Source organism: Mangrovivirga cuniculi (assembly GCF_005166025.1).
Lineage (GTDB): Bacteria > Bacteroidota > Bacteroidia > Cytophagales > Cyclobacteriaceae > Mangrovivirga > Mangrovivirga cuniculi.
Map to the genome: position 1 here is coordinate 576,713 of NZ_CP028923.1, position 115,343 is coordinate 692,055.

General features: G+C 36.0%; 98 protein-coding genes (2 of these 98 running past the window's edge). 66 read left to right on the top strand and 32 right to left on the bottom strand.

The features are described from left to right. The 4 genes in view from recJ to DCC35_RS02685 are tightly spaced (at most 50 nt apart) and all read left to right on the top strand, a layout consistent with a single transcriptional unit that may run on beyond the window. Window positions 1–252: the end of a single-stranded-DNA-specific exonuclease RecJ gene (gene recJ, locus DCC35_RS02670; protein WP_137089335.1), read on the top strand. 1,491 nt of this gene lie to the left of the window's left edge; 252 of the gene's 1,743 nt are visible here — the last part of the coding sequence; its start codon lies beyond the left edge, outside the window; it ends in the stop codon at window positions 250–252. Window positions 253–302: 50 nt separating this feature from the next. Next, window positions 303–1,034 carry an LPS export ABC transporter ATP-binding protein gene (lptB, locus tag DCC35_RS02675; protein ID WP_137089336.1) on the top strand — a complete coding sequence of 244 codons (732 nt, stop codon included), beginning with the start codon at window positions 303–305 and terminating at the stop codon, window positions 1,032–1,034. 2 nt (window positions 1,035–1,036) lie between these two features. After that, window positions 1,037–2,569 (top strand): GH3 auxin-responsive promoter family protein, encoded by a 1,533-nt coding sequence (locus DCC35_RS02680; RefSeq protein WP_137089337.1) that lies wholly within the window; start codon window positions 1,037–1,039, stop codon window positions 2,567–2,569. Continuing rightward, complete coding sequence (locus DCC35_RS02685) at window positions 2,556–3,644, top strand: glycerate kinase (RefSeq protein ID WP_137089338.1); 1,089 nt, start codon at window positions 2,556–2,558, stop codon at window positions 3,642–3,644. Before DCC35_RS02680 ends, DCC35_RS02685 begins: the two co-directional genes overlap by 14 nt. Window positions 3,645–3,678: 34 nt before the next feature. Here DCC35_RS02685 and DCC35_RS02690 read toward each other — a convergent pair whose 3' ends face one another. The 3 genes from DCC35_RS02690 to DCC35_RS02700 form a co-directional block, all read right to left on the bottom strand. Further along, a complete protein-coding gene (locus tag DCC35_RS02690; protein ID WP_137089339.1) occupies window positions 3,679–4,278 on the bottom strand; it encodes a thioredoxin family protein in 600 nt (199 codons plus the stop codon). Window positions 4,279–4,291: 13 nt separating this feature from the next. After that, window positions 4,292–4,759: a TlpA family protein disulfide reductase gene (locus tag DCC35_RS02695; RefSeq protein WP_137089340.1), complete on the bottom strand. Its 468-nt coding sequence runs from the start codon at window positions 4,757–4,759 to the stop codon at window positions 4,292–4,294. Window positions 4,760–5,295: 536 nt separating this feature from the next. Then, the gene (locus DCC35_RS02700) at window positions 5,296–7,074 is read right to left on the bottom strand and encodes a chloride channel protein (RefSeq protein ID WP_137089341.1); all 1,779 of its coding nucleotides are present in this window, start codon (window positions 7,072–7,074) and stop codon (window positions 5,296–5,298) included. Window positions 7,075–7,186: 112 nt separating this feature from the next. Between DCC35_RS02700 and DCC35_RS02705 the strand changes: the two genes are divergently transcribed. Then, window positions 7,187–8,191, top strand: a complete 1,005-nt coding sequence (locus tag DCC35_RS02705) for a sugar phosphate nucleotidyltransferase (RefSeq protein ID WP_175402685.1) — start codon at window positions 7,187–7,189, stop codon at window positions 8,189–8,191. Beyond that, a complete protein-coding gene (locus DCC35_RS02710) occupies window positions 8,188–8,589 on the top strand; it encodes a VOC family protein (RefSeq protein WP_137089343.1) in 402 nt (133 codons plus the stop codon). Before DCC35_RS02705 ends, DCC35_RS02710 begins: the two co-directional genes overlap by 4 nt. Here DCC35_RS02710 and DCC35_RS02715 read toward each other — a convergent pair. The 3 genes from DCC35_RS02715 to DCC35_RS02725 all read right to left on the bottom strand — a co-directional run bounded on the left by DCC35_RS02715 (window position 8,586) and on the right by DCC35_RS02725 (window position 13,864). Then, window positions 8,586–11,573: an AsmA-like C-terminal region-containing protein gene (locus DCC35_RS02715; RefSeq protein WP_137089344.1), complete on the bottom strand. Its 2,988-nt coding sequence runs from the start codon at window positions 11,571–11,573 to the stop codon at window positions 8,586–8,588. The genes DCC35_RS02710 and DCC35_RS02715 overlap by 4 nt on opposite strands. Before the next feature lie 460 nt (window positions 11,574–12,033). Further along, window positions 12,034–12,429, bottom strand: coding sequence for a hypothetical protein (locus DCC35_RS02720; RefSeq protein WP_137089345.1), 396 nt, complete (start codon window positions 12,427–12,429; stop codon window positions 12,034–12,036). A 1-nt stretch (window position 12,430) separates the two neighbouring features. Then, window positions 12,431–13,864 (bottom strand): aldehyde dehydrogenase family protein, encoded by a 1,434-nt coding sequence (locus DCC35_RS02725; protein WP_137089346.1) that lies wholly within the window; start codon window positions 13,862–13,864, stop codon window positions 12,431–12,433. A 164-nt stretch (window positions 13,865–14,028) separates the two neighbouring features. On the opposite strand from DCC35_RS02725, the gene DCC35_RS02730 reads away from it, so the two are divergent. Next, on the top strand, window positions 14,029–14,733 hold the full coding sequence (locus tag DCC35_RS02730) for a hypothetical protein (protein WP_217495907.1): 705 nt from the start codon (window positions 14,029–14,031) through the stop codon (window positions 14,731–14,733). A gap of 293 nt (window positions 14,734–15,026) precedes the next feature. Here DCC35_RS02730 and DCC35_RS02735 read toward each other — a convergent pair whose 3' ends face one another. From DCC35_RS02735 to DCC35_RS02750, 4 genes are all read right to left on the bottom strand, one after another. Further along, window positions 15,027–17,051, bottom strand: coding sequence for an OmpA family protein (locus DCC35_RS02735; protein WP_137089348.1), 2,025 nt, complete (start codon window positions 17,049–17,051; stop codon window positions 15,027–15,029). A 99-nt stretch (window positions 17,052–17,150) separates the two neighbouring features. After that, window positions 17,151–17,855 carry an OmpA family protein gene (locus DCC35_RS02740; protein WP_175402686.1) on the bottom strand — a complete coding sequence of 235 codons (705 nt, stop codon included), beginning with the start codon at window positions 17,853–17,855 and terminating at the stop codon, window positions 17,151–17,153. 54 nt (window positions 17,856–17,909) lie between these two features. Then, a complete protein-coding gene (locus DCC35_RS02745; protein WP_137089350.1) occupies window positions 17,910–20,222 on the bottom strand; it encodes a patatin-like phospholipase family protein in 2,313 nt (770 codons plus the stop codon). A 19-nt stretch (window positions 20,223–20,241) separates the two neighbouring features. Next, window positions 20,242–21,552: a peptidoglycan DD-metalloendopeptidase family protein gene (locus DCC35_RS02750; RefSeq protein ID WP_137089351.1), complete on the bottom strand. Its 1,311-nt coding sequence runs from the start codon at window positions 21,550–21,552 to the stop codon at window positions 20,242–20,244. Window positions 21,553–22,327: 775 nt separating this feature from the next. On the opposite strand from DCC35_RS02750, the gene DCC35_RS02755 reads away from it, so the two are divergent. The 5 genes from DCC35_RS02755 (at window position 22,328) to DCC35_RS02775 (ending at window position 24,729) form a co-directional block, all read left to right on the top strand. Then, window positions 22,328–22,996, top strand: a complete 669-nt coding sequence (locus DCC35_RS02755) for a hypothetical protein (RefSeq protein ID WP_137089352.1) — start codon at window positions 22,328–22,330, stop codon at window positions 22,994–22,996. 407 nt (window positions 22,997–23,403) lie between these two features. Then, window positions 23,404–23,646 (top strand): type II toxin-antitoxin system HicA family toxin, encoded by a 243-nt coding sequence (locus DCC35_RS02760; protein ID WP_137089353.1) that lies wholly within the window; start codon window positions 23,404–23,406, stop codon window positions 23,644–23,646. Continuing rightward, window positions 23,643–23,984: a type II toxin-antitoxin system HicB family antitoxin gene (locus DCC35_RS02765; RefSeq protein WP_137089354.1), complete on the top strand. Its 342-nt coding sequence runs from the start codon at window positions 23,643–23,645 to the stop codon at window positions 23,982–23,984. The genes DCC35_RS02760 and DCC35_RS02765 overlap by 4 nt, the downstream gene beginning before the upstream one ends. A gap of 278 nt (window positions 23,985–24,262) precedes the next feature. Continuing rightward, a complete protein-coding gene (locus tag DCC35_RS02770; RefSeq protein WP_246070129.1) occupies window positions 24,263–24,496 on the top strand; it encodes a hypothetical protein in 234 nt (77 codons plus the stop codon). Beyond that, complete coding sequence (locus tag DCC35_RS02775) at window positions 24,493–24,729, top strand: hypothetical protein (protein WP_137089355.1); 237 nt, start codon at window positions 24,493–24,495, stop codon at window positions 24,727–24,729. The genes DCC35_RS02770 and DCC35_RS02775 overlap by 4 nt, the downstream gene beginning before the upstream one ends. 445 nt (window positions 24,730–25,174) lie before the next feature. Here DCC35_RS02775 and DCC35_RS02780 read toward each other — a convergent pair whose 3' ends face one another. The 5 genes from DCC35_RS02780 to DCC35_RS02800 are packed head-to-tail and all read right to left on the bottom strand — an operon-like array spanning window position 25,175 to window position 28,767. After that, window positions 25,175–26,317 carry a type II secretion system F family protein gene (locus DCC35_RS02780; protein ID WP_137089356.1) on the bottom strand — a complete coding sequence of 381 codons (1,143 nt, stop codon included), beginning with the start codon at window positions 26,315–26,317 and terminating at the stop codon, window positions 25,175–25,177. After that, window positions 26,304–26,795 carry a hypothetical protein gene (locus DCC35_RS02785; RefSeq protein WP_137089357.1) on the bottom strand — a complete coding sequence of 164 codons (492 nt, stop codon included), beginning with the start codon at window positions 26,793–26,795 and terminating at the stop codon, window positions 26,304–26,306. The genes DCC35_RS02780 and DCC35_RS02785 overlap by 14 nt, the downstream gene beginning before the upstream one ends. Beyond that, window positions 26,773–27,063: a hypothetical protein gene (locus DCC35_RS02790; RefSeq protein WP_137089358.1), complete on the bottom strand. Its 291-nt coding sequence runs from the start codon at window positions 27,061–27,063 to the stop codon at window positions 26,773–26,775. The genes DCC35_RS02785 and DCC35_RS02790 overlap by 23 nt, the downstream gene beginning before the upstream one ends. Then, window positions 27,051–28,154 carry a hypothetical protein gene (locus DCC35_RS02795; protein WP_137089359.1) on the bottom strand — a complete coding sequence of 368 codons (1,104 nt, stop codon included), beginning with the start codon at window positions 28,152–28,154 and terminating at the stop codon, window positions 27,051–27,053. Before DCC35_RS02795 ends, DCC35_RS02790 begins: the two co-directional genes overlap by 13 nt. Then, window positions 28,144–28,767 carry a toxin-antitoxin system YwqK family antitoxin gene (locus DCC35_RS02800; RefSeq protein WP_137089360.1) on the bottom strand — a complete coding sequence of 208 codons (624 nt, stop codon included), beginning with the start codon at window positions 28,765–28,767 and terminating at the stop codon, window positions 28,144–28,146. Before DCC35_RS02800 ends, DCC35_RS02795 begins: the two co-directional genes overlap by 11 nt. Before the next feature lie 97 nt (window positions 28,768–28,864). Between DCC35_RS02800 and DCC35_RS02805 the strand changes: the two genes are divergently transcribed. The 17 genes from DCC35_RS02805 to DCC35_RS02885 all read left to right on the top strand — a co-directional run bounded on the left by DCC35_RS02805 (window position 28,865) and on the right by DCC35_RS02885 (window position 60,921). Next, complete coding sequence (locus tag DCC35_RS02805; RefSeq protein ID WP_137089361.1) at window positions 28,865–29,281, top strand: type IV pilin protein; 417 nt, start codon at window positions 28,865–28,867, stop codon at window positions 29,279–29,281. A 473-nt stretch (window positions 29,282–29,754) separates the two neighbouring features. After that, entirely contained in the window at window positions 29,755–31,179 is a 1,425-nt protein-coding gene (locus DCC35_RS02810) for a GspE/PulE family protein (RefSeq protein WP_137089362.1), read from the top strand. A gap of 1 nt (window position 31,180) precedes the next feature. Next, window positions 31,181–33,115 carry a type II secretion system protein GspD gene (locus DCC35_RS02815; protein ID WP_137089363.1) on the top strand — a complete coding sequence of 645 codons (1,935 nt, stop codon included), beginning with the start codon at window positions 31,181–31,183 and terminating at the stop codon, window positions 33,113–33,115. 1 nt (window position 33,116) lies between these two features. Then, window positions 33,117–34,283 (top strand): hypothetical protein, encoded by a 1,167-nt coding sequence (locus tag DCC35_RS02820; RefSeq protein ID WP_137089364.1) that lies wholly within the window; start codon window positions 33,117–33,119, stop codon window positions 34,281–34,283. 2 nt (window positions 34,284–34,285) lie between these two features. Further along, window positions 34,286–34,774, top strand: coding sequence for a hypothetical protein (locus DCC35_RS02825; RefSeq protein ID WP_137089365.1), 489 nt, complete (start codon window positions 34,286–34,288; stop codon window positions 34,772–34,774). Further along, window positions 34,755–35,102 carry a hypothetical protein gene (locus DCC35_RS02830; RefSeq protein WP_175402687.1) on the top strand — a complete coding sequence of 116 codons (348 nt, stop codon included), beginning with the start codon at window positions 34,755–34,757 and terminating at the stop codon, window positions 35,100–35,102. The genes DCC35_RS02825 and DCC35_RS02830 overlap by 20 nt, the downstream gene beginning before the upstream one ends. Next, a complete protein-coding gene (locus tag DCC35_RS02835) occupies window positions 35,095–35,625 on the top strand; it encodes a hypothetical protein (protein ID WP_137089367.1) in 531 nt (176 codons plus the stop codon). The genes DCC35_RS02830 and DCC35_RS02835 overlap by 8 nt, the downstream gene beginning before the upstream one ends. A 78-nt stretch (window positions 35,626–35,703) precedes the next feature. Next, window positions 35,704–36,285 (top strand): hypothetical protein, encoded by a 582-nt coding sequence (locus DCC35_RS02840; RefSeq protein WP_137089368.1) that lies wholly within the window; start codon window positions 35,704–35,706, stop codon window positions 36,283–36,285. Continuing rightward, window positions 36,282–40,607, top strand: coding sequence for a hypothetical protein (locus tag DCC35_RS02845; protein WP_137089369.1), 4,326 nt, complete (start codon window positions 36,282–36,284; stop codon window positions 40,605–40,607). The genes DCC35_RS02840 and DCC35_RS02845 overlap by 4 nt, the downstream gene beginning before the upstream one ends. A 122-nt stretch (window positions 40,608–40,729) precedes the next feature. Further along, the gene (locus tag DCC35_RS02850) at window positions 40,730–41,362 is read left to right on the top strand and encodes a hypothetical protein (protein WP_137089370.1); all 633 of its coding nucleotides are present in this window, start codon (window positions 40,730–40,732) and stop codon (window positions 41,360–41,362) included. 6 nt (window positions 41,363–41,368) lie between these two features. Further along, window positions 41,369–43,255 carry a hypothetical protein gene (locus DCC35_RS02855; protein WP_137089371.1) on the top strand — a complete coding sequence of 629 codons (1,887 nt, stop codon included), beginning with the start codon at window positions 41,369–41,371 and terminating at the stop codon, window positions 43,253–43,255. A 43-nt stretch (window positions 43,256–43,298) separates the two neighbouring features. Continuing rightward, window positions 43,299–52,931: a LamG-like jellyroll fold domain-containing protein gene (locus DCC35_RS02860; protein WP_137089372.1), complete on the top strand. Its 9,633-nt coding sequence runs from the start codon at window positions 43,299–43,301 to the stop codon at window positions 52,929–52,931. Window positions 52,932–52,942: 11 nt separating this feature from the next. Next, window positions 52,943–53,638: a hypothetical protein gene (locus DCC35_RS02865; RefSeq protein ID WP_137089373.1), complete on the top strand. Its 696-nt coding sequence runs from the start codon at window positions 52,943–52,945 to the stop codon at window positions 53,636–53,638. 1,102 nt (window positions 53,639–54,740) lie between these two features. Next, window positions 54,741–54,980 carry a ribbon-helix-helix domain-containing protein gene (locus DCC35_RS02870; RefSeq protein WP_137089374.1) on the top strand — a complete coding sequence of 80 codons (240 nt, stop codon included), beginning with the start codon at window positions 54,741–54,743 and terminating at the stop codon, window positions 54,978–54,980. Then, window positions 54,973–55,263, top strand: a complete 291-nt coding sequence (locus tag DCC35_RS02875; protein ID WP_137089375.1) for a type II toxin-antitoxin system RelE/ParE family toxin — start codon at window positions 54,973–54,975, stop codon at window positions 55,261–55,263. The genes DCC35_RS02870 and DCC35_RS02875 overlap by 8 nt, the downstream gene beginning before the upstream one ends. Before the next feature lie 651 nt (window positions 55,264–55,914). After that, complete coding sequence (locus DCC35_RS02880) at window positions 55,915–57,615, top strand: DUF5018 domain-containing protein (protein ID WP_137089376.1); 1,701 nt, start codon at window positions 55,915–55,917, stop codon at window positions 57,613–57,615. A 405-nt stretch (window positions 57,616–58,020) separates the two neighbouring features. Then, a complete protein-coding gene (locus tag DCC35_RS02885) occupies window positions 58,021–60,921 on the top strand; it encodes a TonB-dependent receptor (RefSeq protein WP_137089377.1) in 2,901 nt (966 codons plus the stop codon). Window positions 60,922–61,007: 86 nt separating this feature from the next. On the opposite strand, the gene DCC35_RS02890 is transcribed toward DCC35_RS02885, so the two are convergent. Next, window positions 61,008–61,682 (bottom strand): hypothetical protein, encoded by a 675-nt coding sequence (locus DCC35_RS02890; RefSeq protein ID WP_137089378.1) that lies wholly within the window; start codon window positions 61,680–61,682, stop codon window positions 61,008–61,010. A 13-nt stretch (window positions 61,683–61,695) separates the two neighbouring features. Between DCC35_RS02890 and DCC35_RS02895 the strand changes: the two genes are divergently transcribed. From DCC35_RS02895 to DCC35_RS02935, 9 genes are all read left to right on the top strand, one after another. Next, window positions 61,696–62,595 (top strand): TIGR01777 family oxidoreductase, encoded by a 900-nt coding sequence (locus tag DCC35_RS02895; RefSeq protein ID WP_137089379.1) that lies wholly within the window; start codon window positions 61,696–61,698, stop codon window positions 62,593–62,595. An 82-nt stretch (window positions 62,596–62,677) separates the two neighbouring features. Continuing rightward, on the top strand, window positions 62,678–63,406 hold the full coding sequence (locus tag DCC35_RS02900; RefSeq protein WP_137089380.1) for an LOG family protein: 729 nt from the start codon (window positions 62,678–62,680) through the stop codon (window positions 63,404–63,406). Next, window positions 63,406–64,368: a lytic transglycosylase domain-containing protein gene (locus tag DCC35_RS02905; protein WP_137089381.1), complete on the top strand. Its 963-nt coding sequence runs from the start codon at window positions 63,406–63,408 to the stop codon at window positions 64,366–64,368. Before DCC35_RS02900 ends, DCC35_RS02905 begins: the two co-directional genes overlap by 1 nt. Next, window positions 64,347–67,220: an excinuclease ABC subunit UvrA gene (gene uvrA, locus DCC35_RS02910; RefSeq protein WP_137089382.1), complete on the top strand. Its 2,874-nt coding sequence runs from the start codon at window positions 64,347–64,349 to the stop codon at window positions 67,218–67,220. The genes DCC35_RS02905 and uvrA overlap by 22 nt, the downstream gene beginning before the upstream one ends. A gap of 64 nt (window positions 67,221–67,284) precedes the next feature. Further along, on the top strand, window positions 67,285–68,136 hold the full coding sequence (locus DCC35_RS02915) for a type 2 periplasmic-binding domain-containing protein (protein ID WP_137089383.1): 852 nt from the start codon (window positions 67,285–67,287) through the stop codon (window positions 68,134–68,136). 160 nt (window positions 68,137–68,296) lie between these two features. Further along, window positions 68,297–69,160, top strand: a complete 864-nt coding sequence (locus tag DCC35_RS02920) for a substrate-binding periplasmic protein (protein WP_137089384.1) — start codon at window positions 68,297–68,299, stop codon at window positions 69,158–69,160. A gap of 221 nt (window positions 69,161–69,381) precedes the next feature. Further along, window positions 69,382–69,735, top strand: a complete 354-nt coding sequence (locus DCC35_RS02925; RefSeq protein WP_137089385.1) for a hypothetical protein — start codon at window positions 69,382–69,384, stop codon at window positions 69,733–69,735. Between the two features lie 13 nt (window positions 69,736–69,748). Beyond that, window positions 69,749–70,777, top strand: coding sequence for a sensor histidine kinase (locus DCC35_RS02930; protein ID WP_137089386.1), 1,029 nt, complete (start codon window positions 69,749–69,751; stop codon window positions 70,775–70,777). A gap of 24 nt (window positions 70,778–70,801) precedes the next feature. Further along, window positions 70,802–71,533 (top strand): LytR/AlgR family response regulator transcription factor, encoded by a 732-nt coding sequence (locus DCC35_RS02935; RefSeq protein ID WP_137089387.1) that lies wholly within the window; start codon window positions 70,802–70,804, stop codon window positions 71,531–71,533. A 44-nt stretch (window positions 71,534–71,577) separates the two neighbouring features. Here DCC35_RS02935 and DCC35_RS02940 read toward each other — a convergent pair whose 3' ends face one another. Continuing rightward, window positions 71,578–71,943 carry a hypothetical protein gene (locus DCC35_RS02940; RefSeq protein WP_137089388.1) on the bottom strand — a complete coding sequence of 122 codons (366 nt, stop codon included), beginning with the start codon at window positions 71,941–71,943 and terminating at the stop codon, window positions 71,578–71,580. A gap of 80 nt (window positions 71,944–72,023) precedes the next feature. Beyond that, window positions 72,024–73,151, bottom strand: coding sequence for a radical SAM family heme chaperone HemW (gene hemW / locus DCC35_RS02945; RefSeq protein ID WP_137089389.1), 1,128 nt, complete (start codon window positions 73,149–73,151; stop codon window positions 72,024–72,026). On the opposite strand from hemW, the gene DCC35_RS02950 reads away from it, so the two are divergent. The 10 genes from DCC35_RS02950 (at window position 73,089) to porN (ending at window position 83,445) form a co-directional block, all read left to right on the top strand. Continuing rightward, window positions 73,089–74,747 carry a BamA/TamA family outer membrane protein gene (locus DCC35_RS02950; RefSeq protein ID WP_175402663.1) on the top strand — a complete coding sequence of 553 codons (1,659 nt, stop codon included), beginning with the start codon at window positions 73,089–73,091 and terminating at the stop codon, window positions 74,745–74,747. The genes hemW and DCC35_RS02950 overlap by 63 nt on opposite strands. 36 nt (window positions 74,748–74,783) lie before the next feature. Beyond that, the gene (locus tag DCC35_RS02955) at window positions 74,784–75,806 is read left to right on the top strand and encodes an MraY family glycosyltransferase (protein ID WP_217495908.1); all 1,023 of its coding nucleotides are present in this window, start codon (window positions 74,784–74,786) and stop codon (window positions 75,804–75,806) included. Beyond that, on the top strand, window positions 75,803–76,912 hold the full coding sequence (locus DCC35_RS02960; RefSeq protein ID WP_137089392.1) for a DUF4271 domain-containing protein: 1,110 nt from the start codon (window positions 75,803–75,805) through the stop codon (window positions 76,910–76,912). Before DCC35_RS02955 ends, DCC35_RS02960 begins: the two co-directional genes overlap by 4 nt. A gap of 36 nt (window positions 76,913–76,948) precedes the next feature. Continuing rightward, window positions 76,949–77,725, top strand: a complete 777-nt coding sequence (locus DCC35_RS02965) for a uroporphyrinogen-III synthase (protein ID WP_175402688.1) — start codon at window positions 76,949–76,951, stop codon at window positions 77,723–77,725. 115 nt (window positions 77,726–77,840) lie between these two features. After that, a complete protein-coding gene (locus DCC35_RS21990) occupies window positions 77,841–78,479 on the top strand; it encodes a PorP/SprF family type IX secretion system membrane protein (RefSeq protein ID WP_137089394.1) in 639 nt (212 codons plus the stop codon). A gap of 65 nt (window positions 78,480–78,544) precedes the next feature. Beyond that, on the top strand, window positions 78,545–78,799 hold the full coding sequence (locus DCC35_RS21995) for a type IX secretion system membrane protein PorP/SprF (protein WP_137089395.1): 255 nt from the start codon (window positions 78,545–78,547) through the stop codon (window positions 78,797–78,799). 170 nt (window positions 78,800–78,969) lie between these two features. Then, window positions 78,970–80,025, top strand: coding sequence for a T9SS ring complex lipoprotein PorK/GldK (porK, locus tag DCC35_RS02980; RefSeq protein WP_137089396.1), 1,056 nt, complete (start codon window positions 78,970–78,972; stop codon window positions 80,023–80,025). Between the two features lie 57 nt (window positions 80,026–80,082). After that, window positions 80,083–80,892 (top strand): type IX secretion system motor protein PorL/GldL, encoded by an 810-nt coding sequence (porL, locus tag DCC35_RS02985; protein ID WP_137089397.1) that lies wholly within the window; start codon window positions 80,083–80,085, stop codon window positions 80,890–80,892. A gap of 43 nt (window positions 80,893–80,935) precedes the next feature. Then, window positions 80,936–82,510: a type IX secretion system motor protein PorM/GldM gene (porM, locus tag DCC35_RS02990; protein ID WP_137089398.1), complete on the top strand. Its 1,575-nt coding sequence runs from the start codon at window positions 80,936–80,938 to the stop codon at window positions 82,508–82,510. Between the two features lie 17 nt (window positions 82,511–82,527). Then, window positions 82,528–83,445, top strand: a complete 918-nt coding sequence (gene porN, locus DCC35_RS02995) for a type IX secretion system ring subunit PorN/GldN (RefSeq protein ID WP_137089399.1) — start codon at window positions 82,528–82,530, stop codon at window positions 83,443–83,445. Window positions 83,446–83,522: 77 nt separating this feature from the next. On the opposite strand, the gene DCC35_RS21675 is transcribed toward porN, so the two are convergent. Genes DCC35_RS21675 through porW form a run of 4 tightly spaced genes read right to left on the bottom strand, consistent with a single transcriptional unit; the run spans window position 83,523 to window position 90,235 of the window. Next, window positions 83,523–84,608 carry a helix-hairpin-helix domain-containing protein gene (locus DCC35_RS21675; RefSeq protein WP_317128974.1) on the bottom strand — a complete coding sequence of 362 codons (1,086 nt, stop codon included), beginning with the start codon at window positions 84,606–84,608 and terminating at the stop codon, window positions 83,523–83,525. Further along, window positions 84,557–85,321 carry a GIY-YIG nuclease family protein gene (locus tag DCC35_RS21680; protein WP_317128975.1) on the bottom strand — a complete coding sequence of 255 codons (765 nt, stop codon included), beginning with the start codon at window positions 85,319–85,321 and terminating at the stop codon, window positions 84,557–84,559. The genes DCC35_RS21675 and DCC35_RS21680 overlap by 52 nt, the downstream gene beginning before the upstream one ends. 8 nt (window positions 85,322–85,329) lie before the next feature. Continuing rightward, complete coding sequence (locus DCC35_RS03005; protein ID WP_137089400.1) at window positions 85,330–87,639, bottom strand: penicillin-binding protein 1A; 2,310 nt, start codon at window positions 87,637–87,639, stop codon at window positions 85,330–85,332. Next, window positions 87,629–90,235: a type IX secretion system periplasmic lipoprotein PorW/SprE gene (gene porW / locus DCC35_RS03010; RefSeq protein ID WP_137089401.1), complete on the bottom strand. Its 2,607-nt coding sequence runs from the start codon at window positions 90,233–90,235 to the stop codon at window positions 87,629–87,631. The genes DCC35_RS03005 and porW overlap by 11 nt, the downstream gene beginning before the upstream one ends. A 120-nt stretch (window positions 90,236–90,355) precedes the next feature. Between porW and DCC35_RS03015 the strand changes: the two genes are divergently transcribed. The 15 genes from DCC35_RS03015 to DCC35_RS03085 all read left to right on the top strand — a co-directional run bounded on the left by DCC35_RS03015 (window position 90,356) and on the right by DCC35_RS03085 (window position 102,773). After that, window positions 90,356–91,234, top strand: coding sequence for a M23 family metallopeptidase (locus DCC35_RS03015; RefSeq protein WP_246070131.1), 879 nt, complete (start codon window positions 90,356–90,358; stop codon window positions 91,232–91,234). Between the two features lie 12 nt (window positions 91,235–91,246). Beyond that, complete coding sequence (locus tag DCC35_RS03020) at window positions 91,247–91,687, top strand: bactofilin family protein (RefSeq protein ID WP_137089402.1); 441 nt, start codon at window positions 91,247–91,249, stop codon at window positions 91,685–91,687. After that, on the top strand, window positions 91,620–91,871 hold the full coding sequence (locus DCC35_RS22000; RefSeq protein WP_394347718.1) for an AtpZ/AtpI family protein: 252 nt from the start codon (window positions 91,620–91,622) through the stop codon (window positions 91,869–91,871). The genes DCC35_RS03020 and DCC35_RS22000 overlap by 68 nt, the downstream gene beginning before the upstream one ends. An 8-nt stretch (window positions 91,872–91,879) precedes the next feature. Beyond that, window positions 91,880–92,242: a hypothetical protein gene (locus DCC35_RS03030; protein WP_137089404.1), complete on the top strand. Its 363-nt coding sequence runs from the start codon at window positions 91,880–91,882 to the stop codon at window positions 92,240–92,242. Between the two features lie 101 nt (window positions 92,243–92,343). Further along, a complete protein-coding gene (atpB, locus tag DCC35_RS03035) occupies window positions 92,344–93,396 on the top strand; it encodes a F0F1 ATP synthase subunit A (RefSeq protein WP_137089405.1) in 1,053 nt (350 codons plus the stop codon). 40 nt (window positions 93,397–93,436) lie between these two features. Beyond that, the gene (gene atpE, locus DCC35_RS03040) at window positions 93,437–93,676 is read left to right on the top strand and encodes an ATP synthase F0 subunit C (RefSeq protein ID WP_137089406.1); all 240 of its coding nucleotides are present in this window, start codon (window positions 93,437–93,439) and stop codon (window positions 93,674–93,676) included. Between the two features lie 71 nt (window positions 93,677–93,747). After that, window positions 93,748–94,242: a F0F1 ATP synthase subunit B gene (locus tag DCC35_RS03045; RefSeq protein WP_137089407.1), complete on the top strand. Its 495-nt coding sequence runs from the start codon at window positions 93,748–93,750 to the stop codon at window positions 94,240–94,242. Window positions 94,243–94,250: 8 nt separating this feature from the next. Further along, window positions 94,251–94,787, top strand: a complete 537-nt coding sequence (atpH, locus tag DCC35_RS03050) for an ATP synthase F1 subunit delta (RefSeq protein ID WP_137089408.1) — start codon at window positions 94,251–94,253, stop codon at window positions 94,785–94,787. A 40-nt stretch (window positions 94,788–94,827) separates the two neighbouring features. Beyond that, window positions 94,828–96,402 carry a F0F1 ATP synthase subunit alpha gene (gene atpA, locus DCC35_RS03055; RefSeq protein ID WP_137089409.1) on the top strand — a complete coding sequence of 525 codons (1,575 nt, stop codon included), beginning with the start codon at window positions 94,828–94,830 and terminating at the stop codon, window positions 96,400–96,402. 58 nt (window positions 96,403–96,460) lie between these two features. Then, on the top strand, window positions 96,461–97,351 hold the full coding sequence (gene atpG / locus DCC35_RS03060) for an ATP synthase F1 subunit gamma (RefSeq protein ID WP_137089410.1): 891 nt from the start codon (window positions 96,461–96,463) through the stop codon (window positions 97,349–97,351). A 20-nt stretch (window positions 97,352–97,371) separates the two neighbouring features. Next, the gene (locus DCC35_RS03065) at window positions 97,372–98,262 is read left to right on the top strand and encodes a hypothetical protein (protein WP_137089411.1); all 891 of its coding nucleotides are present in this window, start codon (window positions 97,372–97,374) and stop codon (window positions 98,260–98,262) included. Beyond that, complete coding sequence (locus tag DCC35_RS03070; protein ID WP_137089412.1) at window positions 98,250–98,876, top strand: class I SAM-dependent methyltransferase; 627 nt, start codon at window positions 98,250–98,252, stop codon at window positions 98,874–98,876. Before DCC35_RS03065 ends, DCC35_RS03070 begins: the two co-directional genes overlap by 13 nt. 63 nt (window positions 98,877–98,939) lie before the next feature. Next, window positions 98,940–99,992 (top strand): alkane 1-monooxygenase, encoded by a 1,053-nt coding sequence (locus tag DCC35_RS03075; protein ID WP_137089413.1) that lies wholly within the window; start codon window positions 98,940–98,942, stop codon window positions 99,990–99,992. A 40-nt stretch (window positions 99,993–100,032) separates the two neighbouring features. Beyond that, complete coding sequence (locus DCC35_RS03080) at window positions 100,033–101,964, top strand: peptidylprolyl isomerase (RefSeq protein ID WP_137089414.1); 1,932 nt, start codon at window positions 100,033–100,035, stop codon at window positions 101,962–101,964. Beyond that, complete coding sequence (locus tag DCC35_RS03085; protein WP_137089415.1) at window positions 101,961–102,773, top strand: alpha/beta hydrolase; 813 nt, start codon at window positions 101,961–101,963, stop codon at window positions 102,771–102,773. Before DCC35_RS03080 ends, DCC35_RS03085 begins: the two co-directional genes overlap by 4 nt. Here the strand turns inward: DCC35_RS03085 and DCC35_RS03090 are convergent. From DCC35_RS03090 to DCC35_RS03100, 3 genes are all read right to left on the bottom strand, one after another. After that, window positions 102,770–103,774 carry a YpdA family putative bacillithiol disulfide reductase gene (locus DCC35_RS03090; RefSeq protein WP_137089416.1) on the bottom strand — a complete coding sequence of 335 codons (1,005 nt, stop codon included), beginning with the start codon at window positions 103,772–103,774 and terminating at the stop codon, window positions 102,770–102,772. The two genes, DCC35_RS03085 and DCC35_RS03090, sit on opposite strands and share 4 nt — an antisense overlap. 104 nt (window positions 103,775–103,878) lie before the next feature. Next, entirely contained in the window at window positions 103,879–104,634 is a 756-nt protein-coding gene (locus DCC35_RS03095; RefSeq protein ID WP_137089417.1) for a LytR/AlgR family response regulator transcription factor, read from the bottom strand. Next, window positions 104,631–105,545: a sensor histidine kinase gene (locus DCC35_RS03100; RefSeq protein WP_137089418.1), complete on the bottom strand. Its 915-nt coding sequence runs from the start codon at window positions 105,543–105,545 to the stop codon at window positions 104,631–104,633. Before DCC35_RS03100 ends, DCC35_RS03095 begins: the two co-directional genes overlap by 4 nt. A 345-nt stretch (window positions 105,546–105,890) precedes the next feature. Here DCC35_RS03100 and DCC35_RS20540 point away from each other — a divergent pair, with 345 nt between their 5' ends. Together DCC35_RS20540 and DCC35_RS03105 are read left to right on the top strand one after the other, a co-directional pair. Then, entirely contained in the window at window positions 105,891–106,040 is a 150-nt protein-coding gene (locus DCC35_RS20540; protein ID WP_175402692.1) for a hypothetical protein, read from the top strand. A gap of 23 nt (window positions 106,041–106,063) precedes the next feature. After that, window positions 106,064–106,720 carry a hypothetical protein gene (locus DCC35_RS03105; protein ID WP_137089419.1) on the top strand — a complete coding sequence of 219 codons (657 nt, stop codon included), beginning with the start codon at window positions 106,064–106,066 and terminating at the stop codon, window positions 106,718–106,720. A gap of 61 nt (window positions 106,721–106,781) precedes the next feature. Here DCC35_RS03105 and DCC35_RS03110 read toward each other — a convergent pair whose 3' ends face one another. The 7 genes from DCC35_RS03110 to DCC35_RS03140 form a co-directional block, all read right to left on the bottom strand. After that, the gene (locus DCC35_RS03110) at window positions 106,782–107,951 is read right to left on the bottom strand and encodes an AIR synthase related protein (RefSeq protein WP_137089420.1); all 1,170 of its coding nucleotides are present in this window, start codon (window positions 107,949–107,951) and stop codon (window positions 106,782–106,784) included. Window positions 107,952–108,025: 74 nt separating this feature from the next. Continuing rightward, window positions 108,026–110,167 (bottom strand): OmpA family protein, encoded by a 2,142-nt coding sequence (locus tag DCC35_RS03115; RefSeq protein ID WP_175402693.1) that lies wholly within the window; start codon window positions 110,165–110,167, stop codon window positions 108,026–108,028. Window positions 110,168–110,245: 78 nt separating this feature from the next. Next, entirely contained in the window at window positions 110,246–110,743 is a 498-nt protein-coding gene (locus tag DCC35_RS03120; protein ID WP_137089422.1) for a hypothetical protein, read from the bottom strand. Window positions 110,744–110,815: 72 nt separating this feature from the next. Further along, window positions 110,816–111,469, bottom strand: coding sequence for a DUF2461 domain-containing protein (locus tag DCC35_RS03125; protein ID WP_137089423.1), 654 nt, complete (start codon window positions 111,467–111,469; stop codon window positions 110,816–110,818). Between the two features lies 1 nt (window position 111,470). Then, entirely contained in the window at window positions 111,471–111,914 is a 444-nt protein-coding gene (locus DCC35_RS03130; RefSeq protein ID WP_137089424.1) for a DinB family protein, read from the bottom strand. Window positions 111,915–111,921: 7 nt separating this feature from the next. Further along, a complete protein-coding gene (locus DCC35_RS03135; protein WP_137089425.1) occupies window positions 111,922–112,773 on the bottom strand; it encodes a hypothetical protein in 852 nt (283 codons plus the stop codon). Then, window positions 112,773–114,071, bottom strand: a complete 1,299-nt coding sequence (locus tag DCC35_RS03140) for a UDP-N-acetylmuramoyl-tripeptide--D-alanyl-D-alanine ligase (protein ID WP_137089426.1) — start codon at window positions 114,069–114,071, stop codon at window positions 112,773–112,775. Before DCC35_RS03140 ends, DCC35_RS03135 begins: the two co-directional genes overlap by 1 nt. 111 nt (window positions 114,072–114,182) lie before the next feature. Here DCC35_RS03140 and DCC35_RS03145 point away from each other — a divergent pair, with 111 nt between their 5' ends. After that, a protein-coding gene (locus DCC35_RS03145) for an FG-GAP-like repeat-containing protein (RefSeq protein ID WP_175402694.1) crosses the window boundary here: on the top strand, window positions 114,183–115,343 show its 5' portion. The gene runs 867 nt beyond the window's last position; the window shows 1,161 of its 2,028 coding nt (coding positions 1–1,161); its start codon is at window positions 114,183–114,185; its stop codon lies beyond the right edge, outside the window.

Genomic DNA, 115,343 nt, shown 5'->3' on the forward strand with positions numbered 1-115,343 from the left:
TCGGTAGAAATAATCGGGGAGCCCAGGTTGCTAAAAAATGAACATATAAAACTACGTTTAAGGCAAAGAAATGGTGATGACGAAATTGAAGCGATTGGATTTTTTATGGGGCATTATTTTCCTCAATTACATAATGGCCTTAAAATTGATGTAGCTTACCAGGTGTCTCTGAATGAGTTTCGGGGAAAGAGATCAGTTCAGTTGATGCTCAAGGATATAAAAGTACATCAAAGTGTGGTATTACATAATTAATGAATTATAATTAACGGTGGGAAGGAAGGCCTGCAATAAGAAAGCAAGACATGAAGTTATACGCAGATAATCTCGTAAAAATATATAGTAAAAGAACAGTTGTCGATCATATTTCAGTTGAAGTAAATACAGGGGAGATCGTTGGGTTATTAGGGCCGAATGGAGCTGGAAAAACAACCTCTTTTTACATGATCGTCGGGCTTGTAAAACCAAACGAAGGGGAGATATTTCTGGGAGAAGAAAATATTACAGATCTGCCGATGTATAAAAGAGCGAAAAGAGGAATCGGTTATCTGGCTCAGGAGGCTTCTGTTTTCAGAACGCTGACTGTAGAAGAGAACATCATGGCGGTATTGGAAATGACCAATCAGCCGAAAAATGCTCAAAAGGAAAAGATGGAATCTCTCCTTGAGGAGTTTAGTTTAACTCACGTAAGGAAGAATAAGGGTGGAGTCTTATCAGGTGGAGAGCGAAGAAGGACGGAAATAGCAAGAGCCTTGGCTGTAGATCCACATTTTGTTTTACTTGATGAGCCTTTCGCAGGAGTTGACCCTATTGCAGTAGAAGAGATTCAAACTATTGTAGCAAAACTCAAAAATAAAAATATCGGTATATTAATTACAGACCACAATGTAAATGAGACTCTTTCTATTACAGATAGAGCTTATTTGATGTTCGAGGGTAAATTGCTTAAAGCCGGTTCTGCTGAAGAGTTGGCAAATGATCCAAGAGTAAGAGAAGTATATCTTGGTCAGCATTTTGAGTTGAAGCGAAAAATTTAATAATGGATATATTTAATTCTATTCTTAGCTGGGCGCTTAAAAAGCGCATTCACGACATTGAGTTGTTTATGAAATATCCTGAAGAGGTACAGCAGGAGCATTTTTTTGAACTTATTGAAACAGCCAGGAACACTTCTTTTGGTAAAGAATACGATTTTAAAAGCATTAACAGCTACCAGGAATTTAAAGAACGTATTCCTATCCGTAACTACGAAGAACTATATCCATATATAGAAAAGTTACTTCACGGGGAGCAAAATATTTTGTGGCCGTCAAAGATAAAGTGGTTTGCAAAATCATCCGGGACTACCAATGCCCGTTCTAAATTTATACCTGTATCAGAGGAAGCGCTCAACGATTGTCATTTTAAAGGAGGAAAAGATCTTCTAAGCATTTATATAAACAACCATCCAGAAAGTAAATTATTTACCGGGAAGAGCCTTACCATTGGAGGTAGTCAGCAAATCAATACATTTGATCAGCAAAGTGAAACCAGGTATGGAGATGTAAGTGCTGTGATCATGAAAAATCTTCCGCTTTGGGCACAATTGGTGAGAACGCCGAACTTAAAAATTGCCTTGATGGATGAGTGGGAGGAGAAGATAGAAAAGATGGCCCAGGCGACCATCAATGAAAATGTTACCAGCCTTGCAGGGGTTCCTACTTGGACATTAGTTCTTTTGAACCGGATTCTTGAAATAACCGGAAAAAAAGATATCACAGAGGTGTGGCCAAATCTTGAATTGTTTGCTCATGGTGCTGTCGCTTTTGGACCCTACAGGAAATTATTTCGCGACTTGATTCCTTCAGACAAGATGAATTATATGGAGTCTTATAATGCATCTGAAGGTTATTTTGGCATTCAGGATCAGAAGGATTCAGATGAATTGTTACTAATGCTTGATTATGGTGTGTTTTATGAATTTGTTCCTATGGAAGAGATTGATAATGATAACCCAAGGGCAATAGGTCTCGGAGAAGTGGAGGTCGGTAAAAACTATGCACTGATTATTACTACCAATTCCGGACTTTGGCGATATAAAATAGGAGATACTATCAGATTTACTTCAACATCTCCTTACAGAATAAAGATTAGTGGGCGAACCAAACATTTTATCAATGCATTTGGAGAGGAACTAGTTATAGAAAATGCAGAAAAAGGCATTGAAAAAGCCTGCGAAGCAACAGGAGCGGTAATAGATAATTTTACCGCCGGACCAATATACCTTGAAGGCACACAAAGGGGTGGCCATGAATACATTATTGAGTTTATAAAAAGCCCTGATGATTTGCAGCGATTTACCCGCGTTCTTGATGAGACACTAAGAGAATCTAATAGTGATTATGACGCCAAGCGTCATAAAGATATTGCCCTTAAAGAACCAAGTGTTCACGATGTTCCGAGAGGCACTTTTTATAACTGGATGAAAAAACGAGGAAAGCTTGGTGGTCAGAATAAAGTGCCAAGGCTTTCAAATAACAGAGATTATCTTGATAGTATCCTTGAGATGCTAAATATTAATGCCGGCACCTGAAAATATCCTCATTGTCCCTAATGCATTTAAGGGCACACTTTCTTCTTTAGAAGCAAGTGATATAATTCATGACGTTTTTAAAGAAAGTCTTCCCTCAGCAAATCTTTTAAAATTGCCATTGGCAGACGGAGGAGATGGCACCCTCGATGTCTTATCCAAAAAATTAAATTTTGACCATATAACTTTAGCGACTTTTGATCCCTTAGGAAGAAGTATTCAGGCTTCTTATGGCTTAAAAGGTCGCGTTGCTTATATAGAACTGGCAGAAGCATCTGGCATCAGACATTTAACAAATGAGGAACTTAATCCCAAAAAAGCAAACACATTTGGTACCGGGGTACTAATAAAAGATGCGATTGAAAAGGGAGCCAATAAAGTACAAATTTATTGTGGAGGAAGCGCCAGCATAGATCTTGGTTTTGGGTTAATTGCTGCTTTAATGGGCCTGGAGAAATATAGATATTCAAACCCTGTTTTTGATGAGGGAGAGATTCTGAAGGATATACTTAATATCCCTGATAATTATCTCAATGTAGATTATGAAGTTTATACCGATGTAACAAATTCCCTATTGGGTGAAGATGGAGCTGTTCAAGTTTTTGGCCAGCAAAAAGGCGTAGAAGAAGGAGCTCGGGAAATATATGAAGGTAAGATAAAGGCAATTATTAACCGTCTTCATGTGGATCATCAAATTAAAGGAATGGGAGCAAGTGGCGGCACCCCAGTTATATTTAATCATCTTAAAAGGGTAAAGCCAAAATTAGCCAGCGACCATATCTTTAAGGTGTTAGAGATAGAAAATCATATAAGAGAAAATGACCTGATAATAACAGGAGAAGGTAAGTTTGACAGTCAATCGATATCCGGAAAATTAACAGGCGAAATTTTAAAACTTTGTCATAAGCATCATAAAAAACTGATGATTCTATCAGCAATAGATGGAGGTTATTATCCTGAAGGGATTGAAGTTGTAATATTGGAGAATTATCTCAATCCTGATGAAAAGGATTCTCTTAATTATACTTCCCGGATGAAGAGAGCTTTACAGAAATGCATAAAAAAACACGACTGGTAAGCAGTCGTGTTTCAATATTATTTACTGGAAATTATTATGATTTCCATTTGATTGTACAACCGATCGCACGAGTATAATCTTCGCTTACTGATTTGCCGGCCTCAATTTCTTCGATGGCATTTTCAACATACTTGGTTTTTACATCATTAGGATTTTGAGGATTATCATCAATCGCACCGATGTAAACAACTTCAAACGTATTGCCTGATTTCTTTAATAGATAAACATGAGGCGTTTTAGTAGCTCCGTAAGTCATTGCTACCTCCTGAGTTTCATCATACAGGTAAGGGAAAGTAAATCCTTTTTCATCAGAACGTACTTTCATTTTATCGAAAGAATCTTCAGGCTGACGATCTTTGTCATTAGGGTTTATTGCAATAACAGGGTAACCCTTGCTTTCATATTTATTATTTAATTCAATGATTCTGTCTTCATATAATTTTGCGTATGGGCAGCTATTGCAAGTAAATATTACAATAATTCCATTTGCAGACTTGTAATCTGACATGCTAACCATCTTACCGTCGACATTTTTTAATTTAAAATCGACAGCTTTGTCTCCTACTTCATACCCCTGAGCTGATAAGCCCACTGATACGGTAAGAAGTAATATTAATGTAAATAAGTGTTTCATATTATAATGGAGATTAGTTCCTTATTTTATTTATATATTCGTTTAACTCGTCAAGGGTAAACTCTTTTTCTTCAAAATATTTTTTTTCCTTGTAAATAAATAGCGTTGCTGGTATAGCACCACTCCATTCATTACTTATACGGGGCATCCAATTATTTGGGTTTTCTTCAGCCAGAAAAAAAACTCTAGAATTCAGGTTTCTGTCTTCTACAAATGGAACAACCCGTTTTTCAAACTGATTTTTAAAATCAATACTAACAAGGTGCACAGATACCATGCCATCTTCATTTAATTCTTCAAAAGCAGGAATCTCTTTTATACAGGGTTTACACCAGGTAGCCCAAAAATTAAAAATGAGAACTTTATTACTTTCCTGATCCATGAGATTTTCCAGCTCATCGATGGTGATTTTTTCAACACTTTGACTTTTAGCGATAAAACCAAAGGAAACCATAAAAATCAATATATAAATATTTCTCATAAGAAAAGAAATTTAGCACAAAAAAGTGAAAGAATCAAAATTGTATTTTTTCAATATTGTGAAACATTTTTAAATGAATTATTCTACATAGAGTATCAAACTAAAACACTTTTAGTTTGTTTTCATCGATTTTGATAATTTCAGCCTGTTTTTATTCAGTGAAAATTGAAATATTTATTATGACAATGAATTCTGTCAGATGTATAAAAATGATCTCAGAATTCAATTTTTAAAGATTAGACTCAGATGTAAATTAATTGTTAACGGAATATAAATTTAACAATAAGAAGATAGATTTAAAGTCAAATGTTTTTGTTTAAAGTTTTCCACAAAATAGAAAAGTTATCCACAGTTTTCGTATTTTTTGTTATAACTACCTGATAATTAATTCATTACGACAATTTTGAAAAATTAAATTCTTGTGGATAACTGATTTGACTTATAATTATTGTACGACCGAACTATTATTTAAACTTTTAAAAAAAATGCGGTTATCATTAAATGAATTAACATTTTAGTCATTTATTTTTAAAAATTTAGTCCTTTTGTTGTCTTCGGAGTCGTGTACGATAGGCATTGAAAATCCTTGATTTAGATAGAAAGCCTGCATATTTCCCCTCATCAATTACAGGGAGGTTCCATGCCCCGGTGATTTCAAATTTATGCATTACAGATTCCATGCTTTCTTTAGAACTCACATAGGCAGGAGGGGAATGCATAATGCTTTTGATTATTATATTTTTTCTGGAATCTTCATCAAACATAATGCTTCTGACATCATCCAGTGTAACTATACCAACAAGTTCGTTTTTGTCCGAAACAACTGGAAAGATATTCCTTCTTGATTTTTGCACCAATTCAACTAAAGTTCCAAGTGTCGCTTCAGGGTCAATAGTAAGTAAATCCTTTTCGATGATCTTATTAAGATCTATCAGTGAGAGGAGTTGTTTGTCTTTATCATAATTAACAAGGTCGCCACTTTCAACCAATGGTTTTGAGTAGAATGAAAATTTTTCAAAGTTTTTGGCCGTGTTATAAGCAAGCGCACTTACCAGCATTAAAGGGATAAATAATTCATACCCACTGGTTATTTCAGCGATCAGGAATATAGCTGTCAGAGGAGCATGGAGCACTCCACTCATTATTCCACACATTCCAACTAATGTGAAGTTTGCAGGGCTGATCACTTCGGCACTAAAAATAAAGTTGACCAGAAGCGCATATAAATAACCCGTTACACCTCCTAAAAACAATGATGGACCAAAAATACCACCAGAACCACCAGAACCGATTGTTAGAGCAGTGGCAATGGGTTTTACCATAATAATGACAAAAAGAAAAATAAACAGGAACAATACACTGTCCGTGTTATCGAAAAATAGTGAGTTGGATATTAAATTCTCACCCTGGTTGTTGAGCAGTTGTTTGATAATTCCATAACCTTCGCCATATAAAGGAGGAAGAATAAATATTATAATTCCCAGGGCAGTACCTCCGATCAATGCCCTTTTTAATCCACCTTTTATTTTGTAAGTAAGACTTTCAAAATAAAACATTACCCGGGTGAAATAAACGCTGAAAATCCCTGTGATTAATCCTAGACCAGCATAATATAAAATATTTCCTTCCGAAAAATCTTCTTTGATCCGGTGTGAAAAGAGAACGTGTTCACCCAGCAGAGATAATGATATGACGGATCCGCTTACTGAGGCAATAAGAAGTGGAATAAAGGTTGCAATAGTTATTTCACTAAAGATCACTTCAATGGCGAAAATTACTCCAGCGATGGGTGAATTAAATATTGCTGAAATAGCTCCTGCTGCACCACACCCTATTAATAATGTCCTTTTCTTATAAGACAGGTGCATTATTCTTCCAAGATTAGAACCAATAGAGGACCCTGTCACTACAATTGGTGCCTCAAGACCCACAGAACCACCTAAACCTACAGTGACAGCACTGGTTAAAAGCCGGCTGTATTGGAGAGACCTCTTCATTTTACTCCCTTTTTTGGAAATAAAATAAAGTACAGTAGTTATTCCATGCCCTAAATGTTCTTTGAGGACGTATTTTGCCAGGAGATAGGTTAAGGCTATACCCACAGGAGGAATGAGTATAAAATAATATCTTGATTCGTTAAAATTAAAGTTTTTAGTTACCTGTGCCTGAAGTAGGTGTACTGACTCCTTTAATACTACTGCAGCAAGGCCAGCCAGGATACCGATGAGAATACTCAGCATCAGCACAAAGTTTTTGTCGTCAATGTGCTTGATTCGCCAAACCAGAAATTTACCTATCCAGTTGCTTTTTTTCATGTATCCTGTCGTGTAGAGATGATGCAAAGTTATAAGATATAGTTTAGTCGCCAAACACCTTCAATTAGTATAATTCTTTCAAATGACAGGTTTAGGTATTAAATTAAAATATATGAAAGCAATTATACCGGTTGCAGGTAGCGGAACACATTTACGCCCCCTGACCCATACCCAGCCAAAGTGTCTTTTACCCCTTGCCGGAAAGCCCATTCTTGGCCATATAATAGATTATCTTGGTGAATCAGGTATTAAAGAAATGATCTTCATCGTAGGTCACCTGAGCCAAAAAATCGAAAAGTTTCTCGATGAGTTTTTACATGACAGAAAAATTAAATATAAAACTATTTACCAGGAACCTGGCAAGGGACTTGGGCATGCGATATTGCTGGCTTCTGAATACTTTAAGGATGACAAAGAAGTAATTGTCCACTTAGGAGATAGTATCATCCGTACAAACCCTGAGTTTTTTTCAAAAAATAGTGCTCAATCAGTGATCTGCCTCAAGAAGGTTAGTGTTCCAGGTAATTTTGGTATTTGTGAAGTGTCTTCGGATGGGTTTATTCGCAAAATGGTTGAAAAACCAAAAGTACCGAAATCAAATTATGCCATTGTCGGCCTATATAGAATTCAGGAAGTGCCTCTATTTATCGAAAGCCTCAAAATGGAATATGAGTCAAAAAGTGGAAAAGACGAAGCACAACTTACTGATGCTCTACAATATATGGTTCAAAAAGGATCAAAAATTAAAATGATCAAAACGGACAGGTGGTTTGATTGTAGCAGGAAAGAATCACTCCTTGAAGCCAACAGAATGTTGATGAATGTCGGTGAATTACCTAAAAATTATGATTCCATTTATTCAAAAACGATTATCATACCTCCTGTTGTTATCGGAAAAAACTGTGAAATTAAAAATGCAATTATCGGACCCAATGTAGTAGTAGGCCATAATAGTGAAATATACGATGCGATTATTAAAGAGTCGATATTGGGAAACAAAACTGAAATAAGAAACACCGTGATCCAGGAAAGTATTATTGGCAATGATTCTACTTTTTATGGAAGTAATTTGAAATTAAACCTCGGTGATAATACAGACATAGATTTAACATCATGAAAATAGATAATTTTAGCACTCAAATTTTTGAGACCTGCTTGTATAGCCGGGATCTGGAGGCTGCGAAAAGTTTTTATGTAGATAAATTGGGATTTACATTATATACTTATGTTCCAGAGACCCTTCTCTTTCTTAAAATGAAATCCGGCATGCTACTTATTTTTAACCCTGATAAGTCTAAAAATAAGGAAGGGCTTCCACCACATTTTGCAGAGGGGAAGCAACATATAGCATTTAATATTGATGAGGAAAAATATGAAAAAGTGAAAGAAGAACTGAAAAATGAAGATATCGAAATTATTCACGAAGAAACATGGCCTACAGGATCTAAGTCGTTCTACTTTGAAGATCCTGAAGGCCATGTTTTAGAATTTGTTCCTGCCAGTGTCTGGGATTAATTACCGTCGTCTTTTTTCTTCTTTTTACCAAAAATATCTTTGAGAGCTTCTTCTGCTTTTTCCTTTAGTTCATCTTTTCCTTCCTCGATCTTTTCTTCAGCAGTATTGCTCACACTATCCTTAGCCGTTTTAACTACTGCATTGGCAGAGTCTTTCGCGATACTTTTTTGAGAATCTAACTCTGCCTGAGTCTGTTCTTTAATCACGTCCTTTACCTGACCGGTAACGCCTTCAGATCCGGCAGAAGTTCCGCTTCCTGCAGCAAGACCAAAAGTAAGATCGTTAAATTTACCACCAATCTTTACCGGAACAGTTATTTCATCGCCAACGACATCTTTTCCACCTGTAATTGACGCTGCCAGATTGTTTATAACTGAACCTGCTGCACCTGTAGGAACATCAATATTAAAAATGTAATCAACTGATCCGTCAATGCCTGTTCTACCACTTACTTCAGCTTCATAACCAGCAATTGACACATCGAATGGTTTAGTTGTAACAAATCCATTTTCAATTGAAAAGTTTACAAGCGCATCTTTAAGCCCGAAACTATCTGCATCTTTTAACTTGGTGACTTCGGTTATACCTTCTATTAAGCCACTATCATTTATTGCCGCATCAATTATTTCGATTAGTCCACTACCAGTTAAGGTCGATAATTTAGGACTGAAATCATTTAATAACTCTCCGCTTAAACTGAGATCTGAGTTAAACTGGCCCGTCATATCTTCTGCGATAGGGGCCAGGGCCTGAACTGTATTGAAGTTTTGATAAGACTTAGGTATTGAAAGATTCTTGATATTTAAAGAAATATCAAATTTCGGAGTTTCAATGTTTTCGGTATTGTATGCAGCTGAAGTCGTAAACTGACCTCCCAATGAATTGAATACCAGGCTTTCCAATCGTACTGTACTATTTTTGACTATCAGATCACCAGCGAGATTAGATAGAGTTAAATTGTCGTATTTAACTTTATTTGCTTTGGAATGTAATACCAGGTCCAGATTTTCAGGCACCTTAATTACTTCAAGCTCTGAATCTTCTTCCTCTTCCACTTCACTTTCATCATCATCCATAAACTCATTAACATTAAAATAGTTGCTTGACACATTGAACTCTCCTGTTAATAAGCCTTCATTCATCACATAGCCCATATAATTATTGACAGTTCCGGAAGCTTTGAAGTCAGACTCACCGCTTTTACCATCTACATTTTTAATATTTATATTCGCAGGGCTAAATTCTGCATCGGCAGTAGTAATTTCTACTCCCTGGGGCATTGATTCCTGATCTGAATATCTGAAGTTTCTTAAACTTACATTACCTGAAGTTTTTAATGCAGAATAATTTTCTGCTTCAACATCGCTGAATTTACCTTTAGACTGGACGTTCGCAATAATTGTTCCCGCCATTTCAACTCCTTCAATAGGGTAGATCTTATTAAGTTCTTCAACATTTAATTTTCCGTTGACCTTTGCATCCCAATTGGGACTATCGAAGTTAACCACATAGGCTGAAGCATTTACCTTGTCTTCGCCAAGCACAAAGCTCATGTCTGTTAAATTAAACACTGCATTTTGCATGCTCCCATCCTTCGAATAAGAATGAGCCTCAAAGTGAATATTTTCTAAAGGAACCGGGTAATCAGAATTTTTAACGTATCCATTTTCCAGAGTAGCATCCAGATTGAAAGCCGGGATTATATTTCTTACACTATCATACTTTCCTTCAGCCTTTGCTTCTAAGGTGAATATTCCTTTTAGCGAGGTCTTTTCAACCGGGAAAACCCTGGTAACTTTCTCCAGATCAAGTTTAGCTTTAGCATCGAGATCGATCGGATAATCGACAAGGTTTTTAACTGCAAGATTTAAATCGAATGGATTATCCTCGATATTAAAATGAAAATCTTTTATGTCGATACTTGTATAGTCGATATCACCCTCAGGACATAAAACTTTCAGCGTACCTTTGATGTTTTCTACAGGAGTTGGAAGTTCGTCGTATTTAAATGAACTGTTTTTTACCACAAGGTCAAGGCCAAATCCAGGTAAGCTGTTTTCATTGTAGGTTCCTTTGGTCCATCCTTCAAATGAAAATGCACCTGTAGTTTCTATACCATCGAAAGATTCGGTATAAATTCCCGGAATGAGGGACAACAAAGACTTGAAGGAATTATCTTCAGCACCAAAGGTGATGTCCATAGTTATATCCTCCTCGGGCATTTCAAAGATCCCATTCAGATTAAATGCAAATTCATTTACCCTGAAGTGATTTTCTTTAAATTCAAACCTCATCTTATCAAGATCCATGTTAAGGATCATGTCCGCATAGAAAGATTTGTTGGAAAGATATTGTACATCCTCAAAAACAAAAGAAACAGTGTCTATAGATGTTTCTGTGTCCATATCGAGGACGGTGTTTTCAAAGTTGCCATTCCCTGAGTGATTTAAACCGAAAAGTTCTAATGCCATATTCGATAACCTGTCTTCGTAAATCACTTTACCATCCGAGATTTCCCAATGGTTTATTTGAATTGCCATTTCTGAGGAAGCAGTATCAGATTCTTGTACTGTGTCGGCCTCAGAAACAAAGATGTCATAGTTAGCTTTGCCATCTTCGAGAATCAGAGCATAAACCTGGGGTTCGCGAATATAAATTGCTGATACTTCAATTTGATCACCAAAAATTACCGAAAGTGGTTTAAGACTAACTTCAAATTCCTGGATTTCAGTAAGAGGAATTCCATCGAATTCACCCCTTCCCACCAGTCCGATTTCATCGATACTTACAGTAAGAGTTGGGAAGTGACTAAAAAAGCTGATTGAGAAAGATTCTGCATCATAAAATACATCCGCATCAACGTTTTCAGCAATTGCATCATCAACTGCTTTTTTGATATCATCTTTGAAAATGATCGGCAATGTGATTGCTGCGATAAGCAGGATTACAATAATTGACCCTAATATTATTAATACTTTTTTCATCTCTAAGCTGATTAAAAAATGTCTAGGATGAAGTTACAATAAATAAATATTATATCGTGAGGGATAATTGAAGAAAAAAATAAGCCACCCGAATCTACTCGAGTGGCTCACCTAAAAATCTGTAATTTTAAACAAGCGAAACAGGTTTCTTATTTCTGTTTTATTAGAAACGGCAAAAACCTTTTAATTATTACAAATTTATTACATAAATATGAATAATGCGTAGCAAAAGGTTGTTTATTTTATAATCTCTTGATTTAATACAACTATTTTTGATGATTATATTCTAATTTTTTGATTTTCAATCAGAAGTGATTGCTTTTTGATACTAAGAGGTTCTAGTCGGTATCTATCGAAAGATTAGAGCAATCTAATTGCTGACTTCTGTTGAAATGTAATAATAAAATGGTTTTTATATTGTAATGAGCCCCCATCTTGATATTGAAAGAAGGTGTAGAGATTACCTTTTAGTAAGGGAAATATTTATATTTTCCATAAAGGAAAAACTAGCTTTATCATTTTTAATCTTATTGACAATATAAAAAACCTTAAAGGAGGAATTCTCATCTATTAAAAACAAGGAGTCTCCGATTATTTCATAATACAGAGTATTTGATGTTGTGTCAGATTGAAAAAAACAGTTTTCATAACCAAAGACCTGAATTTTTACAGTTCCATCGGCCTCAAACCTATACTTTGCATCTGCATTAAATGAATATTTATCAATCAATCCTGGATAAGATAAAGAATCAGCCTCCCATTTTGCTTTCCATTCACCTACTATTTTACTTTTTTTATCCTGGCAAGACAGCGTGAATAAGAATAAAACAATAATGAAAACCTGATATCTCCACATCTTAGAAATATTTAACTAACATTTTGCTTACTAAATTTTTAAATGAGTTGTAAGGAGGATGTAATAAGGATGATGAAGGAAACACTGTATTTTGTTTCAAAATTGGTCTTTCATGTGAAAAAGCCCTCACACCCCAATATCCATGTCCGTTTCCGAAACCGCTGTTTCCAATACCTCCGAAAGGGATTTCTGTATTTGTAAACTGAAGCACACAATCATTTATAGCTGTTGTTCCGCTTTGGCAACTTTGAACGATAAACTTTTGATCTTTGGAAGAGCTTCCAAAATAATATAGTGCAAGAGGCTTTGGTTTTCGATTTATAATTTCAGCAGCAGTTTTAAGATCGTCATATTCTACAATAGGTAATAACGGACCGAAGATTTCTTCTTCCATTATTCTCATATCATCAGATACTGAATCTATTAATGTCGGGCTTATAGTTTTATCGTTGTTTTCAAAGTCACCACCTGATATAACCCTCGCTCCTTTATCAACAGCGTCGCGGAAGATATCCTTTATTCGTTCTCCATTCTTCTGGTTAATAATATTGCAATAAGGAGTGCTTTCGGGATCTCCTGACTGGAATTTATTTTCAATAGTAGTTTTAAGCGATTCTATCAATTTCCCTTTGATGTCTTTATGAACTAAAAGGTAGTCAGGTGCAACACAGGTTTGTCCGGCATTTAAAAATTTACCGAAGACAATCTTTTCTGCTGCATCTTTAATTTTTGCATCCTTATGGATAATAGTTGGTGATTTTCCCCCGAGTTCCAGCGTTACTCCTGTTAAATTCTTGGCAGCAGCCTCCATGACAATTTTTCCTACTGCCGGGCTGCCGGTAAAAAAGATGTGATCAAAAGGCAAAGAAAGTAAATACTGGGTTTCAGGAACCTCTCCCTCTACAACTGCAACTTCAGTTTTATCAAATACTCTTGAAATGATCTCCTTTATAACAACATTGGTAGAAGGTGTGAATTCGCTTGGTTTGATAATACAGGTATTGCCTGCTGCGACGGCACTAATCAATGGTCCTAAAGCCAGGTTAAATGGATAATTCCATGGCGATATTATTAATGTCCTGCCTTTTGGTTCAAAAATTACTTTAGATGTTGAGCCAAGTAATGGCAAAGGGGTATCAACCTTTTGAGGGCGCAACCACTTTTTCAGATTTTTGCAAGTATGCCTTATCTCGGTCAATACTACCCAGGTTTCACTTATTTCAGTTTCTTCCGCCGGTTTTTGGAAATCGTTATATAAGGCTTGTTTGATATCTGCCTGAAAATGAAGAATCTGTTTTTCCAGTTTTCTAAGTTTTTTAATACGGTCTTTTACAGTTGACTTCCTCAATTGATGGCTTACAGCCAATTGATCTTCAAATATGGTTGATATCTTTTTCTCAAATCCTGTTTTTGTTTCCTCGGCAGTGGTACTCATAAGAAAAGGGGTTTTTCTAAATATATGTTATCAATTTGTTAAACGCGAAAAACTGGGTTAAAAGTTTTAAAAACAGTCTGTTCCTTACTTATACTCATGATCCAATTGTTTAATTGTTAATTTAATGTTAACTTAATGTTAACAAATAAAGTTAATGTTAAGAATTGGTTAACCGACTAATTATATCGATCCTGATTTTGTTTCTGCTATCTATTCCAATAGCAGCTCAGGATTATTCTGACCAATTCAATAATGCTTTAAAAGAAGACAAGAAAGTTTCTTCTATTATTGAACACTTTGAAAAACGTCACTCAAATAAAGTCTTTGATAAAAACTCACTTGAGAAGGTGTTTTTCAAAATACATAGAAAGGTTTTAAAAGAATATAATAAATACGCTGAAATCAACAGCACACTTAAAGACGGGGACTATGATTGTGTGACAGGTACCGCTGTGTATGCTTATGTTTATCAGTCATTAGGGTTAAAAACAGAAATTTTTGAGACTCCTTCACATGTATTTCTTGTAGTGGTTTCTAATAATAGAAAATATTTAATCGAATCTACCTCACCACTTAATGGGTTTTTAGAAATAGATAATGATATCAAATTAAACATCAGTAATTCTTTAGGATTATTGGTTGCTGATGAAACCGATGTGATGACGAATGAGGTGATAAATAAAATTACTATAAAAGAATTAGCTGCTATTTCACTTCATAATAAAGCAGCTAAATTATACATGGAAAAAGATTTTGTATCAGCAGCGAAAGTTATCAATGAAGCTTTGACCATTTATCCCTCAGCAAGATCTGTTTATTTAAAGAAGCTAATCTCCAAACATCTTCACTATAGTGTCAGTAAAAATTAATATTGACAGACCCTATATAGAATTTAAAGATTAAGATAATGTTCATTAATTCAGATTCTCTATTCTGAAATGGTAATCGTAAATAGGTTTTATTTTGCAAAAACATTCTACTTTACTACTTACTTCTATTGAGAAATAATTAATGATAGTATGCAATACGGTTCTTTTCAGATATGAATTATTGAGTCAACTTATTTCACAATTAAGGATCAGTATAAAAAAACTCCCTTCTGTTAAGAGGGGAGTTTTTATTATTAGTTAATTAATCAATTAATACTTATTCTTATGAGGCATTATTCATCTGCATCTATAATTTCGAATTCAACTCTTCTGTTCTTAGCTCTGCCTTCTGAAGTCGAATTATCTTCGATTGGTCTGGATTCACCATAAGCTTCAACTACGATACGGTCTTTACTAATTCCATTGTCTGTAAGATAGTCCACCACAGCTTGAGCTCTTCGACGGCTAAGTCCCATGTTATATTGTTCAGAGCCAACACTATCAGTATGTCCTGAAACTTGTACTTTCACATCATCATTATCATTCATAAATTTAACAAGCCTGTCTAGCTCAGGTTTTGACTGAGGTTTAAGGGTTGACTTATCAAAGTCGAAGAATATATTGTTAAGAGTAATAATGGCACCTTTTTTAATCGGAGTGAGATATAGATCTCTTTCTACTTCATCATAAGTCTCCTGCTCAGATAGGTTTAAGTTTTCACTCATCGCTAAGTAATCCTCAGCTTCAGCAAGGAACCCATATTCTTCACCTGAAGGGAGCATAATTTCATATTCACCTGATCCCGGATCTGATAATGTTTCTCCGATTATTTTTCCATCAGATAAACGCTGGTAGATAATACGTGCTTCAACAGGTTCTTCTGATTCCTTATCTAATACTCTGCCCGCTACAAGTGTAACAGGATCAGGACGATAGAATTCAGGAAGGGATATTTTAAAAACATCAAGATTTTCCTCAGTTATACCTTTCGAATAGTAAGCGAAGTCACCAGTAGGAGGGATGATAAAGAATTCATCATCAAGTTCTCCGTTTATACCAGGCCCAAGATTTTCTGGTTCTGACCATTTCGTCCATGTTGAATCTAGCCTTCTTGATACATAAATATCATTACCACCATATCCTGAATAACCAGCAGATGAGAAATATAAAGTTTTATCATCAGGAGCGAGGAATGGAGAAGATTCCATGCTAGCAGTGTTGATGTCATCGCCAAGGTTTAAAGGTTCTGTCCATGTATCGTCTTCTCTTTTAAAGGATACATACAGATCTCTTCTACCTCTTGAATCGTCTCTTTCAACGGACATAATTAAAGTACGCCTGTTGTTGGCCATATAGAAATTGGCACTTTCACTTGTGTTGTAATTATTTTCTATTTCAAGAGGCTCCGGGTCAGACCATCCATCGCCAACTTTTCTTGAAATTGACACACCGGCTTTCATTTTATTATTATTATTACCTCTATACTCGTTACCAAGGATCAGAATCACTGAATTACCGTCAGGAGTAATTGAGCTAATAAAGTTTGGTCCCTTATTATTCAATTTAGGCCCCATATTTTTAGCTACTGCCCAATCCTGTTGAGATTCATCCCATTCAGAATACCAGATATCTTCCATATCCTCAATACCACCGATATTTTCCGGATGGTTTCTTCTTGAAAAGAAAAGAGTTTTTCCATCTGGAGATAATAAAGGCCTGAACTCAGGATATTCCGAGTTCACATTTTCACTGAGTCTGATTGGAACAACATTCGGATTAATTTCTTCAGATACATTAACCTCGATTGTAATCGGGACTTCAGAATTTGAAACACCAATTGCATCAATACTAAAGTATCCAGGAACCGCTTTACCTGAAAAAGTTATTTTAACTGATGCAACATCGTAAGTAGTTGGCTCGAAAAAGATATTCAGTGGACGACCGGTAATATCCATGGCCTGGGGATTGAGTCTGTTAATCAGATATTCTTTCCCTTCTGTATCGTATACATATATCTCTTCCACTGCTGTAGGGTTAAATGATTCAGCGATCATGATCTGCCTGATCGGTATCGCTTTTTCAAATCCTACATGGATGAATTCATTTTTATCCGGTCTTGAAGGCGTCCACGCATTAGGGCTTTCTGCAGGGTTTGGAAATACATCTGGTTTTCCTAAAGCCTGTTTAGCACCATATTGTTGCGGGGTTAATTCAGACGAGACATCGATAACCTCACTGGCCCAAAGCACTTCCTGTTGTGCTGATGCCATAAAAAAGGTACCGATAAATATTATAGTAGTAGCAAAAAATTTAAACATTATCGATCGGTTTTTGCGGTTGTGTTAATTCAATATACAGAATTATCTATTGCTAAAATATTAATTTTGTCTTAAACAGTAATCAAATATTACAATAATTTAATCGTTTTCCAGTATTCTCACCTCAACTCTACGGTTTAACTGATGTGCTTCTTCGGTATTTTCCGTTGAAATAGGATTAGTACCTCCAAAAGCTTTTGTTTTAATCCGGTTTTTCTTTATGCCGTTATCAACAAGATAAGACTTTACAGCTTCGACTCTCTTTCTCGATAATTCCAGGTTCTTGGAAGCTACACCTCTTGTATCTGTATGACCTTCTAATTGAATGATCATTTCCGGATAACTGTTCATCATTTGCAGTAAAACTTGTAATTCAGGATAAGATTCAGGTAAGATATTCGCCCTTCCTCTTTGAAATAAGAGTTTTTCCATCCTTAACAATTCACCTTTTTTACTACTCTTAAGGTAAAAGGTGTCTTTTCTTAAGGCCTTTCCACCTTCGTCAATCTTTAATTCAAATATACTAGGAAAATATGTATCTGAACTAATTTTTATGCGATAAGTATTGCCTTCCAGAAGACTAAAACTAAAATAACCATTATCTCCTGCAGAAAAAAGCCCCATATCATCGGCGTATGGCAATTTTTCATAAAAAACTTTACAGCTTATTGGTTCTTGAGTATTATAATCCAACACTAACCCTTCAAACCGAATGAGCGTTGATTTCGCCTCCGACTGTGAAAAGCCTTGAAATGATGTCAGAAATACTAAGCAGATAATTCCAGCTTTAATAAAAAAATTCATGGGCTTTTTAACCATAGATTTAAGGTAGAAAAAAAAATCTATTTTTTTAAATTATTACGGTTCAATCGGACTTTTGTTGAATAAAATAAACCCAAAATGAACCATCGCCCCAAAATTTAACCGGTCGATATTATACCAGGTGCCCAGTACACTTAAAGGTCCAAACCGGGTATGATATACAGCCGATAAACCTGCGGAAAGCACAAGGTCTTCAGTATCAGTTTTATATTTCCAGGTTTTTTCTACCTTATCTAAAGTGGCAAAAGGAAAAAACAGATGTGATTCAGTCCTCAGGAAAAGATCATTTTTTATTTTATAATTAAAAATCCCTCCTGCAGAAGCAAAAAACGGCGAGCGCAATTCTTCTATATAATAAATTCTGGAATCAGGCAGTGGGTTGCTTGTTCTCGACAATAAATAAGTTGATCTGTCAGTGAGGTAATAAAAATGACTGGAAAAATTAGATTCTAATTTAATACCCGGGATCAATTTCCCGTTACCAAAGTATTTTTCATATTGAAGGTTTATTCCAAACCAATTTTTGACCGAACGGTACTGTGAAAAAGTACGTTCAGCAGTATTACCTGAAGAATAATTTAATATCCCTCTGTAAAAAGAAGTGCTTAAGCCAAGGTATGTGCCCTTAAAACCATATTGCGGATGGTTTAAAGTACTTTTTTCAAATTTCAATTTCAGATTTAACCCTTCAGACTTAAGATTATCGAGAGTGTCGATCGTCGACAGGAAATTTTGATTTGAATAATTAAACTTAGATCTAAAATAACCAACATCAAATTCAAGCAAATTATTGGTTTTTACCGGAGTGATAAATTTTAAACCTGAGGATAAGTTATTATTCGTGAGTGGAATAATTTCACTTCCCGATTCATCAAATATTAATTCAACCGGAGCGAGATAATTCCATTTATCGACTGATAAGTAAGGAGATATTGTAAAAATAAATTTTCCGGGAATAGTTATTTCTGATTTGTAATCAAATGATCTGTAGAACTGACCGACGTGAAATTTTATTCCATGATTGTAAAATAATTTATTGAGATAGTAATAATTAAAATCAAGGACAAACTGGTTAATATTTTTAGAAGCAATCGTTCCTCCGACCCCAATGTCAAGTAGATTCGAATTATCCCCGGATATAGCAAATGTGTAATAATCATCTTCTTCTGATTTATATATATCCGGAAAGATGTTTCTGAAGTATTTTTCAGAAGCCAGGTAATAATAACCTCGCTTTACATTATCTATATTAAATGTATCTTTTTTCTTTACGAAAATTTTTCTGATGAAACTCTCCTGGTTTTTTGTATACCCGTTAATATCAATTTTATCGAAAATCAACGCATCGTATCCCGACTTAAATGCTTTTCTTCTTTGAGCTAAAACTTCAGGGTTGATTCTTTCTTTAATTACTTCCTTAATTTGGGGAATGGCTCTTTTGGCGGCTATATAACCAGAGTCATATATAGCGCTGGCCTGGCTAAAACTTGCAGCGTTGTAATTGAGCAAGTTTGGAGCAATATAAAGAAGGTCGGAATCTGCCGGAGTCTGAATGTACATATCCATGAACAAATCCAGAATGGCATCATTCATTTGTTCATCGTCTTGATCGTACGGGTATTTGTCTTTTCTCGTATCAGAGACATTTACTCCAATTATATGGTCAGGACCGAATTCATCTTTCATCACGTCGATTGGGAAATTGTTGTAAATTCCACCATCAAACAGGTACTGATTGTCGACTTTTACAGGAGGAAAAAAGAAGGGTACGCTCATCGTAGCACGAACTGCTGCAGCAAGGCTCCCCTTGCTCATTATTTTTTGTTTGGCAGTAAATATTTCTGAAGTGATACACCGATAGGGTATAAAAAGACTGTCAAAGTCATATCCTGCAGTATGTGCAGGCTGGGCAAGTTGTTCAGTAATTGCAAAGTTCAGTGACCGGTCTGTTGCCAGGACAGTCTTGAAATATGCATTATACAGACTGTCAAAAGTAAGATCCAGATGAATAAAACTTAGCGGATCATCTTTATGGTTGAGATAGTAATAATATTCAGGTGGAATCTTTCCATCTACCCAGTCCTGAAATCTCTGTGATAATACTTGTTCTTTGATCTCCTCAGCAGTAAATCCTGAGGCGTACATTGATCCGATGATTCCGCCCATGGAGGTCCCGACCACATAATCGATCGGGATGTTTTCTTCTTCAAGTGCACTGATTACACCTGCATGGGCAATACCCTTAGCTCCACCGCCGCTAAGGACTAAGCCTACCTTTTGAGAATACGAATTGAAATTGGCTAAGAGAAGAAAAACTGCAATACTGCAAAAAAATCGTTTTAATCCCATTGGCAGGCCTTATTGTATGTTATAATTTTTTGTTTTCTGATTCTGCTGTTGCTACAAGGTTCTTTTCAGACTGACCATTGACCTTGATCGCTTTTAGCAAACGAATATATTCATCCTTTGTTTTATTAAATGCTTCAAGGCTTTCTTCTTTGATTGGTTCCGATGGCGGAAGATCTTGTGCCATTGGATCAACCTGTCTTCCGTTTTTCCAGAATCGGTAGCATACGTGAGGACCGGTAGCTAAACCTGTACTTCCAATGTACCCGATAACATCACCCTGTCTTACTCTTACACCCGGACGAATGCCCGACTTGATTTTAGACATGTGAAGATATTGAGTAGTGTAAGTGCCGTTATGCTTTACCTTTACGTAGTTACCATTGTACTTTGAATAAGTCGCTGCGATGATGATGCCATCACCAGTTGACCTGATCGGAGAACCATGTGGTGCTGCGTAGTCAGTTCCAAGGTGGGCTTTCCATCTCTTTTGAACGGGGTGGAATCTTCTACCAGTGTATCGGCTGGTAATTCTTGAAAACTCAACAGGCGCTCTTAAGAATGCTTTTCTAAGACTGTTTCCTTCAAGATCGAAATAGTCTTCTCCATCACCCTGATCAAAGTTCACAGCGTGAAAATCACTTCCGAAGTGGTTTAATTCAGCAGCGATTACTCTGTTAAATCCAACAAGCTCACCGTCAACCTGCTTTTCTTCATATATTACACGGTAGTAATCACCTTTTTGAATTCTCCAGAAATCAACCTGCCACCCAAAAACATCAGCAAGTTTGTCCACCAACGCTGGAGAAGCTCCCTGGTTGGTCATACTTATATATAAGGAGTTTTCTATAACACCTGAAATTTCTTTTTGAACTACTTCGATTTCTCTTTCAACTTTGTTGATGTTAACAGAATCATTGAAAGAATAAACGATGTATTCAATTGGATTTGGTTCGTAAATAAAGGCCAACGCACTTTGCGCAGTGTCTTTCGGCATAATCACCGTATATTTTTTGTTTGCCCTGATCTTACGGACATCAAAAACATCTTTAGATTTGTTCGCCAACTCATGGATAGTTTGCATGTTGATCTTAAACTCACTGAGGATTTCACTCAGGTTTTGATTTGATTCAACAATACCTTCTACCACATCGATACTATCAACATAGTAGCCGTAGAGCATTTCTGGTTCCACATAGATTTCAGCTGAATCTGGTTGGATATCAGCATTAGAAACAGAAGTAATTGTTTCTTTTTCATTTTGAAAATAGAACCATGCGGCAACCGCAATAATTCCTGTAATGATAATTCCTGTTAGCCTGTAAAGTTTCATTTCTGGAAATAATTAAAAAATCCACACATTTTTCCTCATCTGCAAAATAGGACTATTTATCCTTAATTATCAATGTTTTAGCGGATTTTTAATGAATTACATCTAAAAAATATTATTTGGAATACCTAAAAAGCTAAAATAATGAAATATTAAATGAGTACTATAATTACTTGATAACTACATAAATTTCAAATTATTGTAGGGATTAGAAAATAAAGTTTTTGAGATTATTAACCTCGAAAATCAGTCTTCAATATTATTAATTCAAAAATGTGGCTTTAACCAGTAAAAAAGCCCTTTGGGTAATTATTAGTTAATAATTTATGTAACGTTAATCGGGTAAATGTTGAAAAAAGGCAATAAAACAGAAGTAAGGAAATTTAAATGATTAAAAGATGAAAAAATAGACAATTAATAGCTTTTCATCTGGTATAGCTCTTTGATATTAATAAATGACATAGGAAGTGATGTTTTCTGTGACAATCAGATCGTAATAGTCTCTTAATAATAGATTCAGAGATCCAATTTTCTCTTCTCCTCATAGTAAGTTTATTTCCAGCTGTGTGATGTCTAGTTATACCGTAATTTCTAACTTACGAAGGAATGCTAATACTCCAGGTGTTGATGTTGATTAACCAGAAAATTACTGGTACAGTTCAGCAAAAGATTATTGTGATTATAAAAAAGGGCTTTAAAGGTGAAGCTGTTATTATAGTCACGCGTATTGCTTCGGTATGCGCGCCAGGGGAATTAGAAAAAGTTAAAGCTAAAAGAAATGGGCAGCAATAAAGAGTATTTTAAAATTTCACCATCTGTAAACCCTAAAGTTATTGGTAAATGTGACATTTATCAAATTGATGAAATGATTAGAAACTATAATTTCAAATCAAAGGAATCAGTTGATGAATTATGGGGTGTTAGAGGAAACCAAGTTACATTTCAACCTGATTTGAATGGTTTTAAGCTCCATAAAAATGCGAAGTTAACAGATATTATGGGTGCGAATCCATTAAATGGCAGAGGTGTTTTTGTGAATGAGAAAACAAAACAGATTTTAGAAAAGTTTAATTTGGCTGATCATTATTTTTTTGAAACTAAGATTTACGACCATAAAGAGATGCCAATATCTCAAAAGTATTATTGGTTTCATTTACTATTTTTAGATAATCATTTGATAGATTATAATAAATCTACATTTCAGTATGGTGGCAAACCCGTAACCATAAATGGTTATGATGATTATATATATATTCTAGATATGTATCCAATTATTTACACTGAAAAGACTGTTTTGAAAAAGGAAGCAATACATTTTGATGTATTATTGCCAGGTTATTTTGACCAGAAATTATATTTTTCTGAGAACCTCATAAAAGAATTTGAATTACTGGATGTAATTGGTTTCGAAAAAGAAGATGGTTCTAAATTAGATTTTTCTTTGTAACACCTCAACTATCCAAAAGCTGTTTGAAGTTTAGCTTCAGCATAACTTCAAACTTTTAATGAAAAGCCGGGATTGTATCCCGGTAATTGTGAACCAGGATTTACAGGATTAAAATAGATTAACAAGATAAACAAAATATAAAACCGAAAGCCTTCAGATTATTTCTGGAGGCTTTTTTTGGCTTGGTAGGTTTAGTAGTTAATTGTCTTTTGTGCTTTACACTAACAGATTCCTCACCACAAGGGACTCGGAATGACGAGTAGAGTGTTCTTTTCTGTCCAAAATAGGATCTCTATTCAAGTAGAACGTTTATTCCTTTCAAAAAATTAGAACTGACCTTAATTTGCAATTCATCGTATGATGAATTTTTTATTTGAATTTGCAACTAAATATAGTTACTTTGAGTTATGTCTAAAAAGGAGAAACTGATTCGACGGTTTCTTACAAAACCATCAGATTTTCATTATAAGGAGATGGTGATCTTATTAAGTTACTTTGGATTTAAAGAAGTTAAGAAAGGAAAAACATTTGGATCAAGAGTGAAATTTGAAAATGAAGAGGGTATTCCAATTATTTTGCATAAACCTCACCCGAGCGGAATAATGAAAAAATACCAGATGAGCCAGATAAAGGAGGTATTAGGGTTATGAAATATTTAAATTATAAAGGATATACCGGAAGCATTGAATATAGTCCTGAAGACAATCTATTGTTTGGGAAAGTCCTCGGCATAAAAGGCCTTATTTCTTATGAAGGTGAAACAGGAAAGCAATTAGAGAACGATTTTAAAGAATCAATTGAGGAATATTTTTCCGATTGTAAGTTAAAAGGAATTTCTCCGGAACGGCCTTTCAAGGGAAGCTTTAATGTTCGTATATCTTCAAGTCTTCACCAAAAAGCGGCATTAATGGCTATCGAAATGAAAACTTCATTAAATAACCTTGTAGCAGAGGCTATCCGGCAACGAGTTGGGGAGGATCCTGTTTAAAATCTGCCTCCATTAAAACGCTGTTTGGAGTGTTCCGCAGGACAACCTCAAACTTTTAAAGAAAAGCAGGGATTGTATCCCGGGCATTTTGAACCAGCATTTACAGGTTAAATAACGATTGCCAGGATTATGAAAATGTAAAAATTGAAGTTCCAGAAATATAACCTGAGTTTTAATTATGCTTTTCAAGCATTTATTTTACTCTGTACAAAATAATCAAATCGGGGAAAATTAATTTAGCTATGAACTCTATATCCAATTAAATCGTTATTTTTATAATGGATATGAAAGTATTAGAGATTAAAAAAGAGTTACGAAAACTAATAGAACAAGAAAATGACATTCATATTCTTGAAGCTATTAGGACTTTGCTTAGTAAATCAAGCTTAGACCCCATTTTAAAAGAGAAATTTACCAACAGAGCTTTGAAGTCGGAAAAGGATATTGAGGAAGGCAATGTAATGAGTAGAAAAGAAATGGAGGATAAATTAGATGACAAGCTAGATTTATGAAGGTAATTTATACCAATCAGTCTCTTGTTAGCTTAGAAGAGTCCCTGCGATTTTTAAAGGAAAAACAAGAACTTCCTCCTGGTAAGATAAAAAAGATAAAGACGCTTTTATTTGATAAAGCCGAGAGCCTAGTAAATTTTCCCGAAACTGGTCAAATTGAGGAATATCTTGAACACTTAGAATTAAATCACAGAAGAATAATCGATGGAGCTAATAATCTTTTGGTCTTTTAACCCTGAATTGATTCTCGAATTTGATAATGAACAGCGTTCGATATGACGATAAGAGTGTTGGGCAGTACCTTGAACAGAAAGATTATTTCAAAATCTGAATTCTTATAATTCTGCCTCAAAAAAACATCCAACTCCAAATTACCGTCATTTTGAACGTATTTACTGATAAGCGAGAGCGAAGTCAGCATGTGAGAAATGTGTGGCATGAAAGGTTAAGCAGATTAGGTAAGGACTGCTTATTACAGGCAGATATCTCTCTTACATAATCGATGGAGCTAATAACCCTTTGGAATTTTAATCCTGAATTGATTCTCGACTTTAAAAATGAACACCGTTCGATATGACGATGAGAGTGTTGGGCAGTGCCTGTAACAAATAGATAATTTTAAAGTCTGAATTCCTATAATTCTGCCTCAAAAAAACACCAATGCCTCCTCGATTTTAATCAAAATCCCATTTGGGTAGAAATTTCAAACATTGGTAAATACATCGCTACAAGGATGAGCCCAACAAATCCACCTAGAAAAATTATAATAACGGGCTCGATAACCTTGTTTAATACAGAAACCCGATGTTCTAATTCATCAGCATACTGATTGGAAAGCTCTTCAAACATTAAGTCAAGCTGGTTGGTCTCTTCTCCAATCTTAATAAACGATATGAATTTGTTATCAAATAATTTATTTTTTGCGTTAAGGGTATTGTGTAGAGAATCACCCTTTAAAATTTCACTTTTCATTTGCCTGAGGGATTCTTCCAGCGGATAAAAACCAATCATTTTGCTGCAAAAGTCAATTGACCTGACCAAATCTATATTTGATGAGATCAAAATAGAAAAAGAGGCACATAACCGGTTTAAATAATAAGATTTGATAACATTTTTAATAACCGGGATTTTTAATAGGATAGAAGAAGTCACTTTTCGGAAGCCAGTTTTTTTCCTATTAATAAACACCAGTAAAAATAATATTAAGGATAGCCCGATTATATAGACAAAGTTGCCCTGGATAAAATTTGATAGAGAAATTATCGCCTCGGTTATTTCTGGTAAGTCAGCGTTAGTTCTTCCAAATACTTCCTTAAACATCGGGACAATAAAAATCATCATAAACATCACCGCAATGACCGATATCACAACTACTGAAAGGGGATAGATCATTGCATTGATAAATTGTTTTTTCTGTTTGTCCTTTTGTTCATAATGCTCGCTTAATTTTTTAAAAACATGTTTTACTCTACCGGTTTCTTCACCAATTTTAATATTAAATATCTCGTAAGAAGAAAAGCTTTCAGAGTCAGAAAATGCCTGGTTTATACTTGCTCCATTCGAAATATCAGTATTCAACTTAGTAATGATATTTTTTGTCTTATCTGAAAATTCGTTTTCAGAGACAATAGACAATGCCGAAATAACATCCAGTCCTGCATTCAGCATTGAACTTATTTCCTTATAGAAAACTACTTTGTCTTTATCCTTGAATTTTTTTCCACCAAATTCAATACTACTGCTCCCAGAAGATTTTGACTTGGCTCTCTTCTTTTCCTTTTTAGTTTCCGGTTGCTTAAAATATATTTTATTGCCTTCCATTCTTATTTAATAATGAGCTTATGTCATACTTTTTATAAAAATAAAGTTCCATATCCTGATTGCCCTTGTTGAGCTTTACCGATAGCCTGTTTAATAAATTATTAGCACTGGGATGAAATCCTAAATTCAGATGTATGTTATCTGCCATTAACAATGTATCAGATAGGTTATTTTTAGATAGGATAATCAGGTTACTATTAAAATCAATCGAACTTGTTAAAATGTTATTATCATAAAAGTTCAGCCTGTTTCCCGCTGCTTCAATCTGATCGCAATCGAAGACTTCCTTTTCAATCAAATAATTGGTTTTGGTAATGTCGATATTGTTACTGATTACATTTTTGACCCTTCCAATTTCATTGATCGTTAGTCTGTATGTGATATAAATCATGCTTACCACGATCGTAGCTAAAAGTAAAGCGATAATCGTTTCGAAAATTGTAAATGACGGAACCTTATTTTTGAATAAAGTATTCATTATTTTCGGATTTAATTTCAATTCGGTTGCCATTTAACTCTACAGCAACATTCTCATTTTTGATTGAATCAAGCAATTCCAAATGAGATGATCTGTCTTCTATATAGCGGTAATTAATTTTCTGATTACGCAAATTCTGGTTTAACTCCCTATACGAAAATCCATAAATGCTATTAATGATTATCCTTCCGGTAAACGAAAAGATAATTGTAATTATCAATACTGCTACTACAGCCTCCGTTATGGTTGAAGATTTTACTTTACCCATTTTAATAATGCTTCTGAGTTATTAGCTAATCTTAAAGGGTGGTTTTGAGGTAAAGATTTTATTACCCCGTTTTTTATGGAATTTAGAACGGTATCTTTACCCACCAACTTACCTAAATGTCTACTGTAAACACTGCCATTTATAGTTCCGGAGCACAACAGTTTATTATTGCTATGTAATTTTCCTTCAATCCGGGCATTGTCATGAACGATAATCACACCAGTGCTGGAGTTAGAAACAATTACACCAGAAAAATAACTTCCCGTGTTTATGTATAATTTATTTACTGCATCTACATTTTGATAAATCGAGGAGGGAAACAATAAATTTGAACCTCCTTCTAAAGTCACTTCATCGGAATTAATTTGGACACTTCCTTCAAAACCAGACTTTACAGTAACTTTGTTAGCTATAAGAATACAATCATTTAATGAAGAATTTTGATCTAGAATTAAATGATCCCCTTCTATAATGATATTGCCATGATATAATCCTCTTATAGCTCCATTCTGGTATAGCCTTAGCGTCTTATTGGAAAAAGAATTAAATACCGAATCTGATTTCATTGCAGAGGTCGAATCTGCAACAGGTGTTTTAAACTTTACAGACCAGATAATTTCTCTACCACTTTCCTTGGGGACTAAAGATTTATTAATGTTTGAAGTTTTTCCAATGTACGAAAACCCATATTTTGAAATGAATACATCTCCTTCCAAATATGAATTTTCAATTGTGATCGACGATTTATAAAAAGGAACATAAAGTGTTGTGTCAAGATTGATATTACCTTTTAAAGCAAAAGATTCTAACTGATTGTTAGTGCCTTTTGAAAAAGTTTTATGGACTTTAAATAATCCATAATCAAGATAGTTGTTCTCGACATTAATAGAATTATTCACCCCTGATCCAAAATCAATACTTTCTGTTGCAGTTATATTATTGAGATTGGTTCTGATCAGATTTGATCTTTCCTTATAGTTGATAAAAATCTTCTTTTGTAAGAAGGTTAATGAAATAAAAAAGGAGATTAAAATAGTGATCAGCAGGAAAAAAATAATAGAAATCTTAAGTACGGATGACTTAATCTTCATTGACTAATTGCCCCTTTTTATACTTTTTGATGATTTTTTCATCTCCCTGGTAAAGTATTTCCTTACCGTGTTTTAATCCATTTTTGTACCTGGTTTCTAATACCAGCCTTCCCTTTTGATCGTAAACCAGCTCTTTTCCATTTTTAACCCCGTTACGATAATTGGATTTGATCTTTACCTGGTTGTTTTTATGATAAATGAATTGCTTGCCATTTAACTGACCTTTTTTGTAATTAAGTAAAGAGTAGAGGTTTCCTTCTCTATCCCAGAACTTCCATTCGTCAACTTTTACGCCATCTTCGAAGCGGCCCTGGGATAGCAAATCATTACTTTTATTTATTGCTGTAAATGGTCCGTCTAGCAATTTGCCAACGTAACCTCCCTGGGTTTTATTCACATCCTGATTTTTATACCAAAAGTAGAAAGTTTCGTTATTTAATTTTTTTGGTTTTGCATCAGTCACGCTAAAATTTATTACCGAATCTGTATAAGCAATAGTAAAGTTATTAGTGTACTCCTTGTAAGATTCTATGTCGATGTCCTTTAATTCTTGAGCGCTGATAATGAGATAATTAGTAATAGATATAATTATCAATAGTGATAACTTCCTCATAAGAGCTTTAAAATGTTTTTGGTTTGAAAAAAATTTTGTTAAAGATAAATTAAAATTCTAAATTCGCCTCACTTTCAATTACTAAGGGATTTAAATAATGAATTTTTTCAACCGTAATCGTGTAGAATCTTACACTTTAAACGAGCTTCTTGTTGTTTTGGTAATAATCGGTATTCTGGTAATCATGTCGTTACCTGTTTTACTTCCGTTAATTTCTAAAACCCGATCGGTAGAAGCAAAGCAAAACTTAAAACATTTGCATTCTTTACAAAAGGCGTATTTCTACGAATTTTCTAAGTATTCAGGGGAGCTGGAGCAAGTAGGTTTTCAGCAAGACGACCTGGTAACAGACTCTGAAGAGGGAACGGCCAATTATGTCATTGAAATTGTTAATCACTCACCATCGGGATTTACCGGTAGAGCAACAGCGGTAGTCGATTTTGATGGTGATGGAACTTTTAATGTATGGGAAATTAACGAAAAGGGCACCTTAAATGAGGTGACTAAGGATTAAGTAGTGGATTATTTTTTACTAATTATTTCTATACTAATAATCTTTATTTCGATCGCCATTTTTGTACAGGATTTTAAGGATCGTCTTGTATCAATCTGGCTGTACCTTTCTTTGTTTATTGTTTCCGCAGCTTACTGGTATTTATATAATTCGTCAGAGATAGTGCTTATAAATTATATTTTGATTTTTTCAATTTTAGTTTTTTTATCGATCTACATCTTTATAAGATTTAAGTCTTTAAATATCAGAAAGTATTTTGGACTGGGGGATATGTTATTTTTATGTTCAGTCCCCCCATTTTTTTCATCACCCTATGAAATGGTGTTCTTTTTAATTTTTGGATTAATCGCTTCACTCGTGGTTCATCTCGTACTAGCTAAAACTTTTGTCAGAAAAAACATAGAAACGATACCTCTGGCGGGTTACATGAGCTTGTGTGTGCCATTTTTTGTTTTACTTAATCATCAGGTATTATGGATGTGATAGATAAAATTGAAGCACAACACCTGCAGGAGATCACTTCAGAATTGGCGTGGCATTTTTCTATTATACCCTTTCATCGGGAAAATGGAACGCTGAATCTATACAGAGATGAAAAATTAGCTGATAGACAGGACCTGAATGAGCTTAAGGCTATACTAGGTTTGAATGTAAAGATTGAGTATTTACCTGGGCAAAAAATAGCAGAGGCTTTATCCAAATATTATCCGCGAAAAAGCGGAAAAACGATAACTGCTACGAAGGTTCAGGATGTTAACAATCCTCGATTTGTGCAGTCATTAATTATCGACGCTTTCAATCTGGATGCAAGTGATATTCACTTTGAGCCGTTTGAGAAAACTGCGAAGATCAGGCTTAGAATCGACGGTAAATTAAAAGAGCAATTCATTCTCGATAGAAACGATTACAGCTCGCTTGTGAACCGGATCAAGATAATGTCTGATATAGATATTTCTGAAAAACGACTTCCCCAGGATGGTCGAATCACATTAAGCGATCAGCAAATCAATATTGATATCAGGGTATCGTCGTTACCCACAAAGTATGGTGAGAAAATAGTTTTTCGTCTGTTGAATAAATCGAATATAACGATAGACCTGGAAAAACTTGGCTTCAAAACTCACCAATTGGACAATTACCGCCTGGCTTTTCACAGGCCCCAGGGAATTATTCTGATCAGTGGCCCGACAGGTTCGGGAAAGACCACGACGCTTTATGCAACATTAAAGGAATTAAACCAGCCTGAAACAAATATTCTGACAATCGAAGATCCTGTGGAATATACCCTCGAAGGGATCAACCAGACCCAGTTGAGAAATGACATTGGTTTAACCTATCCAGTGGCTTTAAAGACATTTTTAAGACAGGATCCTGATGTGATAATGGTAGGTGAGATCCGTGATAAAGAAACGGCAGACATGGCGATCAGAGCAGCCATGACTGGTCACTTGGTGTTGTCTACAATTCACACAAATTCTGCCCTGGAGACGATCTCCAGGTTAACTGAAATGGGAATTCCGGGGTACCTGATATCCGATACGCTTAACGCCAGCATGGCCCAGAGATTATTGAGAAAAAACTGTCCGGATTGCTCGACAGCGTTTGAATTAAAAGAAGAAGACTTTCCTTTTAAGGCAAATACAGATAAGATTTTATCAAAAGTCAAAACCCATAATAAAGGAAAAGGTTGTGAAAACTGTTTGTATACAGGATATAAAGGAAGGGTAGCCATCTACGAACTGATTTTGATGAATAATGAAATCAGGGAAACTCTTTTTAACAGCGATAAAGTAAAGCAAAGCTCCATGCCTGATTATGAAAAACTTGGAGACAATGCACTTGAATTATTAATCAATGGTAAAACGAGCTTAGAGGAGGTTTTACCTTATTTAATATAATATGAGATATACGATATTATTTTTTCTGTTTTTTTCATTTATAACCAGGGGTCAGGATTTCGATCAAAGGTTTGCTCAGATTGAGAACCAAATTGAGTCTTTGTCGTCTCGTTCGGTGCCGCAATTAATGGATACGGCAACTTTTTCTGTCTCACAGACCCCTCTTTCTTCGTTTATCAGAACAATAGGAAAAGTTCATAAATTAAATGTCTTAGTCGATCCCAAGCTAAACGAAATACCAGTTACATATAATTTTGAATCTGTACTGGTAAAAGATTTAATTCTGTTTATATCTAAAGAATACAAAGTAGATATCAGGGTCAGGGGAAACATCCTGGCATTTAATTTATTTAAGGAGCCGCCGGTTCCGGCTGAGCCATATAGAGAGAAAAAATTAAGTATCTCATATAACCCATCAGACAGCACTGTCAGTTTTGATGTTGAACGTGATTCTTTAAAATTATTTGTTAAGCAACTCACTGCCGTTTCGGGTATTAATGTAGTAGCTGATCAATCTGTAAGAGGCCAACTGGTGACTGGATATATCCAGCGTTTACCGCTCGATACAGCATTGAATAAGCTCTCAGTGACCAATGATCTTTATCTCGAGAAACAAGGAGAGGTATATGTATTCTATAAATCTGAAAATATTGATCGAATTCCGGAGGGTGGACAGTTAAAAGCCAATAATAGAAGAAGTAATGTATCCCGGCGAAATGCAGTGGGGAACCAGGTGAGAAACCGGCCTCCATCGTTAAACGTTCGTTTTAAAGACGATTCAACTTTTCTGATAAATGCCGAAAATATTGAAATCGAACAATTAATCAGTGAGTTATCTTTTCAGTCGAAAGACAATTTCCTGCTCACCTCAAAAATTGACGGTTCGTTATCTTTATTTCTAAACGGTGTTACCTTCGAGCAGGCTTTATCAGCTATTTTATCATCTACGGAACACGATTATTCCATTTCTGATGGAGTTTATATAATTGGACAGTCTGATTCAAGAAGCTTTGCAGAAGCGGAGTTTTTAAAACTTAACTTCCGTCCGAGTGAAAACATTATGAAAGACATCCCTCAAAATTTGATACAGGATGTTGAGATCAAGGAGATCAAGGAATTAAATGGCCTGGTTTTAAGCGGTAGTAAGCAGCGCATCAGGCTACTCAAAAGCTTTATTACTCAAATAGACAAGCCAGTCGCCAATATTATGATCGAGGTGATCGTGATTGAGTTAAAAAAAGGATTTAATCTACAAACCGGAATACAGGCATTCTTAGCTGATTCGACAGTCCAGACAGGAGGAAAAGTATTTCCGGGAGTTGACATGACCATTAGCAGTAATTCGATTAATAGTGTGTTGGAAAAATTCGCTAATAACGGGTTTATCAATTTAGGACGTGTAACACCACGTTTTTACATGACCCTAAAAGCCCTGGAAGACAATAATAATATTGACATAAGAAGTACTCCTAAATTGTCAACTTTAAATGGACATGAGGCCAAATTGACTATCGGTGAATCAGTTTACTACGTAGAACAAACCCAGAATATTACGGGTGGGGTGAATCCGATAACCACGACTTCTCAGCGATTTAACCAGGTTGAGGCAAACTTAAATATAAATATTAACCCGGTAGTAAGTGCTAACGATCATGTTACTCTGGCTGTGACGGCTGAATTTTCAAATTTCATTCCGCCAGAGGTACAAAATGCACCTCCGGGTAATGCAACCAGGATGTTTGACTCGCAAATCCGGGTTAAAAATGAAGAAATGATTGTCCTGGGTGGACTGGAAGAAGTTTCAAAATCAAAAAGCAGCTCAGGAACTCCTTTACTAAGTAGAATACCAATTTTAAAGTGGTTGTTTAGTACCCGTTCGCAACAAAACTCGGAAAGTAGATTGCTGGTATTTATTCGTCCGACGATAGTAAATTAATATGCTAAAATTCAGCGATAAATTATTAGTTACACTGTTGGTTGAGTCCGGAGAACGACTCAATCCTTATCACTATTTATTTGAATATGATAAGGAATCACTTTCTCTTGAAAAGGAAATCACCAATGTTGATTCAATAGCTTTTAAGCTTCGTTTTGGGTTGATCCCACGAATTTATTTTATTGTTAGTGGAAGTATTATTGAAAAGAATGTTAAACAAACCGCTTCCAATCAGCCAATTGATCAGCTATTTCCATACTTATCTGAAGATCAGTTTTTCAATTATAAGACTGAAGCTCAAAATGACATCATTTACTCGTTTATAAGAAAGGAAGAATTTCAAAAGGCCATCTCAGTAATTGGCGAGTCAGAATGGCTGGCTGATAAAATTTTATTCAATTATTCGGTAATAACTAATCACCCGGAGTTCCCGGTAGTTGGTGAAGGAGAAGAAACCCAGTTTTCAGGATTTGTAGTGAGTAGAAGTGTCGAAGGAGAACTAAAAGTTACTCCGAAAACCGATGAATTGAATGAGAGTGATGCCTGCCGCAAAGGCTTAGCCTATAGTGCAGCTATAAATTATATTACCGGCGATACCGAAGAGCGAGCGTGGAAGGAGTACGAGACCAATGAGGTCCTTGTAAAGTCAGAACATCGAACCAAGGTACTTAAAGCAGTGAGGTTTTATCTGCTTCCGGCTGTTGCACTGTATGTTATCATTTCACTAGTGGGACTCTACTTTCAAAGTCAGAATAATGGATTGAAAGCAAGAAGCACGATATTGAACAGTAAACTGACTGCCAACCAGGATAGTATTAAGACCTTAGATAATTTGTCAAACGAAGTATTGAATTTCACCGAACAAAGCCTGAGCCAGGCTGTAGTCATTGACCGGATAATGGCAGCTAAACCCGATGGTTTGAAGGTCACCTTAGCAGAGGTTTATTATACCGATGGATATAAAAAGGACGAGTTTAATTTTAACGATGATCAGCTGTCCGAAGACTTTGTATTGATCAAAGGACAGACTAATACTCCGGAGCTAAACGCTATATGGTTTAATAACATTCAAAAATTAAATTGGGTCGATAAGATTGATGATTACCATCTGGAATTTAATAGCCGGAAAGGATACAATATTTTTTCATTTAAAGTGAAAGTCAATTAACCATGTCATTTATCAGATTATATACTGGCCTGCTTATTCTTGTCACCGTGATGATTACCGTTTATCTGGCCGGTGGAATTGTTAGCTTATCTGGCTCAGTGAGAGAATATTCCGAATACAATAATCAAATCGACAGGTCACGAACGTTGCTATCTAAGATCGATGTGGAAAATATAGTTCCTGATGAAAGTGAGCTTGTCCGAATAAAAATAAAGAAAGAAGAAATTCTCGAGGTGATCCATGATGCTGAGAAAAACTATGAGTTAGTAACCACCAGGATCGACCCAATGGAGCGTCCCAACGATAACATTTCAGTTTTGCCTGTTGAGTTTTCCGGGAGTTACAAAGGGATGATGAAGTTCATTTATCATCTGGAGAAAAAATATATCAATTTAAGAGTTGGGTACACAAAATTTTATTCAGAAGAAAATTTCAACCAAAACAATGAACAGCTTAAAAGTAAAATTTACATTGAGCATATTAGTTTCTAGTCTGATAGTTTTCGGATGTGACGATTTGATCGTACCGGATATTTCAGATGAAGAAATTAATTTTTTAAGTCCGGTCAAAGACACGGTAAACACCTCAGAGTTATTTATCTGGCTTGAGTATAATCAAAAGGACATCGATAAGGTAAGCATTCAAATTGTGAGGCCATCTTTTTCACAACTCGAAGACCTTATGTATGATACCCTCGTTTCTAGCGAAAAAAGCTATTATGCCTTGCCAGCTAATGACAACTATGAAATCCGGGTAAGAGGATTAAACTCTGCTTATCAAACAGAGTACTATTACAAAAAGGTTTATATCAATGAATAAGACAGTAAAAAATAAATTTTTGCTGGTGGTTATTGTCCTTTTGTGGGGTACGATCGGGTATTTTATCTATGATTACTTCCAGGTAGATGACAGCAAGGTAAATCATAAATACACGAATAAAGCAATTGAAAAAAAGGAAAGAAAAATTGAGGAGGAGGATTCCCTGTTGTTGTCTTATGGAGATCCATTTGGTTTTAATATCAAACCGAAGAAAAGGGTAAGAAAAGTTGTTAAACCGCAACGGCAGGTAAGAAGAACAAAACCGGCAAAATCTGTAACTTCAACACCATTAGTAAATACCGATTCAATACGAATTTATGAGCAACTTAATTCAATAAAAATCAATGGGATTTTCGCTAACGAAAGTAAAAATGAAAATTTTGCCAACGTGAGTGTTTACAACAAAATATATATACTATCAGCTGGTGATTCCATATTAAATTTTAGAGTTAAGGGTGTTTACTTAGAGTATTTATTGTTACAAAACGAGGAAAGTGAATTTACGATAGAAAATAATATGTAAGAAAAATTTGATTTTTTAAAATTAAAAGTATCTTTGCGACTTCAACCAAGATTATCAATTATTAACTATTAATTAGGATTGAGATTTTTTTATCAACTATTACTATTAATCGTAGTACTATGTTTAACTAATTGTGCTCAGCATACTATAAATGATCCGGAAGAATATCTGGATTGGTATGGTGAAAACAGTGAAAATTTACAGTTTAATTCAAACTGCGAAGGTTATTCATTTAAACTACAATATCAGCCAACAGCTGTCAGAGCGATCAGAAATGGCGATTTAACTCAACTTGAGAGTTTTGAAAACAGTCTGGTTTTCGTGCTTGATGTAGAGTCAAAAGCCGATGATCTGGGGCGTCTGAATCAGTATAAGCAATACCTGGAATACAATTCATCAGAGTTATTTCAATTGACTATTGAGGAGCAAAATTATGATCCTTCATTAAGCATTTATGAAGGATTTAATAGTCATAAAAACACCCATCGGTTTACAATTTTATTTGAATTAAGTGAAGGAGAAAGGATTGATGAGTCGAATATCCATGAGTTTTCCGATGTAACATTTTCAATCAAAGACGAAATTTTTTGTAGCCAGAAGGCTATTATCAATATTAATCAAGACAATTTTTATTCAATACCAAAATTTGAGGTTCAATGAAGTTAGCGCGTAGGTATTTATCAACTGTATCTCGTTTTTTATTACTGGTATTTATTTTAGAGGGAGGATCAACCCTTGCCTTGCAGGCACAGACCAGTGGACCATCACAGCCTGAGTTTACGAGTTTTACACCGTATAGCCATAGTCAGATGGTTGATTTATATACAGGAAATTTCTCATATAATTTGCCACTGTTAGAAGTTCCCGGTCCTGGTAGTTCCGGGTATCCTGTTTCACTTTCTTATTCCAGTGATATTGCGGCTGGCGAAGAAGCATCCTGGGTTGGATTAGGCTGGACGCTAAATACAGGTGCAATAAATAGATCAGTTAATGGCTTGCCCGATGACTATTATATTGATAATACCGGAGATAATGGATCTCATGGGGTGGTATATCATACAAAACAGCCAAATAATAATACTACAAATGCAACCCTAGGTACTGCCCTCGAGGTTGCGTCATTGAAAAAGCTTCCGGGTATAAATTTGAGCGCTGAGGCTAGCGTTGGAATGCGGTATAATAATTATCGTGGATTTGGACTTACTTCAAGATTAGGAGCATCATTAATGAGTGGTTTTATCAATTTGGGAATTGAAAGTGACCATAATGGGCAGAAAAAGTTTAATCATAGTATTAATCCAAGTGCAATTGCAGGGGCATTTCAAAGCCGTTCAAAATGGCTGACTAAAAAAATGGCCAAAATGGCAGCGTCCCGTATATTTCCGATGGGGGGTATGCCATATATGCCCTCAAGAACAACGATGGCAAATTTGAATAAAAAAAGACCTTTTCAATCAGGAGGAATAAGTAACATCGATTTTGGTGGTTTGAAATATTTCAATGGAACGCACCCAACAACAGTAACTGAATATGATGCAATTTCTACAACGGTTTCGTTAGGCTTAGATGTTATTCCATGGCTAGGTCCTATAGGAACAAATGCATACGTCTCGGGTACTCACACTGTTCAACTCTTCAAAGACAAGACAATATCAAAGGCGTATGGATTCTTATATTCATCTGCTGCAGATAAAGATTCAGAAATGGATTATTCAAAAGGACAAATACCCTCTTATCATAGAAATGACGAATTTATTTCTGCACCATTAAATGGCGCAGATCAGTTTATGGTTTCAGCAGAAGGATTGTCTGGTGTTTTCAAGGCTATTCATCCTACAATTGGTCATTTTAAGCCTAGGGAGGTTGAGAATACTACAACTGCACTTAGTGTAGGTCTAGAGGTTAATGGTGGAGCACAATCAGCAGGAATTGGGTTTAAAGGAGTAGGTGGTAGTCATGCATCAATAAAATATAATGGATGGGTAACCAATGGCGCTAAAAACTTTAGTGATCAGGAAAGTGTTTATTTCAGGTTTAATAACGATCCGGCTTCAATTATTACAAATTCATCTTTTAATAATTCTGCTGAATCAGCGAGAATTTCTGGTAATTCTGCTAATGTAAACCATATCAATCAACCTGAATATGTAAAAGGCGATAGGTCAGTTTATATCGAATACAATTTAAATTCTGATTTCACTAATACTAATCGAAAAGCTTTTAGACCCTCATACGATCCATCATTAACAGCGGGAAAAGTTACCAGAAGTTCAGATAAAGGAATTGGCTCTATAGCAATGCACAATGTTAATGGTTTAAAATATGTGTTTGGCATACCTGTAGAAGTTAGAAATGAAAAATTTATTAATTATGGAACTTCATACCCGCGCTTTATAGATGATGATTTTAAGGTTTATAGTGAGGACGGAAAAACAAAGCAGGGGTTCGAAAGAAATGGAGCTTATGCTTCAACTTTTCTTTTAACTGAAATTACAGGGCCTGATTTTGTAGACCTGGAGCTTGATGGACCCACTCCAGATGATTTAGGATCATATACTAAATTTAGTTACAATAAGGATTATGGCGATGGTGTGTTCAACAGCGATGGTTCTGAAAAGGGATGGTATAAATGGAGAACTCCTTATGACGGTCTAAAGTATGAAAAAAATAGTCTTTCAGACCCTAGAGATGATCAAGGGATTGTCAGGTATGGTGAAAAGGAAGTTTATTACCTAAATAAAATTGAGACTAAAACCCATGTAGCGATATTTTATACTAAAGAGCGAGACAATGAAGGCTTCGGAGCATTGACTGATGAAGATAATCTTGCTATGGTACCAGCCCGATCAAGTTTTGATAACCCTCAAAAATTAAGAAAACTAGAAAAAATTGAGCTATATCTTAGAAATAGTGAAAACTTCGTTGATCCAACTATAAGTAACCCAGTATTAAAACCTTCAGCAGCAGATCCAATTAAAACCATTAAATTCACTTATGCTGAAGATATAGTTGGGGAACCCGAATTAATGATAGGAGTACCCAATGCTAAATCTGGTCGCGGAAGATTAACATTAAAAGAGGTCACTTTTATTTATAATGGTATTGAAAGTGCACGATTAAATTCTTACAAATTTGATTATCAATATCCTCGTATTAATTATCCTGCTCCATTTGGAGCATTATCAAATTATGCTCAAGTGAGTGATGGTGTATTTCTGGATGAAAACCCAACGTATAAAGAGTCCTATGTTAACAATTGGGGAATGTATGACCCTGGTTCTTACATACAGAAATTGTACCACTACGACTGGGATAATCAATTTGCTCACGTACCTGGAAACTATCCGGATGATCTGAATCATTTACAATATGATCCTGCTGCCTGGACATTAAAGAAAATCACAATGCCTTCAGGAGGAGAAATTCATGTACAATATGAAGAAGATGAATATATGTATGTCCAGGATAAAAGAGCTTTGACTATGACCCCTTTATTAGGATCAGAAGGGAATTCAAATTTCCAGATCGATCTTTCCGGACATAACTATACTTCGGAACAACTAACTAGGTTAGAAGAAATCCTGATAAATGAATATGTCAATCCTGGTAAGCCGATGTATTTTAAGTTTCTTTATCAATTGATAAATAGTAATAATAGCTCACCAAGTCCAGATAATTGTAACTCTGAATACATTGAAGGTTATTTTAAATTACATAACGTAAGTCTTGATGGTAGTATTCTATCAATCAATTTAACAGATAGTAAAAAGTTACCATACGAGGTTTGTGAAGAATTTGTGAAAACTCAAAGAATCGGCATGATCAATGGGGAGGGTGATTGTAATTCTTCAGGAAACTCGCTAGATGGGGGAGATGCAGAAGGAATTGTAAAGAACTTAACCAATTATTTAGGTAAAAGATTCGGAGTTAGGGATATATGTAAAAAATTAAGCTATATCAACTCATATGTTCGACTTCCTAATATTAAACCAAAAAAAGGTGGTGGAATTAGAGTAAAACGTTTGATAACCTATGATAATTCTGCAAACAGGGAAACTGTTTTAGGAACAGAATATATTTATCAGAAAAAAAATACATTAACAGGAAAGTATGAATCTAGTGGTGTAGCAACCAACGATCCAAATGGTAAAGAAAATCCACTAATTCAATTAGTTCCTCGAGATGAAAATTCATGGCGACAGGATCTGTTTTACGGAAGTGACTTAAAGACCATGGAGACACCCTGGGTACCTGATGCAATGCCGGCACCATCAGTTGGATACTCAAGTGTAATTACAAAAAACCTGTATGATTCACAATACAACTCAGGTTTTGTTGTTACCAATTTTTATTCTCCAAATGACCCTGAGTTTTCTATGAAGATGGAAAAATCTGAATTGGAAATCGGTGAAAAGTATACGAGTTTAAGGACAAACTTACTTTCCATTAGTTTTGAAAGTGTACTTCAATTAGCCCAGGGATTTGTTGTATCAGATTATTCCAACTTTTATGGAAGGATAAAGGATGTGACCACTTATGAGGGAGCAATAAGCAGTAGCACATTGGATGAAATTAGTGAAAGACGAGTGATCTCTTCGGTGAAAAATGAATATTTCAATCCTGAAGATAAAATTCCGGTAGCAAGCTCTGAAGGAGAAGGATTAATCAATGAGCAGAATATTTTAATGGCGCAAGGGTATGATGTCGAATATACCTACGCTTCACAGCAAGTGATAGAAGGAATGGTAGGAGCTGAGTACGATGCCGATGGATATGTCTTTTTTATAGGCATTTTAGGCCCCATACCTTTGGTAACATTAATATCAGCTTTAACAACGACAGGTGGAGAATTTTCAACACACGCCACAACAAAAGTAATAAGTTATCCGGCTGTATTGAAAAGACTATCAGCACTAAAGATGGTATTTCACATATCGATGAAAACCTTGCTTTTGATCGTTATACTGGCCAACCAGTATTAACCAAGTCATATGATGAGTTTAAAGGAGGTTATATTACCCAGCAAGTTCCTGCTTCCTGGAAATATGATTTCTTTAAGCCTAAAAGCATAAAGCAAGACTCACCTATATTAGGAATCCCATACATGTCAATAGATAATGGCAATTTGATTTTAGGAGATATTTGCGATATTTCTCAGTTTTCAGAGGGAGATAAAATTTATTTCGAATCATCTGGAAAAGACTATTTTGCCTTTCTAGGGAAAGTAAATTATGCAAATAATAGCATTGAGCTTATTAAAGCCCGAGAGGGTAATCTATTACCAACAACAGGAACAATATCAGCAATGAAAATAATTGATTCTGTTGAGCCAAATAAAATTCAGACACCTGCTGGACAGTTTACTTATCATTTTGCAGATGAAAATGAATTGCCTGATATCTCCAGTGAAATGCAGTTTGATGAAGGATCCACGAAGATTTTTGAAGATATAATAGCTGATAAACTTACACAGGCGATAAAGGGGAAATTGCCTTCGCTAACAATAACGGGTCCTGATCTTGGTAAACTTAATTATGATTTGTCATTGTATGAATATTATGATAATGAATTTGATGGAGATGAAGGGGAACCCAACTATCAAATAAATTGGAGCAAGGTGAAATTAAAAGAAATGAACTTTTCCATTCATTATAATGAAAAAATACAAATAGAACTGGCTCAATTTAAAATTTATTGTGACCAATGTCCAAATCAAGAATTTGAAGTAGTTAAATAATTAAAAATGAATAAGTTAATACTTTTTGTTGCAACTCTTTTTTTCTTCAATATTAGCATCTATTCGCAAGAAGAGCTTGATGGTGGGGGTCTTCTGGGTGAAGAGGATCCAAGTGATCCTGAACCTTGTTATCTCGACATCCATAGTATTAGTGGAGAAGAAAATCCTTATGTACACACAAACGAGGAATATAACTATACCTTTTTGTGGAACAATTTTGCTTGTAAGTCAGGTGATATAGACAGGGTAGAATGGAAATTTTTAGGAAAGACAATTAAAATAGAAAATAGTATAGGTACAAAAATCTCTTGGTCTGGTTATGAAGCAAATACATCTGGAACTCTATCAGTTTGGGTATACGATGCCTATAATTATCTAATAGGTGAAGCTTCTTTACCTATCACTTTTAGACCAGAGCCCTGTCCCAATAAAGATTCGGTTGCTTTTGCCCATAGTGGGTTTGACGGCTACGAAGGTATAAATATTGCTAGTTTTGGCGCTCAAAAAACTATTTCAACAAATAGCTTTGATGGGTATTTATACACATGGGATGTACCAGAGGGCATAGATATAGTCGATCAAACAAGTACATCTCTTACATATATTCCTAGACGAACAGGGAATTTTACTATAAAAATGGTCAGTACTACTGGAAACTGTGTAAGTTTTTCGGCAGCGAACTTTGAGGTGAGATCATTGTGTACAACTGATTTCCCATTGATTAGTCTCCAAAATGTTGAAGTATATTTAGACAATAAAAGTGGTTTCTATTATATTCAAGATGCTTCAGGAGCATGTTACAAAGTGCCTATGCATTGTTTTACAGCTCAGGCTACTGCTTATTTATCGAATAAAATAGTCAATGCTCAGGCTACTTATTTTGATAAAAACCGGGTTATTGTAGATATGTCTAAGAAGACAATTCCTTTGGGTATAGAACCTCCAAATGTTTATGAAAGTAGAAATGAAGGATATTATTTTCCTATATATTCGGCGAATTATAAGTCAAACCCCAAATCATTCGAACAAGAAATAGATAATAAATCCGATGGCACGTTTTCAATTAGCAGGTTCAATTGGGAGAATGATGTAAATAAGGGGAATGGATGGGTTAGCTCAAGTAAAATTGATAAGGTGGACCAGTATTCATCTGCTGTGGTTACCCACAATCCTTTAAACATTTATTCGGTAAATAAATTTGATCAAACAGGATTTTTGGTTTCGGCATCTGGAGTGAATGTTGAATCAAGTGATAATTTATCATTTGAAAGTTTTGAAAGTCGTAATATTTCTTCGGTAGCTATTTCTTCAGGGTGGAACTTAATTAGTGAGGAAGCTTTTGTTAAAGATGAAAAAGTAAATGGCTTGTCTACTTCACATAGTGGAGCTACTCATTATAATTTGTCAAGTACAATAATAACTAAAGATATCCAGGTTGATGAGCAGTTGAAATCAGGTGGTTTTTTAGTTCAGTTTTGGGCTCCTGCCGGTTTAATTTTTAATGTTGGCATTTCCGATAATATTAATCAAGAAATTGTTAATCCTGTCGAACTCGCTTCATCAGGATCATGGTCACTTTATGAGGCATTTTTTAATAATACAACGTTAAAAGATTTTTCAGGGAAGGCGACCTTGTCTATCGAAAATTCTCAAAACAATCTTGTAATAATTGACGACATTAAGACACAGCCTTATACAGCTGAAGTTTCCTGTTATGTATACGATTACAATAATTTGAGATTGAAGGCAACGTTCGACAATAATCACTTTGCTACTTTCTTCCATTATAATGTTGAAGGAAAACTGATTAGAAAATCAATCGAAACAGAAAGAGGCATTCAGACCCTGCAGGAAAACTTTTATAACCTTCAGACCCCGGGAACAGGGAACTAACTTTTAACCAGAATTTATCAACTGATATTTAATTAGTATCACAATGCGCCAGATAATACTTTTTGCTTTTAGCTTAATTTTTAGTGTCAATTTTATTTTTGGTCAGACATTCACAGAACCGTCACCCAAATTAATAGAACCGGAACTAATTGATCCAATTGAACCAATTGATCCCGGGGATGGTGGGACTACAACTTGTTCCATCGACAAGGTATTGAGAGATGGTGATGCTGGTACAACTATAGAGGCTCATGAAACTGAAACATTTCGAGCTGTAACAAATCCTTCAGGGTGTTTTGAAGTGATGAATACTGACTGGCATATCAGTATTGATTATGGATTGTATATTAATATCGCAAATAATATTGATAGAGTAGTCATTGATTTTAATGATTATAATTTACAAGGTGGAGAGCGAATTAGAATAAGAGCAACCCTTGATGGTGTTTCAAGATATTATAGCTTTACTATTCCAATAGAATGCGATAGCAGTCCCTCAATATCTGTTAGCGGAGATCTATGTGCAGGAAATCAAATTACGCTTAGCTTACTAAATGCTTCACAAAGTTACACTTGGGATTTACCAAGCGGTTTTCTTGTACCAATGGGAGAGAGTTTAACTTCCAAAACAATTACCGTCACACCTACAGAAGTTGGTAATTATACCATAACAGCTATAAATTCAGAATCTACGTGTACTTCTCCTTCTAAATCAATAAGTATATCCTCAGGAGTATCTTCAGCCTCTTTGGTTTCTCCTGTTAGTTTAGTATGTATTCCAGATAATCCAACCCAAACATTTCAATTGGATATTAATGGCTCATATACAGGAATTGAATGGTATATTGATCCCGTTGGGCAAGGAAGTCTTATTCCTGATTATACAGATGTAGAATCAATAAATTATACATTTACTCAGGCCGGTGATTATAGTTTATCTGCAAGAATAATAGGTTGTGGAGATGATGTGTATGTAAATCATACGGTTACTGTTGAAAAACCTGAAATTTTAAGTTGTGACAATTGTAATATTGATGTATGTCAAGGTCAAACAATTGAAATAAATTTAAGCACATCTACGGGAACCGACATTCTTTGGGAAAACTTTTACGATGAAAATGGTCAATTTGTTCAGCTTCCTGATAACGTTGTCTTGTCAGAACCAAATTTAAACAATACATCAGTTAAACTTACTTTCAATAGTTCAGGCACAAAAGAATTTACTTTAAGACCTCAGGGAAATGGTTGTGTCGGATCCGATTATAAATTTAAAATCATAGTGCCGGAAGAAAATGCTGCAACTGAAGTGTCCTTTATTCCCTCTGATGTTTCATCTAAATCAATGTATGTAAACAGTTGTTATCAGAGAACAAGTGTGTGTGGACGCACCTACGATGAAATTGTATTATTCGGAAAGTTGAATACCGGAGACATGCATAATTGGGGTAATGCGGCATTTTCCGCAACAGCTAATTTTACAGCTAAGTTCAACTTTGAAAATTCTAGCATCTCAGATCAGAACATTTCATTAAATATAGATAACACCAAGCCTGAACAAATATATTATTTCACCTTAGACGCAGCTACTTATGATCTAGATGATCTGAGATCAATTTCAATAGAACCAAATGGGTCACCATGGTTTACTTCAACAATTGATCCTGCTGATATTGATGATGTTAATATTGAGTTTTACATCGAGCCTAAATATTCAATCGACGTAAAAAATGCACTGGTCGGAGTAAAACCTTCGAATGCATCTACACAGTGGGAACATTCTTTTGAACTTTACAATAACAATCCAAATGATTGCTATGAAATTCCTTACTACCACCTCCAGATAGTTAGAAAGTATGCAGAGGAAACTTCTCCAAATTGGGAAAATGCAACTAATTATTTTATCGCAGTAGAGGGTGAAAATACCGAGGCCAATCCTACCATAGCTCAATTATCTTTAGCAGAGGGTAGTGGTAGTTATTACTGGAGAGTAAGGGCATTAGGGTCTGATTTAGATGGAACAATCAGTCACGATGCTCAAAAAATGAGTGCATGGTCAAATGGCGATGTAATTACTCATACCGACCCGGACCAGGATCTTAACTGGATTTATAGTAGATTCTTTACAGAACAAGGAAAAGTAAAAGAGCAGGTAACTTACGCAGATGGCTTAAGCAGGGTTAGACAACAACAAACTAGGCTAAATAATCGTGTCGTAGGAACCGAATCTTATTATGACCACTTGGGTCGTAACAACGCCAATTCACTTCCAATCCCAATGGCTGATAATCAGAATTATCTGGGATATAAAGAAAGCGGAATCTTAAGGGAAAATACAGGAGCTCAGGAACCTTCACCTTTAACTGGTCATAATCTCAAAATGGGAGATGCTTTAAGTATCAATAGTTATTATGAAAGTACTCTTTTAGATGGAGAAGGTAATCCGCTAAACGCAGAAGTTCCAAAGGCAGAAGGAAGACCGTATTCTCAAACTATTTTTAGAAATGAACCGGAAAGCAGGCCTTATATTCAGGCTGGAGTAGGGCGAGAACATAAAGTAGGTGAAACGATAATTTATGACGAAGTAACCGGAGAAGAAATTAGAAAATTTGGAGACAAGGTTATCAAGACCTATTATCTTAATGCCCAGGCTGACGAACTCATAAAAGTATTTGGAAAAGACGCTCCTAATGCTGAAAATGTCACCAAACAGGTCACATTTGATGCTAACGGAGTTGCATCGGTATCTTATACAGATAAGGCAGGGAGGACAATCGCCACAGCGCTTTCATATACTGATATTAATTCGATGGATCAATTAAATGTTCCATTAGAAACAGTTCAAAAGAGTCTTGAAGCCAGGTCATATCAGACTGGTCCTGGAGAGTTTAAGGTAGTTAATAATGTTTTTGTTACCGAGGAAGTAAGTGGTGTAGAATTTACTTATTCTTTTTCGATACCTGCTAATAATGGCAATACAACATCTTCTTTTGATTGTAATTCTATTTGTACAGATTGTGATTATTATCTAGAGCTCGCACTTTATCAGGAAGGCGACCCTTTGTTCTCTGATAAAACAACTTCCGAAGGAGATTTTGCTGATAGATCAGAAATTTTTAAAGTTTTTACTGAAAAACCTATTAAGGTTACTGCAGCAAATAATAATGGGCAATGTAGTATTGTTCTTGATGGAGAAACCTTAACCGGAACAGCTCCAACACTTAAACCTGGGGTAAACTATACTCTTGTAAAAACTATTAAAACCAGAAATATAGGTTATAAAGAAATTACTGATCCAAATACTGGGGTAATAACCTATGAAAAAAATACCGAAACCGATCTGGAGTTATTTAAGAAGAAACAAATAAAAGCTTTTGATGCAAGGGTTTCCAGGTTAAGAGATGATGTTGAGACCACTAGTGATTTAAGTTCTCTTGCTAATGAAAATAATATCGTCACCCTTGCAACATCTGTTAGTGAAGTTGACCCTACTCCCATAAACTGTGAGTCAATCAGTTTTGAATTACCAGCCTCTGATTGCCTTGATGAACCATTAGAAAAAGCTAGTCAAGAATATGAGGCCTATTTTAATAGTGAATTAGAAGGTATATCCTCAATCACTTATTACAAATACAATCCAGCGTATTCAGATATCGAGAGAGAGGTTGCTAAAATCTCTGCGGGAGATTTAGATCAAATGGTTAGAAACCTTCTGATAGACTATCCTCAATTATCAAATGACGAAGTCTGGAGTGCGTGGGAAGGATTGGTAACTCAAATCAAAGTTTCTTCTGCGAACCCTCCAGACACTGATCCGAAAAAAGACGAAAAAACATATCACATACCTGACAACGAAGTGATTGACGAGGATATTGATCTGACCATTGAAGAACAGCCCATCCTCGATCGCTTTTTGAATATCCTCGAAGGAGAAATGTCTTCAAAAGTTTCAGGCGTCATGGATGTCAATTGCGATGAATCTACTGAATCTGAAGAATTATGGAAAACAGCTTTTTTTGATAAAATATACTATTATGGTAAGTTAGAAGGTATTACTAAATCTTCTGATCCTCAAAATTATTATCAATATGTTTATTTTAATGAAGGGATAAAGGAGCATGAAGATCTGCTTAATCAATTAGTAGGAAATCCTTTGGGAACTATTCCATTACTACAGTCGTACTTTAATCAACTTTCTTTTTGTGATAGACAAGCATTAAAATTAGGCCAGGGAGGCACGTTAAGTGATGAAGTTAAAAATATTCTTAAAGATCCTCAGTATTTTGAAACTAACATAAAAAGTGAGTGTTATGAGCTGTGTCAATCCAGGGCTGTAGAATTTCGTGATAAAATAGCCCATGAAATATTATCAACAAATTCAGGAGCTACTTTTGAAGGATACCGTGTTATTAAAACGGAATTAGTTCAAGGGGATCAGGGTAATGAAACTACTTATTTTCAATATTCTTTACAGGAAGAGCCAGGGCTTATAATTACAGATCCAACAATCAGTAAATGTGAGCTTGATAACATGGTAGAAGGGTTAGTTAGCAAATGCCAGGAAGGCTATTGTGATCAGATAAACATTAATACCACAGATGCCGGTCAGTTTAATTTTGATATAGGTACGCTTCAAAAAGTAATGCACGCAAACATCGATGTTAAAGTAAATTACGGTTCATTACTTTCTGGTTACAAAGAGGTTAGTTTTGATCAAGGAAATTTATTTGAATTTAGGTTTATTGAAAATTTATATCCATTGCTAGATGTAGAACAGTCTGTAGTATTAAATGGAAAGGCATATTTATTGGGTAGAGCTAGAGATGGATTCACATATAATGGAACTACTTTTAATGACGAACAAGCCAGCTATTTCAAGTTTTTAGCAATTTTTAGTCATGAGAATGGAATTGAAAAATTCATAAAGATTAATGATGCAAGTAATGATCCAAATTGGAAATTGGAAATTGAAAATGAAAATAGCATTTATTTATTTTATTTTAATAGAAGTAGTGCTCGAATAGTAAACGAGTATGATCAAAACCTAAATTTTATCAATTCGAAACCTCTTAATGGGTCTGCTTATGCAAGTGAAGCTACATTTAATCATACTAATGGAAACTGGGTTGTTACTTATCTAAATAATATTAATGGAAGTAGCCAATATAAAATGGATATTGATAAGTATACCAATGAATTAGATTTCATTTCTAATATAAATAAAGTTGGCGATTATTCTGGATTTGATAAATCTTTAGGAAAATGGTTCAACTTATATTACGATGGTTACACAAACGAATTTTATTTTAGATTCACTAAAGGAGATGCTTTGCCTCCATCATTTTTAACAAATAATGAAAGCGCATTGGTCAGATTAAATTCTGATTTTGAAGTGATAAATATTCATTATGAACCTTTGATACTAGGCACTAGTTTTAAAATTTCTCCAAATACTATCTTCGGGCTCGAAACGAAAAGTGGTATTTCTGGTAGGTTTCTAACTCGTAGAAATAAGAATTATTTATCAAAGGAATTAGAGGTGCCTTTAAATACATCATATTATTATTTTAACTTTGATGAGTTAGGAAATATAGTATTAGCTAATGATAATTTAATTAAGGTATTCTCAACTGATTTTTCTGATATTATAGAGTATGACTTAAGGCACGTTGAAACGACACATGGTTATAGAGAAGTCACAGGGGCTATTTTTGGTGAAAATTATACTTATGTATTTAACGATGATGGTAATCAAGAATTAACAATTGGCCATGGTGGTATAGATAAATATAGTAATTCAGAACCATGTTATTTTAATCAAGCTTATCACTTGCAATTCAAGTTTACTGATATTCCTACTAGTCCCACTTATGATGAAATACCAGACGAGCTGAAAGACTATGTATATCATCCTACAGTTGAGCCTTGTGAAGATCAGCAAAGGCAAAAGGTTTTATCAGCATTTGATGAAAGCTTTAGAATTCTAAGAGCTGAAAAAATAAAAGCGATAGAAGAGTCTTACAAACAAGCATGTGAGATCCCTGATTTCTGGGAAGAAAGCATTAAATATAAATACGATGAAGCTATTTATCACTATACACTATATTACTATGACCGTGCAGGTAACCTGGTAAAAACTGTTCCTCCGGCTGGAGTTAAAACCCTCGATGTGAGTGATGGTGGTATTGAAGCATCTAAACTTGCAGATCCGAACCATACCATGGAGACTCATTACCGATATAATTCACTCGGTCAGCTGGTATGGCAGTCAACTCCGGATGGTGGAGTAACCAACTTCTACTACAATGATCTTGGTCTGCTGCGATTCTCGATCAATGCGAAGCAACGACAGGAAGGGAAGTTTTCATACACTAAGTACGATGCTCTGGGCAGAGTGATCGAAGTAGGGCAGTCTAATGGAAATGATTCCGATTTTGAAAGTGTGATAAACCAGGTGGGAGAGAGTAGTTTCCCGACCACAGAGACAGGTTTGGAGCAAAGGACAATAACCAAATATACCCAAGCTCATCCTACAGAAGATTGGTTGAACAACCACACTCAAACACATCTGCGTAACCGGGTAAGCTATACCATGTACGATGCGGATGGGGATTTAAGTGAGCAATCTACTGATGATCAATCAATCTCTGTATTCTCATATGATATCCATGGAAATGTGAACCGATTAATTCAAAAACTACCCGGGTTAGGTCGAGGCTTTGTCATTGAGTATGAGTATGACCTGATTAGTGGCAATGTTACCGAAGTAGCCTATAACAGGGGCAAGGAAGATGCATTCTTCCACCGATATGAATACGATGCGGATAACAGAATCGTAAAAGTAGAAACTTCACCAAACGGAATTCTCTGGGATACCGATGCAGAGTATGAATACTATGCTCATGGTCCGTTGAAGCGAACAATCCTGGGAGAAGACCATGTACAGGGAGTGGACTATACCTACACTATTCACGGTTGGTTGAAGTCGATAAATGACCATGACTTAAATCCTTCAGAAGACCCTGGTAAAGATGGCACTTTAGGTGGATTAACCGCTAAGGATGCTTTTGCTATGACGCTTAATTATTACAGCGGTGATTATAAAAATGTTGACCCAGCAAATGATATTAATAACCAGCTTAATGCTGAGACAGGAAAAGACCTGTTTAACGGTAACATCAGTGCGTGGGCGACTAATGTTGATGGAAATTTAACAGGTAGTGGTTTGATGGGATTCCAGTATAGCTATGATGTATTAAATAGAATTAAGTCAAGTAATAGATTTACTCATAACGGATTCGACTGGAATGGTGTAGATAACTTTGCTACAAGCTATACCTATGATGGTAATGGTAACCTGCAAACCTTAACCCGACAAGGTGGCAGCAGTTCTTTAATCGATGATTTCCGCTATCATTATGATAAGAATGAAGAGGGTGAGTTAATAAACCGATTAAACCATGTGGTAGATTATGCCGGTGCTGTTGGAAAAGACATGGGTAGCCAGGGAGTCAATAATTACCAGTATGATGAGATAGGTAACCTGGTGAGAGATAATATTTCAGGTGTTGATCAAATCAACTGGAATATATCAGGAAAAGTCTCTACAGTGCAGAAGACAAATGGAGCCAAAACGGAGTTTGAATATGACGCCCTGGGTAACCGGGTAGTGAAACGTTTGATCAACCCGGATAATAGTCAAATAGTAACTTACTATGTACGCGATGCATCGGGTAATGTGATGTCTACTTACGAACAAAACATCACAACCAATGGAACAAACGACTATTTCAGACAGCAGGAAACTCCAATTTATGGTAGTGAACGACTTGGCATGGTTGAGCCTTTGATAGAAATTGATCCGAATATTAATACCATAACCAATGAATTAAGCGGTGAGGTATCTCGCGTGTTAGGATTGAAAGGTTATGAACTGAAAGACCATTTAGGTAATGTTCGTACAGTAATATCAGATAAGAAAGTAGGTGATATTACTACCGGCTTTACAGCCGATATTAAGCGAATCAGCAATTACTATCCATTCGGTGCTGATATGCCGGACTTAGTTGATCAAACAAATGATTACCGATACGGCTTCAACGGAAAAGAACGCGATGATAGTGGAGAGTGGGACGGGGCCTTCCCGGTAGTATTTAAGGATGATGCGTTAAAATTAGGTTTGCATTTGGATGATGGAAAAGTAGAGGATTATTCAGGATCAGGATTAACAGGAACTAAGTATGGAGCTGTTTCTACTACCCAAGATCGTTTTGGGATTGAAAATAAAGCACTCTTATTTACAGGAACAAATGATTATGTAGTCATTCCAGATAGTAAAGACGATGTAGCCTTTATACACAACACTGGAATTTTTACCATTAGTATTTGGGTTAAGGTTGATGAGGAAACAGGCAGATATATGTTTATGAGAAATCAATCTTCCACTTCCAATCGCGGATTTAATTTCATGTATGAGACAAATACTACCTATGGTGATAAACAATTAAGATTTACAATAACAAATGGAACAGGTAGTCAGAGAACAATAGCATTAGGGTCTACCGGAACTCTAAATGCTGGAAAATGGCATCATGTAGTTGTTTCGGGAGATGGAACGTCAATCCGTTTCTATGTGGATGGTCAACCAGATGGCTCAAATACACCAATTAAAGGATTAGCCTCCGGAATAGCATATACAAATTTAAAGCTTAGTGATCCTAATACGAGTATCAAAATGGCTGGCGGTATGGATGAGATCCAAATTTACAACCGCACCCTGACAGAGCAAGAAATTGTAGATCTGTACAACGGCATACAGCCAGGTACCAACCAGCCAGATATGGCAGGGGAAGTACAGGAGTTGACTAATTACGACTACGGCTTCCGAATCTACAACCCCAGTATCGCCAAGTTCTTGAGTGTGGATCCGCTGGCGCCGGATTTTCCATTTTATACTCCGTATCAGTTTGCTTCAAATATGCCTATACTTGCAATTGACATTGATGGATTGGAATCTAGTGAAAATTTAAATTATAATGAAGGAGGAAAGTCAAAGGCACAAATAGTAGCACCACCACCAGTAGCACCACCACCAGTACTAGTATTACCAAGGCCACCTGCTTCTGGATCCAACCAAAAGAGAAACTATCATATATTAGGTGATTCATTTTGGGGCATGGGTGATTTTTTTAGGCAATTTATTATTGCTTACACACCTACGTGGATTGATAAGCAAAAAGAAATTGACAAACAAGAATTCGATTACCTTGAAAGAAAGATTGCGAATGGAGATTATATTGCTGATAATGAAGTTGATAGATATTTAGAATTAGTCGAGGAATTTGGTGTTCCAATACATGGGAATAGCAAAAAATCCAAAAAACCTCAAATTATATATAAGATTTTTATAAAAGAGACTGGCCAAATTTTAAAATTTGGGATCTCTGGTAGAGGGGAGGTTAGGCCTAAAGAACAATTAAAAAAGCTATCCTTAGATTATGGTACGGAGGTTGATTATGAAGTTATTGATAGAGCCTATGATAACGAAACAGCAAGAGATTTAGAACAGGAATATGTAGATGAATATTTTGAAGAACACAACCGAAGGCCTGCAGAACAAAGGAGGCCTCAAGCTACTCAAGAAGGGGAACTAGGTCATAGACCTCCAACATGGTTTTAATTAATTTTATTATGCTAAAAGAATTAAATATTGAGTCTTATTTTGGAAATCCAAACGCAAAATTATTCAATCAAGAGGCAAATATAATCTGCAATTCAATAAGTCAATTTTTACAGGATGAAAAATTAGACACTGGACACATTGAATGTATAGATCTTATATTCACAAAAAAAGTAATAGGTAATACTATTGTAAATTCTGGCTGGAAATTACGTAAGCAGATTATATTTGATTTTGAATTGTTTTGGGAAAGTTCGAATGAAATTAGACAAAAAATATTAGTAGAGATTTCAAAACAACAAGTTTTAGCGTTTGCAGAATCATTCAATTGGAATATTAAGAAAATTATTAAAGCTTTTGATCGAGCGAAGGAAAGTAATTATTCTACTACAAAAATTTATAACAAACCGCTAGACTTTGTTGAAAGTAAAAAAATTTATTTAGGTTATACCTATGAAAAAGACGGAGCTATTGTTTTTCTTAACTTTACAAAAGACAATAAATTAATATCACAAAAAAAATTATGTAAAGTTTGGCCGGATAAAGAATACCTTTTAAGGCTGCATGGTAATTTTAAAAAGGAAGAAGATAAAATAATAATTGAATCCTCTGGTTTGTCAAGGAAATCATTTAAGTTAATTTATAATTTAGAGAACGATAAGACCACATTAGATGGAGATATTCCAAGGTGGATTGAATTGATTTAACTAATCCGTCCCCAACTGGTCCAAGGTGTGCCGAGAAGTGAAAGCTCGGGTTAAAGTCTTTCATAAACTGTAATTGAGATGGAGGTAGGTCCTGACGACAGGTGTCAGGATCTAATTGATCCTCTGAAGGTGCTGTTCAGGCGGAGCCTTCAAACTACCCTTCGGTGCTGGATGAGTAATTATCTGGTATTGAGCGGAACAGGGAAAAGGTCTTGTTAAAAGATCAAGTGCGTATATAGGAGATGAACGAAAGTCGAAAGATACTGACCGTTGCGTCAGTGTGAACCATCGAAGACGTGTAGAGAAAGTGGAATATATCGTCAAAACTTGACCTGGCTTGCGAGGGTCCCACCTGGCGCGCGTTGCTTTTTCAGCATAACGCGTGCCGATGAATTGGAACCAGGATTTACATGATTAAAATAGATTAACAAGATTAATAAAACATAAAACCATAAGTCTTCAGTTAATACCTGGGGGCTTTTATTATTTAGTCGCATAAGCCTTGCGGGCTTTAGCATCACGTAGGATAGCATCAAGATTAAACCTGAAATATGCAATAGAGAATCTATTCCGATTATAAAACTCTTTGAAAGAGCCACTTAACACAAGTTTATTGAATCACCATAGCGGTGCTATGCCTCATCAATATAAGTGTCTCTTTCTTTGTGTTTTATAATCTCATCACGATTTCAAATGTATAATCCAGGTTAAAGAGTACACATTTTCTTTCATCCTCATCCAGGTGGTTGATGTCTTTTAGCCTTTGCAGCATAACCGGGTTTTTAAAGGGATCAATTTTTTCGGCTTCTCAATCTGGTTCAAGTTTGAACTTGGATCGATCGGTATTATTTCCTAGAGAGTTTAGTTTAATGGTAGCGAAACATCAAACTTTTAATGAAAAGCAGGGATTGTAATAATTGTCTGAATATATAAATGCTGACAAACTTTGTTTCGTTCCTGTGCTGACATTCAGTAGAATCGTCAGTAAGTGAGGATTGATTAATTTAAAAAATCTACTGAACAAATAACCTTGAAGTTGGCAACATAACCACTCTTGCAATTGATTCGAATATGGTGTATATTTACATCAAGCTAAAATATTATGGCACGTCAAAGTATCTCATTTACAGAACCGAATGACGAGTGGTTAAAATCTCAAGTCGAAAGTCAGGAATATTCAAGCAAAAGTGAACTTGTAAATGATTTAATCCGGCAGGCAAGAAAACAGCAAAAGCAAATCGACTGGATTAAAGCTAAGCTTGAAAAAGCAGAAAACAGTGGTTTTACTTCAGACTCTAAGGAAGAAATTCTTGCAAAATCTAAGTCAGGTCTGAATGGCTGAATACAGACTAAGTAATGAAGCCAAAAACGACCTAATAAGAATACATCAATATGGAGTCAAACAATTTGGGGAGTCACAAGCCGACAAGTACTTTAATACGTTTTATAATTATTTTGACATAATAGCAGAGAGACCGTTTTCATTCGAATCAGTAGATTTCATTAAAGAAGGATATAGACGTTGTGTTTGCGGATTCGACAGTATATTTTTCAGAGTTAATAACAATGTTGTCGAGATTATGGCAATCATTGGGCGACAAGATGCTACTGAAATACTAAAATAAAATTGCCAATTCAATCCGTTTGGCTCCCTTGCCGTTTTGAGTGTTCCGCAGGACAACTTCAAACTTTTAATGAAAAGCAGGGATTGTATCCCGGTAATTCTGTCAGGCGCGTAGCGAAGCAATACGCGTGCCGTTGAAATTAACAAGATCAAAACATAAAACGAAAGCCATCAGATTATTTCTGGAGGCTTTTTTATTTGTCTGAACTAGGATTGGTAGGATTGCTTGGATGATAGGATATCAGACTTAGGTGGAAAAATAGAGTAATTTTGAGTCAATTACTACCGAGTCAAACTGCCTCACAAAAACACCAAACCCCAAAATTACCGTCTTTTCGAACGTATTTACTGATAAGCGAGAGCGAAATCAGTATGTGAGAAATCTGTTTCATCAGGAGATGAGAAATAAAGCATATAATCTCATTTACGCCACTAGTCATTTTATATGATGTCACCCACCAAACAACTATGAAAAGATAACTATAACCCCTCTCAATCCTGGTAGTCAAACCATTGGCATTATTAGATAAACTTAAGTTAACATACGAGTCATCTATTTAATAAACTGTTAAACAACGAAACTTAATGACTTAACATTATATCTCGAAGTTTGCTCCAGATTTTAGAACCAGAAAAAACAAAATCGGACACAATGAAAAAATTAATCAATTCAATTTTAGCGTTCGCACTTATAGCAGGCTTTTTAACGCTGCAATCTTGCGATGATGATGATGAGCCTCAAAGCTCAGCCAAAGACATTACTTCTTTTGTATTTGCAGGACTTGATCCTGAGGTAACAGGAAACATCAGTGGTACAACTATTATTGCTAATGTTTTCCCAGGTACTGATGTGACTTCTCTTGTACCTACCATTCAGGTATCTTCAGGTGCATCTGTAGATCCTGCATCAGGTGTTGCTCAAGATTTTTCTTCTCCTGTTACCTACACAGTAACTGCACAGGATGGAACAACTAAGGATTACACCGTTACTGTTTCTGAAGAAAGCGAAGTAACTTATAACGGAGGTACTTACACTGATGATGACTTCATTCCTGGAATTACTTACAACCTTGTAGCTGGTGAAGAGTACCTATTTGATGGTCTAATATTTATCGAAGCTGGGGCGACTTTAAATATCCCAGCAGGAACTACTGTTAAATTCAAGAACGCTCCTTCTACTGGAGACAATACTTCTTCTCTAATCATAGCAAGAGATGCAATGATCATGGCTGAAGGTACTGCTGAAAACCCGATTATTTTTACTGCTGAGTTAGATGATATGACAGGTAACACACTTACCCCTTCAGATAATGCACAATGGGGAGGAATTATCGTATTAGGTAATGCTCCTTCTTATAAAGCAGGTGTGGGTAATGCAGAAGGTGATGGTATCGCAATTGAAGGTATTGCTTCTGAAGAAACTAGAGGACAGTACGGTGGTACTCAGGAAAATGATAATTCTGGAGTATTAAAGTATGTTTCTATCAGATATACTGGTATCGGACTTGCAGAAGGAGATGAGATTCAGGGCCTTACTCTTGGTGGGGTTGGATCTGGTACGACTATCGACTACATTGATATCTTCTCAACTGCTGATGATGGAATCGAGATCTTCGGTGGTACTGTGAACATCAAGCACGTTGCAGTTGCATTCTCAACTGATGATGACTTTGACTTTGACCTTGGATGGAGAGGGAACGGTCAATTCTTATTTACTTTAATGAGATCTGATGCAGAAGGCTATGATCATGCAGGAGAGTGGGATGGTGCTGATCCAAACAATGCGCCATTGTTCTCTGCGCCAAATATATTCAATTATACAGCTATTGGCCCTGGTGGTAGTGCAGAAGGAAGACAAAGAGCTTTCCTTATGAGAGAAAAGTTTGCTGGTAAATTAGGTAATTCAATCATCGTTGATTTCCCTGGCTACGCTGTTCAAGTAGAAAACCTTGCAGATTCTGATGAAGATTCATACGGATTGATTACCACTCCGATCGATGGGTACCAATTAGAGATTTTAAATAATACCTGGGCAATGATTGGTAATTATGATGGTGAAAATGTTTCTTCAGTAGTTGATGTATCAAATGGACTTCCTATTGCTGATGTTGTTGCTGAACTTACTGACAACATGAATAAAATAGAAACAACAACAGTTATCAATACTTTAGATAGGGGAACTGGAGTTTCTAACATTACTGTAGATCCAAGACCAGCAACAAATGATACAGATGTTGCATCTGTACCAGCAGGAATGGAGCAAGTAAATTATAGAGGAGCTTTTGCAGCAGGTGAGCCAACATGGTTAGCTGGATGGTCTTCTTTATCTAAATTTGGTTATGTAACTGAATAAGAAGAGCAACTATTAGATATTAAAAAGACCACTTCACTAGTAGTGGTCTTTTTTTATTTACAATTCTTTTTTATCATTTTTTTTTAATCTTTTACTCATGACAGAGGGAAAATGTTATCAATATAAAATTTGAATCCGCAGTCTATATTTTTTTATTTCCAAACAAGATTTTGATTAAACATTCATTTTCAATATAAAAAGCTGAAAATATTTGATTGAATGCATAAGAGTTTAATTCTTTATAAGGCTTTTCAAAATTCATTTTTAACCAGGTTTATGCCGAATGTTAACCCAATGTTAAATGCCGTTAAAATGCTTTGCATTAGGTTAACAAATTGATAAACGCCACATAAACACTTCGCATATAAGGTGACATATCTTTGCAGCATCAAAATTAAAAATGAAATGAATTACTCAAAGGTATTATTTTTCTTATTATTCGTAACAGGGGCGTTTGCAGCCCATGCACAGAATGGTAGTATGAGTGGAACGATCACTGATGGCGAGACAGGCGAGGAACTGATCGGAGCCACAGTATACATTCCATCTATTTCTAAAGGAATGGTTACTGATATCTATGGTAGCTATTCTATTAAAAACATTCCTGCGGGAACTTACAACGTAGAAATCTCTTACGTTTCTTATCAAAAGAAAACGGTAGAAGGTGTTGAGATCAAAGATGGTCAAAACACAGAAATTACTGTTGCACTTGCTTCAGACGTACAACAAATGGAAGAAGTTGTTGTAGTAGCTAAGCAGATTAAAAACAACGAAGCAGCAATGCTTTCATTACAGAGAAAAGCTGTAGGTGTACAGGATGGTATCTCTTCTCAGGAGATCAAGAATCTTGGGGCTTCAAATGCTGCTGAATCGATGAAGCAAGTAACAGGCGCTTCAATTGAGGATGGTAAATATGTTGTAATGAGAGGTTTAGGAGACAGGTATTCAATTTCCTTGCTTAATGGTATTCCTCTACCTTCAGCAGATCCATACAGAAACTCAACAAGTATGGATATGATTCCTGCCGATATGGTTATGAATATTATCACTTCAAAAACATTTACTCCTGATATGCCAGGTAATTTTACGGGTGGGGCAGTAAATATTACAACCAAATCGATGCCCGAAGAATTTTATTTTAATGCGGGGATGAGTTTTGGATACAATACGCAAAGTAGTTTTAGAAATGACTTTATAATAGATTCTAATTCAGGTTCGACTGATTGGCTTGGTTATGATGATGGTACCAGAGAAAGGCCAATGATTTTTGATGAATACTCTGAATATCTTTTAGGTTCTTCAAATGCCAGAGCAACAGCTATTAAAGGAAGATTAACTGAAAATGAATTTGAAAGAAACATCATCGATGAATCTTCTAAAATTTTCAATAGTGATTTTGTCGAAAGAACTAAGAATTCGGGTCTAAACCATGGTTTAAACATAGCCTTTGGTGATCAGTTCTCGATAGGAGAAAAGAAATTGGGATACAATGTTGGATTGCTTTATAGCAGATCATATACATTTATTCCAAATGGAATGGAAGGATATTATTCCAGAGGGTTAACTAATTCTGATAATTTAATCAGAGAGCAAGATTATAGCCTGACTTCTGGAAAAGAAACTGCTACAGTAGGTGGTCTGTTTGGACTTTCGTACCAATTCAATCCAACTAATGAGATTAACTTCGATGTAATATACAATCACACAGGAGAATCATTTGCCAATGTAAATGATGGCTTTTGGAGAAATACAGGATATGAGAATTTTAATTCCAGATCTAATGGATTTACTGAAAGAGGACTTACTGATTTGCAGTTAAGAGGAAAGCATTATTTCATGGACTTAAAAGACCTGAAGATTGATTGGTCAGCAGGACGAGTAAATGTTACTCAGGACCAACCAGATATGAAGCTTTTTGCTTACAATACTACAGTAGAAAATGGAGAAAGAAATTATATAATGAACCAGTCTGAGGTAGGAATTCTACCGACGCATTTATACAGATATCTTGAGGATGTTCAGTATAATGCGAAACTCGATGTTTCTTTTAAACCATTCGAAGGGTATGATCATTCAATTAAATTTGGTGGTTGGTATTCTTCAAAAGACAGAGACTATCAGGAGTTTTTCTATAGCCAGGTTCAGGTTCCTAATAGCCAGTACAATACTTCATACTTATCTTTTAGTGAAGCAGCTGGGGATTTAGATGCTTTCTTTTCAAACGATAACGCTGGAGTAGTTGACTCTCCGGAATCGAATGGCACTGACAGATATGGATTTGGTAATTTTTATTCAGATCAATCGAGATTACAGAACTTTTACAATGGAAATGAAACTATTTTGGCTGGATATGGAATGGCTGAAATTAATGTCACTGATAAATTACAATTCGTTGCAGGAGCAAGGTTAGAAAAAACTGACATTGAAACTGTTAGTTTGGATGAAAGAGCTGCAAAAGGTGTTATTAATCAGCTAGATGTACTTCCATCAATTAACTCTAGATATAAACTATCAGAAAACGCAAACTTTAGGGCAGCATATACTCAAACGTTGGCTAGACCAAACCTTAGAGAAATCGCACCTATATTTTCTATTTCAATGGTTGGACGACCTAACTTTTTAGGAAATCCTAATCTTGAAAGAACTAAAGTTCAGAATTTTGACTTGAGATATGAATTATTCCCGAAAGCTGGTGAATTAATTGCAGTTTCTGCTTATTATAAAAGTTTCGAAAATCCAATAGTACTTCAAATTTCACCGAAGGCTTCTTCACCGGAGATTAGGCCAATAAATGTTGGAACTGCAACAGTTTATGGAGCAGAAATAGAGTTCAGAAAGCGACTTGACTTTATCGGGGAATCATTTGAAAACTTTAAGTTCAGTGCAAACTTTAGCTACATCTATTCAAGAATCGATAAGAGTGATGAAGAAATCTCAGCTTATGAGGCTCAAAATCTTGATTTGAAAGAATGGAGACCATTACCAGGACAATCACCATATATTGTAAACCTGGCATTGAATCACTATAGCCCGAAACTTGATTGGGATAACACTTTAAGTTTTAACGTATGGGGAGAAAGACTATCATTCGTAACAGGAGCAATTGATCCAGATGTATATGAGCAGTCTCGTCCTTCATTAAACTTCGTTTCAAGAAAAAGTGTTGGTGAGCATTGGTCAGTATCATTCAAAGCAATGAATATTCTGAACATGACTTACAAGAAAAAGTTCCAGGATACAGATTATGTATTCGAAAGTTACCAGGTTGGAACCGATGTTAACTTTGGAGTTACTTATAAATTTTAATCCGGATTACACGAATGTAGTTTGGAACAAAGAAACCTTTTGAGGGTTCATTTTGGGGCAGCATCCAGGAGTGGAGCTGCCCTTTTTTATTGCTTCTCTAAAAAATCTTCTTTTATAAGGTCTACTGCTTTTTTCATTACCTCTGTTTCTTCATAAAGGCTATCTGCTTTAATCTCTTTTAATTGTATCAGTGAATCGTATTCCTGGTTTTCCTGTTCTAGTTTTGAAATAATTTGTCGCAGTCGCCTGATCTCAACTTTGTTATGTTCGATATCATCTTTGAGATTTTCAATTTTCCTTAGTGTTTTATCATATTCCTTGCTGACATATTCTGAAGCGTCTTCTGCATTGCTCAGCATTTTCTGGAAAATTAATGTCTCGTATTGATTATAGATTGAATAGATAATTTTCTCTGTTTCCTTTCTTTTAGTATCTCCTTGCAGGCCAACGAATATAGTATAAATATCATCTCTGGCTTTTTCAACTGATGTGGCAATAGTCTTTCCGGAAAAAGAAAAGCCGCTGGTTTCAAAATAGATCAGTTCATATCCGTCAACGCGGTCTTTTTTTCCATTGTCATGAACAACCATCTCCACAGATTCTTCAATGATTTTTTTGTCGCCTTTTAATACAAAGGTTGCTCCTAAGTATTCCATCCCATCAATATTTACCTCTTTTTCTGAGTATGAAAGTTTATTTTGTCCGGAGCTAACCAAACAAAGCATACCAAAAAGAGTCATAAATGTGTATCTTAAAAACATATAAAGAATATTTATGGATAATCATGTAGTAATAACCGGCGGAACCGGACTAGTAGGCTCAAAGCTGACCAAAAAACTTCAGCAAAAAGGATACCAGGTGTCGATTTACAGCCGAACGGAAGACAAAGATAGCAACCCGCCACAATATTTCTGGTCTCCATCAACGAAAGAAATTGATACAACTCCTCTTTCTACGGCAGATGCGGTGATCCACCTGGCAGGGGCCGGAGTTTTTGATGAAGCCTGGTCTGAAAGCCGAAAGGAGGTTATTCTAAAAAGCAGAACCGAAAGTTCGAGGCTTCTCGCTGAGCATATTCCACTCTTCAATAATATTACAACGGTGATCGGAGCTTCGGCCATTGGTTATTACGGTAAAGATACCGAAGACAAATGGGTAACCGAAGATGATGAGCCCGGTGATGACTTTCTTGCTAATGTGACTGTTCAATGGGAGGAATCTGAAAAAATGATTAACTCAACTACCCGGCTGGCCCAGGTACGAATAGGAATTGTATTGGATTCAAAAGGAGGTGCATTACCTCAATTAATTCAGCCCATTAAGATGTATGCAGGAGCTCCATTAGGATCTGGAGATCAATACATGAGCTGGATTCACATTGATGATCTCACTGATATATTTATTCATTTGCTTGAAAATCAGGAACTCAGCGGGATATACAACGGAGTTGCTCCCAATCCGGTAACAAATAAACAAATAACGAAAGCTGCCGCTGATGTGTTAGGTAAGCCTTTATTCCTGCCAAATGTACCCGGTTTCGTTTTGAAAACAATGCTTGGAGAAAGGGCTGAAGTTTTACTTGGCGGACAGAAAGTTTCGTGCGAGAAGATTCAGAAAACCGGCTTTGAATTTAATTTTGATAATGTAAGCGATGCCTTAAAAGACTTATTATAGAGATATTTTACTACATGGGTTTACCTTTTTTGAAATAATATGCTAAATTCAAGGTTGCTTAAATAATTAAGGACAGAAACAAATGGAAGAACAAAAAATAAATAAAGAGGAAGAACACAGGATTGTCAAAGCATTTAAAGAAAAGAACTGGAACGAAATCAAGAGTACAGACTCATGGGTGATATTCAAAGTAATGTCTGAGTTTGTCGAAGGATTTGAAAAACTAGCTAAAATCGGTCCATGCGTATCTATATTTGGTTCAGCCCGAACCCGGGATGACCACAAGTATTACAAAATGGCTCATGATATAGCAGCTAAGCTTGTCAGGCATGGGTACGGAGTAATCACTGGTGGCGGACCAGGTATTATGGAGGCCGGTAACCGAGGAGCCAATTCTGAAGGTGGACGTTCGGTTGGTCTGAATATCCACTTGCCATTTGAGCAATTTAACAACATATATATTGATAGAGACAAGCTGATCAACTTTGACTATTTCTTTGTTAGAAAAGTAATGTTTGTCAGATACTCACAGGGTTTTATTGTTATGCCGGGTGGTTTTGGCACTCTTGATGAATTTTTTGAAGCCTTAACACTTATTCAGACGAAAAAGATTGGTGCTTTCCCAATAGTTCTGGTTGGCAAAAAATTCTGGGGAGGATTAGCTAACTGGATCCAGGACACACTTTTACAAGCTGAAAATAATATCAGCGAAGAGGATCTTGACCTTTTTCATATAGTTGATAATGAAGAAGATGCTGTTAAGGTTATCGACGACTTTTATTCTAAATACTTATTGTCTCCAAACTTTTAATGAATACAAAGAATCTTCTACTTGCGCTGAATACGTTCACAGTATTCACATTATTGTTTTATATCGTATATTCTGAATTTGGTAAACCTCCAGAAGTACAGAAGGATTACCAACATGAGCAACCGGCTTCACCTTTTAATGCACAGCCTGGTGAACCGGTAGTTTATTCAACTAAAACAGTAATGATCGATCTTCCGGACTCCTTGAAATTTGCCGGAGAGGATGTTCCATTGGATATTCCTGACGTGAGAGAAAGACTCGACAGGGAAATCCATATTAATACGTATTGGCATAATAATTCAATCTTTTTATTCAAGCGGGCAAACAGATGGTTGCCTCAAATTGAAAAGATACTTAAGGAGAAAGGAGTCCCGGATGACTTTAAGTACCTTTGCGCAATAGAGTCAGGGTTTCAAAATGTTGTTTCTCCTGCGGGTGCTGTTGGTTTCTGGCAGTTTCTCAGAGCAACAGGTAAGGAATATGACCTGGAGATCAACAGGCAGGTAGATGAGCGATACGATCCGATAAAAGCAACTTATGCAGCGTGTGATTACCTGTTAAATGCTCATGAGGATCTTGGCGACTGGACCCTAGTTGCCGCGAGTTATAATCGTGGCCTTGCAGGAATCAAAAGAGCATTGGCAAACCAAAAGGTTGATAGTTATTATGACCTGATGCTCAATGATGAAACTTCGCGCTATGTTTTCAGGATTCTTGCCTGTAAAGAACTACTTCAAAGCCCTTCGGATTATGGTTTTGAGATCGAGGAAGAAAACCTCTATAGCAGGATAAAAATGCGTAAAGTGACTGTTACAGAAACAATCCCTGACCTGGTTGAGTTTTCCCTAAAACAAGGGATAAACTATAAGCTTCTTAAAGCGTATAACCAATGGTTAAGAGACGATAAGTTAACAGTAAAAGACGGAGAGCAATACGATATATGGATACCGGTGCGGAAATAAAACAAAAGAAATCTAAAAATACTGACCAACCAATCGACCTTACCGGTCATGAAAACATTGAAGTTTACGGTGCCAGGGAGCATAACCTGACAAACTTCGATGTGAAGATCCCAAGAAATAAACTGGTTGTTTTAACCGGGATCAGCGGTAGTGGTAAGTCATCTTTAGCTTTCGACACTATTTATGCCGAAGGGCAGAGACGGTATATGGAAAGCTTTTCAGCTTATGCCCGCTCTTTTATCGGAGGCATGGAAAGACCTGATGTCGATAAAATCAGTGGCCTTTCTCCGGTTATATCAATCGAACAGAAAACTACTTCTAAAAACCCGAGATCTACTGTAGGTACTACTACCGAAATATATGATTTCCTGCGATTGCTGTATGCCAGAACGGGCGAAGCATTTTCTTATAAAAGTGGTGAGAAAATGGTTCAGCAAACGGAAGATCAGATCGTTAAACAGATCGTTTCAAAATTCAAAGGTCAAAAGATACACCTTTTGGCACCGGTAGTTAAAGGCCGTAAAGGACATTACAGGGAGCTTTTTCAGCAGATTAGAAAATCGGGTTATACATCGGTAAGAATTGACGGAGAGATCAAGGAAGTTGCTCCGAAAATGCAGGTCGATCGGTATAAAGTCCACGATATTGAGATTGTTGTTGACCGGTTAAAACCTTCCGGAGAGGCAGACCGAAGAACACTGGACTCGGTAAAGGTATCACTCCAGCAGGGTAAGGATGTTCTAATGATCCTGGACGAAAATGGAGAGGTTCACCATTTTTCAAAAGCCTTGATGGACCCAAAAACAGGTCTTTCCTATGACGAACCTGCACCAAATAACTTTTCATTTAATAGTCCATACGGGGCATGCCCGACTTGTAATGGATTAGGTCAGATTGAAAAAATTACGTTAGAAAGCATTATTCCAGATCCTTCTCTGAGCATTCGCCAGGGAGCCATTGCTCCGCTTGGCGATTATCGGGATATCTGGGTCTTTAAAAAGCTCAATGCTATTCTAAAAAGACATAAACAAAGCATCACCACTCCTTTCAAGGATCTAAGTGATGAGGTAAAAGAGATTATTCTCAATGGTGATGATTCACTGGTGGCTGTTGATTCGAAAAAATATCCGGGCACCAAGTGGAACACCACATTTGAAGGGATAATTCCTTTTCTCGAAGGGCAATTAGAAACCGGAAGCAGTAAGATCCAGGACTGGATCAAAGATTACATGGTCGTTTCTGTTTGTCCGGAGTGTGAAGGACAACGACTAAAAAAAGAGTCTCTTCATTTTAAGATCGATAATAAAAATATTGCCGAACTGGCAATGCTTTCAATTGGCCGTTTAGGTGAATGGATGGAAGGCCTTGAGGAGAGAATGACAGACAGACAGAAACTGATCGGTAAGGAGATTTTAAAGGAGGTAAGAAAAAGAATCGGCTTTCTACTGGATGTTGGTTTGAGCTACCTTCATTTAAACAGGCCACTCAAAACATTGTCAGGAGGTGAAGCTCAGCGGATCAGACTGGCTACTCAAATCGGCACTCAGTTAACCGGAGTATTATATATTCTTGATGAGCCAAGTATTGGTCTTCACCAGAGAGATAATGTTAAACTGATCAAGGCATTAAAAGATCTTCGTGACCTTGGAAATACAGTCATGGTGGTCGAGCATGATAAAGATATGATGCTCGAGTCTGATTATATCATTGATATTGGGCCAGGAGCTGGCAGACATGGAGGTAAAATCGTTGCTGCCGGTGCGCCGGATGATTTTATCAAGTCAAATACCAGGACAGCAGATTACCTGAACGGAGAAAAGGCTATTGAAGTTCCTGAAAAAAGGAGAGAAGGAACAGGAAATGAACTCGCACTACTGGGTGCTTCAGGGAATAACCTTAAAGGAGTAGATCTAAAACTTCCACTGGGTAAAATGATTTGTGTAACCGGAGTATCCGGCAGTGGTAAGTCAACTTTGATTCATGAAACCTTATATCCTTTATTGAACAATTATGTTTACAGATCTTCCAGAAAAGCGATGCCTCATAAATCGCTTGAAGGACTGGAACACATTGATAAGGTGATCGAGGTCGATCAATCACCGATTGGACGAACACCCCGATCAAACCCGGCAACCTACACAGGTGTTTTTAGCGATATCCGAGCTCTGTTTTCTGAGTTGCCAGAATCAAAGATTCGTGGTTATAAGCCGGGAAGATTCTCTTTTAATGTTAAGGGAGGTCGATGCGAAACCTGTGAAGGTGGAGGAATGAGAGTGATCGAAATGGATTTCCTTCCTGATGTGTATGTGGAATGCGAAACCTGCAAGGGTAAACGGTATAACCGCGAGACGCTGGAGGTAAGATATAAAGGTAAGTCAATTGCTGACGTGCTGGACATGACTGTTGAGCAGGCTGTAGAATTTTTTGAGCATTTACCAAAGATTGCCAGGAAAGTAAAAACTCTTGAAGAAGTCGGTTTGGGTTATATCAGCCTCGGTCAACATGCAACTACTTTGTCCGGAGGGGAAGCACAGCGAGTTAAGCTTTCTACCGAATTGACAAAAAAGGACACGGGCAAAACTATCTATATTTTAGATGAGCCAACAACAGGCTTGCACTTTCAGGACATTAGTCATTTGCTGGATGTTTTGAACCGATTGGTTGACAAAGGAAACACGGTATTGATAATTGAGCACAACCTGGATGTAATAAAAGTGTGCGATCATATTATTGATCTTGGACCCGAAGGCGGTGAAGCCGGAGGAGAAATAATGTTTGAAGGATCACCAGAAGATCTAATTAAAGAAAAGAATAATTACACAGGTAAGTATTTAAAAGCAGAATTAGATTAATTACTTGATAATATTGGGTTGAAAGGTTAGTTTACGATTTATCCTAAACCTTAAACCCCTTATTATGAATTTTTTTAAACGCTTTATTATTTACACTTTTTTCGTCTTCCTCAGTGTAACAGCCTTCGCCCAGACCACTTCATTTTCTGAAGCAAAGCAAAAAGGGTCCGGAAGCCTGGAATATTTTTATGTGGAAACTCCCGGTTTTATTGAAAATGCCGGAGGAGGCCAGCAGGGAATCTGTCCTGATATTCTTACTGGATTTGAAAGCTGGGTAAAATCGCAATATGGTATCACGCTGACTACCAAATTTGTTCCTACACCGAAGCAAAGCTTTCCTGTTTTTATGAATAAGGTAAAATCCGCTGGGGCAGGAGTGATTGGCGTAGGAGGAGTGACAATTACAGAAACCAGGAAAAAGTCTTATAGCTTTAGTCATCCTTATATTAACAACATTTCCATCCTGGCCACAAATTCATCTGTCCCGACTATTAAGTCGCCTGCAGAGATTTCAAGTGCTTTTGCCAATATGACAGCACTTTCTGTTAAGGGAACTACCAATGAAAAAGCACTTTTAGAAATAAAAAAGAAGTATTTCCCGAGTTTGAAGATTGAATATTTGCCAAGCAATATGTATGTCAGTAAGAAGATTGCCGAAAATCCTAAATACTTTTCTATAGTTGACCTGGGCTATTTTTTGGCTTCGTTGAAAAAATATCGCTCCATTAAAAGACAGCCAGTTATGGATGAGGCAAATGAAGTCCTCGGCTTTGTGATGCCAAAAGGATCAGATTGGGCTCCGGTTTTATCAAAATATTTAAGAGAAGTTTATTTAAACAGTCCTCAATATAGAAAATCAATTGCTACACATCTGGGGCCATCAGCACTAAAGCTGCTGGATTCTTATGCAAATTAATAGCAAGATTGAGTAAGTTTTAGCTGTTTTTAATATTCTGTAGAATGTTGGAAACAGCTATTTTTATTTTGATCAAATAATATTAAAAGAAGATTAAGTTTTAGTTTTTATTAGATACGAAAAATTATTATTTTCCTTTTTTAATCAAATCAGGGAAATTATGAAATTCAATTTTTTTAAGTCTTTATCTATTTTTCTAATTCTATTAACAGTAGCTTCTTTTAATAGTTTTTCGCAGACAACATCTTTTAGCAAGGCTAAGCAAACGAAAACAGCAACGCTCAAGTATATTTATCTGGATACTCCGGGTTTTATAGAAAAAGGGCCTGGAGGGATGAACGGTTTGTGTTATGACATTATTAAAGATTTTGAAAAATGGGTTAAATCAAAATATGGCATAACAATCAATGGTAATTGGGCATTAGCCAGAAATAATAGCTTTCCGGCCTTTATGCAAACAGTAAAGTCAGCTCCGGATGGAACCGTTGGGGTAGCAAATATCACTATTACTCCAGAGAGAAAGCGAGAATATACTTTTAGTTCGCCATTTATAAACAATATTTCAATTTTAGTGACTCACAACTCTGTAGGAACCTTAAAATCACCTTCAAATATTAGAAATGCCTTTAAAAACATGACTGCGGTCACGGTAAAAGGGTCAACGAACGAAAAATATTTAAGACAGATTAAATCAAAATATTTTCCGGGGATGAAAATTGAGTACCTAACAAGTAATATGGATGTAAGTAAGAAAGTGTCTACAGATCCGAGATATTTTAGTGTATTGGATTTTACTTATTACCTGTCTTCTCTAAAAGATTACCGAACGATAAAAAGGCAGCCTGTAATGGATGAGACAAATGAATATTTCGGGTTTATAATGCCCAAAGGGTCAGGATGGGGGCCAGTATTTTCTCAATTCTTATCAGATCAGTATTTAAATGGGGGTCAATACAGAAGCATACTAGCTAAACACCTTGGTCCAAATGCATTGAAACTGCTTGATGCAGTACAAAATCCTTAAAAAGATAAAAAGAAAAGGCTGCTCGGGGAGAGCAGCCATCTTTCAACCAAAACATTAGGAATTTATCAACTATGAATAAAGAGACTTAAATTTAGTGATTCTTAGAAAAATTACAAATTCAATAAAATTAAAAATTGTCCGCTTAACATTTTTTCACACCGTAAAACAATTAATTAGTACTTTTTAATGAGTAATTATACTATTTTGAATAAAAAATAGCCATGACACGATATTATATTATTCTTACCGGAATCATACTATTAGCAGGCAGTACCGGCCTGGTTGATCAGGTTGTTTCTTCTTCTGTGTTGATACTCGTGACGGCTATTTTGATTCTTGAGAGGTTTAGCTCAATCAGGAAATACAAGAAAACAAAAAAACTTATCCCTATATTTATAGCAATATTGGCTTTACTTGTAAACACATTATTGTCCAACGGGCTGGAATACTCAGTTGAGAAAATATTTTTAGAAAATCAACAAGTATTAGAATCTATCGAGAATTTCGATCGAAATGTGATTTTAGGGCAGAATGTATTTTTTAAAGTGCTGTCATTCATTTTCGACACCGTATGATAATTAATTATTAATGAGTAAAAAGTTAATCTATTGGATCTGCCAATTTGTTGGTTGGTTTGCTTTAGCCTTTATCCAAATAGTTGGATATTATTTTACTCTTAATGAAATATCAGTCCCTGCCGCATTCAGCTATATTTCATTTGCTATTTATAGTATTTTAATTACTCATCTTTACAGGGAAATTATTATTAGAAAGAGTTGGCTTAATCTACCGATTTCTAAAGTTTTACCCCGAGTATTTTTATCGACTCTTTTGATGAGTATCGTCGGTTATTTCTGGGGGCTTGCGACAGTGCATTTTACTGATTTATACGATCCGCGGACAGATGTTACCTTTTCCACCTTTATAGTAACAATTATTGTCAACGAGTTTTTATTTCTTATCTGGACAGTATTGTATTTTTCATACCATTATATCAGTAATTATCGGGCTAACCTTAAATACCAGGCGTACATTAATGAAATTCGATTAAATCAATTACGATCTCAGCTTAATCCACACTTTATTTTTAATGGACTTAATTCGATAAGGGCTTTAATTGATATTGAGCCTGATAAAAGTAAGTTGGCGATAACCAAGCTGAGTAACATTTTAAGAAAGTCGTTGATCTTTGATAAAAAGAAGTTTGTTGAATTAAAAGAAGAAATAAAAACCGTTACCGATTATCTTTATCTGGAGAAAATCAGATATGAGGAAAGGTTAAATTTTAATATAGATGTTGACAGAAACATCGAAAATGTCAGTGTTCCACCGATGATGATTCAAACCCTTGTTGAAAATGGGATAAAGCACGGTATAAGCAACCTTGTAGATGGTGGGTGTATATCAATAGAAGCTTTTGAAAATAATAATTATTTGATAATCAAGATTATTAACAGCGGGCATCTGGAAAAGCATTCACTTTCTTTATCCAGAGGATATGGCCTTGCAAATACTAAAGAAAGACTTGATCTACTTTATAAAGGCAAGGCAGAGTTTAAAATAGAAAATGAAGAAGAGAATAAGGTTAAAACCAGCATTCGGATACCCTTAAAATAATATCCAATTTTTTAATTTACAGATATGAAAGCAATAATAGTAGACGATGAAAGGTTGGCCAGAGTAGAATTGACCTCCCTTTTAAAAAACTTTGATCAAATAGAAATAGTAGACGAGGCTGTGAATGCTGATGACGCTTATGATAAGATCAAAAAGCATCAGCCAGATCTATTATTTTTAGACATTCAGATGCCAGGAAAAACCGGATTTGAATTATTAGAAATGCTTGAAGTTGTACCGAAGGTAATTTTTACAACAGCTTATGATGAATATGCTCTTAAAGCATTTGAAGTAAATGCGCTTGATTATCTTTTAAAGCCGATTCAATCTGATCGCTTAAAAGAAACTATACTCAAGATTCAGGAAGGTGAAGAAGAACAATCAGATGACGAAGCTACTTCAGGTTCATCAACCGAAAAATTATCACAAGATGACCAGGTTTTTGTCAAAGACGGAGAGAGATGTTGGTTTGTTAAACTATCGGATATAAGGCTTTTTGAGTCAGATGGAAATTATATAAAGGTTTATTTTGATAATAATAAGCCAATGATACATAAAAGCTTAAATGCCCTGGATGAAAAATTAGATGATAAAGCTTTCTTCAGAGCCAGTAGAAAGCATATAATTAATTTAAACTGGATCGAAAATATCGAACCTTGGTTCAATGGCGGATTACTGGTTAAATTAAAAGGGGGAGAAAAAATAGAAGTATCAAGGAGACAGGCTGCAAAATTTAAAGACATGATGAGTTTATAATAAGACTCATTATGTCTTTTATGAGATAAAAACTTTGTTTAAGGTTATTTTCTAATCATTTCGATTAGCTCCCTTTCGACATCCCAGTCTTTTGCCAGTTTCAACATGGCAGTGGCTTCCATCTCTGTGATATAGCCCTTTTGATTGTTAGCTTCCCAAACCAACTTAATATAATTTAGCTTTTTATCCTTGTCCAGATGACCAATTACATCGTTCAGTAAGCTTCGAGCTCTTTGAAAGGCAGTATAATAATCTTCCGCAATGAAACTATTAGCCCATTCAAGTTCTTCATGAGCGTCAAGTTCATCAGCAGTATCACTGAGCATTTTTTCTTCATCTTCATCAAGCCCGTGATAATGAAAAATAACTGATTTTAATAAAATAAAGGCTTTCTTTTCCTCTTGAGTCATTACGAAAAATTACTTTCTACAAATATATATTAATCTTTTAAAAGTCGATAATAAGAAAAATTATTTTGATTAACTCATCATCAATAAAACAAATTAGAGGCAATCTGATCAGCAAATAATTTACCTTTAGTCGTTAATTTAAAAAAATTATTCAATAATACGCCTAGCCCTTCCGATGAAATTTCATGTAAATATGATTTATTTTTTTCAATAAAGTCAAAACCAAACCGATTTATAAATTCATTATTGTCAATTCCTTCTTTTAAACGAAGCTTGGTCATTATGTATTCGTTTACCTGGTCTTCCTTAGATAAAGATTCTGATTCACAAGGTATTATGCCTTTATTTATTGAATTGATATAGGCCTGATTATTCGAAATATTCCACCATCTTTTTTCGTTTAAAAATGAGTGTGCCGAAGGGCCAATTCCAAGATATGGTATCGAATTCCAATAAGATGTATTATGAACTGCCCGATATCCAGGTTTAGCAAAATTTGAAACTTCATAATGTTCATAACCATGATCTTCCAGAATATTAACCAGCAATAAATATTGTTGGATTACTTCATCATCATCCATTGGCTCGAGCTTTCCTTTATTAAGCCAGTTTCCAAAAACTGTTTTTTCCTCGATAGTTAATGAATAAGCAGATATATGTTCCGGATCATATGATAAGGCTTTTTCAATATCTTTTCGCCATTCTTCCAGGTCTCTGCCAGGAATACCATAGATCAGATCCAGGCTAAATCGATTAAAGCCTTCTTTTTTGCAGTCCTCAAGAGCTTTTTCAGCCATTATTTGATCATGAGCCCTATTAAGAAATTTTAAAATGTCTTTATTAAAGCTTTGTACGCCTATACTCAATCGGTCTACTCCAATTTTTTTCCAGTTTTCTAGTTTATGTATATTGATATCATCTGGATTGGCCTCGAAAGTGAATTCCTCCGGAGTTTCAGCAATATTATACGTATCATAAAGAGTGTTTATTATTTTGGACAGGTTTTCACCATCGAGCAAAGACGGAGTTCCACCTCCAAAATAGATTGTATTTACTTTCAATTCATTAAAGAAATCTTTTTGTAATTTTATTTCTTTGCACATGGCCTCCGTCAGGAGTTCGATATTTTTTAAACTAGTGCTAAAGTGAAAGTCGCAATAATGACAAGCTTGCTTACAAAATGGAATATGTATATAAATACCGCTCAAATCTGGGTGTTTTTATTATGTGCATCCTTTTTTCCGGGAAAAGCACAAAGTTATTCGGTACAGGCACAAAATACAGAATTACACAATGAAATTATCGGATCTGATTCAGATGACCTCGATGTTATAATTAATAAATACCAAAAAGCAGGCTTTTCATCGATAGATATAGATACTATTAAAAGTTCAGACGAGGTAATCTATATAATAGTTGCCCCCATATTAAAGTTTCCTTTAGAGTTTAAGGTTTTAAAACAAAAGACAAGGGAATTGATTTATGCTGCAGATGTAAGGGATGTGTCAGAATTAACCTATATAAAAAACAAGATATTAGAATCCGGACTATCATCAGGTTATCCATTTATTAAACTGATATTTAAAGAATATAATAAGGAAGAAGATGAGTTGATTTATTATCAAAAAGAAGGCAGAAAAATATATTTTGATACCGTTAAATTAACCAATAAAAATAATCTGAATAAGAATTTTTTGTCCAGGTATTTAAAGATTAATCCTGCAGAGTCATTTGATCAGGAAAAAATAAATCAAATACCAAATCGATTTTTACATTTACCCGGGTGGGATTATGAGGCTATCGATACTATCCTTTTTCGATTAGAGAGAGCACAACCATATTTGTCTGTAAAAAGAGAACAAAAAGATTATGCTGATTTTTTTGTTGGTTTAACTAATAACAACTCAGGAACTATATTTACAGGAAAGGCGTCATTAGGACTTTTTAATCTATTCAGGTCTGCAAAGGTATTGACACTTGAATGGCAGAGGATTAGAAAAGGATCTCAATATCTTTCTATTAATTACTTTCACCCTGGATTAATCAAGGCGAATATATTCGGATCTGCAAAATTAGAAATAATAAGAGCAGACAGTTCTTTTAACCGGGTTTTATCAGAATTTAAAGTCTTTGGAGGAACTGAAAAAGGCATAAGGTATGGACTTGGATATTATTTTGAAGATAATGCCGGACTATCAGATGGAAAAAGCGATAACGAATTTAACCCTACTGATAAAGTAAATATTAACGGAATTGTTTTATCGGTCGAGAAAGATGAGTTTTCATTTACAAAAAGAAATGGAGTTTCTTTTTTTTCTGATGTCGTTATTGGTAAAAGGAAAGTAACTGATTCAATAGAAAACACATCGGGAGGTTGGATTAAAGCATTTGCGAATATTACTTATCGTAAGGAACTATCTGACAGATTTGGTGTTAATTTTAGTTTATCAGGAGTTTATGCCCCTTTAAATGATCAGCGAATAAATGAAGTATTTCAGTTTGGTGGAATAAATGAATTCAGAGGCGTACCGCAAAAATCCTTAAGCCTGGAACAAGGGGTGTCATTACAAAGTGAATTAAGACTATTTCTGGAAGGACCTACTTATTTATTTCTGCATCTGGATGCTGCAGCGATCAATGAATTTGGGTTTGAACAAAGCTTCCCTGTCAGTGCTGGGCCAGGTATGTCGATAAACTTTGAAACGGGGCAACTCAATTTTGCTTTTTCTTTTTTATTAAATGAACCTTACGCGTTTTCATCAAATGTGCCGTTATTTCAAGTAGGTTACCGTGCAAATTTATAACTTTGAAAAATTAATATCAGGTGATAAGAACTGATGATGAGTGAACTAAACCTATTTCTTTCTTTTATTTGGGCGTCCCTGGTGGCATTGTATGCTATTCCGTCTATCGTAAGAGTTGCTACTCAAAAGCAACTTTTCGATCAACCAAACCACCGCACAATACACGACCGAAACATTCCTCGCTTAGGAGGTCTGGCTATTTTCGCCGGATTCGTTTCAGCGGTCTTTATATTTGGTGAGATTGAAGAAACAGTTCAATACCTCATTGCCGGAGTGTTATTAATATTTTTTATAGGGATTAAAGACGACATAATATCAGTAACAGCTTTAAAGAAGTTACTGGTACAAATTCTCGCAGCGGGTATAATAGTTTTTCTGGCTGATATACGTCTGACCGATTTGGATGGGTTATTTGGAATCTACACCATACCTGATGGGGTTTCTTATTTCTTATCATTCATTATAATTATTGGTTTAACGAATGCTATTAACCTGATAGATGGCCTGGATGGACTTGCGGGAACAATAATATTCATTATCAGCATTACTTTTGGAGTATTGTTTTTAATTGAAGAACATGCTTTCGCATTTATAGGGTTTAGTTTGGCCGGTGCTGTTTTTGGGTTTTTAAAACATAACTATAAAAACGCAAAGATTTTTATGGGTGATACAGGATCACTGGTGTGCGGTTTTACGGTTGGTGTTATGGCTTTGAAATATGTTACAGCAAACAATGATCCGGGTACCGCAGGACTAGCAACAGCCATTTTAATTATACCGGTGTTAGATACGACAAGGGTGTTTATAATAAGGATTATTAAGGGGGTGAATCCATTTGATCCTGACAGGAATCATATTCATCACAGATTATTAAGTTTAAGCCTTGACCAATCTAAAGTGGTGATAACTCTTGCCTCCATTAATATTTTATTCGTCCTATTTGCATTTTTATTAAAAGATTATGGAAGCGATGTGGTTTTTCTGGCTATTGGTGGAGTAGCTATATTATTTTCTTTAATACTCGAGGTTAAAACCAAACCCTATTTGCCTAAAGGATGAGATACTTTTTTTTCTGTTTATTTTTATTTATTGCTTCACAGGCTTCTTCGCAAACCCTGATCAAAAATTACAATCATGATTTGATGTATTTTGATCAGACACAAAAATTATATCTTCCTTATACTTATGGCAGTTATGATGCACTTGATGCAATTCACGTATTAATAACCAGACAACATTGGTCAGGAGATGAACTAGTGGTAAAAGCACCAATAGAGTCTGCATTTTTAATTAATCATGAAATCGTCTATACTTTTCAACAAGATTCGTTGATCATACCGATTAATAATACATTTAAGGAATATGAAAATGACTCGTTGTTTTTAACTATTTTTTATCCGGGGCTCGTTCCGGAGAGAGATATTGAAATGAAGAGTTATGTGAAGAGCAAAAACATTACATCCCAAAATAAGGTACTTGCATATTTTAATCGGGTTACGGAATCAAGAGATCATAAAGTTGTAGCCATACTTATCCTGACTTTATTTGTAGTTATTTTCAAATCGGCAAATTCTAAAAAATTTAATGAAATAAACCGGAGCGATCGGCTTTTTTCAATTCGCAGAAAAGAGGAAGACTCAGGTTTAGCTACTGCAGAATTAGCGACATTTTTCAATATCTTTCTGATATCATTCACTTACAGCTACGTTTTTTTAACGTTGCTAAATAATTCGAAGATAGTAAATCCTGAAGGCCTAACAGGCTGGTTACCAGAGAATAGTTATTTAATGTATCTGGCATTAACGGGTGCTTTTTTTCTGATATTTATATTGAGGTTGCTGATTATTAATTTTTTTGCAAGCATGTATCAGATAGATTCATTTAGTTCTGAGCACTTTCTTTTTCAACTAAGACATTTTACAGTAATTGCCTGGGTATCGATGATGCTGGTTATAGTTGTGGATTTTTCACCGCTAAATATTTCGAGTACCAACTATGATATAGTATTATTCGTAGTATTAATTTTATTGTTTTTATCTGAAATATTGCTCTATCTAAAGGCAATAGCTTACACAGGTTATAGGAAAATGCATATAATTTCCTACCTTTGCGGAACGGAATTTGTACCCTTGTTAATAGCAGTAAAAGTTCTGTTAATTATTTAACTATTTTTCGGTGAATTTATGAGTGATATTAAACCCATGTCTAAGGAAGTAGAGTCTAGACTTAAAGAGGTTAAGACGATTTTGGTATCCCAACCTGAACCAGCAAGTACCAACAATCCATATCGAGCACTTGCGGAAAAATACAATTTAACAATTGATTTCCGCCCGTTCATTCAAGTGGATCCTGTACCTTTTAAAGAGTTCAGAAAACAGAAAATCGAGATTCTTGATCATACTGCAATTATATTAACCAGTAGAAACGCAGTTGATAATTTCTTCAGAATTTGCGAGGAATTAAAACTTGAAGTGCCATCTGATATGAAATATTTCTGTATTTCAGAGCAGACAGCTAATTACTTGCAAAAGTATATAGTTATAAGAAAGAGAAAGATCTTTACAGGTTTAAGAACTGCGCAGGATCTTATCGAAATTCTTAAAAAGCACAAAAAGGAGAAGTTCTTATTCCCTTGTTCTAACATCAGAAAGGATGATATCCCTAATTTTCTTAATGATAATGGGTATGATTGGACAGAAGCGACAATGTATAAAACCGTTGCCAGTGACCTTTCTGATCTTGATGATGTTACATATGATATAATTGCGTTTTTTAGTCCTTCAGGAATTAACAGCTTGTTTGTTAATTTTCCGGATTTTAAGCAAAACGATACCCGAATTGCAGCTTTTGGCCCGACTACTGCGAAGGCAGTGAGAGACCATGATATGATACTTGACATTGAGGCTCCATTACCAAACGCCCCAAGTATGACAGGTGCAATCGAATACTATATTAAGAAGGCAAATAACCTCGAATAATTAGTATTGAGATAAATTTTTGCACATCCTGCTGGTCAGTGTTGAAAAAGTTAGTGGTACTCGGTTGCAATTATAAAAAAATTGCTATATTTAAATTTCTAGTTTAAAGAAAAGCATGAGATTGCGATACTTTTTTACCTGTATATCAAGTTTTTTGTTGCTAGCTAACGTCAGCATGGCTCAGCAGGATGTTCCTTTGAGTCAGTTCATGTTCAATAAGATTTATTATAACCCAGCTTATTCAGGCGTGGAAGGCATTACAAAGTTTACAGCTTTACACCGAACACAATGGGCAGGTTATAATACAACTTTTGACGGAGTAGGGGGTAACCCTGTGACACAAATGCTATCAATGAATACCGCGCTTCTGAAAATGAGCAGCGGTGTTGGCTTTTATATTGTAAATGATCAGCTCGGACCACAGAATAATTTAGAGATTCAGGGTTCTTTTGCTTATCATTTAAAAGTAGGTGATTCAAAATTAAGTTTCGGCGTACGAGCCGGAGCATTTTCTCAGACAATTGACTTTGATCAATATCGTGCTGTCAACCCTGACGATCCTTTATTAAGAGACGGAAAGGAGACGCAAATCCGTCCTGATCTTTCAATCGGAGCCTGGTATCAGCACGAGGATTTTTATATTGGTGTAAGTTCTGCCCATATAACTGAAGCAGAATTCGACTTCAACGTCGAAAGTTTACGAAACCCGATTAAAACGCATTTGTATTTTATGGGGGGTATGATTATGATTTAAATTATGATTTTACCGTGACTCCATCTTTACTTGTTCGAACAGATTTGGTGCAGTATTCTTTTGATGTGGCAGTACTCGGTACATACAAAGAAAAGATGTATGCGGGACTGTCGTATAGGCAGGAAGAAGCCATCATAGCCATGTTAGGCTATAGTTTTTTAAAAGAAAACGCTATGAAAGTAGGGTATGCGTTTGACTATATAGTATCAGAGCAAAGTGCAAAACAGGCAACCTCACATGAAATTATGCTGAGCTACACCTTACCGGTACTACCTCCAGCTGCTAAGAAAGTAATTCGCACACCAAGATTCAGACATTAGGAGTATTTTTATATACTTGTAAGAAATTGAGTGTTTTCGACCTTCAATTTTTGGATTAGATTTTTTTACTTTACCGAAAATTGAGAATTGAATACAATAATTAATATTCTTTATTAGTTATTTATTTGGTATCATAGATTTTTTGCGAAAAAAGCTTAAAACAGTATATTATGAACAAAGGTTTCTTTAGAAAATCCCTATTGCTTGCCGTATCAGCAATGGCTGTATTTTTTCAAAGCTGTGGATTATTCGGCGGCGGAGGCGGTAATGCAGGTGGAGACTACAGAGGAGAGCTTCTAGGAGCTCAGGGGCGTCCGCCAGGATGGGTGATGAACGTTCCTTATGGGATGGTAGCCATACCTGCAGGTACTTTTCACATGGGTCAGGCCGATCAAAACGTGGCTGCCTCAATGATCAACCTGAACAAGCAGATCACAATTGGTCCTTTTTACATGGATGACACTGAGATTACTAATAACGAGTATCGTCAGTTTATCGAAACTGTACAACAGGATTCTGCTATGGCTGAAGGTGAAAGTGGCGAATTAAGTGTTTACTATCCTGATACAACAGTATGGGTAAAAGATTTTGCTCACCACATGGGTGATCCTATGATGGAGTATTATTTCTGGCATCCTGCTTTTGACGACTATCCTGTTGTCGGTGTATCATGGGAAGCAGCTAAATACTTCTGTAAATGGAGAACAGACTTCTTAAATAGCTATAGAGCTTCACAAGGTCTTTGGGCGATGCCTACTTTCCGTCTTCCATCGGAGGCAGAGTGGGAATATGCTTCAAGAGGTGGACGTGATATGGCAAAATATCCTTGGGGTAACCCTTATATAAGAAACTCGAAAGGTTGTATGTTGGCTAACTTCAAGCCTGGACGAGGAAACTATTATGATGATGGATTCCAGTACACTGCTCCTGTAGCACAATACTTCCCTAATGATTGGGGATTATGGGACATGTCTGGAAATGTGGCTGAATGGTGCGAGGATGCTTTTCACCCGGCTTCTTATCCGGTAGTTTGGGATCTTAACCCAACCTATTACGATGAGGCAGAGCCTAGAAAAGTAATTCGCGGTGGTTCTTGGAAGGATATAGCTTACTACCTTGAAACAGGTACTAGAACTTATGAACATAAGGATTCTACAAGAGCTTATATCGGTTTCCGTTGTGCATTGACCAATTTGGGTAGATCAAGCGGAGCTGAATTTAACTAAACGAATTAATCTGTAATTTAAATATCAATTTTTTTCACAACCTAAAAATCTAGTAAGATGAGCAAAAAAGGTGGATTCTCTAATCTATTGTATGGTACTCTTATGCCGAAGATATACGGTATTGGTGGTGCAATTGTAATTATCGGAGCTCTTTTCAAAATTCTACATTTAGAAGGAGCAGATATAATGTTAATAGTTGGTCTTGGTACTGAGGCGTTAATTTTCTTCCTTAGTGCATTCGAACCAAGTCACGAAGTTGATTGGGCAAGAGTTTATCCGGAATTAGCGGATGATTATGATGGACCTCTTGGAATTAGCAGCAAACCAGGTAGCGGAAGCGGTGATTCTGTTTCTAAACAACTTGATAAAGCACTAGAGTCTAACAAAGTGGGTGGTGATTTAGTAAAGAGCTTAGGTGATGGTCTTAAGAATCTTTCTGAGTCAGCTTCTAAAATGGCAGACCTTAGTAATGCAGCTGTTGCAACCAATGAGTATGCATCAAATGTAAAGCAGGCTTCTAAATCTCTTACTGAGATGAACAAGTCATATGGTACTACAATGACTGCGATGTCTGAAATGGCTAATGCCGCTAAAGACGCTAAAGAATATCATTCACAAGTACAATCAGTAACTAAGAACCTTTCTGCACTAAATGCAGTGTATGAAATGGAGCTTCAGGATGCGAACAGCCACTTGAAAGCGATGAAGAAATTCTACGGTAACGTTGCTACTGCTATGGATAGCATGGCTGGCGCTGCTAAAGAAACTGAGTCTTTCAAGAATGAGCTTGGTAAATTAACTACTAACCTTACTTCACTTAACAACGTTTATGGCAGCATGTTGACTGCAATGCGTGGTAGTAAGTAATTAGTATCATAATCATTAATTTTTAAAATTAAATTAAAAGTTTATGGCTGGAGCTAAAGAAACCCCAAGACAGAAGATGATCGGTCTTATGTACCTGGTGTTGATGGCAATGCTTGCCCTCAACGTATCATCTGCCGTGTTGGATAAATTTATATTCCTGAATGACAGCCTTGAAAACTCTGTAAAGCAAACAAGAGATATCAACAGTAATACTGTTGCTCGAATTCAGAGTGCTGTCGAAGAAGCAGGAAGCAGAGAAAAAGATATTGCCGTTCTTGAAAAAGCTAAAAAAGTAAGAGAACTGGCATCAGAAGCGATACAGTACACAGAAGGTGTAAAAGAAGAGATCATCGAGGTATCAGGCGGATATGACGCTGATGGCGACCTAAAAGGTAAGAAAGATACTGAAAAAATGGCGAACCTGATGATCAATAAGGGTAAAGGTGAAGAGCTTAAAGCGAAGCTGAATGAGTATGTAGCTGAGTTAAATGAGCTTACCGGAATGGATTTTTCAAAAATTGCATTTGATGGTAAGAATCACCCTACTTTCAAGAATGACAAAGAACAAGCAAAGAAAGATTTCTCTACTTTGAACTTTAGTCAGTCACCTACTGTAGCAGGTCTTGCAACTATTACTCAGTTCCAAACTGAGGTGATGTCAAGAGCTAACAGAGCGTTAGAAGCGCTAGCTCAGCAAGTAGGTGCTGGTGACCTTAAATTTGACTTAGTAAATGTTCGAGTTGTTCCTAAATCATCAATCGTTGCTGCAGGTGCAATGTACGAAGCGGATCTTTTCCTTGCTGCGTCATCATCTGCCGGAAATGCGGAGATGTATGTTAACGGAGAGAAAATACCTGTAGAAGGTTCTAACGGACAAGTAAAGTTCAGAGCCACTCCTGGTAAATATGATTCTAAAACAGGTCTTGCAAGAAAAACGTATGTTGGTAAGATCGAAATGAACGACTCAGCATTTGTCGATACAATCGAATATTTCGTAGCACAACCTGTAATTCAGGTTACTGCTCAAGCGGTTCAGGCTCTTTACTTACAGTGCGGAAACGAACTTGATGTTCAGGTTCCTGCTCTAGGTGCAGAGTACAATCCTCAGTTCTCTTGCCGTGGTGGTACAGCTATCGCAGGCAATAAGCCAGGACTTGTAACCGTTATACCTACATCAGCAAACGTTACACTTAACGTAAGCAGTGGTGGAAACGCAATTGGATCAAGAAAATTCAAAGTTAAGCGTGTTCCTAAACCAGAGATCGTAGCAAAATCTAGAGGTAGAAGAGTAAACCTTAAGCAGGGTGTTCCTGCACCGGGTCCAACTTCAATCGAACTTGATGCGATTGCTGATGAAGACTTTAAAGCTATGCTTCCAAAGGATGCAAGATACAGAGTTTCAGAATACAGAATTACACTTGCTCGTGGTAGCAGACCAGTTGACCAGCAGGTTGTAAGAGGATCAGAGGCTAGCCTTTCTGGAATTGCCAGAAAAGCAAGAGCTGGTGACAGACTTGTAATCGAGGTATCTAAAGTACAAAGAATGAACTTTAGAGGTGCTGTTCTTGACGTACCGATGGGATCGGCTTCATCAATTATTACAATACCTATTAACTAACAGAATTTTTTTCTGATATGAAAAAACTATCATTTTTACTGATTATCATTTCAGGCTTTGCGTTGTCGTTCTCTGGTAACGCGCAGATAAACTCGATGGAAACGCCTGATGATGCTGTATTCACATCGGCAGAAGGAAATACTATCTACAAGGATGATATCTTCTTCAGAAAGCGAGTATGGCGCAGAATGGACTTAACAGAGAAAATGAACCGACCGTTTTTCGCTTTTAACAATGAGATCACAAAATTGATCATTGATAAAGCATTAGCTGGTGAGATAGATATCTATGAAAATGATAGTCTTACTACTAAGATGACGGTTGAGCAGTTCACTGAAAACATGAAGCGTGAGGTGTTCACAGCAGCTCTTACTGAAGAAGAAAAAGCCATGGGATTTGGCGAAGAAGAAGAATCTGGTGGAGATGACTGGGGCGATTGGGGTACTCCTGAAGACTCTGGTGCTGAAGGCACAGATGCTGAAGGAACTACCGAAGAATCTTCTGCAGTTGGAGGTGATGACCTTTTCTTCCCTTCTCAGGTTACTATTCTTGAGATCATGGAAGACATGATCTTCGACAGAAAGAGATCTCGACTTTACTGGACTATTCAGTCTATCTCATTAATTATTCCTGCTAAGGAATTTGAGACTGGTGTTTACAGAAGAGTTGGAGCGTTTAAGTACGAAGATCTTGTTGAGCTTTGGAGAGAGAATCCAGATCAATCTATATGGTTCAATCGTCAGAATTCTGCAGAACATAGAAACCTTGCAGATGCTTTTAAACTTAGACTTTTCGATGCTCGAATTATCAAAGTTGATAATCCTGAAGACCTTCAGTTGGAGGATATCTACTCTGATCGTAAGCGTGCCTTGATCGAGTCAGTTAACATGGAGCAAAAACTGATGGAAATGGAACATGACCTTTGGTCATTCTAAACATCGGTTTAGTATATAAATTAAAAAGGGCTTCAATCGAAGCCCTTTTTTTATGTCTTGTGATATTTGATCAATTCCTAATCCTGCTTTTTAAAGTATTGTTTGATCTTGTCGGCCCTGCTTTTTCCAACAATTTGCTCTATATCAACATAACTCGCTTGCTTGATGTTTTTTACACTTCCAAAGTGCTGAAGTAATTTATCTATGGTCTTATCTCCCAGACCCGGTATATCTGATAAAGATGTCTTAAAAGCATTTTTGCTTCTGACTTTTCTATGAAAGGTTATTGCAAATCTATGCGCTTCATCTCTTAATTGCTGAAGCAATTTTAAGGCTGGAGATTTTTTACTGATCAGGATCGGGTAACTATCTTCAGGTACATAAATTTCCTCTAATCGTTTTGCAATTCCGGCAATTGCTACCTTGCCATAAATATTCATGTCCTTTAGAGCAGACACAGAGCTGCTAAGCTGTCCTTTTCCTCCGTCAATAAGTATCAGGTCGGGTAAAGGTTTACGTTCTCTGAGGAGCCTTGAATAGCGCCTTGTGACAACTTCATACATTGATGCAAAATCATCAGGCCCCTGAACAGTTTTTATATGGAAATGCCTGTAATCTTTTTTACTTGGTTTTGCATTTTTGAAGCTTACCATAGAAGCAACAGGGTTAGTTCCCCCAAGATTTGAATTATCAAAGCATTCAATATTAAAAGGAACACTATTTAATTGGAGCGCTTCTTTTAATTCAGTAAGAACTGCTAAATGTGGTGGTGCTTTGGATTCAACATTTTTCAGCTTTTCTTTTTTATAAAGGATAGCGTTCTTTAAAGAAAGCTCAACTACCTTTCGTTTGTCACCGATCTTTGGAACAACAATTGAAAACTCAGGAATATCGAAATCAATTTTCAGGTTAGTAAATACTTCTTTTGCGGTACTACCATAAGACTCTCTGATCTCAATAATAGCAGTAGCCAGTATATCACTGTCCCCTTCGTCAATTTTCTTCTTGATTTCAGTGGTCTTTGTAGCTGTGATTTGTCCCTGATTTATTTTGAGATAATTTATATAAGCTCGTTTTTCATCTGAAGTAATCGTTACAACATCGACGTCATCTAATTTAGTATTGACAATGGTTGTTTTAGCCTGGAAGTCTTCCAGCAACATGAGTTTTTCTTTATAAGATTGAGCTTTTCAAATGCCAGGTTAGCTGCTGCATCCTGCATTTCAGCTTTAAAGTATTGCTTAGGGATAGTTAACTCCCCTTTAAGAATATTTATTGCCTGGTTAATATTATAATCATATTCTTTTTCATCCTGTAATCCTTCACAAGGACCTTTGCAGTTTCCTATATGGTATTCCAGGCAGACTTTGTATTTCTGCTTTTCTATGTTTTCCTCAGACAGGTTATACTTACACGTTCTGATCTGAAATAGCTTGTGTAACAGATCAATAATGTTTTTCATCGCGCGAACACTGGCATACGGACCATAGTAAGTTCCATAACCTTTTTCTATTTTTCGGGTAGAATGAATCCTTGGAAATCGTTCGTTTGTGATGACAATGTGAGGATAGGTTTTGTCATCACGCATTAAAATATTGTACTTGGGCTGATGACTTTTGATCAGGTTATTTTCCAGTAGAAGTGCGTCAAACTCGGTATTGACTATGGTTACTTCGATCGATTTGATCTCTGAAACCATTTTCCTGGTCTTCCGGCTGATACCGGATAATTTGTTAAAATATGAGGCAACTCTTTTTTTTAAATTTTTGGCTTTACCAATATAAATGAGCTGATCATCTTTATTATAATATTTATAGACTCCCGGCTTGTCCGGGAGTCTTTTTATATCTTCTGGACTATATCTAAATTCATCCATTTAATTAATTAACCAAAATCACTTGCATCAGGTTGAATCATTTCATCATCAACAGTGGTGCTATCAGACTCTTCTTCGTTATCAGTGTCACAATTCAGATTTATTGTGATTGGTTTTGTTGGTCTTGGAAAAGGCCTCTTTTCCACACCCAGTTCTTCATCAGCATAAACCTTTTTCATGAATTTGTCATAGATCGGCAATGCTGTTTTACCACCCTGGCCATAATACCAGCTACGGAAATGAATAACCGGTTCATCGCCACCTACCCAGGCGCCACCAACAAGGTCTGCTGTTACTCCCACAAACCATCCGTCAGATGCATTATTTGTCGTTCCGGTTTTACCACCTATTTCGTTATCGACACGGACGTCTCTACTTAATCCTAATGCAGTACCACCTTCTTCTTCAACTCCACCTTTAAGCATGTGTAGCATTACATAAGCAGTTTCTTCACTTAGTGCCTGTACAGACTTAGGCGTAAATTCATGGATGATATTTCCGTTTTTATCTTCGATTCGAGTAATGTAATGAGGCTTATTCCAGAAGCCTAAGTTTGCGAATGTTCCATAGGCACCGATAAGTTCAAGCAGGGTAACTTCAGATACTCCCAGGCATAGTGCCGGAACCGGATCGATGTCACTCTGAATACCCATTTGCTGGGCTATGTTAACTACTCGTTGAGGTGTTACCCTATCCATCATATTTGCTGTGATACTATTCACTGATCTTGCCATCGCTTGTCTCAGGGTCATGTCCTCATTCGTATATTTTCCCTCTGCATTAGAAGGTGTCCATGTTGGCGGATCACCACCGGGAATATGGAATGTATATGGTGAATCCATCACCTCAAAACAAGGTGAATATCCTTGTTCGATGGCTGCAGTATATACAAATGGTTTGAAAGTTGACCCTGGCTGACGTTTACTCTGACCTACGTGATCATACTGGAAATACTTATAGTTATTTCCACCGACCCAGGCTTTCACTTCTCCGTTTTGGGGATCAATTGCTACGAAACCTGCTTGTAGCATATGTTTGTAGTAGCTCAATGAATCAATTGGGCTCAATAATGTATCTTTCTCACCTTCCCAGGTAAATACAGTAGTTGGAACCTTGGTGTTCATCATGATCTCGACCGAATCATCTCCTTCACCATATCGGTTTACAAATGCCCTGTATTGTGCAGTATTTTTAGACCTGGATTCAAGGAAATTTGGTATAACTCTGAAATCACCATCCACCCAGGGTTCACGGCCTCTTAATGTCTCAATAAATTTTTTCTGAAGCTCGGTCATGTGCTCTTTCAATGCTTCTTCCGCATAGCGTTGCATTTTTGCATTGATAGTTGAATAGATCTTAAGTCCATCACGGTAAAGGTCATATCCGTTTTCTTTAGCCCACTTTTTCAGATATTGTCTTGCATCTTCTCTGAAATATGGTGCTAAACCATCATTATGTGTTTGCTCAACAATTTTTAAGTTAAGGTCACTAAGTCTTAAAGTATCGTATTCCTCATCGGTAATAAATCCGTATTTGGCCATCTGGCTCATTACAACATTTCTTCTGTGCAATGCATCATCCGGATGCCTTTTTGGATTATAACGACTTGGAGCATTTAGTATTCCAGCGAAAAGTGCTGCCTGCGGAACTGTTAAGCTATCAGTTTCCTGGTCAAAATAGTATTTAGCAGCCGTTCGTATACCATAGGTGTTATTGGCATACTCAATTGTATTTAAGTATAAAGCCAGTATCTCTTCTTTGGTGAAAGTTCGCTCAAGCTTAACAGCAATGATCCATTCCTTAATCTTAGCTATACCACGTCTTAGAAGCCGGTTATCTTTAGTAAGCGAACCTTCATAGTCATTAGTTCTGAAAAGATTTTTTGCAAGCTGTTGAGTAATAGTACTTGCACCACGGTTTTTGCCCAGTAAGTTATATACCGGGATAGCTAATGTTCCTTTTAAGTCAATGCCTGCATGGTCTTCAAAGCGAATATCTTCAATAGCTTTTAAAGCGTTCACCAGGTTTGGTGATAATTTATCATAAGTCACCGGAGACCTGTTTTGAAGATAATATTTACCAAGTAGTTCTCCATCCTCAGAATAAAGTTCAGAGGCAAGGCTATTTTCTTCATAGGCATTTTCCAGGCTGGCAAGTTCTGGCATTCCACCAAACCATCCACCCCAATCCTGGAAAACAGCTACAAAAAGCATAACCAGGGATAAGGTTCCGACGATAAAAAGTATCCAAAAGGCTTTAACAAGCTTTTTGAACAAGCCGCCAAACCTGTCATTTATAGCTTTAATTTTACTGTTCATTCGAATTCAAGTATTGTTTTTTAAAATAACTGTTATAGCCGGTCAAGTCTTTGCGTTTGTAAAAAGTGTCAAAGTTACTCTTTGAAATTACGAAATTAAAAAATTCTGAGTTGCCATATGCAAGGTCTTCCTCAACTATTGGCAAAAAATTGTTAAAAATTGTCATTGCACCCTCATAATCAGGGATATTCTGGATCATTACGAGAGCAAAATCATCATTTAAGCTAAGTAAGTTATAGTTTAAGTTTGCCTGATTTAGTTTATCCAACTCATCTTTTACGGCCTTACTAGTCTCATTTATGTAGTTACCACCGGTAGGTACAGCCATGACCCAATAATGTTCTTCAGACCGATTCATTTCATATCTGACCTCAGAAAGGTTTTCATATTTTTTCTGTTCTTCTCGTGCTTCTTCGAGTAGCTTCTCAGCAAAAGGAATCAGGTCGCTGTCCGGGTAATTTTTAATAAAGCTTTGAAGACCATATTGATAGCCTGCCAAGGGTTCGGTTTTTCCTTTGATCAATATCTGTAAAAATATAGCATTATCTGTAAATTCATTAGGCTGGATACTTCTTATACTGGCCGATATCAACGAATCTGCTTTTTTATATTCACCATTTTCATAAAAAGAGTAAGCGTTTTTATAAATAGCTCTAAGCTCTCTGGCAGCTTGTTCACTTTCTTTAAGGTAGTCGGGGTTCTCAAGGATTTTAGCATACAAACTATTTGGATGCTCGTTTAAAAGCATTCTCTCATATTTTGAAGGATCCTCTCCTAAAGCTTCAGCGATCACTTTTAACAGGAACAATGCTTCGGGAATTGTTTCGGCCTCAGAAAAACGAGAAATAAATTCATTAAGCGTTTCAAAAGAATACTCATCTTCTTTAAGATCAAAATGATAGATCTTTCCTACCTGAAATAAAGAGTTTTCTACCTCTTTGGTCAGCTCCTGTTTTTCTTCATCCGTAGAAGGAATGTTAGCCCAATATGTTTCTGGCTGCATTAATGGATCATTTTCGAATGGTGATTCTTCCAGAACTTCTTCCTCACGGACATTCGCAACATCATCGACATCATCCACAGTTGGAACAGGAGCATCTCCAGCCAGCCTGATCTTGTTAGATCGTCGCCAGTTATCTTCCAGCTCCCGGTCTCCCCAAATAGCTTCGAATTCGTTTATCCCCCTTGATATTGCTGAGGGCTCGTCAAAGTACCATCCAGGAGAAGCCCTTTCCTGGTCATTATTGAAACTATTAAAAGTATTTTTACCTGCATTGGCCAGTGCTTGTTCTCTTCTCTTTTCTTCTTCCTTCTTTTTTTCTTCTTCCTCTTCGATTTCCTGTCTTCTGATGTCTATCTGTTCATCAATAATTTTACTGACAGACAAACTATCCATGGAGGCAAGATTCAGCAATGAGTCATTCGTTTCCACAGTTTCAAGGTGCCCGACAAAAGTCTCCAGAATTTGCTGCCTCTTTTTTAATTCTTCGTAATCCGGTTCATCCTGAGGATAAAACTGAACTGTACTGTCATAGTAGTTTTTGGCAAGTCTGTAATTTCTTCTGTCATTGTAATAGATTTCTGCTAATCTTCTAAACGAAGCTGCCTTTATTACCGGCCTTGCCCCCTCCTGTTTTACTGACTTTTTAAAATATTCTATTGCCTGATCCTCTTCGTCAAGTTTATAGGCGAAGGCTCCCATTTCATGATATATTTTGTCTTTATATTCTTTGTTTTTTCTATCCTTGAGTAGCTTTTCAAAGTACTTTTTGATCTTTTTTGTATCAGACTCTTTAGCCAGGTCATAAACCTGTGCCATATTTAGTCTGGAGTAAAAGAACAATTCATAATTAGGATTATTTTTTACACACTTGTTATAATTTTGGTAGGCAAGTGCGTCAAAACCCAGCTCCTGGTAAACTTGGCCCAGGATGAAATAATATCGCGCTCTTTTTTTATGATTACTTTCCAGTTCAACTGCCGCTTCAAGGTTATTTATAACTTTTTCAGAGTCATTTTCCAGCTGATAAAAATATGCTTTAGCCAGATAGAATTCTTTTTGATTATTTTTATTAAGTTCTTCTTTAGCCAGGTAATCAATAACAGAAATGATATTATTTCTTTCTCCTCTGAAGATAAACGTATAGATCAGACCAATTAAAGCTTCGTGCCTGGTGTTATCATCTTCTCCTTTTACATTAACATATTTATAGGTGTTAACTGCTTCTTCCAGTTCTCCACGGTAATATCTGGCATCACCCACCGCTACATACGCATTGTCATTCCAGTTTGAGCCTTCATGTCTTTGAATAGACATCGAAGCTTTTTTAATCACATCTTCAAGCTGATCATCGTACGCATTGGTTTGTGCGGTATCGAGGGGAGGATATATATAAAGGACTTTTTCAAAGTTGTCTTCGTATTGAGCCCTGCGGTCTTCTTCAATAGCTTTCAGGTTTTCACGAGCCAGCCAGTATGCATTATATTTGGCATTAGTATCGTGCCAAACCATGCTAACAGGATTACTTTTGTTAACAGCACACGAAAACGAAGTAAGCAATAAAAATAAAAATAGTAAGTTTTTAATAAATTGCATTTGCTGCAGATAAATCGATTTATGTAGTAAACGTAAGAAAAGAAGGCGTAATTATACATTAATCAGGCCTTTTTTCGTAAATAAATATATAATTTTGCGAGGCATTAAAAATTTAACGCATTGAAAAGCAGAAAGACACTATCTAACTGGCTGACAAACAGGTACCTCTTAATTATACGAAACGAAGAAAACTTCGCTGAGAAGACTACTGTAAGTTTCAATTACGCTAAGTTAATTGTTATAGCGTCCGGGCTTTTAATATTGCTCGTTGCCTTAGCTTTTTTTCTTGTTACGACTGTTTTGTCAGAATGGTTTGATCCAAGACATGCTCAGCAGCAAACCCGAAGACAAATGGTCGAGTTCAATTTAAAGCTCGACAGTATTGAAATTGAGATGAAAAAGAAAGACCTTTTAATATCTCGTTTCCAAAAGCTTTTAGCTGGTGATTCTGTAGATTTTTCAGATGATCTTTCCGAAGAAAAAATTGCTGAGGGAGAAGCTTCTTCCAATAAAGAGCTCGATGAAAATGAAATGGCATCAATTGATAGTGCGTTTCGCAAACAATTTTCTACAGTAAATAATGCTATTCTGACATCAGTGGTAGAAGGTACTGAGGCCAGCGAACTTCAGGAGATAGTTTTTTTCCCTCCTTTAAAAGGTTTGGTATCATCAAAATATAATCCGCTTCAAAACCATTATGGTATAGATGTCGTAGCTGTAAGTAACGATCCAGTTAAATGCGTTGCTGATGGAACAGTTATATTTTCAGACTGGTCTCAGGATGGAGGGTATACAATAGCTGTACAGCATGTAGGTAATTTGATATCCGTTTATAAACATAATTCAGCTTTATTAAAGGAGACGGGAAATTTTATCAGGGGAGGTGACGTTATTGCTCTGGTAGGAAATTCCGGAGAGCTGACTGATGGTCCTCATCTTCATTTTGAATTATGGTATAATGGAAATAGCGTTAATCCGGAAGAATTTGTATCATTTTAAGCATAGTGTATAATGTTAAGAAAAGACGAAAAGAGTTCTGATAAGGCAACCACAGCCCATAACATCATTGGTAAGGGAACTACTTTAAGGGGAGACCTTGAAACCTATGGCAATCTTGGTATAGAAGGAAAGGTTGTCGGCAATATCAAGACAAAATCTAAAATTGCTGTTGGTCAATCATCCTTGGTTGATGGTAATATTACTGCTCAGAACGCAGAAGTTGCCGGAGAAGTCAAAGGAACGATAGAAGTAAACGAGGTATTGATTCTTAAGCCTTCGGCAGTTATTCATGGTGATATCATAACCAATAAGCTGGTTGTCGAATCAGGCGCCAAATTCAACGGAGGTTGTAAAATGGGCGTATCAATGGGAGAAATAAAGATAGGTGAAACCACAGGAAACAAACAAAACGGAGCAGTCTCAGGAAAGCAAAAAGCCCCGACCGCAGGATAATTCATATTTAAAGTACAGCCAATTAGCTATCCAAATGGTAGTTATTATTGGCTTGTTAACCGCGGCTGGTTACTGGGCAGATAAAAAACTTGAGTTTGAAACACCGTGGCTGACCCTGGCTGGAGCAATGTTAGGGACAGTAGGAGTATTATATCAACTATATACCCAGATTAAAAATAATTAATTCAAATCATGCAGAAATACCTATTAGGTCTTGGCGGATTGTCATTGCTATGTATACTTACTTTATTCTTTTTACATAGTGTTTATCCGCAAACAGGACTGGATCTGCGCCAAAGCTATTTGGTATTTTTCTTTGCCCTTATCACCTTCTTTATTCATTCATTTGTAGTAAAAGTTGGTGATGATAAACAGGTCGGAATATTTTTTATGGGTGGAGTAGTTGTAAAATTAATTTTTACCATTTTGCTAATGCTGGTGATAAAATTTCTGGATCCTGCCCATTTCACAAACAAAATGATATATCTGGCTGTATTATACCTATTATATACTATGTATGAGGTTGGTAGCCTTATTAAGGTTTTAAATAAATAAATGACAAAAAAAGTCAACAAAAAACTATTCAATTATTTTTTATTGATTCGATAATATCTACCTTTGCAGTCAAATTTAGAGTCCTTGAACTAAAACGATAGATGCAACGTAAAAAAAGCCTCCTTTTGATCCTGAAATCGATAGCATTATCGATCGTTATTTCAATGATGTTCATCTCGCCACTTAAAATGGCTGCTTCGGAGCAGGCGTCAGAAGAGGGAGAGAGTTTTAATCCGGGAACTATGATCATGCATCATATCCAGGATGATTACATCTGGCATTTTTGGGATGGTCATTATGGTACACTTTATTTACCTGTAATCCTTTATTCAGACGACAGAGGATTAGAGGTTTTCTCATCATCAAACTTTTACAATGAAGATCACGAATTGGTGACTTATAATGGTTATGAGATAGACCATGGTAGTATTCACAGAGTTGATAGTGAAGTAAAAGTCTGGGATTTTTCAATTACAAAAAATGTTGCTTTCTTATTTATTACTATGGCATTAATGCTGGTAGTATTTATAAGTATAGCCCGAAGTTATAAGAAAAGACCTGGAAAATCACCTAAGGGTCTTCAGTCTTTATTTGAGCCAATAATTATATTCGTTAGAGATGATATAGTAAAAATGGCAATTGGTGAAAAGAAGTATGAAAGGTATCTTCCTTACATGCTGACATTATTTTTCTTTATCTGGTTTGGTAATCTTTTAGGACTTTTACCAGGAGCAGCAAACCTTACAGGTAACATAGCAGTAACAGTTACACTGGCATTTGGCACTTTCTTATTAACCAACTTTAGTGGAAACAAACATTATTGGGGTCATATATTTAATACTCCTGGTGTTCCATGGTGGTTGAAATTTCCACTACCAATAATGCCGGTAGTAGAATTTATCGGAATTTTCACAAAACCAATATCGCTTTTAATACGTTTGTTCGTGGCAATCACTGCAGGACACATTGTTATTTTGAGTATCATTGGTCTGACATTTATATTTCAAAGTGCTGCAGTTGGAATTGGAGCGACGATCCTTACAATCTTTATTAATTTGATTGAGCTTTTAGTTGCAACTATCCAGGCATACGTGTTTACATTGTTTTCATCGATGTATATAGGTATGGCAGTTGAGGAGCACGGAGATCATTAATTTGAATTTTAATTAGTTTTAACAATAAACGCTTAACATCATGTTGTTACAAATTTTAGCGGAGAACCTTGGATTATTAGGTGCAGCTTTAGGTGCCGGACTAGTAGCGGTTGGCGCTGGTGTAGGTATCGGTAAAATTGGTAGTTCTGCAATGGAAGCTATGGCTCGTCAGCCAGAAGCTGCCGGAAAAGTTCAGACTGCTATGCTTATCATTGCAGCACTAATCGAGGTAGTATCTCTTTTCGGTGTAGTTGTATGTTTTATCATCGCTACTGCTTAAAAGAATTAAAGGTTGCGGGTTTGCCGCAACCTCCTTTTATTGTTATAAGTAACCCTTAAGCGGAAAAAGAAATGGATTTATTATTACCGGGCGTCGGACTGATATTCTGGCAGGCATTAGGCTTCATTATCCTTTTAATATTATTAGGGAAATTTGCATGGAGTCCTATTTTAAATGCGCTAAAAATAAGAGAAAACTCAATCGATGAGGCATTAGAAGCTGCTGAGAAAGCCAAAGAAGATATGGCTAAACTCAAAGCTGAAAATGATAAATTATTGGATGAGGCTCGTCTTGAAAGAGATAAGATCCTTAAAGATGCTAAAGATGCTTCTACTAAGATGATTGAAGAAGCTAAAGAAGATGCATCAAAGACAGCTGAGAAAATGATAGCAGACGCAAAAGCTTCGATCGAATCAGAGAAGAAAGCTGCATTGAAAGAAGTTAAAAATCAAGTTGCAGAGCTTTCTTTAGAGATCGCAGAAAAGGTTATCAAAAACCAGCTTTCTGATGATAGCAAACAGAAAGCACTAGTTGACGAGTACGTAAAGGATATCAATCTTAATTAATACAAATTATGTCAGAAATTCGGGTTGCATCAATATATGCAAAGTCACTACTTGAGTTGGCAAAAGAAAAAGGCCAGCTTGAAGAGGTGAAGAAAGACATGGATATGCTCGATGATTTATGCAAAAAGAATCATGAGTTTTCTTTGTTCCTGAAGAATCCGATTATTACAGAAAATAAAAAAGAGAAGGTAATGGATAAGATCTTCAAAGGAAAGGTTTCAGACCTGACTTTGAGGTTTTTCGAATTATTGTCCAGAAAGGACAGAGAAGAATTTCTTATCATGATACCTGAACAATTCAACAACCGATACAACGAACTAAAAGGAATTGTTGAAGTTTCTGTAGTTTCTGCTGTCGATATTGATGAATCAATGATGAAAGAGTTTGTATCATTAAGTAAGAAATATACTGATAAGACTCCTAACATATCGACTAGCATTGATCCGTCATTAATTGGTGGTTTTATCCTTACCATCGGTGACAAAAGACTGGATCAATCAGTTAAGGGTAAATTAAATAGAATTAAACAAGCAATTACGAAATAAAGGCAATAGCCTTAATTATATAAACTTTAATTAAAAGAAAATGGCGGACGTAAGACCTGATGAAGTTTCAGCAATACTGAGGGAAGAGCTCTCGGGAGTAAGATCTGAAGCCGAACTACAAGAAGTAGGTACTGTATTAACTATTGGTGACGGTGTTGCCCGTATATACGGTTTGACTAAAGCACAATCCGGAGAATTATTAGAATTCGACAATGGAACTAAAGCGATGGTATTGAACCTTGAAGAGGACAATGTCGGTGCTGTAATCCTTGGCGATTCTGAAGGTATCAAAGAAGGTGACTCAGTTAAGCGTACTAATAAAATTTCATCTATTAAAGTAGGTGAAGGAATGTTAGGACGTGTAGTTAACATGCTTGGTGAGCCAATTGACGGTAAAGGTGCTATCGAAGGTGAAACTTTCGAAATGCCATTGGAGAGAAAAGCTCCTGGTGTTATCTATCGTCAGCCGGTAAACGAACCGCTTCAAACAGGTATTAAGTCTATCGACGCAATGATTCCGATTGGTCGAGGTCAGCGTGAGTTGATCATTGGAGACCGTCAGACTGGTAAAACAGCAGTTGCGATCGATACAATTATAAACCAAAAAGAATTTTATGACAGAGGCGAGCCTGTTTACTGTATCTATTGTGCAGTTGGACAGAAAGCTTCGACAGTAGCACAGGTTGTTGCTGCATTAGAAAAAGCCGGTGCGATGGATTACACTGTAGTTGTTTCCGCTGCTGCTTCTGATTCAGCTCCAGAGCAATTTTATGCTCCATTTACTGCTGCTGCTATCGGTGAGTACTTCAGAGATACAGGGCGTCCAGCATTGGTTGTATTTGACGACCTTTCAAAGCAAGCTGTAGCTTATCGTGAGGTTTCTCTTCTACTAAGAAGACCTCCGGGACGTGAGGCATATCCTGGTGACGTATTTTACCTTCACTCTCGTTTATTAGAGAGAGCAGCAAAAGTGATCGACAATGATGAGATCGCATCTAACATGAACGACCTTCCTCCTTCATTAAAAGGAAAAGTAAAAGGTGGTGGTTCATTAACTGCACTTCCAATTATCGAAACACAAGCTGGTGACGTTTCTGCTTATATCCCGACTAACGTAATTTCAATTACTGATGGTCAGATATTCCTTGAAACTAACCTTTTCCTTTCTGGTATCCGTCCTGCAATTAACGTAGGTATCTCGGTATCTCGAGTTGGAGGTTCTGCTCAGATTAAATCAATGAAGAAAGTAGCTGGTACTCTTAAATTAGACCAGGCTCAGTTCCGTGAACTTGAAGCGTTTGCTAAATTCGGTTCTGACCTTGATGCAGCTACAAAACTGACAATTGAGAGAGGTAGAAGAAACCAGGAAATTCTAAAGCAACCTCAGTATTCTCCGCAACCGGTAGAAGAGCAGGTAGCTATCATTTATGCTTCAACTAAAGGTAAACTTGATAATGTTCCTTTAGACAGAGTAAAGGAATTTGAGTATGAATTTCTTGATCTGTTAAGAGCTCAGCATAATGAAGTTCTTGAAGGGCTTAAAGCTGGAAAACTTGATGATAACATCACTTCTACTTTAGGTACTGTTGCTGAAAATCTTGCAAAAAAATATTAATTCAAATATAAACAGGCAGCAATATGCTGCCTGTTAACTGCTTAACAAGCTTTAACGAATGGCGAATTTAAAGGAAATAAAAAGCAGAATAAATTCGGTAGTATCTACTCAGCAGATTACCAAAGCGATGAAAATGGTATCTGCAGCGAAACTCCGAAGAGCTCAGGATAGCATTATCCAGATGAGGCCTTATGCTGATAAACTTTCTGCAATTCTAGGGAAAGTGTCATCCGGCTTATCTGAGGATAGTGAGGTTTCTAGTCCTTATGCTGAAGAAAGAGAAGTTAAGAATGTATTATTGATCGTAATTAGTTCTGATAAGGGACTATGTGGATCTTTTAATACTAACGTAATCCGAACAGCGACTAATCACCTGGAAGAAAATTACAGTGATCATTTAAAAAATGATAATGTAACTATCCTTCCTATCGGTAAGAGAGCAAATGATCATTTCAAGAAGCGAGGTTACAATGTAGTTTCTGACTTTGCAGAGATTTTTATTGATTTGAATTTTGGAGCTGTTCGTGACGCAGCGGAATTCGCTATGAAAGGATTCGTTGATGGTAAATTCGATAAAGTAGAAATTGCATATAACGAATTCAAAAATGTTGCTACTCAGATTTTGAGGGTGGAACAATTCCTTCCTTTGGTTCCTTCAGAGCCGGCAGAGGATGAGGAAATGAGCAATGTAGAATACATTTTTGAGCCGGATGAGTCATATATCATCACTGAATTGATTCCTAAGAGTTTAAAAATTCAGCTATATAAGGCTGTATTAGAATCTAATGCTGCTGAACATGGAGCAAGGATGACAGCAATGGACAAAGCGACAGATAACGCAGGCGAATTGCTTAAAGACCTTAGACTTACTTATAACAGATCTCGTCAGGCAGCTATTACTACTGAGATTCTTGAGATCGTTTCCGGAGCAGAAGCACTCGGAAAATAAAAATATAAAAACACTATCTTTTGAAGCCTGTTCATATCGAACAGGCTTTTTTTATTATTTTACTGACTGTGGATTTAAAAGAAACATATCGTTTGTTTCAGGCGCTGAGTCTTGATATTACCTTTGGGGCATGGTGTTGCTTAATGGCTGTAAGTACAGTTTTCGAAATAGATATAAGATGGTACGAACAGTTTTTATTGAGTGCAGCAGTTTGGCTTATCTATACTTTAGATCACCTTCTGGATGCTAACAGAATAGATCAACAAGCATTATCATTACGTCATGCGGTACATCAAAAATATAAGATTCCAATCTTACTATTTGCCGCTTTTATAATTGCCAGTAGCATTTATTGTTTGTTTCTGCTAGATCCAGAAATATTGTTAGGCGGACTTTATATCTGTGGGTTTGTTTTGGTGTATTTTGTAATCGTACATTTTATTAAAGGGCGAATTTTTATCTTAAAAGAGTTCGCTGCTGCATTAGTTTATTCTACAGGTATAATGCTTATACCCTGGATCCGTATTGAAGAGCACCAGGAATTTCTTGCATTGTTTCACTTGCAGTTATTTCTTATTGCCTACTGTAACATCCTTATTCTAGCCTGGTTTGATGCGAGAAAAGACAATTATCAGAAACAAAATTCTGTAATATTGACTAAGGGATTAAAGCTTACATTTAAGGTATTAAATTTTCTTCTCGCTGCTTTTTTTATTATAACTGTGATCGCATTATTTGGACTTAAACCAGGTATTACAGGGTTTAGCTTATACCAAATAGTGATGCTTTTAATGGGGTTAACTCTTGGTTGGATTTTTACTTATCCGAATGATTTTCGTAGAAATGAAATTTACCGGACAATTGCTGATTTGATTTTTTTATATCCCTTTCTGGTTATATGGATAAAGTAATTAATTCATATGACAAAATAGCTTCGTTTTATGACCAATTAGGACAACTGGTATTTAATGGTGCTTTAAAAAAAGCACAAGTCGAATTATTAAATGGATATAAGGGAAAGAACATCTTGATCATTGGAGCCGGAACAGGTAGTGCTTTAAAGGATTTCGAAGCTGATCAGTTCGAATCTATCGATCTTCTTGATATTAGTGAACAAATGCATGATAGGTTTTTCGATACAGGGATCAGTAAGTCTCCAAATATCAATTATTTTTTGAAAGATGGTAGAATTCCTGATTTACAAAAACATTATGAACTGATAATGTTCCCTTTTTTTCTGGATCAATTTGACGAAGAGGAAATCAGAAAAATATTAATTAGTTACCGCTCAACTCAATCAAAGTTTGATGATCTTGCTATCATAGATTTTACAAAGCCAAAAAAATTTAAGCATAAAGTGATCGCTAAAATTATGTTGTATTTTTTTAGAATTACAACAGGATATACCCTGAATAAAATCCCCTCTATTTTCAAGGTTTCAGATGAGATATTAAGTGATGCAAAGAAGAAAGAAAAACATTATTACGGATCATTTATTAAATCATCTGTTTACAGCTGCATATAAAGATTAAAATTTTGCTGCATCAGTTAAATATTCGTATATTTTATTGCACAATATTATTAACCGATGAAGTTTTTAAAATACTTTCTTGTATTAATTTTACCCATTTTGGTCGTTATAAGCTATTACCAACTGGGTCTTTCAACCTATTTACCGGTAATTTTTGCTTTTATAGTGATACCATTACTTGAATTGCTATTCAAACCAGATCCTGAGAATATTACAGAAACAGAAGAAGAACTTCGGAAAAAGGATGTCAGGTATGATATTATGGTCTATAGTATGGTGCCCATTCAATATGCAGTGTTGATTCTGTTTTTAATCAATTTTACCATGCTTGATCTGAAAGTTTACGAGCAAATAGGTATGATTTTAGGAATGGGAATGATGTGTGGAGTAGTCGGTATAAACGTGGCTCATGAATTGGGTCACAGAAAGAAGACACATGAAAAAATGATGTCCAAAATGTTGCTCTTAACATCATTATATATGCATTTTTATATAGAGCACAACAGAGGGCATCATAAAAATGTATCTACGCCTGAAGACCCGGCCAGTGCTCATTATGGAGAGAGTGTTTACGAATTTTATTTTAGATCTATAATAAATTCTTATAGATCGGCGTGGGAAATTGCAAATAAACAATTAGAGAAAAAGGGTCTTTCTGTGGTATCTCTCAAAAATGAAATGTTGCAATATCAGCTTTTACAAATCGCATTTCTTGTAATGATTTTTCTTGTTTTTGGAATTAAAGGGCTTCTTGGTTTTGTGGGTGCCGCCATAGTAGGTATTTTACTTCTTGAAACTGTAAACTATATAGAACACTACGGACTACAAAGAAGGCAAATTTCAAATGGGCGATATGAAAGAGTTTTACCCATGCATAGCTGGAATTCTGATCATGTAGTTGGTAGATTAATGCTTTTTGAATTAAGCAGGCATTCGGATCATCATTACATTGCTTCCAGACCTTACCAGATATTAAAACATCATGATAATTCTCCTCAAATGCCTACCGGATATCCTGGAATGATGATTCTTTCATTGATTCCTCCGCTCTGGTTTAATATTATGAATAAAAAAGTCAGGGAGATTCAAAATTTTGCTAGTTCAACTTAACTGATTTAATATTGTCGGATAAATATTGATAAACCGCTATATGTCAAAACATCTGCCTTTATTGCTTTTATTAGCAATTTTAATTTCATGCGATTCAAAAGATATACAGTATTCTGACAATGGATTTTCATGGTCTGACCCGGAGGTAAACGAGTTGTATTTAGCTTCTCAAAACAGGAATTCTGAAATAGTAGAAGAAAGTTTATCAAGTGAAAATGGTTTTCTGATCCTGGAGGCATTAAAGATCGCCGGTAGTTTTCCATCAGAGAAATTTACTGACGAAATAAAGAATTTACTTAGAGCTGAGGATCAGGAAATAAGAAAGAAAGCTGCATTTGCTGCAGGGCAGAATGGTTCTCCTGATTTACTCGAGCCTCTAAAAGATCAACTTTCAGAAGAACAAATTCCATCAGTTATTAAAGAGCTCTTAGTTTCTATAGGTAAGATTGATGGAGAACAATCTATAGTGTTTCTGTCGGGTTTTAATCCGGATTCGGATGCTGAAATTGAAGGGCAGACCATTGGGCTTTTTCATTGCTTATTAAACAATAATATTACCAATAGTGCTGTTAGGCAAATGACTGAAAATGTTGGTAATAAAAACCTTAGTAATGAGGCAAGAAGATATGCAGCAGGATATTTGGGTAGACTACCTGTAGGATTTGATCTGAACAGATACGCTGGTAAATTAAGAGAAGCATATACTATTTCAAATGATGAAGAAGAAAAACAGCATCTATTAATAGCATTCAGTCGATGTAACAGGGACGTTAAAATTCTAGAAATGCTTAAAGGAATATCGGAGAATGAAAATGAAGATTTCAGGTATCGGGTTCTGGCATTACAGTCTTTACAATTTTTCCCTTACATAGAGGCCCGGGAATCAGTTTATAAAGCAGCGCTTTCTGATATTCCTAAGGTAGCTAAAGAGGCGGCAAATTATTTTATCAATTTGGGTAATGCTAATGACGCAGTGCAATATTTAAGTCTTGGTGCTAAACAGAAATATCTACCTGCCTCGGCCATGTTACTTCAGGCTGCATGTAAATACGGGTCCAAACCTGTTATCGAAAAAGTTCTTCCGTATGTTCAGGATCAATTTAAAAAGACGAGTGATCCTTATGATAAGGCAGCATTGATGCCAATTTTCATGTATTCTAATGAGGGGATAGAGGAATTATCCCTGTATGCTAAAGAAGGTAATCATCCTGTAATTCGCACTACTGCTTTAAATACTTTAACCAAAAATCTGCTGGAAGATTACAAAGAGGATCCTGATAAAGTGGAACAATACGCAGATGGTTTAACAAATCTTTTATTTGCAAGTGACACGGTAGTAGTCAGGCAAACAGCAGGATTATTTATGAGTAATGATCTGAGCTTACAGAAATATCTTGATGAAAAGACTATTTCCAGAATAGATACAATTGAAGAGCTTAGTTCATTAAGTAAGTTTTTGAAAACAGGCTCCAAACCAGGTAATAGCAGGCTTAGATATAATCCTTCTGATTATGATGTTGGTATATTAGAAAATTATTCTGATACAATAAATGCTGAAATCATTACTAATGAAGGGGTTATCGAAATTGAATTGTATCCGGACATTGCCCCGATAACAGTGATTAATTTTCTTAAATTATCAGAGGATGGATATTTCTCAAATAATAACTATCACAGGGTTGAAAATAATTTTGTAATCCAGGATGGATGTCCACGTGGTGATGGGTATGGCCATCCACCTTTCCGGATTATTTCAGAGTTTAGCCCGAATTCATTTGAAAAAGGGATGTTGGCAATGGCTAGCTCCGGAAGAGACACTGAAAGTAGTCAATGGTTTATCACTCATCGATTTTCTCCACATTTAGATGGAGCTTATACTATTTTTGGATCTGTTAGTGGGGCTTTGGATGAAGTATATAAAGTCCAGACAGGCACGGAAATTTTAGACATAGTAATAACCCAAGGTAAATGAAGAAAATAATAAAACTCATCTTGTGGATGATATCAGCAGCAGCTATATTATATGTAATTGCTTTATGCTTCATATATTTTAAGCAGGAAGAGTTTTTATTCAGGCCTGAGGTTTTAACTGAAGATTATATTTATCAATTCGAAGGAGAATTTGAGGAAGTTGAAATTCCTGTAGATACAAATATAAGTTTAAATGGTCTTTTGTTTAAAGCAGAAAATCCGGAAGGTTTGATAATATTTTACCATGGGAATGCCGGTGCACTAGACAAATGGGGAGGGTATGCATCTTTTTATCTCCAGAATAATTATAATTTTTTTGTTTACGATTATAGAGGTTATGGAAAGAGTGATGGTGAAATCGAGAAAACAGGACACTTACTTAATGATGCATTAATTATATATGATTCCATATCAAATATAATGAACGAAAAGAATCCGGTCATAGCAGGCTATTCATTAGGATCCGGTATAGCTGCTTATGTGGCTTCCAAAAAGGCAGCCAATTCTTTATTATTATTTGCTCCTTATTATTCCTTACGGAAAACGGCCATTGATGCAATGCCCTATTTTCCGGGCAATATCTTGAGATATAATATTGAAACAGCAAATTATCTCAGAAATGTAGAATGTCCGGTATATGTATTTCATGGTCTTGAAGATGAATTGATCTTCCCTGAACAATCAGAGCAATTAACTGATATTCCCGGAACGAGAGTACAGAGGTTAACCTATGAAAATGTATCTCACAATGTATTTGGCCATCCCCGAGTGAATAGCGATTTAGAAAATATACTTGACGATATAAACTAGAAGTACATTAGTCTTTTCACTTCTTTGCCTTCTTTTTCAATAATATTTTTAAGGATCATAGAAGCATGAATCCGGCTATTTTCGATGAACCATTTATTCGTTTTTAATCCACCACAGATCACACCTGCCAGGTAAACGTTTTCTACATTTGTTTCCATCGTTTCCTGGTTATATTCCGGAGTTCTTAGGTCATCATTACCAATATTAATACCGGTTTCCTTTAAAAAGGTAAAGTCCGGTTGATATCCTGTCATAGCCAGGACATAATCATTTTTTAAAGTTAAACTCCTACCATCTCCAGTTTCTATTTCGACTTCATGCTCAGAAATTGCAGTGATTTCACTGTTAAAATAAGCTTTAATCGAACCTTCCTTAATGCGATTTTCTATATCGGGCTTTACCCAATACTTTACTGAAGAACTGATTTCTTCTTCCCTGATCAGCATGGTTACATTGGCACCTTTTCGGTAAGTCTCCAGGGCAACATCTACTGCACTATTTGCAGCACCGACCACAATGATTTCCTGTTTGTAATAAGGGTGTGGCTCATCATAATAATGCTTAACCTTTGGTAGATCTTCACCCGGAACATCAAGTTTATACGGCAGGTCATAAAATCCTGTAGCGATGATTATGTACTTAGCATTATATGTAGCTTTTGAAGTATTTATAATATAACCAGGATCCTCACGATTTATATTTTTAACAGATTCATAAAGTTTAGAATTCAAATCGAAATACTGTGCAACTCTGCGGTAGTATTCTAATGCTTCAGCTCTAGTAGGTTTGTTTCCGTGGCTTACGAAGGGGATATTTCCGATTTCCAGTCTATCGCTAGTCGAAAAAAATGTCATGTTATACGGATAGTGATAGATGCTATTTACTAAACACCCTTTATCAATTAAGACATGACTAAGTCCATTATTTTTAGCTTCTATTGCACATGCCATGCCGATTGGCCCGGCTCCGATAATTGCGACGTCGTAGGTTTCTTTAACCATCAATTTATTTTTCGAATTTTGATAAGATGATATATTAAACTATTAACGGGAGCAATAAGATAGTGTTTGCTATCAATAAAACATTATTTATGAACAAATAATTGTTATAGGTTATCCTGAATTAATGATTTGTACGAACGGCTCGAAGTGATGCAAACTCCGTTATTCATTTTAAATTGAAAGCAATTGTTATTCATATACTTGTATTCAGATACCTTATTTAAGTTTATAATATAAGCTCTATGAATTCTTATAAAGAAAGCTGGTAAGTTATTTTCAAGGTTATTCATTGGAGTTCGGTAAAGGTCTGATTTGTCTTTTGTAATGATTCTGACATATACACTTTCTGATTCGAAATAAAGAATGTCTTCTACATTGATTCTTCTTTCAAGCCCTTTTTCTTTAATGATGATTTCTGTAAGAAGGTCAGATTGATTTTTTTTGAACTCGTCGTAGACATTTAACAGTTTGTTACTGAGTTCTGCCTGAAGGTCATTTTGTATTCTGCTGAAAGCTTTGTTGAGAGCTTTTCTTAATCTTGAGTCATCGAATGGTTTTAGTAGATAATCATATGCATTAACCTCAAAAGCATCAATAGCGTATTCGTCATAGGCAGTTGTGAAGATTATATAAATATTTTTCTTTTCAATTTTCCTGGCAACATCAATTCCATTAATTCCTGGCATTTGAATGTCTAAAAATAATATAACCGGATCATTTTCATTTTTGATCATATCAATGACTTCTGCACCATTTCTGCATTCGCCTATAACTTTGACATCCGATTCCTCTTTCAGCAATCTATTCAAATAGTCTCTTGCATTGGGTTCATCATCAGCTATAATTACTTTAACAATCATAATTGTGAAATATTTCTTAATATAATATTCGCTGTATAGCTATTATTTGCCCTGGTAAAAGTTAATTTATTTTCTGGATTTAGTGTTGTAAGCCTGTGTTGTAAATTTGATAGCCCAATTCCGATTGAGTTTGGATCAGATGACAGATCTTCAGGAATTGAGTTTGACAGGCTTAATCTTAACATATCGTTTTCCAGCTTTGTAGTAAGCGATATTTTCCCTTTACCTTCAATTTTGGAAATTCCGTGCTTAAAAGAATTTTCAATTAGCGGCTGTAGTAAGAAAGGAGGGATAGCGATATTTTCAGTAGCTGAGTCTATCTGAAAATCGATCTCTAATCTATCGCTAAATCGTTCTTTTTCTATATCCAGGTAATCATTTACATAATTTAACTCCTTTTTTAGTGGTATTAATTTATGACCTTGATGTTGAAGCATTTTTCTTAGAAGATCACTGATTTTAAGAACCATTTTCCTGGCTTTTTTGTCATCTATACCGATCAGGCTATTTAAAGAGTGTAAAGAATTAAATAGAAAGTGCGGGTTTAATTGTGCCTTTAGTGCTTTAAATGAGATTTCACTCACCTGCTTTTCTAACTGAGCAATTCTTAACTTTTTTTCCTGTATAGCTTTTTTTGATTCAACAATACTCAGTAGGAAGAAAATAATTGTTAAATCGATTATTCTACCAAACAGGGAAGGGAGTAGTGCATCATTTAATACATTTATAAATTGAATAAGTGTAATCGAAGAGTAAATTTTTTTTGCTAGAAAATATGCTATATTAGAAGAGATAAGATGTATTAAAATCAAAACCCCAGCGATAATTATCATCCTGATAACACCTCTTAACTCAGAAAATTTTTTTTCATGACCAATTGAGAATAGATCATATCGATCATTAGAGCCCATGTCAAATAATTGATCAGGTAAAAGGCAAGGGAGTCAATTTCAACACCAATCTGACCACTATTTAAAAGATTCGATTGAAAGCTTATGATTAAAGCGATCATTGATGCTATTAAGTAAGCAAGCTTTCTTTCAAATGGTAAGGGGGAAAACTTTATCAGTGCCATAATCGAAAGATAATGAATTATTCACATTCCCTGACTAAAGAATATTGCATTGTATAACATCTTTTGTCATCTGCAACAGTCATAATTGTTATCGATTACATTTTTTACCAGCTACATCATATAATTAGCTTTTAAGGTAGAGAAGGAGTTAAACTTAGTAAAAGAAAAAAATACTAATGTCATGAAACTTCTAAGCTTAATTTCTGCAATTGTTCTGTTGGCTGCATCTACGATAATAGGTAATGATCCAACATATGCTACAAAAAAATCAAAGGAGATCATTTTAAAAATGGTCGATGCTCACGGGGGTATGAAAAGTGGGAAAGCTTAAAAACGCTAAAGTTTACCACAATAATGTATAGTAAATCATTGGGTCTATTAAAGTTCTGGTCAAATGATCAGATGGTAGATATGAAAACCAGGAGGTCGTATCAGGACTGGCCTATTGTTGGTTCAAAAATGACTTATGATGGTGAAAAGGTATGGTCAGAAAATTGGCGGGTAGGAAACCCACCGGCACATCAGCATTCTGTGTTTTATTACTATTTAAACCTTCCATGGCTAACTCAGGACGACAATGTTATTTTAGGAGACGCTCAAAAAATTCAACATAAAGTTTTTGAAAACGAAGTGTATAAGGTAGATATGTCCTTTCGTGAATCGCCGGTAGTAGGAAAATCTCAAAAAGATACATATACATTATACATAGATTCTGAAAGCTATTTATTAGTGGGGTATGAATATACAATTGGCTATGGCCCTTTGCTTGACATATTAAATTTACCAAAAGACCAAGAGGTTTTTGGACCGGTGTTAAGAGTCATTAACTATACAGGAGAGGTTGAAGGACTGAAATTTCCAATACTATTTACTACTTATAATATTGATGGGACAGAGGAATACGGAGATCATGTGATTTATGATATAAAGTTCAACGAGCCTTTTGATGAATCAAGGATGGAAATGCCTCCAAATGCAGTTATTGATCCGGGAAAGGACATTAGGAAATAATGTATTGAAGAAATACAACAGAGTCTCGTCAGATAGTTGATGGGGCTCTGTTTATCTGTAATTAATTATTATACTCAAAAGTTCCATGCTCAGATGAAACAGTTACTTTTGGCTTTTCAGATGCCTCAACACGGCCAATGATTTGAGCAGGGATATCAAAAGATTCACTGATTTTTATAATTTCTTTTGCTGTTTCTTCATCAGTATAAACCTCCATTCGGTGACCCATATTGAAGACTTTATACATCTCCTTCCAGTCTGTCTGGCTCTGCTCCTGAATTAACTTAAATAAAGGGGGAGTGTCAAACATGTTGTCTTTGATCACATGAACATTATCGACAAAATGTAATACTTTGGTTTGAGCACCACCTGAACAGTGCACCATTCCGTCGATGTTTTGCCTGTGATTTTTCAGTAATTCGATTACCACGGGAGCATATGTACGAGTAGGGGCAAGAACTAATTTTCCAGCATCAACTTCAACACCTGACACAGGATCACTTAATTTTTTATTACCGCTGTATATTAAATCCTTTGGAACTGAAGGATCAAAACTTTCAGGATATTTTTCAGCCAGGTAGTGTGCAAATACATCGTGTCGGGCGGAAGTCAGCCCATTGCTTCCCATACCGCCATTATATTCAGTTTCATACGATGCTTTCCCGAAGCTGGCCAAACCAACTACTACATTGCCCGGTTTAATATTTTTGTTATCAATAACATCAGATCTTTTCATTCTGGCAGTTACCGTACTATCAACGATAATTGTTCTAACCAGGTCGCCTACATCTGCAGTCTCGCCACCAGTAGATCTTATCTCAAGACCATTATCACGAAGCATTTGTAATACTTCTTCTGTGCCATTAATTATTTCAGCGATAACTTCTCCTGGAATCAGATTTTTATTTCTACCTATTGTAGATGATAAAAGAACAGGTCCGGTTGCACCAACGCAAAGAAGATCGTCCGTATTCATAATTACTGCATCCTGCGCAATTCCTTTCCACACAGAGATATCACCGGTTTCTTTCCAATATAAATAGGCCAGGGATGACTTAGTCCCTGCTCCGTCAGCATGCATGACTGTACACCAATTTTCATCACCAGCCAGATAATCTGGTATGATTTTACAAAATGCTTTAGGAAATAAACCCTTATCTATATTTTCTATCGCTTTATGTACGTCTTCTTTGGATGCGGAAACACCGCGCTGCATATATCTGTCTTGCATGGCATTTATATTTTATGCAAAAATAAGAAAGCCTCTAATAAAAGAGGCTTTATTATTAAAATAACTTGTAATTATTAGTAAAGGCCGTCGCCATCATCATCTTTTTTATAAAGACTGTCGTTTTCTTCCACTCTTTTCTTTTCTTGTATTGTTTGAGTTGAATCTTGCGCTTCTTGCTGCTGATTTTGTTGTTGCTCAAGAAGTAGCTGCTGACGTCTTTCCTGTTCTTTTCGAATTCTCTCCTCTTCAGCTTTGCGCTCTTCCTCTTCAATCTTCTGACGGATCATTTGTTCTCGTGCCTGCACAGCTTCAAGGTCGTAACCAATCACGCGGAATTCTGTACGACGGTTTTCCTGGTGTTTTTCTTCAGGACATTCAACGTCGTTGGCACATTCATTTTTAAGCTGTGTTTCACCATATCCTTTAGCTACCAATCTGCTTTCGTCGATACCCTGGCTGATTATATAATCAACGGCACTTTGGGCTCTTCTTTGTGAAAGATCCATGTTATATGCATCCGGAGCACGACTGTCCGTATGAGAACTAAGCTCAATATTAATTTCCGGGTTATCTCTGAGTATCGTAACGAGTTTATCTAATTCTTTTGCTGCATCAGGTCGGATATCTGCCTTATCAAGGTCGTAGTAAATGTTTTCAAGCTCGAAAACTGTTTTAGTATCAACCTGCATAAGTGTTAGAGTGGTATCCAGGTTTACTACAGTTCTGTATTTTTCTAATTCGGATTTATCGACAGCTTTATCATTTGTAGAATATCTCAGTCGAGTCGTGAAATACTCAGGTTTTTCTCCTACGATCAGGTAATTCGACTCCGGAGTAACCTTCATTTTAAATTTACCTTCACCATCTGTGAAAAATCTTTCTAATAATTTACCCTGTTCATTGAATACCTGTACCCTGGTATTTTCCAGGGGTACTTTTTCGCTCCCTTCATTTCCTAAAGTCTGAACAGTCAGGAAGTAGTCTACGACTTTATATTCCGGGTCATTATTAATGAAGGCATAAATATCGTCGTCACCAACACCCGAAGGCCTGTTTGAAGAAAATAACCCACCCAGAGGATAAGTGTAAGTAATAGCAAAATCATCATAGGTTGAGTTTATACCCTCACCAAGATTTTCCAGTGTAATCACTCCATCCACTCTTGTTGCCCTGAATAAGTCTAAGCCACCCAGGCCTGGATGACCATCAGAGGAAAAGTATAAAGTACCATTTTCATGAACAAAAGGAAACATTTCATTTCCAGGGCTATTTATTTCTGAGCCCATGTTTTTAACAGCTCTGAAATTTCCATAGGCATCCATTTGTGCAGAATATAGATCTACACCACCCAGACCGCCCGGTCTGTTTGAAGCAAAATATAATGTTCTTCCATTAGAGCTGAAAATCGGGCTACTTGTCCAGTAACCTCTTTGATTGATTTTCATCATACGAGGCTCAGACCACTGCTCAGTTCGTTTATTGTATCGGGTTATGAAAAGATTAACTTCCTCCCGGCCTTTTTTCTTCCCGGTATTTCCTTTGGCAAAAATAATTGTTGTTCCATCGTCATTTATGGCAATTGTACCGTCATTGACATTGGGGTCGTTGATGTTAGGAACTTCTTCAATCTGATCAAAGGCAATTCCCCTATCGGTAAATGGCGCCTTAAAAAGGTTACTATAACCCTGCCCGGTAGCTTTATATACTTTATTGCTACTTCTTGTGCTGGTAAAGTAAACATATCCATCGTGATAAAAAGGTGCATAATCAGCTCCCGGAGTATTAAGTTCTCTAACCGGAACTACATCATAATGACTTTTCTTTTCCTTTATTTTTCTTAAAGCTTCAAGATTATTGATTTCCGTTTTAGCATATGTTACAAAGTAATCAGGAGTGATAGAATCTGCCTGTGAGATAAATGATTTAAGCTGATTTTCAGCCTTGTCATATTTTTGATTATCAATTAGGGCAAGGCCATAGTAAAATTGAGCTGTATCATTTTCGAGCCCCATATTCAATGATTTTTGATAATAGGGTTCAGATTGCTTTAACCGATTGCTCAATCGATAGGATTCTGCAATTTTAAAATTAGCTTGTGCAGGGAAAACGTCTTTTCTGATATACTTTTCATATATAGGTATTGCCTCTTCATAAAAGCCGCGTTTAAATACTTTGGTTGCTTTTTTATGAGGGTCCTTTACTTTTTGAGCCACCATATTTATTGGGGCTGTAAAAATTAATAACAGTGTTAGAATGAATAGCCTGTTTATCATAATTACTCCATATCTAATATTTTACACAGTTGAAGGCAGCCATTTATTCAACCATGATTCTTTAATGTTTATAACGAATGAATCATCAAAATTCTTTTTAGTAGTAACAGCTGTATTAAAAATTCTGGTTTCGGGACTTAGATTACCTTCAATTACTTCTTTTTTTATTTCACCTAAGGATTTTGAATTGATCTTATCATTCTTATCTAAATATAATACTTTTGTTCGATCAAAGAAGTTTATATTAAGCTTATTACCCAAATCTTTAATGAAATGGACAGAAGCATCAATTGAACAACCTGAAGCACCGTGTTGCTCTTCGTTGACAGCGATCACTAAAAATCTATTAAAAGCAAAATCTCCGGCGGCAGAAAGAGCTTTCCCGTGGGCAGCCCATTGATCTAAAAATGAATACAATGCTGGCCTGATAGCTTCCAGTTCTTCGTCTGTCAGATCTCTGTCAGCCTGATACACCCAAAGTCTTGAAGTTGCCGGTAATTCATTAATTGGTACAATCATAATTTATTCGTTTTATAGAATAACGCAATTTTTATTTTAAATGTTAATGTTTTACTGTTTATAAAGCAAAAACTAATCCAAAGCTACCTCAAAGTATTTTTTAAATGGGGTCAGATCACTTAGTTTATTCACGATTATTTCAGAGATATTGTCTTTTTTAAGTGTATTATCATCAATATCAGTACTAGCCAGAAAACTTTTATGCTTCAGTATTTCGATATGTGGATTTGATTTATCATACCCTTTTGGAGGCCTTTTAAGTTTTTCACCTTTTAAATCACCAAAAGTATCTTTGAATGATTCGCTATTTAAAATTGATTTTAGTTCATCGCCATTATAATCTATCTCCTGTCTTATCGCTTGTAAATGTTCACTTTCAGGCAACCAGATTCCTCCCCCGATTATAGAATTACCAGGCTGAATATGAATATAGTATCCAGGTTTGTGAACGGCTTTGCCCTCTTCCGAAAATGATGCTGCAAAATTCTTTTTATAAGGAGTTTTATCTTTAGCAAATCGTATATCCCGGTTAATTCGAAATAAGCACTTTTTTGGTTCAATAATTTGCCGTAGAGACTCGTCCCGCTCTGACAACCCTGCTATTACTTCTGAAACAATTTGAATAAATTCTTGCCTGACTTCCTGATATCTTGAACGGTTTTCGTCAAACCATTCTTTATTATTGTTTTCTGACAGGTCGGTAAGAAAGCTTAATATATCCTTCATTTTAATTTGTTTTAGATTCTCGGATATAATAAATATAATCAGAAGGAGGTGGTTTTATACTTTTTTCAGATAGTAATTGTGCGACCTGTGCTCTGTGATGTATACCATGAAAAGCCACATGAGTTAATATATCTCGAACGGATGTAGTATATGACTTACCGGAAAGACTATTGTAACTAATAATTTCATCGTGATCTCTGGATGAAATTATATCTATGAATTTTTTGAGGTGAATCTCATTATATTCCTTCAAACTTCCGGGAGAAAGCTCTTCCCAGATTTCTAAAGATGCTTTTTCATTTTGAATTCTTGATATCCAAATCTCCTGTGCGTTGATTATATGAGATAAAAGTAGCCTGATCTTATTATCGTAGCAAGAGTTCCTGACAGTGAAGTCGCAAAAAGTATTATTTAATTCAAAGTTAAATTCGAAGAGCTTTTCCATATTTATATTAATCAGGGAAGCAGTATTTTCGGAGTGCAAGATATTCTTTTGGGGTTGCTTTTTGAAAGTCTTCAGGAGTATTAAACCTGTTTTTAGCTTCTTCAACAAAGCAGCGACAGTATTCAAGCCCTTTTCTGTCACCGAGTTCTCCTTTCACATCTTTTTGGCAATCAAGAATCAGTAAGCCTTCTATTTCGGGGGTCCATTGGGAAAAATCCGGTTCCAGGCATTTAGATTTGATAGATTCCAGACCTTGCTCAGTAAGACTTTTATTCATCTCGTTATAATCCTCGAAAAGCATTTGTAACTCATCTAAAACACAGTTACAATATTTATCAGTTCTGGACGAATTATAGACATTTGAATAGGTGTTTTTGCACTGCTCCATAAATGCTGCTTTATTTTCTGTAGTCCATTCAGCTGAAAACTGGCAAGATTCGGCAATGTCATTTACTTCAACATCGGAAATAGAAGCGGCTATTTCCGGAGTAGGGTATAGAGTCCCTAGTTTTTCGAGAATACAACTACAAAAATTCTCATCTCCGTCGTTATTACGCTTACAATCATCCATGAATTCATTCTGTTCTTTTTCTGACCATGGATGACCTTCGAGGCAACCTTTATACACCAATGAAGCCTGTGATGCATCTGCTCTCACGGAAGCTTCAAAAGTATTAAAAATTATTTTTGCTTTATCCAGTGAGCATGAGCAGAAGCTTTTGGTTTCATCTCCCAGAGTTTCACCCCATTTACTTTCGCAGGATCGTATAAATAGTTTTTCCTGTTCTTTAGTCCATGACTGACTGAATGAAAAGTTACAGGCAATAGTTAATAGTATAAAAGCAGTTAAATACTTCATCAACTTGATTTAAGAATGTGTTCTAATTTTTCCAATCCAATGCTCCTGGAAGCTTTTACCAGTACAAGTGAATTTGTTATTGGATTAGTTTTTAAATAATTCTCCAATGACTCAGTATCTTCAAATGTCATGCCTGAATTATAAACTTCAGAAGCGACTTTTATTTTATCTCCAACAAAAAATGCTTCAGAGATATCATTTTGGTTTAGCCATTCCCCGATTTTTTTGTGTTCCTCTTCTGAAGATTCACCCAATTCATTCATGTCGCCGAGGATTACAACTTTTTTATTTGCCGGCATACCTTTAAGGTTCTCCAGGGCAGCTTCCATGGAGGATGGGTTAGCATTATATGCATCCATTATAATAGTATTCGATGCCGAATGAATAACCTGACTCCGATTGTTTGCCGGTTGATAATTATTTACCTTTTTACATGCTTCTTTCAGATCGACATCAAAATATTTAGCAATACAAAGGGCTGCAGAAATATTTAGAAAGTTATAGCTGCCTAGCATATTGCTTTCCTGGGTTTCCATCCCTTCCGGCTGATACCTCACATAGGGGTTGGCATCTATAAATTCACAATGGAAATAGTCGTCTTTACCCGGGTAAAATATTGGTGATTTGAATCGTTTAGACATATTCGCCAGAATTTCATCCTGACTGTTGATGAAGACCGTCCCATCATTTTCCAATAAGTGATGATAAAGTTCAGACTTTCCTCTGATCACCCCGTAAAAGCCTCCAAACCCTTCGGTATGGGCTTTACCTATATTAGTGATTAAACCATAATCAGGAGAAGCAATCGCTGTTAATTCAGCTATATCGCCGATTTTATTCGCTCCCATTTCAATAATAGCAAAATCTGTATCTGTAGGGCAGTTTAAGATAGTTAAGGGAACTCCAATGTGATTATTAAGATTACCTTGGGTAGCCCAAACGTTATATTTGGATGAAAGCGCTTCTCTTATTAATTCTTTTGAAGTTGTTTTTCCATTGCTGCCGGTGATTCCAAAAACGGGATAATCCCAGGTTTTACGATGGTAATTTGCCAGCTTCTGGAGTGTTTTTAATGAGTTTTCTACGAAAAAGATTTTGTCATTATCGGCATAGTTTTTGTCATCAACTACAGCGTAAAGGGCTCCGTTTTCAATGGCTTGTGCTGCAAGTCTATTGGCATTAAAGTTTGGACCTCTTAATGCAAAAAACATTTGTTCTTCGAGGTTTTTTCTCGTATCAGTGCCTACACCATTATGACATAGTAAAAATAATTCGTGTAGTTTTTCGACAGTAACCATCCTAATATTGATTGGGTTTACAGGTTATTGATTAATTTTTCGGAAATTTACTAAAACATTAACTCTCTAATGAAGCATTCAATCATTGTTTTGTCCTTTATAACAATTTTTATGAGTTTAAGTCTCAAAGGTCAGGATATAATAGATTTCGATGAGCAGGATTTGCCTTTTGGATATTTGAATAATTCAAGGAACCTGTTCTCTGGTGGAATGAATTCGCCATTGGTAAACAGGTTAGACCTGGATCGAGATGGAATCGATGATGTGTTGTTTTTTGAGAAAACCAGTGGCAAGCTGTTGCCTTATATTGATACAGGAAATGGTTATATATATGCACCAGAATATAGTGACGGACTTCCTGAAGATCTTAGAAATTGGGTGATATCGTTTGATTTTAATGGTGATGGAAAAAAAGATCTCTTTACCAAATCACCTTTTGGTATTATGGTTTACCTAAACACTTCTGCGGAACAACTTTCATTTGAACTTTATACAGAGGTTTTACTTACTGAAGGTAGTACGGGTAATATTAATTTACAGGTCAACAGTACAGATATTCCAGCGCTTGTTGATTACGATGGTGACGGTGACATGGACTTGTTTACTTTTCATTTCGCCGGAACGGGAACCATAGAGTTTCACAGGAATATGGCTGTAGAGAATTATAGCCGGTCAGATACGCTTGCAATGGTAAGAGAAACCAGAAACTGGGGAAATATTCAGGATTGTGGCTGCGGTGAACTTATACCTTTAGACCAGGAATGTAATACAAACGGAAGAGAACTACATGCAGGAGGCAAATCTATTTTAATTTCTGATATAGATAATGATGGGGTAAAGGACATGCTTTATGGAGATGAATTTTGCCAATCTCTGGCATATTTAAAAAATTTCGGCTCCGATGAGCAACCTGTTTTTAATAACTCAGAATACCCCTGGCCTATGGAGCCTGCTCAAGGTTTCCAGGCTGCTTATCTTTGGAATGATGGAACCTCTGATTCCTTAGTCCTGGTTCCAAACGTATTCACCAATGAAAATCTGCAATACGATTTTTCTAAAAGTATCAGTTTATATAAAAATATTGAAGGCAACTACACTCTTGTAAATGATGAGTTCATACAAGAGCAAAGTCTTGATTACGGAGAAAAAACTTATTGGACTGTTTTATCAGAACTTAATGAACCCTTTGAGAGCTTAGTTTCCTACATGGATATTAATAAGGATGGGGTAGTAAAAAGAGTTTATGAGTCTGAAGGAGAATTAATTGACGAA

What these genes read in the sequence shown, in the direction of transcription:
- atpE (WP_137089406.1), top strand. Translation starts at nt 93,437, where the DNA reads ATGTTGTTACAAATTTTAGCGGAGAACCTTGGATTATTAGGTGCAGCT.
- DCC35_RS02825 (WP_137089365.1), top strand. Translation starts at nt 34,286, where the DNA reads ATGTCATTTATCAGATTATATACTGGCCTGCTTATTCTTGTCACCGTG.
- DCC35_RS02805 (WP_137089361.1), top strand. Translation starts at nt 28,865, where the DNA reads ATGAATTTTTTCAACCGTAATCGTGTAGAATCTTACACTTTAAACGAG.
- porW (WP_137089401.1), bottom strand. Translation starts at nt 90,235, where the DNA reads ATGCAATTTATTAAAAACTTACTATTTTTATTTTTATTGCTTACTTCG.
- DCC35_RS03105 (WP_137089419.1), top strand. Translation starts at nt 106,064, where the DNA reads ATGTATAGTAAATCATTGGGTCTATTAAAGTTCTGGTCAAATGATCAG.
- DCC35_RS02925 (WP_137089385.1), top strand. Translation starts at nt 69,382, where the DNA reads ATGACACGATATTATATTATTCTTACCGGAATCATACTATTAGCAGGC.
- DCC35_RS02960 (WP_137089392.1), top strand. Translation starts at nt 75,803, where the DNA reads ATGAGATACTTTTTTTTCTGTTTATTTTTATTTATTGCTTCACAGGCT.
- DCC35_RS02710 (WP_137089343.1), top strand. Translation starts at nt 8,188, where the DNA reads ATGAAAATAGATAATTTTAGCACTCAAATTTTTGAGACCTGCTTGTAT.
- DCC35_RS02965 (WP_175402688.1), top strand. Translation starts at nt 76,949, where the DNA reads ATGTCTAAGGAAGTAGAGTCTAGACTTAAAGAGGTTAAGACGATTTTG.
- DCC35_RS02700 (WP_137089341.1), bottom strand. Translation starts at nt 7,074, where the DNA reads ATGAAAAAAAGCAACTGGATAGGTAAATTTCTGGTTTGGCGAATCAAG.
- DCC35_RS03045 (WP_137089407.1), top strand. Translation starts at nt 93,748, where the DNA reads ATGGATTTATTATTACCGGGCGTCGGACTGATATTCTGGCAGGCATTA.
- DCC35_RS02940 (WP_137089388.1), bottom strand. Translation starts at nt 71,943, where the DNA reads ATGACTCAAGAGGAAAAGAAAGCCTTTATTTTATTAAAATCAGTTATT.
- DCC35_RS02760 (WP_137089353.1), top strand. Translation starts at nt 23,404, where the DNA reads ATGTCTAAAAAGGAGAAACTGATTCGACGGTTTCTTACAAAACCATCA.
- DCC35_RS02865 (WP_137089373.1), top strand. Translation starts at nt 52,943, where the DNA reads ATGCTAAAAGAATTAAATATTGAGTCTTATTTTGGAAATCCAAACGCA.
- DCC35_RS02905 (WP_137089381.1), top strand. Translation starts at nt 63,406, where the DNA reads ATGAATACAAAGAATCTTCTACTTGCGCTGAATACGTTCACAGTATTC.
- DCC35_RS02790 (WP_137089358.1), bottom strand. Translation starts at nt 27,063, where the DNA reads ATGGGTAAAGTAAAATCTTCAACCATAACGGAGGCTGTAGTAGCAGTA.
- DCC35_RS03005 (WP_137089400.1), bottom strand. Translation starts at nt 87,639, where the DNA reads ATGAACAGTAAAATTAAAGCTATAAATGACAGGTTTGGCGGCTTGTTC.
- DCC35_RS03085 (WP_137089415.1), top strand. Translation starts at nt 101,961, where the DNA reads ATGAAGAAAATAATAAAACTCATCTTGTGGATGATATCAGCAGCAGCT.
- DCC35_RS02915 (WP_137089383.1), top strand. Translation starts at nt 67,285, where the DNA reads ATGAATTTTTTTAAACGCTTTATTATTTACACTTTTTTCGTCTTCCTC.
- DCC35_RS02810 (WP_137089362.1), top strand. Translation starts at nt 29,755, where the DNA reads ATGGATGTGATAGATAAAATTGAAGCACAACACCTGCAGGAGATCACT.
- DCC35_RS02745 (WP_137089350.1), bottom strand. Translation starts at nt 20,222, where the DNA reads ATGGGATTAAAACGATTTTTTTGCAGTATTGCAGTTTTTCTTCTCTTA.
- DCC35_RS02720 (WP_137089345.1), bottom strand. Translation starts at nt 12,429, where the DNA reads ATGTGGAGATATCAGGTTTTCATTATTGTTTTATTCTTATTCACGCTG.
- DCC35_RS02875 (WP_137089375.1), top strand. Translation starts at nt 54,973, where the DNA reads ATGGCTGAATACAGACTAAGTAATGAAGCCAAAAACGACCTAATAAGA.
- DCC35_RS02815 (WP_137089363.1), top strand. Translation starts at nt 31,181, where the DNA reads ATGAGATATACGATATTATTTTTTCTGTTTTTTTCATTTATAACCAGG.
- DCC35_RS02920 (WP_137089384.1), top strand. Translation starts at nt 68,297, where the DNA reads ATGAAATTCAATTTTTTTAAGTCTTTATCTATTTTTCTAATTCTATTA.
- DCC35_RS02880 (WP_137089376.1), top strand. Translation starts at nt 55,915, where the DNA reads ATGAAAAAATTAATCAATTCAATTTTAGCGTTCGCACTTATAGCAGGC.
- DCC35_RS03095 (WP_137089417.1), bottom strand. Translation starts at nt 104,634, where the DNA reads ATGATTGTTAAAGTAATTATAGCTGATGATGAACCCAATGCAAGAGAC.
- DCC35_RS20540 (WP_175402692.1), top strand. Translation starts at nt 105,891, where the DNA reads ATGAAACTTCTAAGCTTAATTTCTGCAATTGTTCTGTTGGCTGCATCT.
- DCC35_RS02890 (WP_137089378.1), bottom strand. Translation starts at nt 61,682, where the DNA reads ATGTTTTTAAGATACACATTTATGACTCTTTTTGGTATGCTTTGTTTG.
- DCC35_RS02680 (WP_137089337.1), top strand. Translation starts at nt 1,037, where the DNA reads ATGGATATATTTAATTCTATTCTTAGCTGGGCGCTTAAAAAGCGCATT.
- DCC35_RS03100 (WP_137089418.1), bottom strand. Translation starts at nt 105,545, where the DNA reads ATGGGCTCTAATGATCGATATGATCTATTCTCAATTGGTCATGAAAAA.
- DCC35_RS02705 (WP_175402685.1), top strand. Translation starts at nt 7,187, where the DNA reads ATGAAAGCAATTATACCGGTTGCAGGTAGCGGAACACATTTACGCCCC.
- DCC35_RS02820 (WP_137089364.1), top strand. Translation starts at nt 33,117, where the DNA reads ATGCTAAAATTCAGCGATAAATTATTAGTTACACTGTTGGTTGAGTCC.
- DCC35_RS03080 (WP_137089414.1), top strand. Translation starts at nt 100,033, where the DNA reads ATGTCAAAACATCTGCCTTTATTGCTTTTATTAGCAATTTTAATTTCA.
- DCC35_RS02755 (WP_137089352.1), top strand. Translation starts at nt 22,328, where the DNA reads ATGGGCAGCAATAAAGAGTATTTTAAAATTTCACCATCTGTAAACCCT.
- DCC35_RS02930 (WP_137089386.1), top strand. Translation starts at nt 69,749, where the DNA reads ATGAGTAAAAAGTTAATCTATTGGATCTGCCAATTTGTTGGTTGGTTT.
- DCC35_RS02870 (WP_137089374.1), top strand. Translation starts at nt 54,741, where the DNA reads ATGGCACGTCAAAGTATCTCATTTACAGAACCGAATGACGAGTGGTTA.
- uvrA (WP_137089382.1), top strand. Translation starts at nt 64,347, where the DNA reads ATGGATACCGGTGCGGAAATAAAACAAAAGAAATCTAAAAATACTGAC.
- DCC35_RS02725 (WP_137089346.1), bottom strand. Translation starts at nt 13,864, where the DNA reads ATGAGTACCACTGCCGAGGAAACAAAAACAGGATTTGAGAAAAAGATA.
- porK (WP_137089396.1), top strand. Translation starts at nt 78,970, where the DNA reads ATGAACAAAGGTTTCTTTAGAAAATCCCTATTGCTTGCCGTATCAGCA.
- DCC35_RS02695 (WP_137089340.1), bottom strand. Translation starts at nt 4,759, where the DNA reads ATGAGAAATATTTATATATTGATTTTTATGGTTTCCTTTGGTTTTATC.
- DCC35_RS02900 (WP_137089380.1), top strand. Translation starts at nt 62,678, where the DNA reads ATGGAAGAACAAAAAATAAATAAAGAGGAAGAACACAGGATTGTCAAA.
- DCC35_RS02895 (WP_137089379.1), top strand. Translation starts at nt 61,696, where the DNA reads ATGGATAATCATGTAGTAATAACCGGCGGAACCGGACTAGTAGGCTCA.
- DCC35_RS02770 (WP_246070129.1), top strand. Translation starts at nt 24,263, where the DNA reads ATGGATATGAAAGTATTAGAGATTAAAAAAGAGTTACGAAAACTAATA.
- DCC35_RS02690 (WP_137089339.1), bottom strand. Translation starts at nt 4,278, where the DNA reads ATGAAACACTTATTTACATTAATATTACTTCTTACCGTATCAGTGGGC.
- DCC35_RS02785 (WP_137089357.1), bottom strand. Translation starts at nt 26,795, where the DNA reads ATGAATACTTTATTCAAAAATAAGGTTCCGTCATTTACAATTTTCGAA.
- DCC35_RS02685 (WP_137089338.1), top strand. Translation starts at nt 2,556, where the DNA reads ATGCCGGCACCTGAAAATATCCTCATTGTCCCTAATGCATTTAAGGGC.
- DCC35_RS02775 (WP_137089355.1), top strand. Translation starts at nt 24,493, where the DNA reads ATGAAGGTAATTTATACCAATCAGTCTCTTGTTAGCTTAGAAGAGTCC.
- DCC35_RS03075 (WP_137089413.1), top strand. Translation starts at nt 98,940, where the DNA reads ATGAAGTTTTTAAAATACTTTCTTGTATTAATTTTACCCATTTTGGTC.
- porM (WP_137089398.1), top strand. Translation starts at nt 80,936, where the DNA reads ATGGCTGGAGCTAAAGAAACCCCAAGACAGAAGATGATCGGTCTTATG.
- DCC35_RS02800 (WP_137089360.1), bottom strand. Translation starts at nt 28,767, where the DNA reads ATGAGGAAGTTATCACTATTGATAATTATATCTATTACTAATTATCTC.
- DCC35_RS02860 (WP_137089372.1), top strand. Translation starts at nt 43,299, where the DNA reads ATGCGCCAGATAATACTTTTTGCTTTTAGCTTAATTTTTAGTGTCAAT.
- DCC35_RS03120 (WP_137089422.1), bottom strand. Translation starts at nt 110,743, where the DNA reads ATGATTGTACCAATTAATGAATTACCGGCAACTTCAAGACTTTGGGTG.
- DCC35_RS02765 (WP_137089354.1), top strand. Translation starts at nt 23,643, where the DNA reads ATGAAATATTTAAATTATAAAGGATATACCGGAAGCATTGAATATAGT.
- lptB (WP_137089336.1), top strand. Translation starts at nt 303, where the DNA reads ATGAAGTTATACGCAGATAATCTCGTAAAAATATATAGTAAAAGAACA.
- atpA (WP_137089409.1), top strand. Translation starts at nt 94,828, where the DNA reads ATGGCGGACGTAAGACCTGATGAAGTTTCAGCAATACTGAGGGAAGAG.
- DCC35_RS02735 (WP_137089348.1), bottom strand. Translation starts at nt 17,051, where the DNA reads ATGTTTAAATTTTTTGCTACTACTATAATATTTATCGGTACCTTTTTT.
- DCC35_RS03090 (WP_137089416.1), bottom strand. Translation starts at nt 103,774, where the DNA reads ATGGTTAAAGAAACCTACGACGTCGCAATTATCGGAGCCGGGCCAATC.
- DCC35_RS03070 (WP_137089412.1), top strand. Translation starts at nt 98,250, where the DNA reads ATGGATAAAGTAATTAATTCATATGACAAAATAGCTTCGTTTTATGAC.
- porL (WP_137089397.1), top strand. Translation starts at nt 80,083, where the DNA reads ATGAGCAAAAAAGGTGGATTCTCTAATCTATTGTATGGTACTCTTATG.
- atpB (WP_137089405.1), top strand. Translation starts at nt 92,344, where the DNA reads ATGCAACGTAAAAAAAGCCTCCTTTTGATCCTGAAATCGATAGCATTA.
- DCC35_RS02845 (WP_137089369.1), top strand. Translation starts at nt 36,282, where the DNA reads ATGAAGTTAGCGCGTAGGTATTTATCAACTGTATCTCGTTTTTTATTA.
- porN (WP_137089399.1), top strand. Translation starts at nt 82,528, where the DNA reads ATGAAAAAACTATCATTTTTACTGATTATCATTTCAGGCTTTGCGTTG.
- atpG (WP_137089410.1), top strand. Translation starts at nt 96,461, where the DNA reads ATGGCGAATTTAAAGGAAATAAAAAGCAGAATAAATTCGGTAGTATCT.
- DCC35_RS02835 (WP_137089367.1), top strand. Translation starts at nt 35,095, where the DNA reads ATGAATAAGACAGTAAAAAATAAATTTTTGCTGGTGGTTATTGTCCTT.
- DCC35_RS21990 (WP_137089394.1), top strand. Translation starts at nt 77,841, where the DNA reads ATGAGATTGCGATACTTTTTTACCTGTATATCAAGTTTTTTGTTGCTA.
- DCC35_RS02780 (WP_137089356.1), bottom strand. Translation starts at nt 26,317, where the DNA reads ATGGAAGGCAATAAAATATATTTTAAGCAACCGGAAACTAAAAAGGAA.
- DCC35_RS02935 (WP_137089387.1), top strand. Translation starts at nt 70,802, where the DNA reads ATGAAAGCAATAATAGTAGACGATGAAAGGTTGGCCAGAGTAGAATTG.
- DCC35_RS02750 (WP_137089351.1), bottom strand. Translation starts at nt 21,552, where the DNA reads ATGAAACTTTACAGGCTAACAGGAATTATCATTACAGGAATTATTGCG.
- DCC35_RS02855 (WP_137089371.1), top strand. Translation starts at nt 41,369, where the DNA reads ATGAATAAGTTAATACTTTTTGTTGCAACTCTTTTTTTCTTCAATATT.
- DCC35_RS03130 (WP_137089424.1), bottom strand. Translation starts at nt 111,914, where the DNA reads ATGGAAAAGCTCTTCGAATTTAACTTTGAATTAAATAATACTTTTTGC.
- DCC35_RS03125 (WP_137089423.1), bottom strand. Translation starts at nt 111,469, where the DNA reads ATGAAGGATATATTAAGCTTTCTTACCGACCTGTCAGAAAACAATAAT.
- DCC35_RS02740 (WP_175402686.1), bottom strand. Translation starts at nt 17,855, where the DNA reads ATGAATTTTTTTATTAAAGCTGGAATTATCTGCTTAGTATTTCTGACA.
- DCC35_RS03115 (WP_175402693.1), bottom strand. Translation starts at nt 110,167, where the DNA reads ATGGTGGCTCAAAAAGTAAAGGACCCTCATAAAAAAGCAACCAAAGTA.
- DCC35_RS02715 (WP_137089344.1), bottom strand. Translation starts at nt 11,573, where the DNA reads ATGAAAAAAGTATTAATAATATTAGGGTCAATTATTGTAATCCTGCTT.
- DCC35_RS03135 (WP_137089425.1), bottom strand. Translation starts at nt 112,773, where the DNA reads ATGAAGTATTTAACTGCTTTTATACTATTAACTATTGCCTGTAACTTT.
- DCC35_RS03030 (WP_137089404.1), top strand. Translation starts at nt 91,880, where the DNA reads ATGCAGAAATACCTATTAGGTCTTGGCGGATTGTCATTGCTATGTATA.
- DCC35_RS02955 (WP_217495908.1), top strand. Translation starts at nt 74,784, where the DNA reads ATGAGTGAACTAAACCTATTTCTTTCTTTTATTTGGGCGTCCCTGGTG.
- DCC35_RS21675 (WP_317128974.1), bottom strand. Translation starts at nt 84,608, where the DNA reads ATGTTGCTGGAAGACTTCCAGGCTAAAACAACCATTGTCAATACTAAA.
- DCC35_RS02795 (WP_137089359.1), bottom strand. Translation starts at nt 28,154, where the DNA reads ATGAAGATTAAGTCATCCGTACTTAAGATTTCTATTATTTTTTTCCTG.
- DCC35_RS03110 (WP_137089420.1), bottom strand. Translation starts at nt 107,951, where the DNA reads ATGCAAGACAGATATATGCAGCGCGGTGTTTCCGCATCCAAAGAAGAC.
- atpH (WP_137089408.1), top strand. Translation starts at nt 94,251, where the DNA reads ATGTCAGAAATTCGGGTTGCATCAATATATGCAAAGTCACTACTTGAG.
- DCC35_RS03140 (WP_137089426.1), bottom strand. Translation starts at nt 114,071, where the DNA reads ATGGTTACTGTCGAAAAACTACACGAATTATTTTTACTATGTCATAAT.
- DCC35_RS02850 (WP_137089370.1), top strand. Translation starts at nt 40,730, where the DNA reads ATGTCAATAGATAATGGCAATTTGATTTTAGGAGATATTTGCGATATT.
- DCC35_RS21680 (WP_317128975.1), bottom strand. Translation starts at nt 85,321, where the DNA reads ATGGATGAATTTAGATATAGTCCAGAAGATATAAAAAGACTCCCGGAC.
- DCC35_RS02885 (WP_137089377.1), top strand. Translation starts at nt 58,021, where the DNA reads ATGAATTACTCAAAGGTATTATTTTTCTTATTATTCGTAACAGGGGCG.
- DCC35_RS03020 (WP_137089402.1), top strand. Translation starts at nt 91,247, where the DNA reads ATGTTAAGAAAAGACGAAAAGAGTTCTGATAAGGCAACCACAGCCCAT.